Here is a 115,343-nt window from a genome sequence, read left to right as displayed (position 1 = left end):
CCCGCGCAGCGGGGATTCCGACTTATGGTGTCGATGCCATGTTTGATGATCTTGATGATGGTCGAGCCCATGGGAGAGATGAGCGCATTAATATCAAGGTATACGCGCAAGAGCTAGAATTCATGTATCGCTTAATGAAAGCGATCGATCAGGTTTCTATCAAATAATGTTGTTCTTCGAATTCATCGATGTAAAAAAGCCCCGGAAGTAATTAGATTTCGGGGCTTTTTTCTACTGAAATGTTAGAAGTATGGTGCTTGAATTCCCTCTTGAGCAAAGACTGTTTGTACGGATTTCTTTGCAAACATTCGACGCATAAATTCGCCAAGGTGAGGGTAGTCGCGTGCTGGTTTGCTCATCCCGCGCGACCAACGTCCCAACATAAACAAGAAGAAATCAGCAGCGGATACTTTATCGCCCAGCAGATAAGGTTTGCCTGAACTCGCGAAGTGTTGATCGATATATTCAAACATCGGAATCACGCGCTGCTCAGCGCTTTGTTTGACTTGTTCGGCGAGCTTGGGGTCGGCTAGTAATCGATCCGGATAAAAGTAAGTGACGAGTTCGGCTTGCAAAGTATTGGAAAGATAGAGCAACCATTTATACAACTGCGCTCTGCTCGCAGAAGTAATGGCAGGGTGAAAAAAATCTGGTGTTTTACGCGTATTTTTGTCGCATATGTGGAGGCAGATGGCTGCGCTTTCAGTCATCGAATTTTCACCATCGACAAATAAAGGAATTTTGCCAAGTGGATTGAGCTTAAGATAAGGCGTTTGTTGATGTTCCTGCTTGCTCGTGTCAACGAGCACAAGCTCATAGGTGAGTGCCAATTCTTCGAGGATGAAATGCGGCGCGAGACTTGCGGTGCCAGGTGAATAATAAAGCTGAGTCATTGCGTGCTTCCCCAAGTTAAGTATGAGAACGAATGTAATCGAAACCGAGATTACGTGTAAAGGTTTATGACTCAACTCGGGTGTACAAGTTCAGTTTTTGTGGATTCACCGTTCGTCGGAATGCTAAGGAACTTTTGTGCATAGAAATAGTCATATACTTTATGATGCTAATTTGCTCTTGCACGGTATATTTTGTACCAATTTGATCTGATATTTCCATGTCCGTACTTCCATTTCGTTATTTGACGCCGTCTATAATCACGCCCCTGATTTCTGCCATGTTTACTGCAGTGGCATATGCGGGCGATTTCATTCCCGAGCAAGCGGGTGATTTGCAGGATGCGAAACTAGTCAAAGATAACAAAGTACAAAAAGATGCAAAAACACCAGTTTCTCCAACACTAGAAAAATCACAAAAAGTAGAAGTGAAGGGAAATCGAGAATACGATGCGCGTCGGTTTGATACGGCTAGTAAGATCGTTGTTACCCAAGAAGAAATTGCGCGATATGGTGATACAGAGATCACTGATGTCTTGAAGCGCTTGCCAAGTGTGAGTGTGGTAAATGGTGCGGTACGGATGCGTGGTTTGGGTTCAGGCTATACGCAAATTCTATTAAATGGCGAACCGAGTCCACCCGGCTTTTCGATAGAGAGTTTGTCACCTGACCTGATTGAGCGCATCGAAATCGTTCGTTCTGCCAGTGCGGAATTTAGTACGCAGGCAGTGGCGGGTACGATTAATGTGATTTTGAAGAAAACCGTGCAACTGGCCCAACATCTACTCAAACTAGGTTATTACCAGCGCGGTCAAGCCCCATCTGGCTTGTACACGAGTTTGCAATTCTCAGATAAGGTCGATCAGCTTGCTTACAGTGTACCTTTGAATGTGTACATGGGCCATAACCAGAACTCAGAGAACACGAGTCAAACACGTAATCTGGATGCGCAAGGGGCGATGATACAACTGCGTCGTACCGCATCACACGATGACAGTCGTAGCCGCTCGGTTTCGAGTGCCCCGCGCTTGATCTGGACTTTCGACAATGAAGATGTATTGAGCTTGAACTCATTTATCAGTGTGAATAGCAACACCAATCTTTCGAGAACCAATACGATGAGCGAGATTGGGACAGTCTATCCGTTTATCTACGAAGACTATAACACCCAAAACAATAGTCAAAATCTGAGTAATAACGTGAATTGGGTTCGCAAACTCGGCGATAGCGCCAAGCTTGAGTTGCGCTTAGGTACACATTATTGGCATTCAAAATCTTGGGGTAATACATTTGGCCGTGAACTGAATGAGAATCCCTTGTTCGCGCGTCATGTTGACACTGAAAATTACAATCGTGGTTGGAGTACTAGTGGTAAGTATTCCGCACCGTTTATTGAAGATCATGTTTTGTCCATGGGGTGGGAAGCCGCTTCACGTTGGCAGAGCAGTGATAACCTAACGCGCGGTACGACCGCAATCAATACGGTTGTCATACCAATAGATCAGCGAGAAGATGTGGAATTCAAAGTGCAGCGCTCTGCATTGTATGCGCAAGATGAATGGACGCTCGACAAACAGTTGTCGTTTTATGTTGGTGCGCGTTGGGAGGGGATTACACTTAACGGTCGCGGCACTGATCTGCCCTCTGTGCGTAATAAGTCTTCAGTCTTGAGCCCGATTTTTCAAACGCTATACAAAATTCCAGATCGCCCTAATCAGCAAATTCGTTTCGCATTTTCTCGTACCTATAAGGCGGTGAATTCCTGGGACTTGGTGCACCGTCATTACTATTCAACGAATAATAGTCCTACTGCGCCCGACAGTTTGCCAAATCCTAATTTGAAACCTGAATTGGCAACCGGTTTTGATTTGGGCTACGAGCATTTTGTCGATGGCGGGGGCGTGTTTAGTGTCAATTTCTTCCTGCGTAAGATCAATGGCATTACTCGTAATATTTTGTCGTATCAAGATAATTTATGGGTATTGATGCCGACAAACGCAGGTCATGCCACCACGCGTGGCGTTGAGCTTGAGGCAAAGTTCCCGATGCGCATGTGGATGGAGGATGCGCCAGCGCTCGATTTTCGTGCAAATGCCGGCATTAATCGTTCCAGTATCGATACCGTACCAGGGCCAAATAATCGCTTAGATTCGCAAGTGCCTTTGCGAATTAATCTAGGGCTTGATTACAAACATCAAGAGTTGCCACTCACGCTCGGCGGAGGGTTTGCGTTTCAGAATGCAGGAACAGTCCGAAGTTCAGAGAGTCAATGGAATTACACGACGGTGAGTCGCAGCCTCGAATCCTACGCATTGTGGAAATTTGATGCCCTTTCTAACGTCCGCTTGAGTGCGAGCAACTTGATCCGCCAAACTCCTAGTTCTCGTAGCACGTATTTGAATTCGCAAGGCGCGAGTATTCGTGATTCGCGTAATCCTCCGAAATTAAACATTCGTCTTAACTACGAACATCGGTTCTGAGCACTTGTTCATTGCCTGGTGTGGATGATTCCTCAGCTTGTGCTAGAGCGATAACATGACGTCGTAAGACCGAAAACTGAGGATAATTCACAACAGTTTTCGACTAATTTCCCGATTTCGCGCCTCATTCACAAAAAAAATAAGTCGCTCCGCTTGCTTGCTCATTTGCTCAATCTAGCCCCAATAGGTCAGTTTATAAGACCTTGATGCGAATCTATCGATACAGAGTATCGTGACACTATCCTTGGGTGCTGCCGAATTTCACCCTGCACCTTACTTTTAAAAAGTTTCCATATTGCACTTATATTTCTTAACGGTAATATAGAGTTCCATCGCCCATGTCCTCAAACGTAAAAGCGAACGCCAATAAAGGGCATGGCAGGCATTTTTCAAGTAACCGCTACATGGCAAATAGGAACGGATATGAAATCATTGAAGGCTAGGCTAGTAATCGTGATCGGTGTGCTCATCACGATTTGCACAATCATGTTGACCATTAGTAGTTATGTGCGTCTGAAGTCCCAAATCGAAACTGACTTGAACAAAGAAATGCGAGGAGTGGCCTCGGGTTATAACGCGCTTCTTGGGAATTGGATTCAGACGAATATGTCGATGATGACGAGTATGGCGACTAGCCTAGGTGGTGGTGCCGATTTGTTGACTTCATTAAATATGGTGCAAAAAGCTGGCAATTTTTTGAGCGTATATCAGGGTAAGCCTGACAAAACTTTTGTGAACGTACCTGACGATCCTCCTCCAGCCGGCTACGATCCAACAGGTCGTCCTTGGTATAAAGAAGCTTTGGAAGCGAAAAAGACGATAGTCACAGCACCTTATATGGGAGTAGCACCACCTGGCTTAATGATCTCTTTCGCGGCCCCTGTCAATGGTGGTGCAGATGGTGTAGTGGGATCGGACGTATTCCTCACTAAGATCGTCGAGCAAATCATGACGATTAAGTTGGCGGGAGGCGGTTATGCGTTTCTGTTGGATAAAAGTGGTCAAATTCTGGCGCATCCTGATCAAACCAAGGTCATGAAATTTTCAAAAGAATTGACCGCTGATCTGGCAGTTGAGAAGTTGCCAGCTTTGGCGAAGGTAGTTGACCCGGTTATTGTTGAAATTGATGGCAAGTCGCATTTTTTGCTACTACAGAGAATATCTGGATCTGAAATTTATATGGGTTTAGTGATCGATAAAGGGAAAGCCTTGGAGGCACTCGATCACCTTGTGATGACATCAGCAGTGGTACTACTGATCGTCTTGGCGGTCTTGTTGCCACTGACGACTTTGCTAGTCGGACGCCTTTTGAATGGCTTACAGCATGTACGAGATGCGATGACAGAAATTGCTGATGGTGGCGGTGGTGATTTAAGTCGCCGAATCCACGTAAGTGGTGATGACGAAGTCGCCCAAACGGCGCAGGCTTTTAATCATTTCATTGATCAGATTCAATCAATGGTGGTTGACGTGCGTAAGGCCACGGAATCTATCGAAGTGGGGGCTTCTGAAATTGCGAATGGCAACATGGACCTCTCATCACGCACAGAGCAGCAAGCATCAACACTCGAGGAAACCTCTGCAAGTATGGAAGAGTTGACCAGCGCCGTTGCTCACAATGCCGAGAATGCGAAGGAAGCCAATCAAATGGCATTGAATGCCTCCGACCTTGCATCTGAGGGCGGCAAAGTGGTGGATCAGGTGGTTGTCACCATGCAGGGTATAACCGATAGCTCTAAGAAAATCGTCGATATTATCAGCGTGATTGAGGGCATTGCATTTCAAACGAATATTCTGGCTCTCAATGCAGCGGTCGAAGCCGCGCGCGCCGGCGAGCAAGGGCGCGGTTTCGCGGTGGTGGCCAGCGAAGTGCGAGTGCTTGCGCAACGCAGCGCATCTGCAGCACAAGAGATCAAAGCATTGATTAATGATTCTGTTGGCAAAGTAAATGAAGGTTCAGCTCTGGTTGATCGAGCAGGCGCTTCTATGAGTAATATTGTAGATGCGATTCGTCAGGTGGCGTCAGTCATCAGCGAAATTACAGTAGCATCTGCAGAACAAAGTGACGGTATTCAACAAGTGAATCATGCGCTTGAACATATGGACGAAGCGACCCAGCAGAATGCAGCCTTGGTGGAAGAAGCAGCCGCGGCAGCAGGGGCACTGGAAGAACAGGTGAGTTTGTTGAAGAATGCGATGTCAGCATTTTCAGTGAATCACGATTCAGCCTCGGCAAAACCTGTGAGGAAGGCAAACCAAATGAAGCGCCTCAGTATGGATTATTAATTGATACTTGCTTACTTAAAAGGCTCGCTACGGCGGGCTTTTTTTTAGCTGCAGGTGATGAGAAGCGGCTGATCAACAACGCCTAAAGCAACTGGCTTCTCGTGGCGTATGGTGTGTTAACGTACATTCAAAGTGAATTTGTCGTCTGATAATCAAAATTCAACTCGACCAACTCATTTTGACTAAGGCACCAAATGAAAAAATATCTTCCAGTGATGAAGCCGATGATGGTACGGGCATTGAGGGTGACACAAAAGTACTTCTTCTGGTTGGGCGTTTTGCTGATGTTTTCCCCATTGTCCCTCTTGTATGCGGAGAGCATTTCGCGACAGACTCGAGTACAGCAACTCAGCTCTCCCGTAGGACAATCTGAGACGGTAATTCTTGTGCAAGATAAATTCGATCTGAGACAATATCTTGTTCAGAATAGCCATTATCAAGAGAGCGAGATTGAAATAGAGATTGGACTACATTTGATTAGCCTAAACGTAGTGAACTCACGCTCGAATGCTTTCACTAGAAAGCAACGTGAACAGGACGCTACCTTGCTCGCATCGACCTTAGAAAAGGCGATTAAAGCAGACCATCAGTTCGCGGATATCAATGCGATCCATATCAATTATGTCAGGCGAAATAAGCAAAGTTTGAAGTTGATTCAAGGTTTTGATTTCTTCCAAACCAAGGCTGGAGCTTTTATTTTGAATAAAAGTTAGTTGAAGGACTCACATCCTCACTGTCAGTTTTCTTTTTCTTCTGAGAGATGCACGTGCTGTAGTTTCCAATGTCCTTGGCGTTTAGTCCAAATCATGCTTAGTGCGAGACGACTAGTGACTGTTGCCCCGGTGGTGTCTGTAATTGTACCAACGCGATAGCCAGTGGCAACCGCATTTTCCGTTGAAATCATTTGGATTTGAAGTTCTGCTACGCGCAGATTTATTTGTGTGCCAGACTCGAAGATGCTTTTGAATTTGTCCAAGTTGAGGCGGCGCATTCCAGGCCAATCTGGATTGAACTCAGTAAAACCTTGGGGCATCAGATATTGTGAAAATGCGGTCGCATCTCTTTCGTTTAAGGCGAGATACAGGTCATTGACGGCATTGCTTACTTCTACCGCTTCTGGGTTTGTTGGCGCACCTATAGCAGTCAAAGTGATCGACCATATGACTACGGTGCTGAAGATGAAACGTGAGACGGTATAGCAAATCAATGATAGAAAACCATTGAGCAAGTTTATCGACATCTTGGAGGCCCTCGACTTAGTTCTATACCGAAGTGTAGTGCTGCTGCGAGCTTCAGGCGAGGTGATTCGTCCTCAAGAAAAAGGCATCCAAACCAAATTGGATGCCGTTTTCTCTTTATGGGCTAGTCCATCAGGCTTCAAGCTGATACCGGCCACAATTGCCAAAACGCGATAGCACTGACTACCCCATAAATTAAAGCATCGAGTAAATTTTTGAATGTCGCGCTCCATGGTCTTCCCATCCAAATCGACTCTTGCACACTACCAGCACCATACACGATCATGGAAAATAGTCCGACAAAATGGCCCGCATAGTGTGGGTTCGCGTGTATGCCCATGGTTTGCAGTGCTAATAGGCCACCGAGTGCCGCAATACCGATATTTAATATGAACCATTGCACCAAATACTTACCCATCTCAGGCAAACCTGGTTTGCGCAAAGTGATTATAGCGACAGGACCTTCTTTCATTTTTTGCTGCATCTCTGGGCTTTGCATGTCTTTCATATCAACGCAATGTGGGGTGCTATACAGGCCAGGAGCCAATTGTGCTGCATTCAGAACCGCACGCACGGCGTCATCGTTTGGCAGAGGCTTATACTCAGAGTTGTGCCATTTAAATACCATGTGAATCAGGCTGGAGGCGATAAATATGCCGACCGCAGTCACGATGATGGGTAGCCAGAGTTGTAGCAAGTTCATGATTTCTCCTTTTGGGTAGTTGTCGTTCTTCTTTGTTAAAGAGTTTTTTGTAGAGTCGCCAATATACGCTGGCTAGTTTGACGATGCGAGTGAAATACTGCTCCTCGTTCCTCTTCTGCAACGCCTCGTCTCCAGTTTCTTGTTTATCGAGAAACCTACGGCACTAAGTTCATGAGAGTTCGATACAATCGATCCATTAAGAACAGGCGAACGTAGTTCAATGATGACGACGCTAAAATTGCTGAATTTAATCAAGTCCCTTCAACTTCGACAAAAACTTGGGCGCAGTATGTTGTGTATTTTCTTGTACGGTTTGAGTACAGCCGCGCTTGCAGATACAGTGAGTCTAATCAATGGCGATCGCTTGAGCGGACGCATCCTCAAACTTGGCGATGCCAAGTTAATCATCGAAACAGACTATGCGGGCGAGCTAAGTATTGCCTTGGATAAAGTCAGCAGCGTGACGACAGATGCAGCGATCGATTTGCGTTTGAAATCGGGAGAGACATTACGCGCGGCGTTGCTAAGCGATACAAATGGCAAGGTCCTGGTAGATGGAAAGCGTTTGGCTTTGAGCGAATTAAACTACATCGTAGCGAAACCAGAGGAGAAAGTCTCCGCAGAAAAAGAAGCGTTTCATGGACGAGCTGAAGCAAGTATTGAAAGCCTGCAAAACAAAACGCAAACACGCTATGCCGAAGTCGATCTGAACTTAACTTGGCAGCGAAATAAATGGCGCCACACGGTCGATGTTAAAAAACGTAATGACAGCGAAGATGGCGAGAAAACAGAAGACAGCCAAAAACTCGAATACTCAGTTGACTATTTCCTGACGCCAGAATGGTTCACACGTGGTAATAATTTCTATCAGCGCGACCGCGTGACCGCAGATAGTGACCTGCACTATAACGGTCTAGGCTTAGGTAAGAAACTGTGGAAAGACGAGAACGGCAGCTGGGAAGTCATCGCTACCTACAACAAATTGGTGATTGGTAGTCGTCCTACACAGGTAGGACTCAACACATGGCTGATATCGACAGAATATAAACACAAATTTGAAAATGAAAAATGGGACGTCTATGCCAAAGCTGATGCCCTTTTTCCGCAACATATACCGGTTAAACTCATCCTGCAATCTGAGGCTGGACTGCGTTATCAACTGAATGCGCAAATTTACCTTACCGCTAAACTGATGGTCGATGTGATTGGGTTCTCAGGAGGAAATCTGAAGAACCATAGTTACAAGTTGGGGATAGGGACGAAGTGGTGAGGTTGTTAAGGGTAAATTAGCTATTTAGCTGGTCATCTGAACCTAAAAGAGGTAATAGGGAAAAATCCATAATTATTTGACGAGTATGAGATCTGCTGCTAATGACGTCGATAAAGAATTTACGCTGCACTTAACTTACAGCACCATCACCAGTCATCCGTTCGCTCCACTGCGCGACCTTAATACCTCCACCTGATTCGTTACAACCTCCCTTTCCCCAAAGGCCCTGCTAGTTTTACGACCCGGCATGGTACTACTACCAACAAGTAAACGGTTGATCAAATTATGCGTGGGTGATGCGAGTGAGCGTAAGTCACGGCAGGGAGATAGTAAGTAGATTTAGTTTGTTCCGCCGTCCAACGATTGCTCCATAAACAACAGAGTTTTTTGTATGCTAATTAAGCGTAAAGAAATAATTGTTCATCAAAGTGGAGTTTGAAGCTAATCAATACGCCTAGGAATATTGGAGCCTTACCCAGTTGCATTTTTTCGGGTGACTACTTAACCATCTTGCCCAAGTCATAGTTTGGCAGATCGAACTATTTCTTTGTTCATAAAGCGAGACTGGGCATCCTGTGCGCGTTTAACATGTAAGGCAAAATCGGAAGGGTCGCTTGAGATACACCTGCCCATTAATTCGGCGATTTCGAGTATTTCGACCTCATAGACGGTCTTTTGTTTTTCAAAAGCTGTGATGACTTGAATTAATTCATTGGATGTCACGACATTACTTGGCCCAGACATGATTTTTGTATCGTCTCCCACAAAAACGACAATCGGAGTGATTGTTACTGGAAGTTTAAGCTGACTCTCAAGCGCTCGTTTTGAGTTCAGGACTTGTCTAAGAGCATTTCTCATCTTTGTTTCACCATTTGGTGTCCAGATTGACCATTCATTGGAATTTTGGTCGACATAAATTTCGCCAGATTTTCTTTTTGTTTCAATGAGAAAAATGTTTTTTTGCGTAATTAATAGGTGGTCTGTTTCTACGGAGAATTCTGATTCCTCCCCGCGATTAAATACAAATAAGCAATTTTTTAATAATTTTGACCGACCGAATGTATTTTGATTGATTGAGATAATTCGATCCACTAAATCTTCCGCTTGTTTCCCAGAATTACGCTTTTGCACTTCAGCATCGTCTGCATATTCTCCCAACCAAAGCAAGATTGCAATAATCTGCCCGCTTATCAAAGCGCCAATTACACAGGGCAATATTAGAATTGGTTTTTGTTGGAAATTAAGCACCGCTTCAACTAATACATATATGAGAACAATACTTAAAAAATTTATAAACAGTGATAGATTCTTGGAAAGAAAGGCGCTCGAGTGCACATGCCAAGAGAGACCAAATAAATCTAGATTCTTTGTAAGCATCGCCTTCACCGGAAAAAACATTAATTGCGCAACAGATCGGGCAAAAAAAACGCTAAATTTAAATGACAGTTTAATCGTGTTAATAAAAATATATGCCAAAGCATCGATCAAGAGATTCATATAAAGACTTCCATACGATATACAGTTCGGTACAACGCCATTAGTTATTTGTTGGTTGACAGATAGTTTCTGTTGTTCGAAAGGTTATTTTCGGCGCGAATTAGAAGAAAAAGTTCGGATCCTAATGCGCCTCTTCCCAATTCAATCCCAATCCCACTTCTGCTAATAGCGGCACTTTCAGCTCAGCCACACCAGCCATCAATTCCGGTAATTTACGCTTCACCAATTCCAATTCATCGGCCACTACTTCCAACACCAATTCATCATGCACTTGCATGATCATTTTGGATTTGAGCTGATCGGTTTCTAACCAATTTTGCACAGCGATCATGGCCAGCTTAATCAGGTCCGCTGCGGTACCTTGCATTGGTGCGTTAATCGCTGCACGTTCTGCGCCTTGGCGGCGTGGGCCGTTGGGGCTGTTGATTTCTGGTAGCCAGAGACGACGGCCGAACACCGTCTCGACATAGCCATGTGCTTTGGCTTGCAAGCGGGTATCGGCCATGTATTGAGAGACACCTGGATAGCGCTGGAAGTATTTGTCGATATAGCTTTGTGCTGCGCTACGTTCGATGCCGAGATTGCCCGCTAAGCCGAAAGCGCTCATGCCATAGATCAGGCCAAAGTTAATCACTTTAGCGTAACGGCGTTGTTCGCTACTGACCTCTGCTAATTCCACCCCAAAAATTTCAGAGGCGGTCGCACGGTGTACGTCTTCGCCATCGGCAAAGGCTTTGAGCAAACTGGTGTCGCCTGAGATATGCGCCATGATGCGCAATTCAATTTGCGAATAGTCGGCAGAAACAATGTGATTACCTGGTGCGGCGACGAAAGCTTCGCGAATTCGACGACCCTCAGCGGTGCGCACAGGAATGTTTTGTAAGTTTGGATCATTCGATGCCAATCGACCAGTTACGGCAACTGCTTGTGCGTAGTTGGTATGTACGCGACCAGTGTCGCTATTGACCATCTTCGGTAGTTTGTCGGTGTAGGTCGATTTCAGTTTGGCGAGACCACGATATTCCAGTAGTACTTTCGGCAGTGGAAAATCTTCTGCCAATTTCTGCAATACTTCTTCGTCTGTCGATGGCGCCCCCGATGGCGTTTTCTTGACGACGGGAAGACCTAACTTACCAAAAAAGATTTCACCTAGTTGTTTCGGTGAATTCAAATTAAATGGTTGTTCGGCCAGTTCATAGGCTTTTTGCTCAAGTTCTAAGAGGCGATTACCGATTTCGTTCGATTGCGTGGCGAGTAAGTCACGGTTAATCAAAACGCCATTGCGTTCAATTTTTTGTAAGACCACCGAAGTCGGTAATTCGATCTTGTCATAGATGTAGCGCAGCTTGGCATGGGGTTCGACTTGCGGCCACATCGCTTGATGTAGTTGCAAAGTGATGTCGGCATCTTCGGCTGCATAAGCGGTAGCGCGTTCGATATCGACTTGATCGAACCCAATTTGAGAGGCGCCTTTGCCGCACACTTCTTCAAAGCTAATGGTTTTGCGTTCCAAATGTCGCATCGCAAGGCTGTCCATATCGTGCGACTTGTGTGATTCGAAGACGTATGACTGCAAGAGTGTGTCGTGCAAAATCCCGCGTAGTCGGACGCCGTGGTTGGCAAAAATATGTGTATCGTATTTGAGATTTTGGCCGACCTTGGCTTTGCTTTCATCTTCTAACCACGCTTTCATTTTACTGAGAACGAAGTCGCGACTTAATTGCTCTGGAGCGCCAGGGTAATTATGTGCCAGCGGAATATAGGCGGCGATGCCCGCTTCGCAGCAAAGTGAGATGCCGACCATTTGCGCCGTCATCGGTTCTAAAGAGGTGGTTTCAGTGTCGACGGAAGTGAGTGCTGCTTGATTAATTTTTGCCAACCAAGCATCAAGCTGAGCTTCGGTCAAAATGGTTTCGTATTCAGTGACTGCTGGTGGTGCAGGGATCGCTGCCGGTGCGTTGGTTGCAATTGTCGCGCTATTGTCGTCGCCAAATAAACCACCTTGAGCTGGTGATGTTTTAGCAGCGCTTGAGCCTGGTGTTGATCCGGAAACAGGATCAACTCCAAATTCACGTAACAAACTTTTGAAGCCTTGATGCTGCAGGAACGCGATCATTTCTTCGCGGTTTTCTTCTTTTGCCTTGAGCGATTCATCAATTGAAATATGATGGCCAGCTAAGTCACAGTCGGTTTTCACCGTAATTAAAACGCGACCTTGTGGTAGCCAATCTAAGGCAGCGCGTAGGTTGTCACCCACCACGCCTTTGATCTTATCAGCATTGGCGATCACACCTTCTAAACTGTCATACTCGGTCAACCATTTCACAGCTGTTTTCGGGCCGCACTTGGTCACGCCAGGTACGTTATCAACTGTATCGCCGATCAAGGTGAGATAGTCGATGATACGATTTGGTGGCACGCCGAATTTTGCTAGGACACCGGCTTCATCGAGCTTTTCATTGCTCATGGTGTTAATCAAGGTGACATTGGCATTCACTAATTGCGCCAGATCTTTATCACCTGTAGAAACAATCGTGTTCATACCGCGAGCAGTCGCTTCGACGGCCAAGGTACCGATCACATCGTCCGCTTCTACGCCTTCGACCATCAAAATCGGCCAGCCCATGGCGGCCACTGCTTGATGGATAGGTTCGATCTGCAAACGTAAATCATCTGGCATTGGTGCGCGCTGTGCTTTATATTCTGGGTAAAGGTCGTCACGAAAGGTCTTGCCCTTGGCATCAAACACGCAAGCCATGTAAGCTGCAGGGTAATCTTGACGCAGGCGGCGCATCATATTGACCATGCCGTGAATCGCACCAGTCGGTTCACCGCGCATATTGCGCAAATCGGGTAGGGCATGGAAAGCGCGGTATAAATAGCTAGAGCCGTCGACTAATAACAGAGTGTTTTGCATAAGGAATGTGGGAATGAATGACAGCGGTAAACGAATATTAAAATTGCGCCAGATCGCCGATAAAGATAAGGCAACAGCCTTAAAAGCGCGCGAATCATGGCATATGTTCACGATTATGGCAGAGTTTATCGAATCTACCGAACGTCTATCTGCCTTGGGACCAGCTGTTACCATTTTCGGTTCCGCACGCATTAAGCCAGATAACCCCTACTATCAGGCCTGTATTGATGTCGCTAAACGCTTATCGGATGAGGGTTTTGCAGTAATTTCAGGTGGCGGTCCAGGCATCATGGAAGCTGCCAACAAAGGGGCTTTTGACGGAACATCGGCCTCAGTTGGGCTCAATATCGAACTCCCTCACGAACAGAAAACGAATCCTTGGCAAAACATTTCTCTTAACTTCCGCCATTTCTTTGCGCGCAAAGTCTCATTCGTCAAATATGCCGACGCTTATGTGATCTTTCCGGGCGGCTTCGGCACCATGGACGAATTAATGGAAGTGCTAACCTTAATGCAAACAGGCAAAACTAAGCGCATTCCTGTGATTTTGGTCGGCACCAGTTTTTGGCAAGGCTTTCTTGACTGGATCAAGAGTCAAATGGCAAATTCTGGCTTAATCGAAGCTAGTGACTTAAATTTGGTGCAATTGATTGATGAGCCGGCCAATGTTGTCGATGCCATCTTCGCTTATTACGAAGCCCATGACATTGAACCTTCTGACGAAGAACGGCAGCGCATGTTGTATTTGTAAGGCCAAGACGGCGTATTTCTTGCGGTATTCGAGATCGCGCCCCAACTATTTTAGAGAATCAGGGCACGAGGTGCCTGCTTTGTTACAATGTGCATCGATAGCATTTTTACGCGTTCAGTTGTTAAGATGAGAATTGGACGTGCCTGACCATTATTTTTGAGTGAGCCATATGAAAACTTCGACCACATTAATTTCCCGACGCTTAGGCGCTTGTATCGCCGGCCTCGTTTTAGCAGCACCTTTGTTGGTATCGGCACAATCTAAGAAAGATGTACCGCCACCACCGCCACCGCAATTAGAAAAGTTGGAAGACTTGGGTGAGTCTGAACTCAAGCTCAATAAACCAGAGACGAAAAACGTCAAAACCGTTGAACGTAAAGAAGGTGGCAAGGTAACGGAAGTGCAGGTGCGAAGTGGCCCAAGCACTTACACAGTGAAGGAAAACAAAGCACCAAAAGGCACCCAAGCAGGTGAAGCAAATCGTGCTGCGCAGTGGACGGTGATGGAATTTGGCGGCAAAAAAGAGTCGAAGGAGGTAGAATCCAAGCCTGCGCAACCAAAAGGGCCATACAGCACTTCAAAAACAGGGACTACCAAGCCTGTCGCTGAAGCCGCCGCTTCTTCCGCTTCGGCCGCAAATGCAAGTCCCGCATCGGCGCTGGTTAAAAAATAAACTCCTTTTTGATGATTTGACATGGCTGTATTCACCTCGGTAAGTTTGCAAGACCTCACACAATGGATGCCACAATTCCCTCTCGGTAAAGCAACGGCGATTCGTGGCATTGCCTCGGGAATTGAAAATAGTAATTTCTTTATCGATACCGAAAAAGGTGAATACGTTCTCACCATTTTTGAAAATCTAAATTTCGAACAGCTCCCGTTTTATCTCAAACTCATGCGTCATTTGGCGGATCGAGGTGTTTTAGTGCCCGCACCGATCGCGAATCAAAATGGTGAGTTATGCGTCGCGTTGCAGGGAAAGCCAGCAGCAATTGTCAGTAAGTTGTCTGGCACGTCGCAGTTAGCACCGCAAGCGGTGCATTGTGCCGAAGTCGGTGCAATGTTGGCGCGCATGCATTTGGCCGCCCAAGACTTCAGTATTCGACAACCCAATTTACGAGGCCTGACTTGGTGGCAGGAAACGGCACCGAAAGTTCTGGAATTTTTATCTGATGATAATCGCCGTTTGATGCACGAAGAAGTGGCGTTTCAAACAGCGTTTGCGGCAACAGATACCTATCAAGCTTTGCAGAATGGCCCCGTGCATGCAGACTTGTTCCGCAATAATGTGATGTTTGACGGTGAGAAGTTGACCGGCTTTTTTGATTTCTATTTCGCCGGCTGTGACACTTGGTTGTTCGATGTTGCTGTTACGATCAATGACTGGTGTATCGACTTAGAAACCGGCGTACTTGATATGCCAAGAGTCGACGCTATGTTGGCGGCCTATCACGAAGTTCGTCCTTTTACCCAGGCTGAGCAAATTGCGTGGCAACCTATGCTGCGCGCGGCCGCATTCCGTTTCTGGTTGTCGCGCGTGTTTGATTTTTATAAGCCACGCGATGCGGAAATGTTGACGCCGCATGATCCTACCCACTTCGAGCGCATTTTGCGTTTGCGTATTGCTAGTGCTCCAACCTTGTTTTCTTCGAACTAGCCTATGATCACTCCACCTGCACGTTCTGGCTGGTTATGGATTCAACATGGATTCCGCGCCTTCACTTCGCGCCCATTTGAATTGTTGTTTTTATTCTTTGGTCTGATATTTTGTAATTTGGCCATGAGCTTAATTCCTATACTGGGTGCTGTGTTGCCGTTTATTGTTGGGCCAGTGCTAGGCATGGGGTTGATGCTAGCATGTCGTGATATTGATCAAGGCAAGCCTTTTAGTTCCAGCGCTTTGTTCTCAAGCTTTCGCACTCCTGCATTGAGACCCTTACTAATCATGGGTGCGTTGTACACGTTATGCATTGTAGGTGCACTTGCTAGTTCAATTCCTGTCGATGATGGCGCACTGTGGAAGTACATTACTGAGCCAGTAAAAGTTGATCCAAAAGAATTGGTCAAGACAAATATCGGCATGGGTATGTTGACATTTTTCTCGGTGTTCACGCCAGCAGCAATGACCTTTTGGTATGGCGCTCCACTCATTGCTTGGCATGGAATGAGCGTCAGTAAAGCCTTGTTCTATAGTTTTTTCGCAGTGTGGCGAGCACGTACAGCATTCTTGACTTACTTATTGGCGTGGTGCGGCATCATTACATTTTTGGCCTTGCTTACCAGCTTGGCAGGTGGGGTAGGCGGAATATTGTTATTGCCTTTGATGCTGAGTATGTCCTTAGTAATGTACTGCAGTTTTTACTTCAGTTACAAAGAACTATTCGGACGTGATTTGACAGCTTGATCTGACGACCCGGTGATGTGTATTGAAGAGCTTGAAGTCTAAGAACGTTTTTGTATAGTAAATGGAGCGACTTCAAAATAAAAACTCGTGCGCCATCTTTTGGCCACGAGTTTTTATTTTGCTATAAAGATTTATTCGCTGGTATCGGCTTGACGTTCGTGCTCTGAGGCGATCGTCAAATCTTCGACGATTTCGAAGCTGGTTGTCATTTCTGCAGTCTTGCCCAGCATGATTGAAGCGGAGCAATACTTCTCATGAGACAGCGCAATCGCGCGCTCAACCAAGTTGGCTTTGAGGTGGCGACCAGTCACAATGAAATGGAAATTGATTTTTGTGAAGACTTTTGGTTCACTGGTCGCGCGTTCTGCGCTGAGTTTGACTTCACATCCACGAACGTCTTGTTTGCCTTTGCGCAAAATAAGCACCACGTCATAGGCTGAGCAGCCACCAGTGCCTAATAAGACCATTTCCATTGGGCGTGGTGCCAAGTTGCGACCGCCACCTTCTGGCGCGCCGTCCATCAAGACTGCATGCCCCGAACCTGTCTCGGCCAAAAAGCTCATGCCGGAAACGCCGGTCCAACGTACTGTTGCTTCCATTTTTGCCCCTGCAAGATAAAAAATTCTATTTTACCTGTTTGCGTGCACCCTGGTTTTCCGGCCAGTGGGATTCTAGTGATGAGAGAAAAGGTAAAAGATTCGGGAAGTGTAGGACAAACACCCTTAAAAGAAATTTAATATTTTTAGCTTGAGACCGTTTAGCACGATCTTTCCATCTGGAAAATGGTGTTATTTTACGTGTAAAAAAACTGTTAAGTGTATGTTTCGGGGCGTTTTTCGGTACTCTTGGGTGCGAAAAGCGATACTTTCCAAATAGCATTAAGTTTCTCTGGATTAATCCTAGTGTTTGTCCTACTATGAGTTGTGAACTTTGTTTTTGCCGGTAATACCTGTTTCAATCTTCACGCAATCTCCTCCGTCACTCCAAGTGACTTCTCCCCGAAGCCGGACTTCGGGTTTTTTTTGCCTGTTTGTTTTGTCGTGGCGACATTTTCAGCAAGAAAACAAGGGTTGGCTGCCTGTTTTTTAAACAGAGCTTGCACTAAGTCTTTGAAAATACTATAATTTCCGACTCTCTACTCACCCACGAGAGAATTTAACAAGGGAGCGTCTGTTAGTTTCATAGACAGAACCACCGCAAACAGGGTGTTTTTTATTTCTTTTTATTAGGATTCAACATGAAAACCTTTTCCGCTAAGGGCCATGAGGTTCAGCGCGACTGGTTCGTGATTGACGCGACAGACAAAGTTCTCGGACGTGTTGCCAGCGAAGTGGCACTCCGTTTACGCGGCAAGCATAAACCAGAATTTACACCACACGTAGACACAGGCGATTTTATCGTTGTTGTGAACGCATCTAAATTGCGCGTGACTGGTACTAAAGCTCTGAACAAAGTTTACTACCGTCATTCTGGATACCCAGGTGGTATCTATGAAACGAACTTCCAAAAGATGCAAGCTCGCTTCCCAGGCCGCGCATTAGAGAAGGCTGTTAAAGGCATGTTGCCAAAAGGCCCACTCGGTTACGCAATGATCAAGAAGTTGAAAGTGTACGCAGATGCAACGCATCCGCACGCTGCTCAGCAACCACAAGTACTCGACATCTAAGGAATAGCCATGATCGGTAATTACAACTACGGAACTGGCCGTCGCAAGAGCGCAGTTGCTCGCGTATTCCTGAAAACAGGTAGCGGCAAGATTGTCGTTAACGGCAAACCAGCTAACGAATATTTCTCTCGCGAAACTGGCTTGATGGTTATCCGTCAACCACTCGAGTTGACTAACCACCTCGAAACATTCGATATCATGGTGAACGTACACGGTGGCGGTGAATCCGGCCAATACGGTGCAGTTCGTCACGGTATCACACGTGCTTTGATCGACTATGACGCAAGTTTGAAATCTGCATTGTCTAATGCTGGCTTCGTAACACGTGATGCTCGTGAAGTTGAACGTAAAAAAGTTGGTTTGCGCAAAGCACGTCGCGCAAAGCAATTCTCCAAGCGTTAATCTACTGCATTTTTTCGAAAATCAGTATTCCGCTGGAAAGAAAAAAGCTGCCATTTTTGGCAGCTTTTTTTTCGCCTATTTGCTTGATTTGAGGAATTATTCGCCTTTTAGCTTGATATTTTTGCGCAGTAATTTTTAATCAACTGCTAGAATAGGCGCACAATTTGTAGCGCTATTTTTGCTTTGTTTTTGCTTTGTTTAGGATACGTAACATGATCAAAATTGGTATTGTCGGTGGCACAGGTTATACAGGTGTGGAGTTGTTACGTATCTTGGCAACCCATCCGCATGCCGAGCTAACGGCTATTACCTCTCGCAAGGAAGATGGCGTGCCAGTCGCACAGATGTATCCGTCCTTGCGCGGCCGCGTTAATCTTGCGTTTTCCTCACCTGATAAAGCGAATTTGAATGAATGCGATGTCGTGTTTTTCGCGACACCACACGGTGTGGCCATGGCTCAGGCACCAGAACTATTGGCGAACGGCGTGAAAGTGATCGATCTTGCTGCGGACTTTCGCCTGCAAGATGTGGCGCAGTTTGAGAAATGGTATGGCATGTCACACACCTGTACAGAACATTTGCCAGAAGCCGTATATGGATTGCCAGAACTGAATCGCGAACAAATCAAGTCAGCGCGCCTTATTGGTAACCCTGGATGCTATCCAACTACTATGCAACTTGGTTTTGCGCCTTTGCTGAAAGCAGGTGTAATCGATGCGAGTAATTTGATTGCAGACTGTAAATCGGGTGTATCTGGTGCGGGACGCAAAGCTGAAATTGGTATTTTGTTTTCAGAGACGAGTGACAGCTTCAAAGCCTACGGTGTTTCTGGTCATCGCCACACACCCGAAACGATAGAACAGTTGCAAAGACTCACCAGTGACAAAGTTGGTCTTTTGTTCACTCCGCATTTAGTGCCTATGATTCGTGGCATGCACTCTACTTTGTACGCGCAGTTGAAAGATAGTGCACTAAGCATGAGTAATGAAGCGTTACAGGCTTTGTTTGAAAATGCATATAAAGATGAAGCCTTTGTGGATGTGATGCCATTCGGTTCTCATCCAGAAACACGGTCAACACGTGCTTCAAATATACTTCGCTTGGCTTTGCACCGCCCAGGCAACGGAAAGACAGTGGTGATTTTGGTGGTGCAGGATAATTTGGTGAAGGGTGCTTCAGGGCAGGCTGTTCAATGTATGAACTTGATGTTCGGGCTCGATGAAACAACTGGCTTGAATCACGTGCCTATCAATCCATAATGATTAAAAAATTCTGGAAGCGACGCCTTGTGGCGTCCAAAATGACGATCAATCAGCACGTACCGTGGCCGATTAAGTTTGCCTTTATTGCTGCGGTGATTGGCGTGGGTGGGGCGATCGCAATGTGGACCTATGAGATGGGGCGGAATTTTGCTTTCGGCCCGAAATTTTCTCCCGAGCAAATCAGCCAGCTTCAAGAAAAAATTACGGATCTCACCGCGGAGCGGGAAAAGCTATTGGCGGCGGCTGCGACGATTGAGAGCCAGCAAAACATTGAGAAATCGGTCCAGAAGCAGCTTACCGATCAGATCAATACGTTGACTGCCGAGAACAACAAAATTAAAGATGACTTGGCATTCTTTGAAAGCTTGATGCCATCTGCGAGCCGTCCGCAGGGTATTACTTTGCAAAATACCAAGATTGAAGCTGCAGGTCCATCGCAGTTGAGATATCGCGCTTTAGTCATGCAAGGTGGGAAAGCAATTCGTGAATTTTCTGGTGAAATGCATATCAGCCTGACATTAGTTCAAGGTGGTAAACCTGTTATGATGGAATTCCCCGATCCGAAAGCGGGTGATGCAGCAAAGTTGAAACTCTCTTTTAAGCACTATCAAAGAGTCGAAGGGGTAATCGCTTTGCCTGAAGGGGCAGTCGTCAAATCAGTACAAATGACAGTTCTGGAGAAGGGTGAGTTAAGGGCAAAACAAGCAGTCAGCTTATAAAAGTTGAGTCTTGAGTTTAGTCCTTTGTCTCAAATACCCTCGTTAAACACTGTCAATATTCTAAAAAAGATAGAGGAGTTTGCATGTTTAAGTCAAAGAACAAAAGTACCATCGACAGTTTGATTGGTGCGTCTACAAATATCGAAGGCGATATTCACTTCAAAGGCGGTTTGCGCATTGATGGTCACGTTACCGGCAATGTGATTGCTGAAGCGGGTACACCGAGTATTTTGGTGATTTCCGAACAAGCCGTCATTGATGGAGAAGTACGCGCTGGCCACGTCGTGGTGAACGGTGTGATCAATGGCCCGGTAATTTCGACAGAGTTGATTGAATTGCAAAGTAAAGCCCGTATTTCTGGCGACGTGCACTATAAAGCCTTGGAAATGATGAATGGTGCTTTAGTTTCCGGCAAGTTGGCACATGATCAAGTTGCCGAGCCTGTCTTGAAATTAGCCGCTTCCAACTAGTTCATCGAATACCGTCTATAATACGAGTCTGAACTGAACTATTGCAGGAGTACATCATGAACGCTGTTACCGACATGCCATCCCCAATTATCTTCACAGATAGCGCTGCTTCTAAAGTTGCGCAACTGATCGAAGAAGAAGGCAACCCAGATTTGAAACTCCGCGTGTTTGTGCAAGGCGGTGGTTGCTCTGGTTTTCAATATGGTTTTACCTTCGATGAGATTACGAACGAAGACGACACCATTATGGACAAAAATGGCGTGCAGTTATTGATCGATGCGATGAGTTATCAATATTTGGTCGGTGCTGAAATCGACTATAAAGATGATCTTGAAGGCGCACAGTTTGTGATCAAGAATCCAAACGCTCAATCGACATGCGGATGTGGATCATCTTTCTCGGTATAAGTGCCAAACTTTTGAGCTAATCGAGATACAACAAAAAAAGACGCTGCGGCGTCTTTTTTTTATTCAGAAATTATTTGTGTCGCACAAGTACCTTGGCAACAGTTACACTCATTAGCAACGATAATGCGGCCCACAGAACTTCAGGCAGCGACCGGTCAAAGAATGAACTTCTGAATTAGCAAAAGAGATTTGCAGATGGATAGTGGCAGCAAACAAGTTGACCCAACAGAAGTGGTGAAAGCCTTAAGACGCATCTTGCCGCGTCATTGCATATTGTCTGATGCTGAAGATACGCGTCCTTATGAATGCGATTCGCTAACGACCTATCGTCAGCTACCGATGATTGTGACGTTGCCTGAAAACGAAGAACAAATTATTGGGATCTTACAAGTTTGTCGCCAGTTTCAATTGCCTATCGTACCGCGTGGCGCAGGGACTGGCCTATCGGGCGGCGCCATGCCTATTGCCAATGGGCTGGTTCTCTCCACAGCTAAACTCAATCGCTTGATCCGACTTGACCCAAGCGCGAGGGTTGCAGTGGTGCAGCCGGGTGTACGTAACCTCGCTATTTCTGATGCCGCTGCACATGCAGGCCTTTACTACGCACCCGACCCTTCATCTCAACTTGCCTGCACAATTGGCGGGAATGTGGCTGAGAATGCGGGCGGTGTGCATTGTTTGAAATATGGGCTGACAGTTCACAATGTCTTACGCGTGCGTGTCATCACTATTGATGGCGATATCTTGGAGTTGGGCGGCGAATCGTTAGACGCGCCCGGCTTAGATTTGTTATCACTGTTTATTGGTTCTGAAGGAATGCTCGGCATTGTTACTGAAATCACAGTCAAACTGATTCCAAAAGCACCAACTGCGCAGGTCATCCTAGCTTCGTTTGATGATATTCAAAAAGCTGGCAATGCGGTCGCTGCTGTCATTGCACAAGGCATTATTCCTGCCGCATTGGAGATGATGGATCAGACTTCAGTGCGGATGGTCGAGCCGTTTGTGAAGGCAGGTTATGACTTGAACGCTAAGGCTATTTTATTGTGCGAAGCAGACGGTACTATAGAAGAGGTCGGCGAAGAAATAGCGCGTATGAGTCAGGTGTTGAATGATGCTGGTGCTAGCGCATTACGGGTGTCGTTTAGTGAGCAGGAACGTTTAAAATTTTGGTCTGGTCGTAAGAATGCATTTCCAGCCGCTGGTCGAATCTCTCCAGATTACTACAGTGTCGATGGCACGATTCCCCGTCAACATTTGGCGCAAGTCTTACTTGCCATTGGACAGATGGAAAAAAAATATGGTTTGGTATGTGCCAATGTGTTTCATGCGGGTGACGGCAATTTACACCCTCTGATTTTGTTTGATGCCAATCAAGAAGGTTCCTTCGAAAAGGCAGAAGCTTTTGGGGCCGATATTCTTGAATTATGCGTTGAGCTTGGTGGCAGCATTACAGGTGAGCATGGCGTTGGTGTGGAAAAACTCAATTCGATGTGTGTGCAATTTAATGCTGCTGAGCTGAACACTTTCTTTGCGCTGAAAGCGGCATTTGATCCTAAGTCTTTATTGAACCCAGGGAAGGGAATACCTAGTTTGCAGCGCTGTGCAGAATACGGGCGTATGCGGGTCTCACAAGGCCAGCTCAAGTTCCCTCACCTTGAACGTTTTTAAGGAATTAGGGGTCATGGCCAAGACTAAGCGTAAGAAATCGGAACCTAGCAAATCACAGTCGAATGTATCGTCAGTGAAGTCAGCCGCACCGATGAAGAAAGACGCATTGGACGAGGTAGTAGAACAGTATCAAGCGCAAATTCAACACGCGATAGATAATAAGAGCAAGCTACGCATTGTCGGTGGCGATACAAAATCATGGTACGGCAACGTGCATCGCGAGCCAGAAGCTGAAACCCTTCACACGACGCTTTATCGCGGTGTGATTGAATATGAGCCTTCCGAGCTTTTCATTCGTGTCCGTGGAGGTACTCCTCTAAGTGAGGTGCAGCAATTGTTGGCACAACACGGGCAGATGTTTGCTTTTGAACCGCCTAGCTTCGGAGAGTCTGCCACGATTGGTGGGATGGTTGCCTCTGGCTTATCAGGCCCTCGACGTGCCTATGCTGCAGCGGTAAAAGATCACGTATTGGGCGTAACGATGCTGAATGGCCGTGCAGAGATGTTGCGCTTTGGGTCTAAGGTCATTAAAAACGTCGCTGGCTATGATGCCTCGCGTTTGATGGTCGGAGCACTTGGCAGTTTGGGTTTACTGTTGGATGTGACACTCAAGGTAGTGCCTAAGCCGCAGGCGGAGTCGAATTTGGTGTTTGCAATGTCGGAAGTGGATGCTTTGCAGAAGTTAAATCAGTGGGCTGGACAGCCGTTGCCGGTCTCCGCTAGTTGCTATCACGCCGGGCGTTTGACTGTGCGTTTGTCAGGTGCGGCTGCGGCGGTGCAAGCTGCAGAGCAGCGTTTGGGTGGTCAAATCATACGTGACGACATTGATTTTTGGATTAGTGTCCGCGAACAGCGACATCATTTTTTTATACCAGATCCTGATCTATGTTTATGGCGCCTTTCTTTACCGTCGAGTGCTCCAGCGCTGAGTTTGCGCGGCAAGAGTATGATCGAGTGGGGTGGGGCTCAACGGTGGTTGTGGACCCACGAAGATGTTAGCAAAGTGAGAGATATGGCTCGGCATTTGGGTGGTCATGCCACCATGTTTCGATATGCTCTTTCAGACACGGAAGTGTTTACGCCGCTACCTCAAGCAATCGCCAAAATTGAAGAGGGTATACGCCTAGCGTTCGACCCTCATGCGGTGTTTCAACTGAAGCGCACCGCAGGTTCTCAATTGGGATAAGTTGGATTATGCAAACACAGATTCTCCCTGCATTGAAAGAAACCATCGCTGGTGCTGAGGCTGATACGATCTTGCGTCAGTGCGTACATTGCGGCATGTGTAATGCGACTTGCCCGACTTATCAATTACTTGGAGACGAGCTTGATGGTCCGCGAGGACGTATCTATTTGATCAAGCAAGTCTTAGAAGGCAAAACGGCGACAAACAAAACTCAATCGCATCTTGATCGATGTTTGAGTTGTCGCAGCTGCGAAACGACTTGTCCTTCGGGTGTTCAATACCATCGTCTCTTAGAAATTGGACGTGATATGGTGGAGCAACAAGTTGGTCGTAGTATTGTCAGCACGGTGAAGCGGTCGATATTGAAACAAGGACTAAGTAACCCGCGTTTGTTCCAATTGGCACTGAACGTCGGCAGGCAAACAAAATCGATCCTACCTAAGAGTTTGGCGCAGAAAATTCCAGATCGTCCATCAGCAGAATTGTTGACATCGCCTTCTGCAACTCATAATAAGAAAGTGTTGATGCTAGCCGGTTGTGTACAACCCGCGCTGGCGCCTGAAATTAATGCCGCTGCGATTCGCGTGCTAGATGCTTGTGGTGTACAAACCGTGGTGGTCGAGCAAGCGGGTTGTTGCGGAGCCATTGCACTTCATCTGAGCGATGCTGAACGCGCTTGCGAACAAGCGCGACGTAATATCGATGCTTGGTGGCCTTTAATTGCGCAAGGTGTTGAAGCGATATTGGTGACAGCATCGGGATGTGGTTTGATGGTGCAAGAATATGACCAACTCTTACGTGAAGATGCCAACTATGCCGATAAAGCAAAACTAGTGTCGCAAAAAGCCTTGGATTTGTCGCAGTATTTGTCGGGATTCCGTGGGCGCTTAATCGAGCTGTACGGTGGGAAAATCGAAGAGAAAATTACCTGGCACGCGCCATGCACCTTGCAGCATGGCATGAAAGCTGGAGATGTGGTCGTAGGCTTGTTGCGCGACCTTGGTACGGAAGTCAAAACTTGTGGACAAGCGCATCTTTGTTGCGGATCGGCTGGTACTTACTCGATAACGCAGGCTCCTATCTCATTGCAGTTACGCGACCAGAAATTACGTGATCTTGAACAGTGCGGTGGAGACAGAATTGTGTCGGCCAATATAGCGTGCCAATTACATTTGCAAAGCGGCACATTAACACCAGTACAGCATTGGATTATGTTGATTGATGAAGTGTTACAAGCATCGTCTATTTCGACCGAATCAACCAGGGTAATTACGCCAGAACCAGGCACATAAAAAAATCGCCAAGCTCAAAAGAGGGTGGCGATTCAAAGTGTTGATAAACGCGGTCGTGTTAGCCGCGTTCATCACACCCCAAAACTCAAATTGAGTGAGCTTGGCGACGGGAGGAGGTCTATCGCTAAGCCCAAGGGGACTTGCTTAGAAGCGGTAACCGAAGCCAACACCTACTAACAATGGATCTACTTTCACTGCGCTGACTTTAGCGCCGCTGATTTTCACATCGCTACGGATTTGCACTTTCTTCACGTCGATGTTGAAAGACCAGTTTTTGTCGATTTTGAAATCAACACCAGCTTGCAAAGACAAACCGAAGCTATTGTTTTCCAAACTACCTTTGCCGCCTAACAAATTCACAGAAGAGATGTTAGTGTAGTTCACGCCAGCACCGAGGTAAGGGTTCACGTCACCAGTTGGTGCGAAGTGGTATTGCAAAGACAAAGTAGGTGGCAAGTGCTTGAATGTACCGATATCAGCACCATCCAAATATACTGTGTGCTTTTGTGGGTATGTCAAAATCAATTCTGCTGCGATGTTTGGTGTAACGAAGTAAGAAACGTCGAATTCAGGAATTGTTTTTTTGCTGACTGTGATGCGGTCTGCTGCGCCAACGCCGCCCACTGGATCAGAGCCATTGGCTGGGCTGATATTGACTGCGCGACCGCGCAACAACCATGTACCTTCTTGTGCCATCGCTTGTGTGCTGATTGTGCCGATTGCTGCCAAAGAGAGAGCGATTACGATCTTTTTCATTTTGTATTTCCTTTGTGTTGAACGACTTAATGTTTAAAACGGGTAATCAATGTTGATGGATGCAGTGTAGTTGCGCACTGCACCATTCGTTTTGAGCTAGATCAAGTGTGGATGGCACTGGTATCTCAAATCCAAGCTTGGGTTTGCGTTATCTCAAAGGAAATCGAAGGCAAATAAAAAAGCCGCGAAATATCGCGGCTTTTTTTATTTGGTGCGAAGGAGTTGTCGCGTGTTGTGCTTTGTTGGCGATCGACGCTTACAGCTTCTTTACCACCACACAACCAATGGAGTAACCAGCACCAAAGGAGCAAATTACACCGATGGCGTCCTTACTTAAGTCGTCTTGGTGTTTATGAAAAGCGATAATTGAACCTGCTGAGGACGTATTAGCGTAGGTATCGAGAATGGTTGGAGACTCTTCTGTTGTGGCGTCGCGACCTAAAATCAAGCGTGCGATCAGTAAATTCATATTTAAGTTAGCTTGATGCAGCCAGAAACGTTGAATCGTATCGATGCCAAGGCCTGCGGCTTGTACGGTGTTAGTGATAGTTTCAGCCGCCATTGGACAAACTTCTTTAAATACTTTGCGACCTTGTTGGCGGAATAGTTTGTCCGGTGCACCAATACCGCTTTCATCAGCACGATTCAAGAAACCGAAGTTGTTGCGAATATTGTTCGAAAACTGGGTCTTCAATTTCATGCCGAGAATGGCGAATTGATGTTTTGATGTGGCGAGATCAGCGCGCTCTAAAATGATCGCAGTGCAGGCATCACCGAAAATAAAGTGACTATCCCGATCACGCCAATTGAGATGGCCACTGGTGATTTCAGGGTTGACTACTAAAACGGCGCGCGCTTGACCACTTTGAATTGCGCTCATCGCCGCTTGGATACCGAAGGTGGCAGAGGAACAGGCCACATTCATATCGTAGCCATATCCATCTATACCTAATGCATTTTGAATCTCAACGGCCATTGCCGGATAGCCGCGTTGCATATTTGAAGCGGCACAAATAACCGCATCGATATCCGCTGCCGTTTTACCCGCACGCTCTAAAGCTTGCTTGGAAGCGGCAACAGCCATTTCGCACATGATGGATTGTTCGTCGTCACTGCGTTCTGGAATACGCGGCACCATACGATTCACATCGAGTACGCCATCTTTATTCATGACATAGCGAGATTTGATGCCGGATGCTTTTTCGACAAAGGCGACGCTCGATGGCTCTAAAGCCGTGATTTCGCCGTTGGCAATGGCTTCTGCGTTGGCGCTATTGAACTGTTCAACATAAGCATTGAAGCTTGCAATCAGTTCTTCATTTGAAATGGATTGTTCCGGCGTGTACAAACCTGTGCCGCTGATGACAACTTGATTCATCTGGGATTCCTCGGTGGAGAGATAATTGATCAGGAAAGCTTATCACTGCTGACGGAATCTGCGTTCAAATTCCATCGCGTAAATCGATCGCTTTCTGTATGTGACTTCTTTTGGCCACACTTAGCACCACAATTCTACACAATTGCTACTTCCGGCAAGCGATTCTAGGCGAAGTTAGAGGGTTTTTTCAAACCGCCAAATAGCGCCCAGGTCGATGATTGAGCATAATCGCCAAGTTCAAGACGATGGCACCGAGCACCGAGGCTATCATGGCGATGGGGCTGACGATGAAGTAAGACGCCAAGACAATCCCGATATCCATACCCATTTGCAGTTTGCCTGCGCGTATGCCGTGTTTGTCTTGCAGGTATAGAGTCAAAATGTTGATGCCGCCTAGGCTTGCTTGATGGCGAAATAAGACGATAAAGCCCACCCCCATCAGGGAGCCACCAATGATGGCAACGTAAAAGGGAGTAATGTCGCTAAGGTGGATCATCTGTGGGTGCAAGCTAGAGAAAGCCGATACCAAGGCCACAGAACAGAAGGTCTTTAAGGTGAACTGCCACCCCATGCGCTGCCAAGCAAACCAGTAGAAAGGTAAGTTGATGGCAAAAAATACAATGCCGAAATTAATGCCGCTGATATAGTGGATGAGAAATGCGAGCCCAGCCGTGCCACCCGTGAACAGCCCAGCTTGTTTGAACATTGCAACCCCCAAAGAAACTAAAAGCGTTCCGGTCAAGATTGCCAAAATATCTTCCAGCAGATTATGTGGGACAGCATGGGGAATGGCGGGCATAGCGTTGCTCATGGCAAAAGATAAAGTTGGAACGAAAATCAAGTCCAAATTGTAGACCCAAGTCGAACGAGGATCGAGTGTTGGCCATGCCTAACACGATGAGCTTTGATGCTGCTCAATGAGTGCAGCTGAAGATACGATCGAACAAGAGATCGGTGGGTCTAAAGCAGATGTTTAATTGGTAAAATATCCACTTCAAAATAAGACGCCGATGATTCGAGTATCGAGTCATCGGCGCTGGCGGCGAGTTTACACGCGGAGTTTAGCCTTTTAGGTTTTTGATTTGATCTTCTGCGTCACTTCGCATTTTTTTCGGTAGTTCTGGACGGAAACTGATGGATTTTTCAAAGTTACTAATTGCTTTTGCCTTTTCGCCTATTGCCTGCTGGGCCTTGGCTAAACGATAAAAAGCTGCCCCACTCGGATCGATGTTGATAGACTTTTCAAATTGAGGGATGGATTCCCTCTGTTTCCCTTGCTCCTGCAAGTTCTTCCCTAGGCCAAAACTTCCAATTGATGAATCGGGGAAACGTTGTGCGATTTCTGAGAACACTTTGTCCGCATCAGCATATTTCTTCTCGTTGATGAGCATATGGCCAACGTTAGAGAGCACGCTGCGTTGGATCTTTCCAAGTTCTTCATTGCCATTGGTATTGACCGCCAGAGCGGCGTTCATGGCACGTTGGTAGTTATCATCCGCGGCATCAAAATTGGCTTGCAACAAAGCTCCTGCAGCTGGGCTGACTTTAATGGTATCGACAATAAGATCTTTGGCTTTAGAAGTGCTGCCACCTGCCAGACTTGGCGCTTGCAGATAGAACTGCAATAAGGAGCTACGTGCGCTGAAATTATTCGGGTTGAGTTCGACCGCTTTTTTGAAGGAGTCCTTTATTTTGCCGACATAGCTTAATGCAGACATGACACCACCTTTGATTGCCTTGGTGCCAAGTACGTTGCCGAGAGCCTCGTGGCAGTCAGAACTTTTCGGATTGGTATTGATACATTGCTCGGCAATCTTCACCGCTTCATCGAGTCGGTTGTCTTTCGCTTCGATCAAAATAAGATCTGTTTTCGCGACCAGTGCGTCTGGATTGTTGGGTTCGATCGCTAGCTTTGCTGCGATGGCTTTTTCGGCTTCGGCATACTTTTTAGCCTTGAGAAGTGGTTCATATTCATGGGCTTGAGCGAAAGTAGCGATGAGGGCCGCAGTTAGCCCAGCGACAAGTTGAGTTTTGGTATGCATTGATTTTCCTTGTTGTAAAGTGAGCTTCAAGCGAATGGCAGGCGGTAGTGTCACTTTTACATCAACGCACGTCAACATGATTGCGATGACATGAGTAGAACAAGGGATGAAGTGGGGCTTTATTGGAATCAGTTGAGGATGTGCGGTCCTATTCAAAGAAAAAATTGTTCTAGGGAGCCGCTCGAGCCACTTACTTGTTACGGACTTGTCTTATTTATCGGGTAAAGTAGAGGCTTGTGCGTTTTATTGTGAGTATTTCGTTGGATAATTTACTGCTGATTTTTGCTGCCTTTGCCTTGGTTGCCCTCAATGGTTTTTTTGTGGCATCTGAATTTGGACTAGTCAAACTTCGCCAAACTCGTGTGCGTAGTATCGCCAAGGTAAGTGGCTTACGTGGTCGTTTGCTGGCGGTAGTGCACAAAAATCTCGATGCTTACCTTTCAGCCTGTCAACTTGGCATCACTTTAGCCTCCTTGGGTCTCGGGTGGATCGGTGAGCCAGCATTTGCCCGATTGCTTGAACCTTTGTTGCAAGCGGTCGGTGTTCAGTCTGAAAAATTAATCCACGGCATTTCTTTCTTCTTTGCCTTTTTTGTCATTTCTTTCTTGCATATTGTCGTCGGAGAGTTAGCGCCAAAATCAATGGCGATTCGCATGCCCGAACGTGTGTCTTTGTGGACTGCTCCCGCGCTTTACCTGTTCTATTGGATTATGTTTCCGGCGATCTGGGTCTTAAATGCCAGTGCCAATCAAGTCTTATCGTGGTTAGGCCTAGATGCAAGTCATGGGGGGGATGCACATTATTCTCCAGAAGAATTAAAGATGATTTTGCGTGGCAGTCATTCGAGCAAGAAGTTGACGCCAGATGAGTGGAGCATCATGGCGCAGATGCTCGATTTTGGTGACCTCGAAATTTCTGATCTGATGCGTCCCTTCAGTGAAGTGGTCGCCATGTACAAGGACTCAAGCCTCGAAGAGAATATGGCCACCGCAGCGCGAAATCGTTTTAGTCGCTACCCCTACATTGATAGTGATGGCGAAACGGTATTGGGAACTTTGCATCTCAAAGATTTGTTTCTTGCACAGCAAAGTGGCAAGAATTTGACAGATTTAAGCAAACATTTGCGTCACGTCGAATATGTTCCCCCCAATATGCCGGCGTTAGAACTGTTTCGTCGTTTCCGTAAGGGCGCACCTCACTTTGCGATGGTCGGCTATCGTGATGCTAAACCAGTCGGGTTTCTGACACTAGACAACCTTTTGAGTGCTCTGGTTGGTCAGATTCGCGATGAATTCCGACAAAATGATAATGATTGGACACTGCTTGATGATGGTACCTTGATCGGCAAAGGTAGTTTGCCCTTGTTCACTCTCGGTATTGCACTCGGAATTGACCTCGACAGTGAAGAAGTCGAATCTATCGGTGGTTTGATCATGCATGCATTGGGCGATCTCCCTGAAGAAGGACAAAAAATCTCCTTCCCCCAATTTGATGCGGTGGTTAAAAAAATGAATGGTCCCCGCATTCTATTGGTTCGAATTCATCCAAAGACTGAATTGGATGAAGACGACGGTTGACCCATATAATTTAAGTTTGGCTAATGGCAAAAAAAGAGCTGTTCGCTTTGAGAAACAGACAAAGCTCGTTTTTAATTGAGTCGATCTTGTTCTAATACCGCTAAGTGTTGTAATTTTCGGGCTAATTCCTAGACACAAACCTTATTTTCGATCAATCTGGCATTTTCCGTTCGTGCTATACATTAAATATAACTCGGACCAATCGCTTAGCCTAAGCCATTGATTTTATCCCTTTGGGAACCCTGTCATGATTTCGACGTATCAGCTTCTCCGTTTTACACGAAGTTTCTGGTTAGCTCTCGGTATGCTGGCGCTTTTTTTTGTGGCGTTTGCATTCTATGTTCACGCCGAGAAAGAAATCGACCGCGTCAACGATATCCGTTTGAAATCGCACTCTTTGGCTGCAGAGCTGAGACAGTCATCAGACGACTTAACCCGGATGGCCCGTAATTATGTCATTACGGGGGATAGCAATTACAAAGATCACTACAAAGAAATTCTCGCTATTCGTGATGGATTGATCGCGCGACCGGTTGATTATCACGAAATTTACTGGGATCTGGTATTGAGTGATAATAAGCGTCCTCGCCCGTCAAGTGGCGAAAAGATCGCTTTTCTCGACTTAATGCGACGGATCGGTATCAGTACAGACGAGTTCGCTAAATTAGCCGAAGCAAAAATGAACTCGGACGCCTTGGCCTTAATCGAGAAGGCCGCTTTTGATGTTTACGAATCTAAAGTCGATACACCCGAGATTCGAAAACAAAAAGCAATTAATTTGTTGACTGATGACGCCTATCGCGCAGCCAAAGCAAAGATCATGTTGCCAATTGCTGATTTTCATCGAATGATGGAAGTTCGGACTGACAAAGCAGTGAATCACGCGATTGATTTTGCCGTGCGACTGAGGCTGCTATTTATTTTGGTCGGCGCCGTACTGATCTTTGTTCTTTGGAAATCATATCAAAGTTTGCAGTTCACTTTGGGAGGTACTGTTTCTGAATTGCGCAAGCAATTGGACAAACTTGGGCGAGCTGAGTTCTCGGAGTCGATTGCGGTTCCTCAGGGCTTAGAAAAGAGTGTTTTAGGATTGCTGAGTGTCGCACAAGTTGAGTTGGCAAGAGGTGATGCGCATCGGCGAAGCGTGGAGATTCGAAATCAACGCTTGACTCAGTTTTACAATGTTCTAAGCCAGTGTAATCAAGCGATTGTTCGTAGCCATTCTGAGCCTGAACTATTTCAACAGATCTGTCGCGACACTGTGCAGTATGCTGGTATTCAAATGACTTGGATCGGCATAGTCGACACTGAAAAAAATGTGATTAGTGTCGCCGCTGCAGATGGTTTGGGAAGTGATTTCCTATTTGATCAACTTATCTCGACCGAAGAGGGTAGTGCTTTCGCTTCAGATACTCCGGTACTCGCTGCAAAAGATGGTCGTGCGCATTGGTGTCAGGATTATCTTTCGGCGGCCACGCCTGAACTTTGGCGCGAGCATGCAGAAAAATTATCCTGGCGTGCTGCGGCATCGATACCCTTGTTTAAGAATGGTTCTGTATATGGTGTAATTTGCCTGTACTCAGCTGGATTAAATGCATTTGATGAAGAGATTCGTACGCTTTTAGTTGAATTGGCGATGGATTTAAGTTTTGCCCTCAATCGATTCGAACTCGAAGCAGGACGTCAACGTTCACGCAAGATGGAAGTATTGCGCAGTTTTATGTTGGAACGTATCAATAGCTCGGTATCTCTGGAACTGTTTTTTCATGACGTTGTTAAACATCTAGAGAACGTCATTCCGGGTAGTAAGTGTTCAATTTTGCTGTTAGAGAACGATGGCGTCCATATTAAAGCGGGAGCGACACCTAGCTTATCAGTAACCTACAGTAATGCGATTAATGGTCTATCAATCGGCCCTGGCGTCGGCTCATGCGGTCACGCAATGCATTCGGGCGTGCGGGTTATCGTTGAAGATATTGCTACCCACCCGTACTGGGAGCTTTATAAAGATCTGGCGCTTGATGCTGGGCTGGCATCTTGTTGGTCTGAACCAATACGCTCGTCCAATAACCGAATTCTCGGTGCGTTCGCTATCTACCATTCAGTGCCCACGAAGCCCGACAATGGACATTTAATGCTGTTGGAAATGGCCGCGCACTTTTTGGCAATTGCGATAGAAAAAAATAGAACCGAAAGCAGTTTGCGTAAATTGTCGCAAGCGGTCGAACAAAGTCCGAACGTCATTATCATCACAGATACGGATGCCAAAATTGAATACGTCAATGCTGCTTTTGTGCAGAAGACCGGGCGAACTTTGGAGCAAGTCGTTGGTCAGCGGCCTAGTATTTTACAATCTGGTAAAACCCCCTTGTTTAGCTATGAGGACATGTGGGATAGCCTGCGACGCGGGGAGAACTGGCAAGGTGAGCTAGTGAATCGTTATGTCGACGGCAAAGAGTATCTGGAATTAGCGCATATTTCTCCTGTACGTGATGTCGACGGCAAGATTACACATTTCCTCTCTGTGCAAGAGGACATCACAGACAAAAAACGTACTGAAGAGCGAATTCAATATCTCGCTCATTATGATGTACTTACTGGACTGCCAAATCGTGTTCTCTTAGAGGAACGTGCTCGCTTTGCGGTGGCAAATGCCAAGCGCACCAATTCGCATTTGAGTCTGATCTTCTTTGACCTCGATCACTTTAAAAATATTAATGACTCACTGGGCCATAGCACTGGCGATGCATTGCTCATGGAATTGGCGCAAAGGCTCAAAGAGACTTTGCGCGAGGGCGATACCATATCGCGTTTAGGAGGCGATGAGTTTATTTTGCTGCTAACCGGTACGGATGAACATGGTGCAGAACGCGTGGCCGAAAAATTGTTGCAAACCGTGGGTCAGTCCTACCAAATCGGTCAATACGATTTGAATATCTCTGCCTCAATTGGTATAGCTGTCTATCCGGAAGATGGTGAAGATCTCGAAACCTTGCTGCGCAATGCTGATACAGCGATGTATCGCGCAAAACAAGATGGACGCAATATCTTTCGCTTCTTTACGCAAGAAATGCAAGCGCGTTCTGGTCGCCATTTGGAGCTCGTCAACGCCTTACGCTACGCATTGGAACGCAATCAATTCCAAGTGGTGTATCAACCACAGATCTCTTTGGATACTGGCATCGTGATTGGCACTGAAGCATTACTGCGGTGGTCGCATCCCGATCTTGGTAATGTGTCGCCAGCGGAGTTCATTCCTGTTGCTGAAGAGACTGGCATGATCATCAGTATTGGTGAATGGGTGTTGCGTACGGCGATTGAACAAACCAAACATTGGCATGATATGGGCTGGAGAAATCTCGGTATTGCCGTTAACTTGTCTGCGATTCAGTTCCGCCATTCCGACTTGCCAGTGACAGTGACCCAGATTTTGAAACAAGCGAATATGGAGCCTGAGTTTTTAGAGTTGGAATTGACAGAGGGCGTAGCTATGATCGATCCACCTGGTGCGATTGCCATCATGAATGACTTGCATCAACGCGGTGTGCGTATGTCGATTGATGATTTTGGGACAGGTTATTCTTCCTTGAGCTATTTGAAAAAATTCAAAGTGTATAAGCTCAAGATTGACCAATCATTTGTACGCGATATTAGTAGTGATCCTGAAGACAAAGCGATTGTTAGTGCGGTGATCAGTATGGCTCAGAGTCTGGGTTTGCAGACGATTGCTGAAGGCGTTGAAACTGAAGAGCAGCTGAACTTCTTGCGGGAACAGAAATGTGATGAAGTTCAGGGTTACTATTTTGCCCGTCCACTCAATACCGCGCAGTTTGAGGCTTTTATGCGCGATCGTGAGTAGACGCGAAAGGCGATTTTAGTCGCCTAAGCAAATACCAATATCGCGAGCGGTTTGTACTGTATCTCCATCGAGATCGACACCTTTCATGCGTCCGGCCACCTCTTCAAGCTTGACGTAGTTCACATTCGGAAATGCCAGTGCCACCATAATGCCAGAGTGACCTTCATCTAAGGCGCGCACTGCTGCCGCGCCGAATCGCATGGCAGCTAATCGATCAAACGAAGTAGGGCTGCCGCCGCGCAATAAATGCCCGAGTACCACGGCTCGTGCTTCTTTTCCTGTAATGTCTTGTAATTGGTGAGCTAGTTGCTCACCGATGCCGCCGAGACGTTCGACATTGCCCAGTTCCGCTTGTTGTTCAAGATAACGTTGCCCACCTTTGGGCAATGCACCTTCTGCGGCAACGATAATGCTGTAGTGACGTCCAGCTTTTTCTCGCGCACGAATTTTCGCTGCGATTTTTTCCAAATCGTAGGGTATTTCGGGAATCAAAATCGCATGCGCTGTGCTGGCCATTCCCGCATGTAGGGCGATCCATCCCGCATAACGACCCATTACTTCCACTACCATCACCCGTTGGTGACTTTCTGCAGTGCTATGTAAGCGATCAATGCAATCGGTCGCGAACGCAACTGCCGTATCGAAGCCGAAAGTCGTGTAGGTTTTATCTAGATCGTTGTCGATCGTCTTAGGTACACCAATCACGCGCAAGCCTTGGCTTAAACCCTTTTGGTGCAAAACATTCGCAATCGTTAAGGTACCATCGCCGCCGACACAAATCAGCGCGTCAATCTCCATCTGACGTAAATGGCGGATGATGTCATCGCTACGATCAACTTCGCTTTGACTGCCGTCCGCATGCGTAACAACGAAACGCAGTGGATTGCCATGGTTGGTGGTGCCGAGTATGGTGCCACCGAGATGACTGATGCCACGCACCATATCTTTGGTAATTGGGAACACGCCATCGACGGGATACCGATCCGGTAACAAGATGCCATTGAAGCCTTCACGGATGCCGAAAACTTCCCAGCCACGACGTTGTGCCGCCAAAGTGACGGCCCGGATCACTGCATTGAGACCAGGCGCATCGCCGCCGCCAGTTGAAATGGCAATTCGTTTAATCGCTGTTTGCATAGAGATTTTGGTCGTTTGACTACGTGAAATTGAGAAGATGAATCTAGATACCGTTTAACGGGATCTTCAAATAGCTAATGCCATTGTCTTCGGCTGGAGGTGGATTGCCCGCTCGGATATTGACTTGTACCGATGGCAGTATCAGCATAGGCATGTCCAAAGTCGCATCGCGTTTTTTACGCATGCCGACAAAGTCTTCTTCGCTGATACCATCGCGAACATGAATATTGGACTGTTTTTGTTCAGCGACTGTCGTAAAGAATTTCACCTCACGCCCATTCGGTGGGTAGTCATGACACAAATATAAACGAGTATGGTCTGGGAATGCTAAGAGTTTTTTAATGGACTGAAAAAGCATATGCGCATCGCCACCAGGGAAGTCACAACGAGCAGTCCCTACGTCAGGCATAAACATGGTGTCACCAACGAAAATTGCATCACCAATTTGGTAGGCCATATCAGCAGGGGTATGACCAGGCACGTATAAGGCTTTCGCCTTCAATTCACCGATGGCGAATTCTTCATCCTCATGGAATAGGTAGTCAAATTGCGCGCCATTGACGGCGAATTCGGGCTCGAGATTAAAGAGTTTTTTGAAGACTTTTTGTACTTGGTCGATATGCGCCCCGATCGCAATTTTGCCACCCACTTTTTCACGTAAATAATGGGCACCAGAAATATGGTCAGCATGTGCGTGTGTCTCTATGATCCACTGCAACGTTAGATTCTTCTCCTGCAGTGCAGCGAGTAAGACATCGGCTGATTTCGTTTTGGTTCGTCCGGATTTGGGGTCGTAATCAAGCACTGGATCGATGATCGCCGCATGGCCACCTTCGTGGTCGTAAACAAGATGACTGGCTGTGCAGGTGACAGGGTCAAAAAAACTTTGAATAGGTGGGAACATAAAGCGCGTTTGATCAATAAGATAAGATTGACTTGCATAATAGCAAACCATAAAATGAACGCAAGAAGTATTCCTTATTCGTCTTGCGAAATCTCACATCTCTTTTGATTTTCGTGAGCCTGCGCAACAAATCTTCATCCTAGTTCTGTTGTCTTCTTTTTCTGGATATTCATCCATGGTTTTATTTCGTATGAAGTGGTGTGCATGATGGGTGCTTTGATTGCCACCTTGATAGGAATCGCCGTTGGTTTGATCATGGGCTTGACGGGGGCCGGTGGCGGTATGTTGGCGGTTCCTGCTTTGGTGTACACGCAAGGCTGGACGATGCAGCAGGCGATGCCTGTTGCGCTGTTGGCTGTTAGCCTAGGCGCTTTGATCGGTGCGATCGATGGCTTACGTCGGCGTCAAGTGCGCTATAAAGCCGCAACTTTGATGGCATTGGTAGGTGCGCCTATGACTTCACTGGGCGTATGGGTCGCGAAAGATATGTCGCAAACGACCTTGATGGCGGCGTTTTCTGTGGTCTTAATGATCGTCGTTTTTCGCTTAACAAGGCAGGCTTTGTTTACTTCAGAGAATTCGATTAACGAATCGGCGATCGCTTTGGTGAATTCGTCGACCGGACGTTTTGATTGGAATCTCAAAACCGCTACAGTAATTAGTGTGATTGGTTCTTGCGCAGGCTTCGCGACGGGGACTTTAGGGGTTGGCGGTGGCTTTATTATCGTGCCTTTATTGAGGCATTTTACAAATCTGAGTATGCAAAGTGCAGCCGCTACCTCATTAATGGTGATTAGCTTAGTGGGTTCTGTGGCGGTGGGGTCGGCCTTGCTACATGGTGCTCAATTGCCCATTTTGTTTTCTGTACTGTTTGCATCGACTTCTGTCGCCGGCGTGTTGTTGGGACGGCGCATCGCCAATTTCTTACCATCTAAGACGGTACAGTTGATCTTTGCCACTATGCTGTTCTGCGTGGCCCTCAGCTTCATTTGGAAGATTGTTCGTTGATGCAACTACAAGACCTACTCACAAAACAGCGGAATTCCTTAGCGCTCTTAATCGGTAATGGAATTAATCGCTATCATGCCTCGGGTGAGCAAAACTCATGGGATGCATTATTAACCCAATTGGCAAAGCACCACCTGAAGAATTTTCCAGGCAAGTTGCCACCCGGGATTTCATTGACCGAGTTCTATGACATCCTCGATCTGCGTTTGAACGCCCGCCGCAATAAGAAGAAAATTGTGTCGTCTGATAGAAATCTGCAGCAACAATTTTGTGATTTGATGGCTGCTTGGCAGCCCTTGGACCAGCATCGTTACATCATGCAGTGGGCGATGCAAAACAAGGCGCCTGTTTTAACGACAAATTTTGAGCACAGCCTGAGCAACGCAGTGCAAACCAAGTTTTTCATTAGTACCAGTGGCGCTAAGGATGAAAGTAGATTCACCGATTTCTATCCTTGGGAAGCTTATTTCTCCGATCAGATTTTGGAGCATCCAACTTCGGGCTTTGGCATCTGGCATATTAATGGCATGCAGAAATACCATCGCAGTATTCGTCTCGGTTTAACGCATTACATGGGTTCCGTTGAACGGGCTCGAATGCGTCTGCATAAGGGCGCTAAGCGCTTGTCGGCAGGTGGGGAATGGCAGCATTGGGAGGGGGCGCACACTTGGTTGCAGATTTTATTTCATCAGCCCTTGCTTATCTTTGGTTTGGGCTTGGCAGAAAATGAAGTTTTCTTACGTTGGCTGTTGATTGAACGCGCTAAGTATTACACTGATTTCCCCAAACGTTTCCAGCCCGCATGGTATGTTCACACTCCAAACGAACAAGATCATGGAAAACTGTATTTTTTGCAGGCGGTCGGGGTCCAAGCCTTTGAAGTCGCTGGATATGACGAATTATATGGCGCAGAGGTTTGGCGCTTTTAATGCCGTAGATGCTTGATGAATTTTTCTCAGCGTTTCTTCTTTGGCGCGAGAGATCCCAAAAGGCTGGCTTGCGCTTCTAATCGTTTCGCTACATTGCCACAGACTAAATCACATAGAGCATAAATCGACTCATCCGCGATTCGGTAGTATACCGCCGTGCCACGACCTTCTCTCACGACCATTCCATGTTTAGCGAGCGTCGACAAATGACGTGATACATTCGCTTGCGAACATTCACAGGCTTCAGCCAATTCGCCTACATTGCGTTCACCTTCTCGCAAGTAGTTCAAGATGCGCAAACGACTCGGCTCAGATAAAGCAGAGAAATACTGCGCGACATGATCTAGCGCAAGTTCAGAGAGACCTTCCATTGATGTACACGTCCTGTTTGCTGAAAGCATTATTGTACCCTGTGCTTAAGGATTGGGGCTTATTACAAAACATGCCTTGCCGTTGCTGCGTTTGTCTCATGGTACACCCGCACTGATATCGACATCGCATCTACTTATTGTGACTTTGCAAAGGCCCAGAAAAGGGAAATAGTTCAATTTAAGCAATTGCGCAAATTTTTTAATTCGTATTTGCGTATTTGCGCAAATAAGTATATGATGTGTTTCATCGAAAAGCAATGAATCAAATTCGTTCGGTGATATGAGTCAATAAATGAATTTGAATATTTGCATCAGTCAGTCATTCGTCAGTTTTCAATGCGTCGTCGATGTGAAAGAGGAAAAACATGTCTAAATCGAATACCCAGTCTCTAATCCTTGCGGCAAGTACATTGATTAGTACAAGCATGCTGAGTCTACCTGCGAACAGTTGGGCTCAAGTGTCGAATCAGACCCTTATTACGACCGCATCAGTACGTTCTGCCAATGATCAAGTTCAATTGCAGGTAGACGGGGTGGTAGAAGCTGTACGTTATACCGACATCTCTGCTCAGGTTTCTGGGGCGATTGTTGAATTACCGGTTCAAGCTGGCGTGGCAATCAAACGTGGTCAGTTATTAGTTCGTATTGATGCGCGTGCAGCTCAACAGGAATTGAATGCGAGCCGAGCGCAGGTCGAGGCCATTAAGGCGAATTTAGTCGTCGCTGAAAAAGATTACGAACGCCAAAAGCTCTTATTTGAAAAAAACTATATTAGCCAAGCCCAGCTCGATCGAGCACTAGCCCAATTCAAATCTGTTGCCGCGCAAGCGAATGCACAGATCGCACAAGCTGCCGCAGTACAAACACAATCAGGCTTTTATACGATTACTGCACCCTACGATGGATTTGTTGCGGCAATGCCCTCAGCGCTAGGTCAAATGGTGATGCCTGGCAGATCTATTATGACAGTCTATGACCCAAGCCAGTTGCGCGTGGTTATTAGTGTGCCGCAGGCGCGCGTCGCTAGTTTAAAAAGCGATCCAGATCTGCGCATCGAATTTCCCAGCCTCCCAAGCAATGAACGCTTTGTAAAACCAGCGGGAATGACGGTCTTGCCCTTATCTGATGCGGCTACTCACACCGTGCAGGTACGTTTTGATTTGCCAAACTTAAGTAACAGTAGCATCAGCAGCAAAAATAGCAAAAGCATCACGCCTGGATTGTTTGCGCGAGTCAAGCTTAGTTTCTCCAATGATGGGGTTAATTCTGATGGTGATAATGCCAGTCGAAGTGCGCCAAACCGTTTGTTTGTTCCAGTAGGTGCTATTTTTCGACGCGCCGAACTGTACGCAGTGTATGTCATGAATGCCCAAGGAAAAACGGTCTTGCGACAAGTGAAGCCTGGGCCCATCAATGGTGTAGAGCAAGAAGTATTGAGCGGCCTTTCTGCAGGTGAAGCGGTTGTGCGAGATCCGCGTTTAGCGGCAACGCTGACGACGGCGAATTCAGCAGCATCGAAATAGGAGCCAGAGATGCGTCAAATTGAAAAGACTTTAGGCGTTTCAGGTCGGATTGCAGCTTTCTTTCAAGCGTCTCAAATTACGCCACTATTGGCTTTGCTTGCCTTTCTTCTGGGTTTGTTTGCAGTGATCGTGACCCCGCGTGAGGAGGAACCACAGATCAATGTCACGATGGCGAATGTGGTAATCCCATTTCCAGGCGCCTCGGTAAAAGATGTTGAACAGATGGTTGCGGTGCCAGCTGAGCAAGTCTTGGGGCAAATTGCGAACGTTGAACATGTGTTCTCAGTGTCTCGCCCAGGCTTAGCGATCATTACTGTGCAATTTGAAGTAGGTGTGCCGCGCACTGAAGCATTGGTGCGCCTGTATAACACGATACACAGCAATCGCGATTGGTTGCCTAGTAACTTGGGTACCCTAGAGCCATTGGTAAAACCAAAAGGCATCGATGACGTACCTATTGTTTCTTTGACGCTGTGGAGTAAACAAGCGGACAAGGGAGCGGCTGACCTTGAGGCAGTTGCACACACAATTGAAGCTGATTTAAAGCGTGTAAAAGGGACGCGTGAAGTGGTGACGATAGGTGGCCCCGGCCGCGCCATTAATATCGAACTCGATCCAAATAAGTTGAAGGCGAATCAATTAACTGTAGGAGATCTTCAAGCAAGTTTACAAGCCGCCAATTTGGGACTACCTAGCGGTGAAATGAACACAGGCAATCAAGCAGTAGCCATTGAAGCAGGGCCCTTTTTGCGTGATGCGCAGAGTGTAGGCGAACTTGTGGTGGCTGTACGCAATAATCGACCCGTTTTTTTACAAGACGTGGCTCGCATTGAAGACGGTGCATTACCCGCGAGCCGATATGTTTGGCACGGCGTGACTGCGAAAGCTAATGAGAAAACTGGCGCGGAATATGCTGCGGTGACCATTGCTATCACTAAGAAGCCTGGTCAAAATGCGGTGCAAGTTGCCGACGCTGTCATCGAACGTGTGAATCTCTTGAAAGGAGCTGCGATCCCTGGTGATGTTGAAGTCAGTGTGAGTCGCAACTACGGACAGACAGCCGACGATAAAGCCAAAAAGCTGATTCAAAAACTGTTGTTCGCCACCTTGTCGGTGGTGGCCTTGGTGTTCTTGGCACTTGGTCGACGTGAAGCCGCCATCGTTGGAACAGCCGTTATTCTGACCTTGACGGTGACTTTGTTTGCCTCATGGGCTTGGGGCTTTACGCTCAATCGTGTTTCTCTGTTTGCTTTGATTTTCTCGATTGGGATTCTGGTTGATGATGCGATTGTCGTGGTCGAAAACATTCATCGACACCAAGCACTCTTCCCTGAAAAACGTTTGCACGAAATTATTCCTGGCGCGGTCGATGAAGTTGGCGGTCCAACGATACTCGCTACGTTGACGGTGATAGCCGCCTTACTGCCTATGGCTTTTGTGAGCGGCTTGATGGGCCCCTACATGAGTCCAATCCCTATTAATGCGAGTATGGGGATGTTGTTATCTCTTGCGATCGCTTTCGTCGTTACACCGTGGCTGGCACGCCTGTGGATGAAAGAAGGCCATCATGCCGAAGGTGGCTTGGTACAGAAAATCACACCCTGGTTCGAGTCTGTGTTTCGTCCGTTCTTGGATGAGAATAAGGGGCAAAAAAATCGCCGTAAATTGGGACTTGGTATCTTTGCCTTGATCGCTTTATCCGTCTTGCTTCCAGTGATAGGCTGGGTGCAATTGAAGATGCTGCCATTTGATAATAAGTCCGAGTTTCAAGTCATTGTAGATATGCCGGCAGGAACACCTGTAGAAAAAACAGCCGCGGTGCTGCGTGAGTTAGGGGCATATCTGCAAACAGTGCCAGAAGTGAGTGATTATCAAGCCTATGCAGGTACTGCAGCACCGATTAATTTTAATGGTTTGGTAAGACAGTATTACCTCAGATCCGGCGGTGAGGTCGGCGATATACAGGTCAATCTGGTCGATAAACATCATCGTTCCGATAAGAGCCATGTGATTGCGACGCGTGTGCGGCCGCAACTGCAAGCGATCGCCAAGAAGATCGACGCAGAAGCGAATGTCAAAGTGGTTGAAGTGCCTCCTGGACCACCGGTGTTATCGCCTATCGTCGCTGAAATCTACGGCCCTGGAGATGTTGAACGTCGTCAAGTGGCCAAACAAGTGCGTGCCGTATTCGAAAAATCTGAGGGCATTGTCGATGTTGACGATAGCAGTATCGTCCATGCACCCCGTAAATTGCTACTTGTTGATCGCAAAAAAGCAGCGCAACTTGGAATAGGGCAAGCGCAAATCGTGATTACTTTACGTACCGGTTTGAGCGGCGATGCAGCAGCATTTTTGCATGACGAAAGTAAGTATCCTGTATCAGCGCATTTGCAACTACCTATCACTGAGCAAGGTAATCTCGATACGCTCTTGTCACTCGGTGTGCGTAATGCACAAGGGGGTTTAGTTCCTATCCGTGAATTGGTGACGGTCACTGATACTTTGCGTGAGCAACCGCTGTTCCATAAAGATGGATTGGCAGTGAATTATGTCGTGGCGGATATGGCCGGAAAACTTGATAGCCCACTCTACGGCATGTTCAAAATGCGTGCCGATATTCATAAAATCGTGACACCTTCCGGAACTGGACTGCAAGAATACTTTATCAGTGCGCCGACTGATCCGTATCGCCAGTTCAGTTTGAAATGGGATGGAGAATGGCAAGTGACCTACGAGACTTTCCGTGATATGGGAGCAGCCTACGCGGTCGGTTTGATCTTGATTTACTTGCTGGTGGTAGCGCAATTTGGTTCCTATTTAACGCCGCTCATCATTATGGCGCCGATTCCTTTGACCATTATCGGTGTTATGCCTGGGCATGCACTTCTTGGTGCTCAGTACACCGCGACTAGCATGATAGGCATGATCGCCCTCGCGGGAATTATTGTGCGCAACTCTATTTTGTTGGTGGATTTTATCCATGTTCAAGTTGCGCAAGGAATCGCCTTTAAAGATGCGGTAGTGCAGTCGGCGATTACCCGAGCACAGCCTATCGCATTGACGGGGCTTGCCGCGATGATGGGCGCGTTCTTTATCTTAGATGATCCTATTTTTAATGGTTTAGCGATCTCTTTAATCTTTGGTATTTTTGTTTCAACCCTACTGACTTTAGTAGTGATTCCTCTGTTGTACTTTGTGGCCTACCACCGCAAATATGCAGTAAGCGCGTAAAGTTTCTATTCAATTTCTTAGGAGAAAAACCATGACTTCATGGCAAATGGTTCGAGTCGTTGCTGGTTCATTTATTTTAATGAGTTTGTTGCTCGGTGTGCCGAATAGTCCATTATTTGTGAACCAATGGTTCCTGGCATTCACCGCTTTTGTTGGCGCCAATATTCTGCAGAGTGGTTTGACGAAATGGTGTTTGATGGAACAGATATTACGTAAATTCGGATTGCGAGCGGGCGAGTAAGCGTCTTTTTTGAAACATGGAAGGAACTTTCTAATCCAGATCAGTTCAAAATCCTCTTTCGGCAATATTCACTATGAGCGTAATCGCTTCGGTGATATTGTGGATATTCTTTGATTGTACCGAGAGGGGTGAATATGTTGTTAAAAAAAGTCGTGCAGGCGGTTAGCCTAGCATTTTGCGTTTCACTGAGTGCAGCGTCTGCAATAGCAGCGACTCCTGCACAAGTATTGCCAGCACACGCTAGGTCTCAGCAAATTTCGACACCCGCGGCTAGTTTAGGCTTTGAATTAGGCGAATGGCATGCGCGACCAGAGCAGTTGGTCGCTTATTACCAATTGTTGGCAACACAGTCAGATCGCGTTCATGTTCGGGTGGTTGGATACACTCACGAAAAACGTCCCATCCTCAATGTCATTATTACCAGCCCCAAAAATCAAGCGCGTTTGAAAGAAATCGAAGCGGCCCGTGCGCGGGGTGACAGTGACACACCGGTGGTTGTCTATCTCGGGTATAGCGTGCATGGAAATGAGCCAAGTGGCGCCAATGCAGCGCCTGCGGTGGCTTGGCATTTGGCGAGCTCAAATGACGCTTCTGTTACTGAAATGTTAGAGCGAACAGTTGTAGTGATTGATCCCATGCTAAATCCGGATGGTTTAGCACGTTTCGCTTCTTGGGCGAATTCTTACCGCGGCGAGACTCTAGTGTCTGACCCTAATACTTTGGAACATAATCAAAGCTGGCCAAGTGGTAGAGGCAACCATTATTGGTTCGACTTGAATCGTGATTGGTTGTGGTTACAACACCCGGAATCACGCGCCCATGTCGCTACCTTCCAGCAATGGCGCCCACATGTGTTCAGCGATTTCCACGAACAAGGCACCGATGCGACTTACTTCTTCCAACCGGGCGTGCCGTCTCGCACCCATCCTCTGACACCGCAAAGCAATCAAGACCTCACAGTCGCGATCGCCAAGTTTCATGCGAAGGCATTGGATGCACGCGGTGAATTCTACTTTAGTCGCGAGGGCTTTGATGACTTTTACTACGGTAAGGGCTCGACCTATCCTGATATTCAGGGCAGTGTAGGAATTTTGTTTGAACAGGCTAGTTCACGCGGCCATATCCAAGATTCCCGTAACGGCTTGCTGCGTTTTGAGCATACTATCGCCAATCAAATTACGACTTCCTTAACGACCTTGCAAGCGGCTGATGCCATGCGCGAGCAATTAATCTCGCATCAAAAGCAGTTTTTCGACGATGCCAAGAAAGCGGCGGCAGTTGATACCAATCGCGCCATGTTATTTGCGGCCGAGGGCAATCCAGCGCGACTGCGCGACTTCGCCTCGTTATTGCAGCAACATGGCATTGCCGTGCACCAGCTGAAAGCAAGTGTGACCGTGAACGGTCAGCGTTACGATGCCAATAATGCGATTGCAGTGCCTTTGCAACATCGTCAAGCGCGTTTGCTGGAGGCGATCACTGAACTACGTACTCAATTCAAAGATAATACTTTCTATGATGTTTCTGCGTTCAGCGTGACTAAGGCTTATGATCTGGCCAGTGCTAAAACGGCAGTCGATGTGGTTGGCGATACCTATAGCGCGAAGTCAAATGCAAGTTTAAAAGCAGAGTCAAATATTGCCTATGCATTTTCTTGGACGAGTGATGATGCTGCGCCTTTATTGTCGGCTTTAAGCCAGACAGGTTTGCGTTTGCGTACGATCACGAAACCAATGCGCATACAAACAACGGATGGCAATAAGGACCTTGGCATTGGTAGCATCATCATTCCCGTGGCGATGCAATCGGTCGCCTCTAACCGCGTCGCGGAAATCGTGCGTCAGACGAGCGCCAAATTTAGTGTAGAGGTGATGGCCTTGACCTCAGGCGCAGGTTTGGGTGGTATCGATCTTGGCAGTGCGAGTTTGAAAAATGTCGAACGTCCACGCGTCGCCCTGTTGGCTGGGAACGGTTTAGATTCTACATCCGTTGGCGAATTGTGGCATTGGTTGGATACGCACTTACACCTGCCGACGACACAGTTAAGTCTAGATCGCTTGTCTTCGATGTCACTCGATAAATACACCCATATCGTAATGGCTGATGGTAACTACCGTTTGAGCGATGAAGCGAACAAAAACTTGGAGCGTTTTATCAAGCAAGGTGGCGTTGTCATTGGTGTCGAAGGTGCAATGAAATGGGCGAGCTCACAATCCTATTTGCATACCAAATTGGTAAAAGCAGACGGTAGTAAGAAAGCCGATGCTGAGGATAAGTCTGCGGATGCAAAAACGAGCGAGAAAAAAGCAAAAGAAGGTCGTCTTCCTTATAAAGACCAAGATACTAACGCAGCCAAAGAACTGGTCGCCGGTGTGATTTTCGAAGCGGATATCGATCGTAGCCATCCTTTGGCCGCGGGTATGCCTCGTGATACGGTACCCGTGTTCCGTGCCCAAGCGGATGTATATCGCTTAGAAGGTGATCGTTATGGAACAGTTGCCGCCTACACAAGCTCTCCCGTTGTAAGTGGTTACGTGTCTGAAGAAAACGCAAAACGGATCGCAGGATCAGCTGCGTTGACGGCAGAGCGCGTTGGCAGTGGTAGCGTGATCATGGCAAGCGCTGCTTTGGGTTTTCGTAGTGGATGGATAGGCAGTCGTCGTCTGTTAGAAAATGCTTTGTTCTTTGGTAAAGCGTTTGAAAAAGCGAGAACCGATGGCAATGAGGCTGAAGAAAACTAAGAGCAGTGATGTTTGAATGAAATGCAAGAAAGTCGGCGCTGGTTCGCACAATTGAGGTGAGCCAGCGCCGCTTTTTATTGTAGAACGATATAGATAGACGGTAAGATGGGATTTATTTTCGCAATGAGTTAGTTATATGTCTCAAGAAAAATTTAAACCTATCGCAATCGCTGCGCCATCGGCGAATCCTTTGCTGTTTACAGTGAGATGCATGGTTGATCTGCAGTTGGCGACTTTGGCTAAACCTTTGCGCGAGGCATTGTCTCAGCTAGACGGGAAGGTTATCGATATCGGCGCTGGTGAGTCACCCTGGCGAGAATGGCTGGGGCCGAAAGCCCAGTATTTTGGTTTAGACGTCCAAAGTGCCTCAGAGTATGGCATGTCTAAACAGGCTGATGTGACTTATTACGATGGTAACGTCATGCCGTTTGAGGACGCGAGTTTCGATGCAGCTTTTTGTATGGAAGTCTTGGAACATGTACCACGTCCAGAGTTTTTTGTATCGGAAATTGCTCGGATTTTGAGGAGGGATGGGACTTTGGTTCTGAGTGTACCGTGGTCTGCCCGTCGACATCACATTCCATACGATTTCCATCGCTTCACTCGTGAGCGATTAGCGCAATTATTTGCCGAGCATGGATTTGAGCAAATTGAGATCCGTGAACGCGGAAATGATATCACTACCATCGCCAGCAAATTTATCGTATTGGCCATGCGATTGCTTAAGCCGAAACAAGCCTATGCCTATTTGTGGACACTGCCGCTACTATTGCTGGTTGGCCCTGTGAGTGTCGCGATGCTTGTGGCTGCGCATCTATCCTTACGTTTTTCTTGGGGAGCCGAGGAAGATCCGCTTGGTTACTTCATGATTGCCAAGCGAAGCGCAAGCTAATTGATCCTGGTTTTTGATTGCTCACAGATGTAGCCTAGTGTCCAACTGTTTTCGATCGGTTTAATTTGCCGACGATGCCCGTCGGGAAAAAATAAACCGACAAGACAAATAAGATGCCCAACCAAAATAACCAACGGTCTGGGTGCAGCGCCTGCGCTAACCATGGTAGATCGATCAAACTTTCATTCGCTTGCGTCATCAAGGTTTTGAGATAGTTTTGTAAGACCAAGAATAGCGCCGCACCAATGATGGAGCCATAAAGGCTACCCATGCCACCGATCACGACGATTAAGAGAATATCGGTCATTACTTCAAAACTCAGCATGGTTTTAGGGCCGACGTATTTGAGCCAGAGCGCCATCATGGCGCCCGCTAGGGTTGCTAAAACAGCGGCGATACAATTGGCAGCTATTTTATACAGAACGGTACGGTAACCAATGGCTTCAGCGCGAAACTCATTCTCACGAATCGCTTGTAAGACGCGGCCGAATGGAGAATTGACGATGCGTAGCATCAACAAAAAGAGCACCACTGCACTGAAGAAAAGCAGGTAGTAGCAAATCACTTTGCCATCGATTTGCCGCCCGAAAATCGGGCTTGAAAATAATTCGTAAGCCGGTGAAATTAACTCGGGAACGGAGAAGGTCTTGCCGTCTTCACCACCGGTGATATCCGATAATTGCGAAGCCAGTACCGCAAAAGAACTCGCGACCGCCAGCGTAATCATGGAGTAAAAAATGGCGCGAACGCGCAGGGCAAAGAGACCGATGATCAAGGCCAGCGTCAGTGATAATAGTACTGCAAGCAAAATGCCAGTGGCAGCACCCGCCCAGTTAGGATTGTCGCTCGATAAGCCTAAGCTGAGGCCATAGGCGCCGATACCGAAAAACATCGTATGGGCAAATGAAACGATGCCGGTGTAACCGAGTAAAAGATCATACGACCCCACCAAGACGATATAGACGCAAATCGTGGCCGCCGTATTCAGAGGTCGTGCACCGCTGGTGATGAACGGTGCAAGGGCGAGACCAAGTACAACTGCTAGCAAGAGTAAATTGAGCAGACGGCTGTGCGGTAGGCTATTCGATAAACTGCGACGACATAAGGTAGACAACATGAGTAATCCTAATGGCTTAATTTTTTCCAGGGGTATAGAGGCCTGAAGGGCGCCATACCAAGATCATGATCATGAGCAGAATGTGCGACACCAGCGCTAATTTTGGCATTAAGAAGCCAGCATAGTTAGCGACTAAAGCGAGTAATAACGAGGAAATAAAACAACCGCCGACTGATCCCATGCCGCCGATGATGACGACAATAAAGACCGTTACCATCAATTCACCGCTCATCGCTGTTGATACAGTCTCTTTATATAAGCCCCACATCACGCCGCCCAGTCCCGCCAGAGCAGAACCTGCTGCAAATACCGCAATGAATAAGCGGCGAATACGATAGCCCAAAGACTCGACCATTTCTGGATTCTCAACGCCAGCCCGTATCAGCAAACCAAGCTTGGTGCGATTCAAGACATACAACATACTGAGTAAAACGACGGTGCCGATCACTACCGCAAAGAGACGATATTTTTCGATCAGTGTTTCGCCCAGTACGATTGAACCGCGCAATACCTGTGGTAAAGGGAAGGGAATTTGCTCCGCACCCCAAATCATGGTGATTAATTGCTCGGCAACGATCATGCCGCCCATGGTGATCAAGATTTGTTTCAAATGCTGACCATACACAGGGCGAATAATCACTCGTTCAAAAATAATTCCGAGGATTCCCGTGACCAGCATCGCGCCTAAAATAGCAATCGCCAATACAGCGATGTTCAACCCAATGGACTCGCTTTCCGACCAACTAAGTAAAGGCGCGACCATCATGCTAGCGATAAAGGCGCCGCTGGCGATGAATGCACCGTGGGCAAAATTCATGACATCCATTAGGCCGAAAATCAGTGTTAAACCGCTGGCGATGATGAAAATCACCATACCCATGGCGAGCCCTGCTAGTGTCAAGGTCATCCAGGTCGAGCCGCTGCCAACCAATGGGAGTGCGGCCAAGGCGATGGCTGGAATTAAGAGTAGAGGTTTGATGTCCGGTTTGGCTAATGCGAGGCTAGGCGCTGTATTAGCTTCCGCTGTCACGCTTGTATTCATTGACAGTGTTTCCTTATGCGAAAGTTGGCGCGAAAATAGTGAACGTGTTGAGCATATGTAAGGCGATCATTGGTGGCTATCCATCGAGAGACCGAGCAATCGCGTCTGCAAGTCTTGGTCTTTAGCAAGCGCTTGCATTTGCCCATGATGCACTATACGACCATCATCCATAACAGCAACTTGGTCACCCAGTTCACGCACGAAATTGAAGTTTTGTTCTACTAAGATAATGCTTGTTTGGCTGGCTTTCAGCTCACGAAAGGCGTCCATCAAATTGTGCACGATGGCCGGGGATAGGCCCTTGCTGGGCTCGTCGACAAGCAGTAGTTCACGCGGTTCAATAATCGCGCGTGCAATTGCCACCATCTGTTTTTGACCACCAGAGAGATTGCCAGCAGGGTAGTTCCAGAATTTCTTAAGCGCAGGGAAAAAACCAAAGATCCATTCGAGTCGTGATGTATCGATAGCGCCGTTGATGGCGGCGAGGCTCAAGTTCTCTTTAACGCTCAAGGCCGAAAAGATACCCATGTTTTCGGTTACATAGGCAATTCCTCGGCGTGCAATATCTGGCGTCGCCAATGTATGGATATCTTGTTGCTTGAATTGAATTCGTCCCTGACTCGCTTTCCATAGGCCCATGATTGTGCGCAGACAAGTCGATTTGCCGGCGCCATTGCGTCCTAAGAGAACAAACAATTCACCACGTGGAATTTGCAGGTCGACGCCCTGTAAAATATGGTATTCGCCAATATGCGTATGCACGCCACTAAGCTGCAAAATGAAATCGTGAGGCGTGTTAGGCATGATCATGTTCTCGCGTAGTAATTACATTAGGCCTCTTGCCGAGATAGGCTTGTTGTACCGCATCGGAAGCCATGACCGCGCTGGGATCGCCGTCGGCGACCAGACAACCATCTTGCAACACAATGATGCGATCGGCGAGTGAACGCACGACATCCATTTTGTGTTCAACTAGGAGCACTGTCTTTTGCTGGTCTTGTTTGATTGCTTGAATCAGATTGATAATAACAGGCACTTCATCAACGCTCATGCCCGCGGTGGGCTCATCAAACATCAAAATATCTGGCTCCAGCGCCAACATTAAGGCAACTTCGAGCTTGCGTTTATCGCCGTGAGACAAGATGGCTGTTTGCTCGTGTCGACGATGGTAAAGAGAAACCTGCTGTAAACAAGCTTCAGCTCTTTCAATCAGTTCGGCATGATCGGACCAAATTGAAAATAAGCGAAAGCCTTTGTTTGCTCTACTCTGGGCGGCGAGGCGCACATTTTCCAATACACTTAAGTGCGGGAATAAGTTAGTCAATTGAAAGCCACGGCCGATGCCCATTTGCGTACGCGCTGCTGCGCCTAATTGCGTAATATCGTGTTCACCCAAACGAATTTGACCAGTGCTTGCCATAAGTTGACCTGATAGCAGGTTGAAGTAAGTGGTCTTTCCCGCGCCGTTCGGGCCAACGATCACGGTCAATTCTCCGGCATGAAAATCTGCACTGACTTGATTGACCGCGATGTGTCCACCGAAACGGATGCTGAGATCACGCGAAGATAGCGTAACTTGTTTCGGTTTGTTTTCTACTACGGTTACTGCCTGTGCTGTTGCAAATTGTGGTGCAATCATAATTACTTCAATGTCGTGATTCGAGATGCAGAAAGTGATGCTTAGCGTTTATTTTTGACTGGGACTGGGATATCTGTGACCGGAATTTCACGAACCAGTTCCAGCAGATCCCATTCATTTTTTTGCTCTTTCTTGATCTTGAAGTGGTACATCACTTGCAGTGCCTGATGATCTTCTTTGCGGAAGTTCATCTTTCCTTTTGGAGTGTCAAATTCCATGCCTTCCATGGCGGTGATCAATTTTTCCGTGTCGCTTGATTTCGCTTTGCTTAGCGCTGTGTACACCGCACTCGCAGCAGAGAAGCCTCCCGCCGTGAACATATCCGGTGGTGCTTTGTAGCGTTTGTTATGTTCTGCAACGAGCCAATCATTCATTTTGTTTTTGGGGAAATCGTAGTAATAAAATATCGTACCTTGGGTGCCAGCATAAGCTTTCCATGTTTTCATGATGGGCAAGATGTTGCCACCGGGAGCAAGGGCAATGCCAAATCGCTCGGGTTTCATTTCTGCCAATTTGCTCATAGGATTCGGACCCGCCCAGACGATTTGTAAAACCCGTGGCTCAGGTTTGTTCTTTAGTGCTTCGAAGATTCGTTGTGCCGCTGCGGTGAAGTCGGTGGTATTAGGAGCAGCGTACTCTTCATGGGCGACATTCGCTTTGCTGCCGACCATGGTCAAAGACTCCTTCGCCGCTTTTACGGCATCACGACCAAAGGCATTATCCTGGGTCAGGAAAGCAATGCTGCCGCCACCTTTGATAGTACTAGCGGCGGCTAAACCATCTTGCATAGAATTGCGACTAGTGCGGAAAATGTAGCGATTCCATTTGTCACCAGTAATCGCATCCGCAACAGCGGGTTCGACCAACAATATTTTTTTATATTCCGCAGCGACCGGCAGCATCGCTAGTGCGGCGCCTGATGAAGTCGTTCCTACCGCGAGATCCACTTTATCATCACCGTAGGCCTCTGCCAAAAGAGTACGAGCGATATCGGGTTTACTTTGATCGTCCTTAATAATGACTTTGAGCTTGCGGCCATTGATTTCCATCTTGCCACCAGTCAGGTACTCCAAACCCATCATAAAACCAGTTTCGGTTTCTTTGGCGTACGATTCTAGGACACCTGTTTTTCCGGTAATGAGGGCGATTTTAAGATCTTGCGCCTGGGCGATGGTAGTCGCGCTAAAGGCGAGTAAGAACGGTAATGCCATTAATGTCAGGCGAGGGCGGCAACTTGGACCGGATGAGAAAGCTAGTTTCATGGTGTCTCCTGCTATTTGGGGATTTAGCGGTTATTAAGATGAATTTAATTATTTTGTTTTTTTTCGGTAGAGCCTAATCGCAATCGTGCAAAAAGGCGCGTAAGGCGTCTTGCGCCGCACTCTCGGTCAACATTGGTGCATGACCGATGTGAGCAACCTCAGCATAACGCAATTTCGGTGCGACGGTTCGCATATAAGCTGCTTGGCTCGGTTCAATCAAATCAGAAATGCTACCGCGAATCAGAAGAGTAGGACGATTTTTAGCGAGCCTCTTGAACGCCAGTTTGGCCCAGAAAGATTCAGCCTTTAGTTTGCCGTTCTGCAGTGGTAAAGCGATATTGGGGTCATAACGCGGCACATATTCGCCTGTTTGATTTTGGGTAAACGCACGTTTCGCCCATTTCAACCATTCAGCGTCGTCATTATTGGGGAATGCGTGTTGATTAATACCTTTCACATATTCTGCCGCTTCAGCAAGGGTACTCAATGTTCGGTTTTTCCCAGCGTAGCCGGCAATTCGCTTTAAGCCAGTCTCGGAGAGGATAGGGCCGACATCGTTAAGTACTGCGGCGACAATCAGCTTCAGGTTTTGCAGCGCGACCGTCATAGTCGTAATGCCACCCATGGAAGTCCCAATAAAGACCGCACGTGCAATTCCTAGTTGATGCATTAAGCATGCCACGTCCTTTGCATATACCGCTGGATTGTAATTATCAGTATTGCTGTCATGGGCCGAATTGCCGCGTCCACGCACGTCCACAGCGATTACACGGCGACCTTGTTCCGTTAGCCAAGGTGCTAGCTCTTCGAAGTCAGAAGAGTTACGTGTGAGTCCATGGATGCAAATAATTGGGCACTTGGCTTTGCTTCCTATGGCGGCGTAATCCCTTGCGTACAGTGCGAGGCCATCGTCGCTATGGAAGTAAATTTCATTAAAAGTGGCCACGGCAAATATCCTGTTTGAAAAGAGATTCGGGGTGGGGAAAAGTCGTAAACATGAGAGCACAGAGGACTACCGGCCAGATCTCCCCAGAAACTGGCCGGCCCCTCACCGGAGTGCTTCCCTAAAGTATCGTCGAGAGCTTAGAAACGATATTCCAAGGTTGCGGTTACAGTACGTGGATTGCCGTAGAACGCAGTCACACTACCCTCACCCAAAGTTGGGAAGAAGTAGCCTGCGACTTTGTAGCGCGCATCGTTGAGATTCTTGCCATGCAAACCGACGCGTAAGTTGTTGTCGCTGCTAGTCCAAACGACGCTGGCATCCCACAAGCGATAAGCTGCTTGATCCAAAATTGGGTTTGGTGTTTCGAATTGATAAGTTTTACCGCGATGCGTGAGACTCGCGATTAAGCTCAATTTGCCATTACGACCCATCACAGGTAACTCGAAATCATAAGTTCCGCGAATATTGCCGGAGTTGCGTGGTGTATTTTGGAATACGCGTTGCGCACTTACGTCAGCACCAGTGGCACCAATAAATTGTGTGTATTTGGCGTCAATGTAGCTATACATGCCGGAAAGACGGAAGTTGTCACTGAGTTTAGCAACTGCTTCGAGTTCCAAACCATCGATTTTGGCCTTACCTGCATTGGTTACTACACCAGCGAAGCTATCATCTTTACCGTCACCATTGGTATCGATGGCGATCGATCCAGGAATTTGTACGTCGCGATAGTCGCTATGGAAAAGAGCAGCGTTGGTAAAAATGCGGCCATGATCAAATTCTGATTTCAAACCTAATTCCAATGTTTTGATCGACTCTGGCTCGAAACCTTTCTTGGCTTTGTCGAGTGATAACTTGGTACCGACAATATTTAAACGTGGATCGAAACCACCACCTTTGAAGCCTTCGGACCATGATGCATAGAGGCTCTGCTCAGGTGTGGCTTTCCAGCTCAAGGAGACACGTGGCGTAAATTTTTTGTCGGTGCGGTCAAGATCATTTTTGCTCAAATTAGTGTCGGTGCGGAATAAGACGGCACTAGGATTTCCCAGTGCCGGAGAGCCCGCTGTTCCTAAGTAGATCTGACGCAAAATTGCAGCTTGGCGTTGGTCAACTGTATAACGACCACCAGCAGAGAGACTTACTGTATCGCTTAGATCCATACTTGCATCTGCAAAGGCTGCCCAAGCTTTAGTGTCAACATCACCTTGGGTAAAGGTTGATGTACCCAGCAAGCGCACGTCAAATTTATTGTAAGCATTAGCATCGATATAGTAAACGCCGGCCAAGCCTTGTACTGCTTTGGTGTTGAAAGCTAACTGGAATTCTTGGCTAGTTTGACGATTTTTGTAGATCGCTGGCACGTCAAAATCAACTTTATTCAATGAATCGAAATCGATAGGCGCATACGACGTATCGTGACGTGACGCAGTAATCGATTTGAATGTGAGTTCATTGTTCAAGCGCCACTCGAGTAAAGCCGATGCGCCGCTTTGCGTCACTTGTTGTGGATGTCCGAGTACTGAATTGAGATTGGCGCGTGAGTCATAGACATTATCAAGGATAGGCGCATTGCTGATCTTGCCGACTGTTAAGCGATGACCATGCTTGGCATTGGAATCATCTTGCGTTGTATCAGCAGCAATACGAATAAACAAATCACTATTTGGAGTAAATTCAGCGCTCAGGCGCGCTGCTGTGATGTCTTTGTTGTAGTTGTCTTGGCCAGTGGCTAAATCTTTGCCGAAACCGTTGCGTGTGAATTTCGCTAAAGCTGCGCCGACGCGTACAGTGTCAGAAACTGGAATGCCTGCAGTGATCATGCCATCAGCTTGTCCATAAGTGCCTAGGCTTGTTTTAAGGCGAACGTCCGTATTAGGACCAAGCTTGCGCGTAATGTATTTGACCGCGCCGCCAATCGTATTGCGGCCATATAGAGTACCTTGTGGGCCACGCAAAACTTCGACGCGTTCGACATCATAGATATCGGCAACTGCACCTTGTGGGCGAGCCAAGTAAATATCATCAAGATAGATGCCAACACCGGATTCAAAACCGGCAACTGGATCTTGTTGACCTACACCACGCATGAACGCTGTCAACGTGCTGTTGGTGCCGCGAGAGGCAGAGAGTGTTGTACTTGGCAAAAGTTGGGAGATGCTTGTGATATCAGGGATACCGTTTTTGGATAACTGATCTGAACCGATTTCCGTCACGGAGACAGGCACATCTTTCAGTGTTTCTTCGCGGCGGCGGGCGGTCACGGTGACGACTTTGGGTTCTGTATTGTCTGCACTCGCTTTAGCTTGATCTGAACTTTGCGCATAAGCGAATTGCACGTTCAAGCCGGAAGCGGCGACAAGGGCGATGGCGGTGCGACGGAAAAGCAAGTTGATGTTCTTTTGTGAACGCATGGTGGTCTCCATTTTATTGTTTGAAAAACGTATGCGCTCAAAGTCGCATATGGGTTCGCAGTGTGGACGCATTCAAATTGTTATGAAAGATGAGAACTTGCCCAATCTCTGTGCATTAATGCACATCTAATATTAAGTGTATGAATTAAAAAGAAATTTGTAATTTTATGAGCTGTTGTTTTCCGGCTTTTTGTTGCGTTTTTGGTGTGTTGGCGTGGTAAATTGAGTACATTCTCGAACTGATTGAGTTTTGATGCACAAGGTGAACACATGACGACCCTGCCTGAATGGACCGATTTACGCTTTTTCCTCGAGTTGGCCCGCTCTGGAACGCTATCTGGTACCTCCCGACGATTATCTGTGGAGCATACGACGGTGGCGCGTCGTATTGACCGTTTGGAACAACAACTTGGGACGACCTTGTTTGACCGTAGTCGCGAGGGCTATCAACTGACAGAAATGGGGTTAAGCCTACTGCCACATGCGGAAGCGATGGAGAGCGCAGCCTTAGCGGCGACAGAGCAATTGGCTGGTATCCAAGTGTCGGCGCGCGGTTTGGTGCGACTTGGTGCCCCAGAGATTTTTGGTACACAAGTGGTAGCGCCAATGTTGGTCGCGCTGTTGAGAGAGCACCCTGATCTTAATATTGATCTCTTGTTATTGCCGCGCTTCGCCAATTTGGCGAATCGTGAAGCTGATATTGGGGTCATGCTCGATCCACCTAGCACTGGACGTTATATGGTGGCCAAATTGGCGACCTTTCGTTTATACCTTTACGGTTCGAAGGAATACTTGGCCCGTCATCCGCCAATTCGTGAGCACGCTGATATTGCTCATCATGAGTTTGTCGACTACGTGCAAGACCGTTTGGCAAGTAGTGAATTGAATTTCTTTGAAGAGCTTGGATTTACACCGCGTCGCCGTTTATGTTGTACTGGCATGATGGCGCAATGTGAAGCCGCTGCAATGGGCTTAGGCCTAGTCTTAGCTCCACCTTATGCAGTACGCAATCATCATAATTTGGTGCCGGTGCTGGAAGATCGCTTCCACGCTGAGCGTTCATTCTGGCTCGTCGCGCCAGTAGATCTTTATCGTTTACAGCGTGTACGTGTAGTATGGAATTTGTTGCGAGAATATTCTGAACGAAACTCGCCTTTGTTCAAAAATGACGATAAATTAATTGAATTTTCTCGAACTAAGACCAGTTTTGAGTAAGACTGTTTTTGCTTACTACCTGACTGCTGAGACGTCAAAGTGAGGGTTTTCGATAATACTAAAGCGGTTACCAAAAGGATCGCGTACAGAAGCGACTTTGATGCCGCCGCCGACTTCGGTCACCGCTTCGACTTCATGTGCGCCGAGGCTGAGAAGTTGTTGCATCGCTTGTTCTGCATTCGCTACACCCCATAGCGCCTGGCATCCATCGACGCTAGAAGTGCCATCAGGAATTAAACCAAGCTCAAAACCACCAACGGTGAAGCCAACATAGAATGGCTCATCAAAATAAGGGGCAACTCCCAGTACAGAGCTATACCAAGTTTTGGCGGCGGTCAGATCACTGACGGGATAGATACTAGTGCGAAGGCCAAGAATCATGATTGCTTTCGTTCGGCGTAAATTGGTACAAATAGAAAAATTTACTCTTTGACGTCAAAGCCGACTGCTTTGAGCATGTCGACCACTTTGATGCGTGTAATTGGCTTTTCAAAGGTGGCGCGCACCTTGATCCCTTGAATGCGAGCCAGTTTCTCTGCCAGATTGAGCACTGGACCGCTGTAATTCGACAAGTTCCAATGTTGGTCTTTGGGGGGGGTAAGGTTGTGGCCCGACATGATCAAGACTTCAGCTTGGCAAGCTTCGCGGGATAAATGGCTGAGTAATTCCATACCCCCAAGTTGTGGCATGCACAAATCACAGATAATGAGATTGGGTTTTGGACTAGCTTGCTTAAAAAGCTTAAGTCCTTCAATACCATTGCGGGCAAGGACTACCGTAGTAGCGCCAAGATCGAGCAAAGTATCCTTCATCAGATCGAGTAAAAACTCGTCATCGTCCACTAACAGAATATGTAATGGATTTGGGCTTGCTGCTGTTGCTTGAGTTTGCGGCATAATCATCGCTTCGGAGTGAAACGTCGCGTCATTAGGTGCAAGAGAGTATAGCGAAAAAATTATGACATCTGTGTTGCAAAGATGAAATAAACGCGAATATTCGCAGCCAGACCACAGTTCGCCTCACGGTTAACTTCGCACTTCATGCAAAATATGAAGCAAGATTGCTAAGTTGCGCAAATATAACGGATAAATCATTCATGCAAAATCAAACTGAACGCTTTGCTGCGGCAAAATATATTAAGGAAATTGGGCGCGGCAAGGAAGGTGCGCGCAGCATGTCTGAAGAGCAGGCGCAGGAACTATATGGTGCGATGTTAGATGGCCGCGTATCTGATTTGGAAATGGGCGGCATTTTATTGGCGATGCGCATCAAAGGCGAAACTATAGATGAAATCCATGGTTTTCTGGCTGCAGCAGAAAAACGTATGCAATTGCTGCATGCGCCAATCGACAGTGAATTTGCGCCAGTGATTATTCCAAGCTATAACGGGGCGCGTAAAAGGCCAAATCTAACGCCATTACTCGCGATGTTGTTGGCACGCAAAGGTGTGCCAGTGCTACTGCATGGCGTTAAGGCGGACCTTGGGCGTGTCGCTTCTGCAGACATTTGGCGTGCGATGGGCACTGAGTTTGCCAACAATGCAGAAGAGGCAAATCAGCAGTTAGAAAAGAACCGATTATCATTCATTACAATTGAAGTGTTGGCGCCAGCGATGCATCGATTACTTGAAATGCGGCGAGTGCTGGGTTTGCGCAATTCCACTCACACCTTAGTCAAAGTGCTGCAACCCTTTATTCAGCCAGCGCTGCGTTTGACTTCTTATACGCACCCAGAGTATCAAGTGATGTTAGATGGTTACTTCACTCAAAAATTGAGTTCACAGCGCGGTGCCGCATTCTTAATGCGCGGTACAGAAGGGGAAACCGTGGCTAGTACCGGGCGAGCACAACAAATTACGGCATATTTTCAAGGTGCGGTATCAGTTTTGCAGGAGCCCGAGTCGCAATTGACGGCTGAACACGAAGACCTGCCGCAGACCATCTCTGCAGAAGATACAGCTCGTTGGATGAAACAAGTTCTAGATGGTGAGCGTGTGGTACCGTCGAATATTGCAAACCAGATTGAGCACATCTTGAAAACGGCGAAAGCCATCAAGCAGCAGGTAAATTGAATTACAATGCGCAGCTTATTTTCTAGGCGGGACTACGATGGCACACGATAAACAAGCGACCCAGTATGACGTGGTGGTGATCGGAGCGGGGGCTGCAGGCATGATGTGCGCTTCAGTGGCGGGCCAGCGCGGAAGGCGCGTGTTGGTGATTGATCATGCCACTAAGCTTGCGGAAAAAATCCGTATCTCAGGCGGCGGGCGCTGCAATTTCACTAACTTACATGCAGGACCAAACAATTTTTTGTCTGAGAACCCGCATTTCTGTAAGAGTGCTCTGTCGCGTTATACCCCCCAAGATTTTTTAAATCTCATTAAACGGTACAAGATTGCTTTTCACGAGAAACACAAAGGGCAGTTGTTTTGTGATGAAAGTGCTGAAGATATCATCCGCATGCTCAAGGCGGAGTGTGACTTAGGAAAAGTCCAGTGGCGCATGCCTTGTGGCGTGTCAGACATCTCCCAAGGAGAGCAGGGATTTTTACTGCAAACGGACCAAGGACCGGTGTCTGCTAAGAGTGTAGTGATTGCTACTGGTGGTTTATCGATCCCGAAGATTGGCGCGACAGATTTTTCTTATCGCATTGCAAAACAATTTAATTTGAAGATTGTTGACCCGCGTCCCGCACTTGTACCACTGACCTTTGAAGCGAGCAGTTGGGAGCCTTTCGTGCCACTTTCGGGCATTTCGCTCGAGGTCGATATCGAGACTGGTGGCAAGAAAGATAAGGCTATCTTTCGCGAAGACCTGTTATTTACGCACCGCGGTTTATCTGGTCCCGCGGTTTTGCAAATTTCAAGTTTTTGGCATAGCGGTCAAGCTATTCGCGTCAATCTCTTACCAGAAGTCGATTTGGCGCAAGAATTGGTTGATGCGAAGACCAGTACAAAGAAGAATCTCGCAAATTTCCTCGCTAGCTACCTGCCTGCGCGTTTAGTCGACGGTTTATTGCAGGCGCATGGTTTTGATGGCAATTTGAAAATCGCCGATATGCAAGATAAGCGCCTTCGCTTATTAGGTGAACGTATGAATCGTTGGGAGCTTATTCCCAATGGTTCGGAAGGTTACCGTAAGGCAGAGGTCACCCGCGGCGGTGTCGATACGCGTGAACTGTCCCAGCAGACTATGGAAGTCAAGCAGGTTCCTGGATTGTATTTTGTCGGTGAGGCGGTCGATGTCACAGGGTGGTTGGGTGGCTTCAACTTCCAATGGGCGTGGGCCTCTGGTGTGGCTGCAGGGCAGGTGGTTTAATTATTAGCGGAGTCCCTGTGTACCTTATAAAAATGATAGTGATTTTTTAACATCAGCTGTCTTTTTTGCGTAAGATTTCATCAGTTAACTTCCAAAATCAAAAAAATCCTGTTATTATCTCGGTCTTCCTATAAATTTTTACTTGGTTCCGAACTTAAATGACCACAATTCGCCTTAAAGAAAACGAGCCGTTCGAAGTCGCCATGCGTCGCTTCAAGCGCACCATCGAAAAGACCGGTCTGTTGACCGAATTGCGCGCTCGCGAGTTTTATGAAAAACCAACTGCAGAACGCAAACGTCGTTTAGCAGCTGCTGTTAAACGTCACTACAAACGTATTCGTAGTCAGCAATTGCCTAAGAAGATGTATTAATTCTGTTTGGCATTAAGTGAGCAATTGCTTGATGTCGACAGCGTTAAACTGTTCAAGGTTTGCATGCCCGCTCCGGTGTTCCGCAGCGGGCTTTGTTATTTTCGATGTTGTCCTTTAATTTTTCTATTTTGGGGATTGCACCGTCCAATCTTGCCACAACATAAGTACTGCGCGGTTTTCCTCTATCGTGAGAGCTGTACGTAGATGTAAGCCTTGTTGTGCAAAACCCACTTTAATTCAGGAGTAAAAATGAGCTTAAAAGACCAAATTACCGAAGACATGAAATCGGCGATGCGTGCAAAAGACACGGCCAAGCTCAGTGCCATTCGTCTCATTACAGCGGCAATGAAGCAAAAAGAAGTTGATGAGCGTGTGGAATTGAATGATGCAATGGTGTTGGCAATCATTGAAAAAATGATTAAACAGCGTAAAGATTCCATTACTCAGTTTGAGGCGGGTGGTCGTCAAGATTTGGCTGATATCGAAAAAGCTGAGTTGGTCATTCTTTCGGCTTACATGCCTGCTGGCTTGACTGATGCTGAAATCCAAGCGGCAGTAAATGAAGCGGTGGCGGAAACTGGCGCTGCCGGTCCGCAAGATATGGGTAAGTTGATGGGTGTATTGAAACCAAAATTGGCAGGTCGTGCTGACATGACAGTGGTTTCTGCGATGGTGAAAGCAGCCCTCGCAAAGTAATCTTACTTGCTAGAACGCGCAGCAATGGTGTGCGGCCCCTCGAGCGGGGAGCCGCTTGATTCTATTTGTTTAGGCTTACGCTGTGATACCTCAAAGTTTTATTCAAGATTTACTGGCCCGTGTTGATATCGTTGATGTCGTGGGTAAGTACGTTCAGTTGAAAAAGGGCGGCGCAAACTATATGGGTTTGTGTCCCTTTCATAATGAAAAGTCTCCAAGTTTTACGGTGAGTCCGACCAAGCAGTTTTACCACTGCTTTGGTTGTGGAGCGCATGGTACTTCCATTGGTTTTCTAATGGAATATTCGGGGATGAGCTTTGTTGATGCGGTCAAGGATTTGGCGCTCAATAATGGCATGATCGTTCCCGATGATGACAAAATGCTGCCCGCACAACGCGCAGAGCATACAGCGAAGACGCTTGCCCTTAGTGATGTGATGACCAAAGCCTGCGATTATTATCGGCAACAATTGCGTTCTGCTGATCGTGCGATTCAATATCTTAAAGGCCGTGGCGTTACCGGCGAGATCGCGGCTCGCTTTGGTCTTGGTTATTCACCGGACGCTTGGGATAGTTTGCGCTCGGTCTTTTCTGATTATCAGGCCCCAGCCTTGGCGGAGTCTGGCATGGTCATCGATAAAAGCGATGACGAGGGTGCCCATAGAAAACGCTATGATCGTTTTCGCGATCGCATCATGTTCCCAATTCGCAATACCAAAGGGCAGGTGATTGGCTTTGGTGGGCGCATCCTAGATCAAGGAGAACCCAAATATCTGAACTCTCCTGAAACACCTTTGTATCAAAAAGGCCTGGAGCTCTATGGCTTGTTCGAGGCGCGCCAAGCGATTCGCGATGCCGGATATGTTTTGGTGACCGAAGGGTACATGGACGTAGTGGCCTTAGCGCAACTTGGGTTTCCGCAAGCCGTCGCGACCTTGGGAACGGCGTGTACGCCAACCCATGTGCAAAAACTCTTGCGTCAAACTGACCATGTGATTTTCAGTTTTGACGGTGATAGTGCTGGTCGACGAGCTGCCCGCCGAGCGTTGGATGCCTGTTTGTCACATGTGAACGATAACAAAATCATCAAGTTCTTGTTTTTGCCTGTTGAGCATGATCCCGATAGCTTCGTGCGAGCCTACGGTGCGGATGCCTTTGAGCAAGAAGTTCAAAATGCGATGCCTTTGTCGCAATTCTTTATCAAGGAAGTCGCTGGAGAGAATGATTTGTCGACGGCTGAGGGACGAGCAAAAACGCAATTTGATGCTAAGCCTTTATTGCAGCAGATGGCACCATCGGGGTTGCGCCTGCAATTGGTACGTAGTTTGGCGAATATTACGCAGTCGACGCCAGCAGAAATTGAGTCGCTTTTTGAGTTGGCTCAGCCAGTGGCACGAGTCAAAATTGCGCCGCCGAGAAGTAAAAGGAGTGCACCCGTTGGATTGGAGCGACAAGTTTTACGAATTTTAGTCGCACATCCCTCTCTAGCTGTCATGATAAGTGAAAGTGTACTTGACGATGCGGCAAGACTTTCTCCTGACGGTGCTGATATGCTCAAACAGTTGGTTGCTACCGCGCAACCATTGGGTGAGCACGCCAATTTTGCAGCATTGGCGGAAAGTTTGCGGGCCACAGGTTCGGATTTTGATCCGCTAATTGCCGAAATAGCTGAGCAGGTCGAGTCAGGAGTTGAGATCGTTTCGCTGGAGTTGGCGGGCGCTTTGCGACAAATGCGTACACAAGTGTTAAAAATGGAAATGGAAAAATTAGTTGCGGGTGGTCTGCGTGAACCGCAAGATGTTGCTCGTTATCGTGAAATTATGCAGTTGCAGGAAGCAATTCGACGCGAGGCTTTGGCTGAGGCATCAGCGAGAATGTCCGATAGTTAGTTGCTTGAAATAAAGTAAATAGAGAAGTAAATGAAGAGGTAAAAATTTCTGCTTAGAAATTAATCAGTAAAAGTGCTTGGAAATGGTGCAAAAAGAAGCATTTTAAAATGAAAAATTGCTTACATGAAAGACCATGGAAGTGCTCTTTTCATTGAGTAAAAGAGTGGCAGGTGCTATAATTAAAGGCTTTCGATTCAAGGTCTTAGGTTGTTTTCATTCTTCGTTGGGTCGATCATGACAATAACGAGAATGTGTTGTTTAGGTGAGCATTTTGCTCCTCCGAGTAACCCAAAACACCGACTCAGAATTTTGGTGCGTTTGATCCACTAAAAAATGCGCTGCCCCGCAGGCAATTACTGTTGGCAGTGCTTTATTTTTTAGTGATTCTACATCGAATTTTTGTTTCGGCTGGTTTGATTCAATGGCTAGTGCAATGAAGAAACCCGCGAAAAAACCAACATCCGTAGTGACGAAAAGTTCGACTAAAACGGCCGCCGCAAAAAAAGCCGCACCTGCCGCAAAAGCTGTCAGTAAGACGGCAAGTAAATCTGCAGCTAAGCCTGTGACTAAAACGCCGGCAAAGGCGATGAAAGTTGTCAGTAAAGTGGCTGCAAAGCCCGCAGTCAAAGCAAAGCCAGCAGCAAAAGTAGGTACCAAGCTGGCCGCAAAGCCAGCGAAAGTGGTTGCCAAGTCGGTCGCGAAAACTTCAAGTAAGCCAGTATCTAAGCCCGCGGTCAAAGCAGCAGTGAAGCCTGTTGCGAAAGCAAAAGCGGCACCAGCAAAAAAAGCAGTTGTCACAAAAGTTCCTGCAAAAACGGCTGCGAAGAGCGCTGCAAAAACGGTATCGAAGGCTAAGCCAGTGAGTGCAGCGAAGCCCAGTGCAAAAGCTAAAGTAGTTGCAAGTAAAGTGTCCGAGAAAAAAGTCCTTGCCAAAGACGTTAAACCGCCTAAAGTGGAACAGAAGTCTGTAAAATTGGCTCAGAGCAAGATTTTAAGTAAAGATGTAAAATCGTCGGTGAGTAAAAAGGAAGTTGAAGTGTCGAAAACTCGTGCTACAAAAAGTGAACCTAAAGCAGAACCGAAGCTGATTAAAGAAACTAAAGAAGCAGCAAAAGTCTCAGCGAAACAGATTAAAGAAGTCGAAGCAGCATCGGCAGTAACCGCAACGAAGAAAGCCTCCGTGACTACAAAAGCATCGAAAGCAAAATCAGCAGTAGAAGCCGTACCTGAAACGACGAAGATCACTGAAACTGTAGCTGAAACTGCCGAGGCTAAGTCAGCAAAGAAAGCCACTCGTGCATCAGCTAAAACTGAAAAGGCACCTGAAGTGCAAGAGATCAAAACGGGATCCGCGCCAACAGTGAGTCAAACAACCGACGCTACCTTATTGGCGAGCATCGATACCTCCGGTTATGTCCTGCCTGGCGTGAAAGTGCCTGGCCGTCGTGGACGTAAGCCAAAAGAATACCAGCCAGAGAATGAAGAAATGGCAGCCTTGAACGCCGTTGAACGTGCAGAAATGAAAGCGCTCGACAAGGCCAAGGCTAAAGATCGCAAAGCGAAAGAAAAAGCTTTGCTGAAAGATGCATTCTCTGCAGACCCAGAAGCAACTGCTGAAGAACTCGAACGTCGTCGTCAGCGTTTGAAAACCCTGATTAAGATGGGTAAAGATCGCGGCTATCTGACTTTTGCCGAGATTAACGATCATTTACCAGAAAACGTTGTTGACCCAGAAGCGATTGAAGGCATTATCAGTACCTTCAATGACATGGGTGTGGCTGTGTACGAACAAGCCCCAGACGCAGAAGCATTGCTTTTGTCAGACAATGTAGTGACTGTAGCCAGCGATGATGACGAAGTAGAAGCGGCCGCTGAAGCAGCTTTGTCTACCGTGGATTCCGACTTCGGTCGTACTACCGACCCAGTGCGTATGTACATGCGTGAAATGGGTACGGTAGAGTTGTTGACTCGCGAAGGTGAGATTGTCATTGCGAAGAAGATCGAAGAAGGTCTGAAAGACATGATTCAGGCGATCTCTGCATGCCCAACGACGATCGCCGAAATTCTCGCGCAAGCCGACCGTATCGCTAGCGACGAAATTAAGGTTGACGACATTGTTGATGGTTTGGTCGATCCAAACGCAGAAACTGAAGAAGAGAAAGCTCCCGTTGTCGCTGCTGATGCTGAAGAAGATGAAGAAGATGAAGATGAGGACGAAGAGGAAGAAGAAGAGGACGACGCTGGTGCAGTAGCAGCGGGCATCTCAGCTGAACAACTCGAACAACTCAAACGCGATTCGCTCGCTAAGTTCGCCGTTATCTCTGAAAACTTCGACAAGATGCGTAAGTCTTTTGAAAAAGAGGGTTACAACTCTAAGGCTTACATCAAAGCACAAGAAGCCATCTCTAACGAGTTATTGGGCATTCGTTTCACTGCTAAAGTAGTTGAAAAATTGTGCGACACTTTGCGTGGTCAAGTTGATGAAGTGCGCCATGTAGAGAAGCAAATCCTCGATGTTGTCGTGAATCGTTGTGGTATGCCACGTTCCCATTTCATCAAGGTGTTCCCAGGTAATGAAACCAACTTGAACTGGATCGAAGGCGAAGTTAACGCAGGTCATTCTTACAGTGCAGTGTTGGGTCGCAATGTGCCGACAGTGCAGCAGTTGCAGCAAAAATTGATCGACTTGCAAGCGCGTGTGGTGTTGCCATTGCCAGATTTGCGCGGCATCAATAAGAAGATGTCGGCAGGCGAAATGAAAGCGCGTAAAGCAAAACGTGAAATGACCGAAGCGAACTTGCGTTTGGTGATTTCTATCGCGAAGAAATACACGAACCGTGGTCTGCAATTCTTGGACTTGATCCAAGAGGGCAATATCGGTTTGATGAAAGCGGTTGATAAGTTTGAATATCGTCGTGGCTATAAGTTTTCAACTTATGCGACATGGTGGATTCGTCAAGCGATTACGCGTTCGATTGCCGATCAAGCACGAACGATTCGTATTCCTGTGCATATGATCGAAACCATCAATAAGATGAATCGTATCTCTCGTCAAATTTTGCAAGAAACTGGTGCTGAGCCAGATCCAGCGACTTTGGCGATCAAGATGGAAATGCCTGAAGATAAAATTCGCAAGATTATGAAGATTGCGAAAGAACCAATCTCGATGGAAACACCTATCGGTGATGATGACGATTCTCACTTGGGCGACTTCATTGAAGACAATCACACCTTGGCACCAGCAGATGCGGCTTTGCATGCATCGATGCGTAATGTGGTGAAAGATGTGTTGGATTCATTGACGCCACGTGAAGCGAAAGTATTGCGTATGCGCTTTGGTGTGGAAATGTCGACCGACCATACTTTGGAAGAAGTGGGTAAGCAGTTCGATGTAACGCGTGAGCGCATTCGTCAAATAGAGGCAAAAGCGCTGCGTAAGCTGCGTCATCCTTCACGTTCTGATAAGTTGAAGAGCTTCCTCGAAGGAAATTAATCTCGAAAGCGATCACATAAAAACCGCGCAGCGTAAAACCTGCGCGGTTTTTGTTTGTAGAAGTCTTTTAGCTGAAATGATTCAGTGATGAGAAATCATGTGCAATCCCAATGAATTCCAGCATTTCGCCGTTTGTGACCTTGTGTGGATTGTGTCGGATGTAATACAATGAGCCCTCTTTTGCAGGCCGCAATTTGCGGCCTGCAAATAGGGCCTCTAGCTCATGCTGGTTAGAGCAGCGGACTCATAATCCGTTGGTACCCGGTTCGACTCCGGGGAGGCCCACCACATTCTCTTGATTGATTTGGCGTTTTGCCATCAATATCGCCTAAATTTTAAGCATTTTTCCATGCAAACTGGCCTCTGTCCCGAGATATCAGGGTGCATAGTGCTATAATGCGCCACTATTGAAATTCACCCACGCCTGTACTTTTGCTAACGCCACACCGGTGGTTTCCCATCGAATCTGTGCGATGCTCAGTAGGCTTTAAGATCAACATGACAGATACCCCCATTCAGACAACGCCAGAGCAAGAAAACAATCCAGCCTTCGAGGCGGTCGCTGATACGCTACGTTTTGACTCCTTTGGCTTGGCACCCGAAATTCTGCGTGCTTTGAATGATCAGGGTTATGTGCACCCAACACCGATTCAGGCGCAAGCGATTCCTGTGGTACTGCAAGGCCGCGATGTGATGGGTGCGGCTCAGACCGGCACTGGTAAAACGGCGGGTTTTTCTTTACCTATCATTCAGCTGTTGATGGCACATGCCAATAGCAGCGCCTCTCCTGCACGTCATCCAGTGCGCGCTTTGATTTTGACGCCGACGCGTGAGTTGGCCGATCAAGTTGCCGACAACGTGAAAGCCTATTCACGTCACACAAATTTGCGCGCGACCGTGGTTTTTGGTGGTGTTGATATGGCACCGCAAACAGCGACCTTGCGTGGCGGTGTAGAGATCGTGATTGCAACGCCGGGTCGTTTATTGGACCACGTTGCACAGAAGTCGATCAATCTCTCTCAAACACAGATTTTGATTATGGACGAGGCCGATCGCATGCTCGATATGGGCTTCTTGCCGGATCTCCAACGCATCATTAATTTGTTGCCGAAGAAGCGTCAGAACTTAATGTTTTCTGCGACCTTCTCACCAGAGATTAAAAAACTCGCGGCGAGCTTCTTGTCGAACCCCGTCACGATAGAGGTAGCGCGTAGCAATGCGACTTCTGAAAACGTTACGCAGGTTTTGTATAAAGTTGAAGAAGACGAAAAGCGTGACGCGGTCTCTTTCATCATTCGCGAACGCGGTTTGAAGCAAGTGATTGTGTTCTCGAATACGAAGATGGGTGCGTCGCGTTTGGCTGTTCACTTAGTTAAACAGGGCGTGAAGGCGTCTGCAATTCATGGTGATAAATCGCAGCAAGAACGGATGGCGGCACTCGAAGCATTCAAGCGTGGTGAAGTAGAGATTCTGGTAGCAACCGATGTCGCTGCGCGTGGTCTCGATATTTCTGAAATGCCTTGTGTGATTAACTTTGACCTACCATACAATGCCGAAGATTATGTACACCGTATCGGTCGTACGGGTCGTGCGGGTGCTAAGGGTGATGCGATTTCTTTGCATACAGATAAAGATGAACGCCTGCTGGTCGATATCGAAAAACTGATCAAGCAAAAAATTGTACGTTTGCATTTGGCAGGATTTGTGGCGACCTCGGTTCATGCCGAACGTAAACCGGCTTTTGCGCCGCGTGGTGCAGAACGCGAACAACGTAGCGCGGACAAGCCAAGTCGTGGCTACCAAGCACCACGTGAAAAAGTCGATCCTTGGTTCTTGAAACCTTATGAACCGAGTGCAAGCGCAGCGTCAACAAAACCAGTCGTTGCAGCGAAAACCGAAACGGCAAAACCACAAAAACGTGCTGCTTTACTCGGTGGCGCCATTAAGAATTCGTAGAATATTTAATTCAGATACAGCTTGAAAAACTTAAACGCAGATTCACTGAAATGAGTCTGCGTTTTTTATTCGCGCCTATTTTGTGAGATAGGTTCGAGCCCAAGTAATAGTTGCTTCTTGCCAGAATTGGTCCAGATTCTTGATGGACGACGGCAACTGCAGACCCAAAAATGTCGCTGCAGGAATCAGTGCCTCATTGAGTAAGTCATTGTCACCGCGATCAAATGCTAAAGCCCCAGTCTGTTTGGAGAGTTTTTCACCAACTTCATTGACGACGACTGGGACATGCAAATAGCGAGGTGTTGGTAACTTAAGTAAGCTTTGCAAATAGAGTTGACGTGCGGTTGAATCGAGTAAATCCTCACCACGAACGATGTCGGTGATTTCTTGAGCGCCGTCATCGACTACTACTGCAAGTTGGTAGGCCCAAAACCCATCGGCGCGTTTCAAAACGAAGTCACCGACTTCCGAACTTAAATTTTGTTGTTGAGGTCCGAGCAAACGGTCAATAAATGGCACGACGGCTGTCTCACCATCGGGTACCCTTAGTCGAAAAGAACGTGCCAGCTTACCGTCGCCGATGCCATGGCGACAATTGCCCGGATAAATTTGACTATCTTCCAGGCCCGCACGTACACGCGAATCGGCGATTTCTTTGCGCGAGCAAGCACAGGGGAACACGTGCGGATCGAGTTTCTCAAGTGCTGATTCATACAAATGCGTCCGCTTACTCTGCCACACAACTTCTTCGTCTGAATGCATGCCGCAACGTGTCAGCGATGCCAGTATTGCTTGGTCTGCACCAAGGACATTGCGATCAAAATCAAGGTCTTCCATACGCACGATCCAAATACCTTGATGCGCGCGTGCATCAAGATAACTTGCCATAGCAGCCACAAGTGATCCCATGTGCAGAGGCCCAGTAGGTGAAGGAGCGAAACGGCCGCGATACGGTTGCATAGAAAAGTATGTTGAAAAAACGGTTTCTAAAGAGAAGAGTAAAATAGCTTTATTGTGAGCAAAACATAGGACAAAAATGATGTTGTCTTAGTTGTTTGCGAGCAGGCTTTAGTCTATCAAATTTAAAGGGGCAGCGACATGATCGTGATGCGCAAATCAGAAGAACGCGGGCAAGCTAACCATGGTTGGTTGCAATCGCGCTTTAGCTTTTCTTTCGCCGAGTATTATGATCCGAGGCATATGGGCTTTGGACCTCTGCGTGTAATCAACGATGATTGGATTGCAGCGGGAATGGGCTTCGGCACACATCCGCATAAGGATATGGAGATCATCACTTATGTTTTGGAAGGTGAGATTGCGCATAAAGACAGTATGGGTAACGGCAGCACCATACGCCCAGGTGATGTGCAAAGGATGACGGCAGGAACTGGTGTGCGCCATTCTGAGTTTAATCCTTCACCCGTCAATAAAACGCATCTTTTGCAGATTTGGATCATGCCTGATCGTTTGAATTTAGAGCCAGGCTATGAAGAAAAACGATTTAGTTCCGAAGACAAACGTGGTCGCTTGCGTGTGGTGGCGGCTCCTGATGCACGTGAAGGTGCGGTGAAAATACATCAAGATGCAACGCTCTCAGTTGGTTTGTTTGATGGAGCAGAGAGTGCAGAGCATCCGCTAACGCCGAATCGATTATGCTATGTGCATCTAGCACGTGGTGAGCTTGAGGTGAATGGACATTCGCTAAAAGCAGGTGATGCTCTATTGATGCAAGCTGAGGCGAGCTTACATTTGCATTCAGGTAAACAAGCCGAAGTATTGGTGTTCGACCTGCCGCGCTAAGGATAGAACTAAGTGCCGAATTAGCACTTAATATGTAGAGCCAAGCAAGCTCCTTAGTTGGAAACTTGCTTGGCTTTTCCTTTTTATAAGTAGATGATGAAAGTTAAATTGGATCAAGGATAGGTTAATACGAGATGTTGTAAGTTCTTGTCTCGTGTTTGTAGAAAACGATCGATTGAATCTACGGTGACAGTATCAATATGGCCTGCCATGCGTCGATCAAACGGTTGATCATCAAAGGCGATATTCGCGCGGAACATGCGGCCACCTAAACGTGTCAACATTGGAATTTCCAAAGTACTGGCGCGATAGTTCGCATACTTCAACCAGGTTTGTGCTTGTTCGCGATTGCTAACTTGGACATCGTTCGCCAACGCTGCGGCCATGGTTTCCAATGCCCATTGATTGGAGTTTTGGTATTTGGTCGAAAAGGGATGCGCTAGCATATTGTAGTGAGGGTCCTGCAGCGCTTTCGGTGTTGACGAGTTGATTGTGCTGAGAATGCGTTGTTGAATCTCGATATTCGGAATCATCAACATGGCTTCATAACGATAAGGATCGTCCATAAAGAAATTGGCTAGTCCTTCGTTATATAAATCTGAGCGTGCGGTGCCACATTGATTGAGTTCATGCATCACCATCCAACGACCATCATCGAGCTTTCTGACGATGCCCAAATGAGAGTATTTGAGGCGATATTTCGATAGATCTTGACCGATACGCGCAATGATTGCGAGCTGCGCACCAGACTGGTCCAGGCTGACTTTAACCTTTTGCGCCAGCTCAAAACCTTGCATGAGTCGATTCGGATCAGCAGGTTTTTCATCGCAACTACGACCTGCGTGAACGGGAGCGCTCATGAAAACAAGAGTGCACAAACTGCCCGCAATGACAGCGGCGCGCATTATTGCACCTTCTCATGATGGATTAAGGCTTTGCCCAATTCATTGGGGATGAAAGCAATGACTTTGCCTGCGGAGATCAGTACATGTCCGGTGGCGACAGCAGATGCTTGAACAATCGCGCCACTTGCAAGACCGAGACCTTGGATCGCTTGACCAGACAATTGCACGGTGACACTCACGCCATCTGAAACGCCTTTGAGCACGACGACAGAGCCTTGTGCCAGCACTTCAATACTAGTAACCACCAACATCCCTGATGCACCGATGGTATTGAGTGAGCCTTCAACCACTGTGCTTGCCGCTTGTGATAAAGCATTCGAAGCGCGCGACAAAGCGCAAGAAGGGCAGTCGGGATCTGGTAAGGGTGCTGGCGCTACGGTAGTTGTTGATGGGCCATCGTCGACGGCGGAAGAAGCAAATGCGGAGAGTGGTGTGGCAAGGGAGAGACTGAGTAAAAGCAATGCGAATTGGGGACTTCGACCACGCTGTAACATATTCACCTCACGGCTTGTTATGGAGAGCGCATTATTGTTTTGAAGCGAGGTGCCATGCAATCAAAAAACCTGAAGTTGCATCTGGTGTTTTGAAAAGTCGCGTAAGGTGCAACTTTTCTGAAAGGGAAGTGGAAGCGATACGATGGGATAAAAGCTCAAATTCACTCCCGCACATGGCGGGAGTGAAACAATTGTATTTAGGCAGATACTTCGCTTGATTTCTGTCCTGGCGCGTCATCACGTTGCTCTTTTTTGCAATGTGGGCAGGATTTACCTGGGATGTACCAAGGAGATAATTGTTCACGCGGTGTAACAACAGCGCGGCAAGCGAAGCATTGTTTAGTATCGGTGGCTTCGAGCTTAGGGTTCAACGCGGTACGATAGTCGAACACAAAGCAGTCGCCATGATAGTGATCCCCACCAACTTCTTCGAAGTATTTCAGAATGCCACCTTCGAGCTGGTACACACTTTCAAAACCGACGTTTTGCATATGGATAGCCGCCTTCTCGCAACGAATGCCACCTGTACAGAAAGTGACTACAGTCTTGTCATTGAGATTGTCACGATTTGCTTCAATCACTGCTGGAAATTCGGTGAACTTCGTGATGCGATAGTCTATGGTGTTATCGAAACTACCGACATCGACTTCGAAGTCATTGCGAGTATCAACCATAACGACGGGTTTGCCATTGTCATCATGACCTTGATCTAACCAACGCTTTAGCGTCTTTGGCTCTACTGAGGGAGCGCGGCCATCTTCTGGCTTGATCAATGGCATACGCATGGTAATAATTTCTGGCTTTAACTTTACCAGCAATTTAGTGAAAGGCTGGTGATCAGAAAAGCTCTCTTTGGCAACGATGTCGGCGAATCGTGGATCGCTATGCAGCCAATCCATATAGGCATCAATCTCGTGGCGCAAACCAGCGAGGAACATATTGATACCTTCTGGTGTCAAAAGCACGGTTCCTTTGAGATTGAGCTCTTGGCACTTGGCGATGAATTCGGGGCGCTTCTCAGCCGTATCGTTGAAAGTGATGAATTTGTAGGCTGAAATATTAACGTAAGGGTTGTTCGCGGAAGTCATGTTTCTTGAGGGAGTAGGTTAAGTCTTTGATTTGTCAGCATTATAGGCTGAAAATCGACTTTTCGTTCGCTTCCGCGACGAACTGAAGGTGTGGAATTGGCTTAAATCTTTCACTTTCTTCACCACTTGATTCAAGTAATGTGGACTGCGCCTCCTAGTTGGTGATGACAATTACTTGAATCTGCAAAAACGCATCTAATCATGTTAATGGAAGTTAGCTACGTGTAAAAAAACTATTTTTACGTGTGATAATGTGGAAATTTAGTCATGCCGTAAAAAAACGGTGGTAAAGTTTAAAGTTGTCTGAGAATAACAAAATAAGCGTTCACACCTGAGTATGAGCATCGTTGATACCAATAACAAGAATGATACCGTCGAGCTCGCAGTTGACGCCCCTACCTTGCCGCCTTCTCTGCTTCACTACGAAATTCGGGGGCAGATCGATACCTCTCTAAGCTCTAGTGCTTTCAACTTGTACCAAGCTTGGGACAGCGTATTGCGCCGTCAGGTGCTCATCAAAGTTATGGCAGGCTTGGGGGCTAATCTTGAGGCAATGCTAAACGAAGCGCGTTTGGTCGCTTCTTTGAAGCATTCTAGTTTTTTTAAAATCCATGCCTTGGAGCAAGATGGCGACAGTCTGTTTATTGTCATGGAAGCGGTTCAAGGAACTCCGCTGCGTGAATGGATTAAGAACCATCGTGGCAATGAGAAGCACATCATTGAGTATGTTTATCATCTCGCCGCCGCGCTCCATGAAGCACAAGCAGTCGGCTTAGTTCATGGTGATTTGCAGTCAGCAAATTTGTTGATTGATCAGTCAGGCAAGATCCGAATCTTACATTTCGCACTGCGCCAAGATCGAAATGTTGGTGAGCTTCAGCAGTTAAGACAATTTCAGCAAGTCGATGCTTACCAAGGCATCGCTTATCTGGCTCCCGAACGCTTTAGTGACGTCGAGCCAAGCCCCAGTAGCGAGGTCTTCGCGCTCGGTGTTATTACTTACGAAATGCTAAGCGGTGAGCTGCCGTTTGCCAATTTGAATGGTTTGGCATTGGTCGCAGCGCAAGTTCAAACGCAATCTGAACAGTGGACGTGGAGCAGCTCAATTTCATTGAAAGCCAAAGAGCTAATATTGGGTATGACTAAACGCGATTCAGTAAAGCGTATGAGTTACCTCGAGGTGATGCAAGCCTGCCAGGAGATGCGGCCAGACGACCCGATTTCGGTGAGCGCGGTTTCTTTGCAGCTCAATGCATTGCAGGCGCAACTCGATGGCATGGCACGTCAACGTCGGAAAAAAATAGCTCTCATCTTGGCCTTAGTAGTCGCCATCTCCGGTATCGGAATTTGGCAGGCAAAACCATATTGGCCTCAAATCGCAAAAGCCTTGAAGCCCTATTCTGAAAGCCGTGAGATGGAGCAAGGTATCGCTGCCCTTTCCAGTTATGCGCAAGTGCCCATTCAAGATCAACTTGATAAAGCGAATGAGCATTTCGAACGCATCTTGCAGAGATCTCCGAACAACGCCAAGGCCGTCGCGTATATGAGCTTGGTGTATATGAGTAAATATAACAACGAAAAACGAGATGAGACATGGATGCAGAAAGCGAAAGCTAGTGCGCAACAGGCCATGAGCCTCGATCCAAATTTAGCAATTAGTCAGATTGCAAATGCAAAAGTTTTGCAGTGGCATCATCGAATGCAGGAGGCATTAAATGCTACGGACACCGCATTGAGGCTAGAACCAGACAATTTGATTTGCTGGATAAACAAAGCGCGTATTCTGCTGGAGATGGGGAAAGTTAATGACCTCCGCAAGTTTGCCGAGGACGGGACTAAAAAATTTCAAGATGACCGCGTTTTACCAGAATTGAATGGCGTTGCACTTGGAACATTGGGAGATCAAAAAGGGGCTGAAGAAGCGTATCGCTTGAGTATTAGTCGCCAGCCTGATTCGGTGAATGCATATTCCTTGCTGGCAGATGTCCTAGATGAGCAAGGTCGTGTTAACGAGGCAATGCAGTTTTTGCAGCAAGGACTGCAAATTCGACCTAATGCACAACTATACGGGGCTTTTGGAAGAATAATGTTCCGTAAGAGAGCTTATGTTGAAGCGGCAGATGCATTTGGTAAAGCTGTTTCACCGCAAAAGGGTGTTTTCGGAAGTTACTTTCGTTGGTATCAATATGGTGAAGCGTTAATGTGGGTTCCGGGGAGGGAAAGGGACGGTATCGAAGCTTTTCGGAACGCCAAAACACTCCTAGAAATACGCCTGACAAGGTCTCCTGATGACGCTTTTATTATGTCACACATGGCCTTTATTCAAGCACGTTTAGGTGAATTTAGCTCTGCTAAACAAACCATACATCGGGCGATTGAAATAAATACTGAGACTGCAAATTCATATTTGTTTGGCGCTGCCGTTTATGAACTTGCGGGTGATCGTGAAACTGCACTCAAGATGATCGCGCTCGCACGAAACTTGCAATTTCCTACCGCAGAATTTGCAAGTAATCCGATTTTCGATGGGCTCAGAAAAGATCATCGATATCATCCATAGCGAGATTCGCGCTTATTTACCTTTGAGAAGGTCCGGAACTTTTTCGAATTTAAGGCGACAAAAAATGTTGAACCAGAGCCAAATAAATAAAAATTTTAATGCTATTCGATTCATCTCTTACTGCTTATTTACGGGACCTGAGTTATCTAGTGAAGTTCCGGGTGGCGAAAGTTACTTAGGCAACGAGGACCAAGAAACTGATATTCTGGCCCGCATCGACATTTTAAAAAATGCGGTAGATACCGCACGCGCGCAACTGCCGGCAAACGATGTTGATAGTGGTGTTATCAACGTTTTCTTATCGCCAGAGTTTTACTTTCATGGTACTCGAGGAGCATACCTTTACTCTTCTATTGAGGAAGATCCATTGCCTTACCTTTTGCAGCAAGTGCGGGAGAGTTTTAGTGCCCCTGCTTATGCAAATTGGGTGTTTGTTTTTGGTACAGCCGTTACCGCACACGTTGCAAATGTTGATCGTCTATTTTCATCCGAGAGCGTGCGCGCACGCAATGCGATTGTCAAAACTTTGCTCGAACAAAAAGAACAAACATATGGTCCTACAGAGCAATTGGTGAGCACTACTTTGTCCAACTTTCTGACTGATTGTCATGCAAGTCCTGATGTGACGGTACGTGATCGTGCTGTTATTTTTAGTCAAATTACACTTGATACGCCGACCCATACATTGGCGACCAATGTAATGACCACGGAAAAGTATTTTCTATCTGGTGAAGATTTTATCCTCTGTGAGCCAAGTGGCCGTGCCGATGTGATCACAGAGCAAATGGTTAGTTATGCGCATATTGATTTGTCCAATGGTGATTCGAAACGAACCGCTTTTGATAACTATGCGATATTTCGTCAGAATGGAGTTAATTCCTCAACTGGCTTTGTTGATTATGGTATCGAAATTTGTCTTGATCACGACGATGCGCGACTACGCTCCAATCTCCGTGAGGACGGCATTGGTAGTGTCCATGTGCAACTTGTGCCGTCATATGGCTCGGCAATTATCCAGTCAAACGTTGTAGCTAGTGCGAACGGTTTCGTGTTCAATTGCGATGGCCAAATGGTTCTTGATTCGACCTCGGGTGTGCAGCAATATGGCGATCCTAGATCTGAATTTCTGTACATTAATTATGGCACCGATAAATATGGTTCGCATAGTCAGTTGGCTCGCGTCAATACGCCAGCGGTCGGAGATAATCCAAAATTAAAATCCGCCTCATTCTCTAACTTGCCTACCAATGATGTAGCAATTTTCTCTGTTCCCAAACCAATCCTGAAAGCGGGGACATTTGAAGATTATTTTGTTGGCGGGACAGGCGCGATTCATGTTTATGGTCTGAGGGATGCATACTCGCTTGTTAGTTGCGTTGAAAAATAAGAAGTAATGGCATGATTTGTGCTACTGTTATTTTTACTCTTTATGAAATTGATATTTCTAGAAGGTAAATCAAGAAAATTATTTGATGTTGATGAACTTACTATGGAGATTTTCTAATGGCACCGTTTGATAACCAAAGTCTGATAAACGATAAATATGAAGTTGTAAAAGATAGTTCGGATTTTTCAGTGAATACGCCAGCAACTCAAAAAACATGCACACAAACTTGTGGATGTACGAGCGACATCGGCGCTGATTTTTATGTACCTCCGCAACAACAGCTATCATCAGGTGACTTAGACGTACCAGCTACACAGAAAACATGCACGCAGACATGTGGTTGTAGCGGCGATGGACTCGAGCAAATCGACTATATTGCCCCGGCTTTGAAATAGTGGCCGATTTACTTTTTTTTAGAATGGCCGCGAGTGCGTGCAGAGTTGACTCACTCAGCGGTCCCTTGTCAGTGTGACAGAATTCCATGCTAGCCGCTGATGTATGCCCTAAGCATACATCGGTTTAGCGACACCTCTAGCTATTTATGTTTCTGACGTCGACTAACCTCGCACATTTCTTGATTTCCCGGAAGCTTGTAACACCTTCGACGATTGTCGATGGAGATTTTAGTGTGACCGAGCTGGGAAGACGAAACCGAAATTTTTGCGTCAAACTTGATTCAAATAGAGCCCTGTTTGTTAAACAAACCAAGGCTAGTGATCCTGATAGTTTGGCTAATTTCAAACGAGAGATGGACTATTACACGTTGGCGCAAGTTCAGTCATCCTGGAATCAATACCTACCTCGCGTGCTTGATATTGACCGAGAGCGTCATAGTATCGTTCTAGAGTTCATTAATCATAGCGAGAGTTTGACGCAATATCATTGGCGGATTCGTCGTTTTTCAACTCTGATTGCAAGTATGGTTGGAGGTGCTTTGGCGGATTTTCATCGTTCAGTTACCTTAGCGAATGTGCCCCATGAGCTGCTGCAGTCATGCCAGCGTAATCCCGTTTGGATTCTAAACTTTGATCGTGTTTCAGACTCCGCGAGCGATGGTGTTAAGCAAATGCTGGCGACGATGCAGCAATTCGGTGCAATTCGAGATGGAATGCAGGCACTCAAACGAGATTGGAGATTTGATTGTCTCATGCACGGAGACATGAAATGGGATAATTGCCTGATCTATCCTGATGAAAAGCAGATGGCTCAACTCAAATTGATTGATTGGGAACTGATTGATATTGGAGATGCTCGTTGGGATGTCGCGGGCCTAATGCATTCTTTTCTGGTGTTTTGGATTGAAACTGATCTGCGAGAAATTGGACAAGCACCTGCTAGGGACATTGTGGAGCTCATTGCTCGTGAGAATGATCTGCAGGCAGCACTGCGCCAGAGCTTACAAACTTTTTGGCGATCCTATCAAAATGGTTTGGGGAGGACAGAGTATGACTTGCATGAACTTGAATCAGTTCTACGTTTTGTCGCGGCGCGTCTGATTTTAACTTGCTATGAGGGCGTATTCACTGCTAGGGACATGTCAAACAGTATGTCGATGGTGTTACAACTCGCTCAACTGATGTTCGAGGATCCTTTGATGTTGGTGAAACATTGGTTCGCAATCGCAACCGAATCAAGAGTTGAGGAACTTGAGGCATGAGCGTGCCGCATTGTCACTCCGATCTTCTCGATATTTGTCAACGGGTAAAGATTGAAGCTGATCGCATTTCTTTCGCTAGTGAGGAGTTCTTGTTGAAAGGTGCGTTAGATGCACTTTCACACGCACAGTTGCTTGATACACTTACCGGACGTCTATATAAAAATTTTTATATTCGTCCTGAGTCAGGACGTGATAATCAACTATGTTCCTCCGAAAAACCAATCCGAACTCCGATCTCGATTCAAACTGATATTGCGGAATTGGTCGCGCACCTAAAAATCGCTAATGGCACACACCCATCTTGGGACCCAGGTTGGGAGATCTACCATTTTGGAAATGATGGCAGAGCATACGTTAAAAGGGCGGATCAAAGTCGAATTGCGTGGGCCGGCACTTATATGCTCGACAACTGGATGGGAGCAGGTGCAAAAGTCGGAGATATCGTTAAGCTCAAAGTGTTCCCTTACACAGAAGCACCATTAGATTCCTTTTTCCATACTTTTGGTGCGACTTTGTCGGATCAGTTCGATGAGTATAAGTTGTTGAGGTTTTATTTCAATATTGAGTCGAGCATGGTCGTTGCGCTGCTACGGTTTTTGAGTCAACAACTCAACCACTATTACATACCGTATCACTTTAAAGCACTTGCCGATCCCGCAACTTATGGACGAGCTGATGCAGCGGTTTTATATGTGGCAAGTTGCCACTATCAAATAGTTGCCTATCTGTTGACCCGCCTACCTGATTTATTGGGAGATGGTTTACGTTCAGGAGTGCCAATGTTTACAAGAGAATTTGCTCGTGGCATAGGTGCTGCCCAAGACCCAGGCAAAGGGGCCAGTTTCGGTATGCATCGTTGCGGTTTGGTGGCTCTTGCTTTGTTGAAGGCCAATGCAAATGGAATCTATAATTGCGACGGGAAAATGGCGTTAATTGAACAATGCTTTAGTGACGTCGGTATAGATTTGAATACTCCTTATTTGAATTCAGGCGAATTTGATCTATTTGCACAACCACTTTTTGTCGGAGGAGTGGAGTGATTGACGCTGCTAAAGAACGGTACTTGGAGGTGGCGGATCGGATCGGCAGAAGCTTGTGTCGCGACGCTTTGTGGGACAGTAGACGTTGTACTTGGCTGGGCTGGACGCATGAGGCGCAGGTTAATGGCAGCACGCAAATGTTCCGCGCACTCGGTGCGGATTTATACGGCGGGACATCGGGAATCGTTCTGTTTTTGACCGAACTCTATCAGCTCACCCAAGATCCACTTCAATTGCGCTGTATCGATGGCGCGCTGAATCAAGCCTTGTCTTTGCACGAAAAGAACCAGGCAAATCCAAACGCGAGTTTCTTTTCGGGTACTACAGGGCTAGCCTTTGTGTTGGCTAAGGCTGCCCGAATAACAGGGCGACATGACCTATACGCTCGCAGCAAACAGCTCTTGCTTCCCTTGAGAAATCAAGTGTTGGCCCCGATTGCACTTGACGTGGTCACTGGTAGTGCTGGTGCGATACCGGCATTGCTCCATTTGTCCGCAGTATTAAATGCTCCCGAAGTCATCGATATAGCGGAAATGCACGGCCAACATTTATTGGTAAATGCGGTCTATAAGGGCGACGAGGTTTCGTGGCAGACTTCTAGCAATCCAAGGGAACCGCACTTAAATGGCTATTCGCATGGTAGTGCGGGGATCGCAACGGCACTGCTGGAGTTGTACGCACGGACAAAAAATGAGGACTATTTAAAGATTGCACTTGGTGCTTTGCGCTTTGAACGTCGACAAAGGAATTCTGAGATTGGAAATTGGCCGGATCATCGCATTCCGCCTTCTGGTGTAAAGAGTGCTCGTCCAAACTATAGTTTGGCGTGGTGCCATGGTGCGCCGGGAATCGGATTAGCGCGATTGCGTCAAGCGCAGATCTTGCCCGAGAATGTGGAGATTCAAGAAGACTTGGAAATGGCCTTAGCTACCACTTCTTCTGCGCTGGCCAGACCATGGAAAAACGGGCGTGCTAATTTTTCACTCTGCCATGGTGAAGCGGGGAATGCAGAGCTCTTAATTCAAGCAGCACATCAACTTCAACGCCCGGACCTGAGACAGCTCGCAGAACAAGTCGGTGAAAATGGCATTCGACACATCCTACAAGAGGGGCGTCCTTGGCCGTGCGGGAACAGCGGTGCTGGTGAAACCCCTAGTCTAATGCTCGGTACAGCTGGTATCGGTCATTTTTATTTGCGCCTCGTTGACCCGTTTAAAGTGCCAACGATTTTGCTGACCAATCCTGGCTGAGAGTTAAAACCGCCTTAAACCTAGCCTAGACCTTAGCTTACCTCGCGATATGAGGAAACTTGCCATTGTTTAGTGTAATTGACGTTAGAATGAGGGACATCTCATTATGCCCACTCAGGGTATTACTCCGGGGCCTCCACATCAATCAGCATGGTTCACTCTCACGATAATTCAGGGCAAGCGACAGAGATCTTGCAATATAGACTTGGGCAACGCATTCGGCTTGATCTGGATGGAGAGTTGTTTGAGGCTTTTGACACTAGTCTATCGCGCCCGGTATGGATACGTAAATTTCCCCTTCAGCGTATTTTCGCGGAAGGACAAACTTACAGTGATGCAGTCAGCACTGTCGATCAGCGCGAGGCAGCGATTGAGACCCTACGTCAACGGATCAGAAAAGTCGCAGGATTACAGCATCCCGCCTTTGCCCGCATTCACAATGTTGAAGAGGTCGACGAGAACATCTTTGTTGTCATGGAGGCGGTGACTGGACTGCCATTGACTCAGTTAGAAGCAGTGACTGCCAATGAGGCCTTGTTGGCCAAGTATCTGTTTGAAGTGGCAAGCGCATTTCAAGAAGCGCATGCACTAGGATTAGTTCATGGAGATTTGAAGGCGGAAAATTTGGTGCTTGATGCATCGGGTCATATTCGAATCTTAAATTTTTCACTTGCGCCCGGCACCGCATCGAACATCTTTGGATCGGAAACACAGATAGATCCTTTCGGTAGTTTGATCTACACCGCTCCTGAACGTTTCTCTCAAGCTGTACCGCTCGCCGCGAGTGATCTATATGCACTTGGTGTGATTTGGTATCGCTACTTTTCTCAGTGCTTGCCTTTTGCGGGCCTGCACGGTTTAGCCTTGGTGGCAGCGAAACTGCAGTCTAGTTCGGCGCAATGGGAATGGCCAGAAAGTATGTCCATGCCTATGCGTGAGATTTTATTGAAGTTGACGGCAGCGGATCCATCAGCGAGGCCGTCGGCAACGGAGTTGCGTGAACGATGTGTAGCGCTAATCCCAAGGGATATGGTTTCGCAGAGCCTCAACAGTGAAGACTTGCGTCAGTTACGTGAAGAAATCGAACATCGATTTGATTTGAAAAAGAAACGATATCGGTATGGCGTGCCTCGAACTTGGAAGCAGTATGTGATCGCATTGGGACTTGTCGCAATCTTGTCAGTGCTTGCATGGAAGGCGGTGCAAAATGGGCCACAACTTTGGCGTGCCTTGAAACCTTATTCGAGTTCCAATGAAATAGCCGAAGGGCTCAATGATTTGACTGAGTATCAAATTCGTCCACGTCCCGCTAAATTGGCTAGTGCTATCCAACATTTTCAACAGGTCATTGAACGTGAGCCGCGAAATGCTGAGGCGATCGCCTATCTCGCTATCAGTAATTTGTCGAACTATTACGCAAGTACGCGTGATGAGGTTTGGTTTCAAAAAGCGACGGCAGGTGCACAGCAAGCGATGTCCTTGGCGCCAGAGGCTGCGGCTAGTTTGTTGGCTCAAGCCCGTATCCAGCAAGGATATCATCAACTCGATTTGGCACTTCAAAGTGTGGAGCAGGCTTTGCAAAAAGAGCCTGACAACTTGCTGCTCTGGCACTGCAAGATGAGTGTTTTGCTCGAGGCAAGAAAGAACGAAGAAGCAATCAAGTTTGGCGCTCTCGGTGCCAGTAAGTTTCCTAATGATCGATTTTTATTAGATCTGATGGGCGGAATTTTTCTAAACCGAAGCGACTATCCATCCGCTATAGTGGTGTTGGAGCAAAGCATTCGTCGGCAACCTGAATCTCTCTTGGCCTATTCTCTATTGGCTCAAGCCATGTATTCGCATGGAAAGCGTGAAGAGGCATTAGCTATCATTCAAAAAGGCTTAGTCATTGGCTCGAATGTGAACCTTTTTACCACCTTGGGCAATATTCGTTTTGAGGAACACGATTTTGTTGCCGCTGCTTCAGCTTATGAAAATGCAGTGTCGGTCAACAAAGGTGTCAATGGTAGTTATTTGCGATGGTTTCAATATGCGGAGGCCTTAGTTCAGATCCCCGACCGTCGAGCTGATGCGATGCAAGCGCATCAAAAAGCACAGAGCTTGCTTGAGCTTCGGTTGAAGCGCTCGCCGAGCGACCCAATACTCACTAGTATCCAAGCCGTGATATACGCGCGTTTGGGTAATTCGGAAGCATCTCATCAGTTTATACAGAAGACATACAGCATTGCTGAGATTCCCGCCGAATCTCATTTTTGGTTAGCGCTCAGTTATCAGATCCTCGGGGAACAGCAGCAAGCAAACACAGCACTCGCAGAAAGTCGGCGGCAGGGCTATGAGCCCGGCATGATCGCGAATTACCCTGATTTCAAAATGCGATGAAGGTGCTCTCAACATAGTGCTTTGTTGGTTGAGACATACGTTGATTACCCTCTAACGGGATACGAACTCCAATTTGCAGAGTTCGTCTATTTTCGACAAACAATCCGAGTTAAAATGTGGCCTGCTTAGCAAATTGGATTTTTGTAGAAGTTCTCCTATGTCAGTAACCCAAGTCACTGCCCAACAACCTGAATTTTTACTTCACTATCAGCTAGGTCAAAGCCTAGGTGAGGGCGGTTTTGGACAAGTGTTTCAAGCGTGGGATACGAAATTACATCGCCAAGTTGCCATTAAATATTTAAAGAATGTCAGTGCTGGCGTCGATCTTTTGCGTGAAGCCCGCCTTGCAGCATCTTTACAGCATCCTGCCTTTGTGAAGGTTCATGCCCTCGAGCAAACCTCAGATAGCCAAGCGATCGTGATGGAAATGGTGCCGGGTCGGACCCTACGTCAATTGCTTGAGACGCAGCCACCGAGTATCCATCAAGTTCTCGATATTGTTCGTCAAGTCGCGCAGGCAATGCAGGAGGCACACGCCGCGGGCCTTATTCATGGCGACCTCAAACCCTCGAATTTAATGCAAGAGCCAGGTGGCGCGGTCCGCATCTTGGATTTTGGTCTGGCGAGTCAAGCCGATCGCGATGCGACAACATCGGTAGTGCAAGCAGACCCTCAAGGCACCATAGCCTATATGGCACCTGAAATTTTGACCGGCGCTAGTATGCGTGCGTGTTCAGATATCTATGCACTGGGCGTCATCTTGTACGAGCTTCTGACTGGAAGTCGACCATTCGCCAATCTCTCAGGTTTGGCTTTGGCCGCTGCAGTCATTCAATCGAATTCTGATCAATGGCCTTGGCCTGACCATTTGCCGTTGGCATTGCGTCAGTTGGTTCGTGCCATGACCGCGCGTCAACTTGAAAATCGAATCGCATCAATGCAGGAAGTGGTTTTGCAGATCAATCAGTTGATTGCGCTTGACCCTCCATCGATGGGCTCGGCTTCCTTCAAGATGAGCGGCATTAACCTTGCTGCATTGCCACCGCAAGATGAAGCTCCCATTGTTAATTGGCGACGCTTGTTTAAGTCTTCGCGTCCAATCTTGCTGGTCTTTATTGTGCTGATACTGGCATTTGTTGGATGGCAGACACAACCATATTGGTCGCGGGTCGAAACGCAGTTAAAGAATTATTCTGAAGCCCGAGAAATGAAAGCAGGCTTAGCAGCGCTTGAACAGGCAGATCGGGCGGAAATGTTAGACCAAGCGGAAGTACATTTCACCCGTATCTTGGAGCAGACGCCTGAGCACACTGCTGCTCGCGCCAGTTTGGCACTCGTCGATAGCTATCGATATGTGCTGGATGCGCAGAATACAGCGGCTCTTGAGCGCGCTGAGGCCAATGCAAAAAAAGCTTTGGAGCAGAATGATTTTTTAGCGCTGACACATATTGCCTATAGCCGTGTGTTGAGTTTGAGGGGGCAACATGAGGCTGCGCAGCAGGAGATTGATCGCGCATTTGCTCTTGACCCTAAAAATCCACAAGTGTGGCTCAACAAAATATTAGGACAACTGCGAGCAGAGAAAGTGAAGGAGGCGATGGAATCGGCTCAGCAAGCGGCCCAATTATTTTCACAAAATGCTGGCTTTTCTCATCAGCTCGCCGAGATCTATGTCTCCCAACAAAATTACAGTATGGCGGTCGAGCTTTATCAACAAAGCATTGAGCGTAGCTCGGCTAACGCTGCAACTTATATTGGTTTAGCACGAGCGCAGGTGAAGCTGAACCAGATCGAAGAGGCAATTCAAACTTTGCAGCAAGGTCTAAAACTGCGTGAAACTGGCGAACTGTATGCGGAGCTTGGTGATACTTTGTTCTTACGTGGTGATTATGTCGGTGCGGCTACCGCCTATGAGAGAGCGGTCAATAAAGTTACGGGTAATCCTGAAGATTTTCGAACTTGGGCTAAATATGCAGACACTTTGCAATGGATTCCGGGGCGGATGGATAGCGCGAAAAATGCCTACGCGACTGCACGTGATTTGATTAAGCCTAAATTGGACAAATCGCCCAAAGACGCAGACTTACTTTCTCGCACAGCGCTGTATAACGCAAAGAATGGTGATATCTCGGCCGCACATGAGGCGATTGCTGCTTTAGATGGATTAATCGAGCAAAATCCGTTGGCGCAATTTAGAGTGGGGGTGAGCTACGAAGTTTTGGGGAAACGCGAAGCTGCAGTTGCTGCGGTGCTCAAAGCAAGGTCTCTGGGTTATCCAACAAAACTAATTGATGCTGACCCCGACTTGGTATCCTTGCGTCGAGACCCTCTGTATTTGCGCAAGCCAAGTAAGCTCTAATTCCTTCAGTAAATTATGACAAGAGACCTTTCACCATGTCATGGAAACGTTCTTTAGTCACAGGCTTTTCGAGGCTACCCACTAATTGCAGAAATTTAAGCTGTGCTACCAACTCGGCACTGTGAATTACTTCGATCGATTGTGCCGACATGATGATAACGGGGATCTTGGACTGCCGATAGGCGAGCTGCCAGAGAAAGTCGAAGCCATCCATGGTCGGCATCATCAGGTCTGAAATAATCAGATCTAGACCTTCATTGGTTTGTTCAAGAACCGCAACGGCTTGGGTGCCGTTATCTGCGGTAGTGACTTGAGTAATATTGAGAGACTTGAGTAGAGCGCTGACATAAGCCAGCTGTAAAGGATCATCGTCCACGACCAGCACTCGCATCTCCCCGGGCGTCTTCTGTGGAAACGATGAGTTTGACATCGGACTCTCCGAACGGTGATCTGGAAGTAATGTGACTTAAGTTTGCTTGCGGCGATGAATTTACTTAAGCTTGCTCTTCGCTCCTACGCGAATTTCGATACGGTTTTCGTAGGAACTTGCTACATGGTATTACTATTTCACGTTGTTTGAGTCTGAAAGAGCGAGTTTCTATCGCAAAAACCACAGTCTCTTTCAGATCTTCCCAACTCAGCATGCCCGAATAGAGGTCGGTTTACTCAAGAAATCCAGCCTAAACCTTTTAAGTGGCGGCGCAAGGCTTCACTCGGTGTCTTTAGAAGTGATGCACATTTTTCAACTTCTCCGCCGGCCGTGTCAAATTGTCCGCGCAATTCATCCGTTGGGATTTGCTCCACACGTCGAATTTGAGCGTTGGCCTCGATAAGTTTATACATAGAAGGGCGGGATATGCCCAAATCTTCCGCGGCATATTGGATCGTCCAAGCGTGTTTCTCCATCGCGTTGACTACATCATCTTCGCTCAAGTCGCGCAACTTCTTGCGCTCTACCGGCACTTCTTCGGGGTCTGGGGCAACTTTGCCCAACTTACCCATGACATTATCTTGCATGCCATATGCATGTATTTTTCGGAGTTGAGCGGCGTTGTCGACCGATTGCAATTTTGGAGCTTCAATCATACTCGCGAGCACCGGAGTTTCACCCATTTGTATCGATAATATGGCTCGCTTGAAGACGTTGCCTAATTGGCGAATATTGCCTGGCCAGTCGTAATTGAGTGCATTGTCAATGAAACTAGCGGGAATCTGCCCAGGATCAATCGAACCGACTTCAAGTGTTTGAAACAAGTTGATCATCAATAAACCGATGTCCTCACGGCGTGCACGTAAAGGTGGAATCCGAATGATGAAGCTTTCTAAGCGACGAACTAAAGCGTGGTTAAAAGACGAATGATAGAGATCTTGATCGGTTGCGGTGATCAGACGTGCAGTCGATTTATTATCGCGTGTTGCCCCAAGTGGACGATACTCACCTGTTTCGAGAACTCTCAATAGCATTGGTTGGATGCTAACAGGAGTGTTGCCGATTTCGTCGAGAAAGAGAGTGGATCCCTCAGCTTCGCTGAAGAAACCATTACGCGCGTTTTGTGCGCCTGTGTAGGCGCCTTTACTTGCACCAAATAAATCTGCCGCTGCAAGTGACTCGTTGAGTGCAGCCATATTCACTGACACCATGCGATGTGCAGATCGCTTACTTAGTTGATGAATGCCGCGCGCAGCCACTTCTTTTCCGGTACCCGTTTCGCCGAGAAGTAATACCGTGGCATCACTGCTCGCTGCGAGACGAATTAGATCGCGGGCTGCGATAGCAGCGCTGCCGACGCCAATAAAACCTTCGACCGGGTTTTCTTTGGGAAGGCAGCGCATCCAATGAATACATAAGTAAACCGCACGGCCTAAAGCCAAAATCGCTCCAGCCTCAATTTGTTCCGCGCTGAGACATACTGGATCAATAATCATTTGGCCGTTGAGCTCGACCACCATTCTGCTCTTTGGTGGGCATATCGTGACGCCATCACTAGTGTCTCGCACTACGCGGATGGGTTCCCGAGAAACGCCACCATGCCCGATTGGCAAAGTGTCTCCATGGCTCTTGCGAAACATCGGAATGAAGCGACTTACTTCAATCACCCCTTCTTCAGTGGTTCCGATGAATTGCTCACCGATGCGCGATACATCTGGATGCCAAGCGATCGTGATCGCTAACAAAGGCCTACTTTCTTTGGCAACCACATTCAGTGGCGAGGTGATGGTGTAATCAATATTGTTCATCGTTACTTCAATTGGTCAAATTGTGGGTGTCAATTGACGTGTAAAAAATCATTTTATTTACACGTCAAAATTTTAAGTCGTAAATTGATTACACGTAAAGGCTTGAAAATTTACATGACAAGCGACTTTTTTACGTGATCACCGCCACTTACTGCAATTTCCATACCTTCTTTTTATCCGACTCAAAATTACTTAGTTTTGTAGGTAAAACTTCAGGGCTATGTCAGAAAAGCTCTAGTACATTCCCGTAATAAAAGAAGTTCGTTGCTTAAATTATCACTTTATTTATGGATTCATGATAACTCTCGGTTTTTAAAGCTTTTTTTCGTACAAAACCTTGTTCTTAGTTTAAGCAGTTTACACCAAAAATCTGCGCCTTTTGAGGTAAATGCGATCTGGCACGTGAATTGCTATTAGTGGTGTAGAGCCGCTTTTGTGTGGCAAAAATATCGAACAAATCTAAGCGTATTGAGTGTTCATGAGAGTCTGGGTTGGGTGTTTTCCAGAATCTGAGTGGAAACCATAATTGAGGTCAAAATGAATAGCCAAAGTGATCTAGTCATCAAAGAAGTTGACGTCCTGATTTTAGGTGGTGGGATTTCAGGTTGTACCGCGGGTATTGCCTTGCTGAAGCGCGAAGATGTGCGCGTTTCTATTGTCGAACGTGGTGATTACTCTGAACATAAGTACGGCGAGTCACTTTCCTCTAGTGTCCGTTCGACACTGGAATACCTTGGTGTTTGGGATGAATTTTGCGCGACGCAAAGCCAAGAGCCATTTTTTAGCCAGGTAAGTTGGGGTAGTTCCGAATCTCGCCGCCTTGGGCACATGTTCGCTGAGAGCGGAACAGGTTGGGCACTGAATCGTCTTCGTTTTGAAAAGATGTTGGCTGATACGTTCACCTCCCGTGGCGGCGAACTACTGATTCGTAATCAGGTGGTGACATGTGAGGCTAGACCACAAGGTGGTTGGCGTGTCTTGGTCAAGGACGAGCAAGGAGCGACCTACGTTACTCATTGTAAATTTATTATTGATGCTTCTGGTCGTCGTGGAGTCATGCGAACTAATTTGAATTTGGCGCTAACGGTTCACGATCGTTTGGTTGGTGTTGGATGCATTGGTCGATTGCCTGAAGGTGGCAGTTTGACTGTAGAAAATCACGTGGAAGCAGCAGAATATGGATGGTGGCATGTTACGCCAATGGTGGATGGTCGTGTTTCAGTGGTCTTGATGAGCGATCCTGATATTTTGAACAAGCTTCATGGTAGCCAGCCGGCAGTGTGGCGCGCGTTATTTTCTAAAACCCAAATTGGTAGTACCTTGCAAAGCTTGGAGTTTGATGATGTACCTCGAGCGTTTCCTTGCTATTCCTCTTATTTGAGAAATGCAGGAGGCAGGGACTGGGTTGCGGTTGGTGATGCAGTGGCCTCATATGATCCGATCTCTTCCTCTGGTATTCCACGCGCATTGGCAACTGGCGTTCATGGTGCCTTCATCGCGGTGGATCATCTCTTTTCAGAGGGCAGTCTTTTAGATACCTACGCGCAAGCGATTGAACAAGACTTCCGTCAATACTTACAAACGCAATGGCAATACTATCAACGTGAAACTCGTTGGCCGGAATCGGTATTTTGGGCCCGACGTCGCGCAGTTATTGCCCTATCAAAAGACTCGATGATTCAAGACGTGCATTTCTATGAAAGTAAAATCACCGTTCAACCTTTGCACTTGAAATCGAATGAAATGCACGACCTATGGTCATTGTGCCAAAGGGGGAAAGTTCTGCGCCAAGTGATGATGGAATTTTCTGAGAAGCACGCTCATATTCCAGAGCAAAAGATTTTGCTGGGCTTTCAGGAGTTAATAGAGCGAAATTACCTTGAGATCGCAGTAGAAGAGGAAGAGGATTGTGTTTTCTTTAACACTGAGCGTCTTTACTTCGACTGAACGAAGCGAAGGAGTCTTTATCGTTTTCCTCGCGCTTAGGCCTTGGTGTCAGCAGCAGTAAATTCTTGTTCGAGAGTGTAAGTATTGCACTCCAGATCACAGGCAACACGGTAAAATAGCGGGATGAATACAGAACTCGCTATTGCCCCACAAATCGCCACGGCGCCAAGCGCCAACTCTCACTTGGACTACCCACAGTTCGTGCATTTACGCATGCATTCGGAGTATTCCATTGTTGATGGGTTAGTACGAATTGATGACGTAATCAAAGCTGCGTTAAAAGATAAACAGCCAGCGCTAGCACTGACTGATCTTGGTAACCTGTTTGGCTTAGTGAAGTTCTATAAGACTGCGCGTGGCAAAGCAATCAAACCTATCGCTGGATGTGATGTTTGGATTACCAATGATGCTGATCGCGATAAGCCTTCACGTTTGTTGTTGTTAGTGAAGTCTCGCCATGGCTACCTACGTTTATGTGAATTATTGGCACGTGCATGGTTGGAGAATCAACATCGTGGTCGTGCTGAAATTCGATTCGAATGGCTGCAAGAGCTCTTTGAAAACGATCCTGAACAAGGCTTAATTGCTTTATCCGGTGCACATTTTGGCGACATTGGCATCGCTATTGATAACGGTAATCTCGAGCTTGCTGAACGCTGCGCCCAACGCTGGGCCAGTATCTTTCCCGACCATTTTTATATTGAAATCCAACGCGCTGGACAGCCTAATATGGACAACCATGTGAGGCATGCTGTCACTTTGGCCCATCGTTTGGGTTTGCCTGTGGTGGCGACACATCCTATCCAGTTTCTAAGTAAAGACGATTTCACGGCACATGAGGCCCGTACCTGTATCGCCGAAGGCGAAATGCTGGCAAATGGGCGTCGTGTGCGTAAATTCAATGACCAACAATGTTTCAAGTCGCGCGAAGAAATGGTCGAGCTATTCAAGGATTTACCAGGCGCCTTGACCAACTCTGTCGAGATCGCGAAACGTTGCAACTTGAAATTGGAGCTCGGCAAACCGAAACTCCCTGACTTTCCGACGCCAGATGGCATGAGTTTGAATGACTTCTTAGTGTACGAAGCGAAGAAGGGTTTGGAATACCGATTAGCGAATTTGTTTCCAGATCCGGAAAAATTGGCGAAGAATCGTGAACGTTACGAAGCTCGTTTGAAATTCGAAACCGATACCATTATCAAGATGGGTTTCCCTGGTTACTTTTTGATCGTTGCCGACTTTATTCAATGGGCAAAAAATAATGGTGTGCCTGTTGGTCCGGGTCGTGGTTCCGGTGCGGGTTCTTTGGTCGCCTATTCATTGCTGATTACCGACCTTGATCCACTTCAGTACAACTTGCTGTTCGAACGTTTCTTGAATCCAGAACGCGTCTCCATGCCCGACTTTGATATTGACTTCTGTCAGGAAGGTCGTGACCGCGTGATCCAGTACGTGAAAGATCGCTACGGTAAAGATGCGGTGTCGCAGATTGCCACCTTCGGTACCATGGCGGCAAAAGGAGCGATTCGTGACGTTGGACGGGTGCTCGATTTCGGCTATATGTTTTGCGATGGTGTGTCTAAACTCATTCCGTTTAAGCCGGGCAAACAAGTGACCATTGCTGAAGCGATTGTCGAAGAGCCTTTGCTGGCGGAGCGTCAGGAGAACGAAGAAGAGGTTAAGACCTTGCTCGATTTGGCGCAGCAGGTCGAAGGTATCACCCGAAATATCGGTATGCACGCCGGTGGTGTGTTGATTGCCCCAGGCAAGCTCACAGACTTTTGTCCGCTATACACTCAAGGTGGTGATTCCGGCGTGGTCTCGCAGTACGACAAAGACGACGTTGAAGCAGTCGGTTTGGTGAAGTTCGACTTTTTGGGTTTAACTACCTTAACGATTTTGGATCGTGCGGTACGTTACATCAAAATGCTCGATCCTGCGATGAAAGACTTCGATTTGTCTAAGTTACCTTTGGACGATCGCGCATCTTACGAGTTATTGACGAAGGCAAAAACAGTCGCAGTCTTCCAGCTGGAAAGTCGTGGTATGCAGGGCATGTTGAAAGATGCGCGTCCCGATCGTTTCGAAGACATTATTGCGCTGGTTGCGCTGTATCGCCCAGGCCCTATGGATTTGATTCCAGACTTCTGTAAGCGTAAGCACGGCGAAAAATTTGATTACCCTGACCCACGTACCGAAGGCATTTTGTCTGAGACCTACGGCATTATGGTGTATCAGGAACAGGTTATGCAGATGGCGCAGGTGGTTGGTGGCTACTCACTCGGTGGTGCTGACTTATTGCGCCGTGCGATGGGTAAGAAAAAAGCAGAAGAGATGGCGGAGCACCGTCAAATCTTCCGTGACGGTGCCGCAAAAGATGGTCTATCTCAAGAAAAAGCCGACGAAATTTTCGATTTGATGGAAAAGTTTGCTGGCTATGGCTTTAATAAATCGCATGCCGCTGCTTATGCTTTGCTGTCATATCACACCGCATATTTGAAAGCCCACCATCCCGCCGCGTTTATGGCCGCCAATATGTCATTGGCCATGGATGATACGGATAAAGTCAAAATCCTCGTTGAAGATGCGATCGATATTTGTAAGCTCAAAATGCTACCACCTGATATCAATCAATCTGACTATCGTTTTGTTCCGGTTGGGGAGAGCGGCAAAAAAGCGACGCAAATTCGTTATGGTATGGGTGCTGTCAAAGGCTCGGGCCAAAACGCGATTGAAAGTATCGTCAATGCACGCCGCGAAGGTGGACCTTTCACAGATTTGTTTGATTTCTGTAAGCGTGTGGATAAACGCCAAGTCAATCGTCGCACGATTGAATCCTTGATTCGTGCTGGAGCGATGGATTGCCTAGGACAAGATCGAGCAGTTTTGCTGGCAAGTGTCGATTTTGCGATGGAAGTAGCTGAACAAGCGGAAGCCTCGGCAAATCAAGTCAGTTTGTTTGGCGACGATGACGATATGATCCCGCCACCTGAATACGTGAAGGCAGAGCATTGGTCTGATCGTCAGCGTTTGCTCGAAGAAAAGCAGGCACTCGGTTTCTATCTATCCGGTCATTTGTTTGACGCCTATGCACCAGAGGTGCGCCAGTTCATTAAAACCACTTTGGCGAAGTTGGAGCCTTCACGTGACCTACGATTGATTGGCGGCGTGATTTCTGGCCTGCGTTCACAAATGACGCAACGCGGTCGTCTGTTAATCGTTACGCTCGATGATGGCACTGCAGTGGTTGAGGTAACTGTCTACGGCGAGCTCGCCGAAGAATTTAAGTCTGTGTTTAAAGAAGATGAATTCCTGGCAGTTCTCGGGAAAGTTTCGGAAGACCGCTTTAATGGTGGTTTACGTATCACGGCTGAAAAAGTAATGGATATTGGTCGGGCGCGCGTACAGTTCTCTCAAGGTTTGCGAGTGAAGCTCGATGCTAATGCAGATACCAAGAAGCTGGCTGAAATTTTGCGTGAACATTTGAATCAAGAAGGTTGTCCCGTGTTGATCAATTATGGAAATGCGGTCGCCACTGCAGAACTGTATTTGTCAGATGCTTGGCGCGTGAACCCCGATGATCAGTTACGCAAAAAATTAGGTGATTGGTTGCAGCCTGCAAATGTCAAAATCGAATACGCTTGATTGGCGTTACCGTAAAACCCGGGGCCGACACATTGATGCAAACTGAATTCAAGAGAAAATTACCTCAAGAAGTGCTGGCGTTACTGCCACTGACGCTGTTTTTTCCGGTCGGCTTAATGTATTTGGGTTTGCTTTGTTTCTCAATCGCTTTTGTGGTCTCTGAGGAGTTTAAACACAAGTGGGAAAATATACGGCAGCATGCCATGTTTTTCCCAGCGTTGGGATTGAGCTTAGTTTGTGTTTTTTCTACTCTACTTAATCCACCGGCCGACAAAGAATACTGGGTGCAATTTTTGCATTACCAAACCTATTGGTTTTTGTTGCCAATGATTGCGATTGATGCAGGTGCATGGCAGACCAGAGCCGTTCGTAATTTTTTTATTGGCGCGCTTATCGCCGCAACTTTGTTCTTCCTCGCGAATTATGGCCTACTCCCAGAAAATACGCTGTTTCGGAGTTATGTCATTTACCAAGGGAATAAGTCGATTCTGTTGGGGCTGCTATTAGCATTGGCTGCAGCATGGATGTTGCATGAATTGGTGATACATCGCAACCATAAGATGGCGCGAGTGCTTGCGTTTCTATATGTACTTGCGGCTCTTATCTTGTGTAGTAAGTCGCGTACCGCATCACTTCTGTTCTTCCTATTGTTGATGGTTTTTTTGTGTCGTAATTTTCGTTTTAAATTTTGGCAGATAGGTGCCGTTATGGCCTTGTTTGCGTGTGGTTGTGCATCTTTGTATGTTGCTGCAAATGCGCCTGCACCTGTCACTTGTTTGGCGAAAGAAATGCACGATCGCTATCAGATGAATGGCCTGGAAATCTTCAAGAATCGTAGTATTTGTACGATCCAACAAGTTCGCGATTTCGGACAGCAAGGCAGTGTGAGTGAAGATGGGATGCGTTTGGAAATCTACAAGAATACCTGGCATTTGATCGAGCAGCGCCCTTGGACTGGACATGGTGTCGGGCAGTGGATGCCGCTCTACAAAGAAGAGGCACGTGGCAAGATGAGTGAGAATATGACCACTCCACATAACGAGTATCTATTATATTGGTGCGAACTTGGTATCTTAGGGGTTTTGGCTTTGATCCTCATTTGGGGTAGGCAGCTTTTTGAGGCATTTCAAATGGCGAAGAAAAAATCGCCTTACGCTATGCCGCTTTGTATGCTCACCGTCAGCATGATGTTTGCAGGAGCTTTTAATGCAATCTTGCGCGACGCTTTATTTGGTTTGGCGATGATGATTATGCTAGCGATACCGCTAGCAAACAATCGCGAGAGTCGAGCTTAAAGGAATAGAATTTTTATGGCAAAGATTAATAGCTCCATCATCAAGAGATTATGGACCTCAGTGTCAAAGTACGGCATGTACTTGTTTTGGACGATTATCACGATGTCAGGCACAGCGCTGACAGAACTTGCTTTGCCGTGGGGCTTGGGTAAGTTGCTGGACCATGGCTTTCAAGGTCAACGCATGCACTTTCCTTTGTGGTATGTGCCAGCGGGCTTGATAGGTATTTTTGTTGTTCGTGGATTTTGTACCTTCACGACAAGCTACTTGATGAGCCGCATCACTGTGAATTTGTTGAACGAGCTACGTGCCAAGATTTTTTCGAAATTATTGCATGTACCGGTCGGCTTTTATCATGCAGAAAGCAGCGGTCGTATCATCAACACCATCATGTTTGAGGCGCAGCAAATCGTTGAAATGATCAAGGTGTCGATTACGACGCTGTTTCGTGATTCACTTACCGTAATTGCTTTGATGGGGTATCTAGTATGGTTAAACTGGAAGTTGACCTTGGTCACGATCATTTTAATTCCAGGAATGACGCTGTTAGTGCGAGGAGTTAGTAAACGCTTGCGAAAATTGAATCAACAATCACTCGAAGTGAATGGTGAGTTGACGCAAGTGATCGAAGAATCGACTCGTGCGCATCAGGTGATACGTATCTTCGGCGGCCAAGATTACGAACAGAAACGATTTGAAGAAAAGAATCGTAAGCTCGGAAGCTACACGATGAAGAGTACGGTGGCCGTTTCCTTTACAACTCCATTGACACAAATCCTTGCGTCAATTGCAGTTGCTGTCGTGATCATGTTGGCGCTAGCACAAGCCCGTAAAGATGCGACGACCGTGGGTGACTTTGTTACGTTCATCACCGCGATGATGATGCTGTTAACACCGCTAAAACGCTTGGCAGATTTGAACGGGCCAATCCAGCGCGGGATGGCCGCGGCGGAATCCGTGTTTGGTATGGTCGATACTGAAGCAGAGCTAGAGACAGGTCGAACGATAGAAGGACGTGCGCGAGGGCAGCTGAGTTTTCGTACAATCGAGTTTGCCTACCCGGGGCAAGAACAAACTGCTCTCAGTAATATTAATCTGGACATCGCTGCTGGTGAAACTATCGCATTGGTCGGCATGTCAGGTGGTGGGAAAACCTCACTGGTGAATTTGGTACCACGTTTTTATGAACCGAATCATGGTGAGATCTTATTAGACGGCATGCCGTTGTCTGAGCTTTCTCTTAAGAGTCTGCGACAACAAATTGCCATGGTCAGCCAGAACGTAGTTTTGTTTGATGACACTATCTCCGCCAATATTGCCTATGGCGACGCGGCACCAGATCAACAACGTATTGATTATGCAATTGACTCCGCCTATTTACGTGACTTGATCAATGAAATGCCTGATGGCTTGAATACGACAATTGGTGATAATGGCATGCGTCTCTCAGGTGGACAGCGCCAACGTTTGGCAATTGCACGTGCGATCTACAAAAATGCATCGATCTTGATTCTTGACGAAGCGACCTCGGCGCTTGACAGTGAATCAGAACGTGCGGTGCAGGCGGCACTTGATGAGTTGATGCAAGGGCGAACGACTTTAGTGATTGCCCACCGCCTATCAACGATTGAACGCGCAAGTCGAATTGTGGTGTTAGTCGATGGTAAGGTCGTTGAGGTCGGCACTCATGCTGAATTGTTAGCGCGAGATTCTGCCTATGCCAATTTACATCGTTTGCAGTTTTCAGTGTAGTTCTGCCTTTAAAGTTTTTTTAGCTGCAATCCCTTGATAGAGGTGATCGCAGGGAATACAGCATTTGTGAAATAAATGTCCATGGTGTTAGTTGTGTTGGGCCGCATAAATTTGCTGACATCAATACTGTAGCTTGCTTTTCCTTCTTGATATATGCATTGATTGCCGTTAAAGCAGAGGATTACATTGGCGGAGTTTGTGAGGGCGAGGTTGAGTAAATACTGCTTCGCCGAAGGCAGATTATTTTCGCTATAGCGTAGAAATTCAAATTGATCCCCATTGCTGTAGGTGAGATTGATTGGCGTACTAGTGTTTGTGCTCAGTAGACTAGTGACGTCCGTACCTAATCCTGTCAAATTCCAAGGGCGTGAAAAGGCGTCATTTTCATATTGACGAATCGCTTCTCTGACGACCGAAGCCGCTGGCTTTTCTGTGCCGTCAAGCCGGATTAAACCAAAATATCGATCTTCATCCGTGGCTGGCTTCACTGGATTGTCCAGTATGCTCCAGAGGTTAAATGATTTAAGTTGATTATGAAAGATGCCGTCCTTTTTGTTCGCGTCGGCAAGTTGTGCGAACAGAAGTCGATAGTATTCGGCCTGATCCGCTTCTGTCCCTGTCGTCTTCCAATCTCGATCTGCTCGCGTGATACTTGGTATGACTTGTGTCACCGAATTGAAGCCATTTTCAGTGACAATGACATCTTTTCCCGCAGAAAAATTGTCAATCCAAAATTTGATGATGTCGAATGTGCGTTTAGGATCTGTGTTCGGAAGTGAGGGATCGCTGTGGTAGGTATCTAAGGCTAAAGAGTCTGAAGCAGCAACTACGCGAACGAGCCAATTGTTGTACTCTTTTCCTTTGCTAATTGGGCTGCTAGGATCAAGTGGGTTGCTATTGACGATGGGTTGTAGTTTGAGACGGTCAGACATCCCGATCTCTGCTGCCGCTTTGCGTGCGACGGCTGCTGCTTCCACATACCAATCAGCCCACTCATTGGCGCGAGCCTCACTACCTGCCGCCGATAATCGATAATTGCTCATGATTTCGTAGTCAATAGTTAGCGTTAGACTGCCGACTAGTTTCAGCATGTGTTGCACGTATGCTGCTAGGAAATTTTTGGCAGCTTGACGCGTTTCAGGATCCGTTATTCGCCCATTATAAAATGTTGGTATGGCCTGTTTACCAGGGGTAATTTCGGCAGAGAAGGCTATGTTGATAGCGCCGTAAATGCTCTCGCCATACTGATGCACTCGTCGATAATTGTCCGCACTGTTACTGGCATCGAAACCGGTGAAGTCATAAATTCCTTTGCTAGTTTCAATTGATGCCCAACTATCAAATCCTACTCGGCTCGTAGGCCTCTTTCCCATACTCGCTAAAGTTACGTCTTGTCTTGAAAATGTTTCCCAAAAACCGAAACGTATGCCAGTCGGATTTGGTATAGCATTTAACTTGAGAATGCTTACCTTATTCGTCGCTGACGAGAAAAGATTGAAGCCGCTGTCATTGACGCCAATAAGGGTCATAGCAGCGGCAGTATCTGATGGCGTCACGGCTGCAGCGATTGCCATCCCTTTTGTAATAGAGAGCTCTGGACTAAGATAGTTTAAGCCTTGCTGAAGGCAGAAATAATTGGCGACAGTAATTTTGTTATTGAGGAGTTGTGGCACCCAGCCATAGGTCGGATCGCCTTCGAACGTATGTGCAGACGTCAGCATACTGATCACTAACCCACCGCGACTTATTTTTCCTTGGTCTAGTTGCGTTGCCCAATAATTGACTTCAGTGTCAGTCGGCGCCGTTGGTCCTGTGCGGGCTAGTACGTTCTGATAGATAATGCGAACAAAGTCGCTGTTATTCATGTTGGCGTTATAGCCTGTTTGTGCACTATAAAGGATGGCTGCATTGTAGAAGTTATTCGCGATAGCTTCTGGCGTTTGGCCTTTTTTTAGCTCTTCTATCCAATATGCGAGTCCATCAGCATCAGGAATGCGATTGAAAAATGCAATATAGAGCTCGATAATTTGATTCTGGCTATTCATGTTCACTAGTTGTGAGACATCGGCCGCCAAAAAGTTTAACTTGAAATCGCTAAATTGAACCGCTGCCGTCGATGCTGGTAGTGTTGTAGAAGAAGCAGTTGTTCTATCTGTAATCGAAATGCTGCTGGCATTGCGTGAAATGGTATAACTGTCGCGCGTTTTGTTAAACGTAGGTACGCCGATTATGGGCGTCGGTGCCATTGGTGAACTGAAGGTTTGCCGATCTTCTTCTATAGATCCGCCACAGGCTGTTAAGGTAAGGCATAAGACGATGGATGTAGTGACACTATCGAAATTGCAAGTGCGCAATAAAAAGGATTTTGTCATAAGCATGTTGGGTGTGAGAAGAATGTTGGGGACTGCAGTTGTTTTGGTAATTCAGTTTAATGCCACTTATCTCAACAGGTCGTTACAAATTGTAATGTGGTGCGAAGTTAAAAGCCTTATAGTGTGGCATTTTTAAATTACAATTCGTTTCAATATTGGCGTTTCCTGATCGTATCTTGAAGGAGTTTGTATGTCGGTAGTATTTGTGAAAAAATTTTTAGGCTTGGCTTGCGTAACTTCAGTGTTGATGTCCTCCGCATTCGCATTTGAGTTCGAACAAGACGCCGCATTGTTTAGTGTCGAGAAGATTGACCAAGCGATGAAGCGCTTTGTCAAAGCGCCGCACCCAATGGCGAGCTTTGAGCAAAAAAAATATACGCAAGAACTGCGGGCAAATCTGAGTCGAGAAGGCTGGGATGTTCAAGTACAGAAGTTTAAGACCAAGATTCCTAACACAGCGTCAGAAAAATTAGGTGGCAAAGATAAGAAGGCCACCCCAGTTAAGGAGGTCGAAGGCGAAAACCTTATTGCCTTGTCGAAGGGGAGTGATCGCTGTCTTGTTTTGATTGGCGGACACTATGACACCAAGCCGTACGCCAATATGAAGTTTGTGGGGGCGAACGATGGCGGTTCTTCAACTGCGGCGATGTTAGAGTTGGCCCGCGTTGTATCGGTATTACGAAAAGCAGAAGCGAGTAATCGTACAGTAAGTAATGACGCGGGGCGGTTTCTAGATTGTACTGTTGGCCTCGCTTTCTTCGATGGCGAAGAGGCTACTTTAGCGGATTGGAACGACGGTGAACGACTGCTAGGTGTACAAGATAATATTCATGGATCGCGAGCTTTTGCTGCGAATCTTGAAAAGCAATTTGATGGTATCGCCTATAAAGGTCTTCCAATAAAGGCCTTATTGATCATCGACATGATTGGTCACAAGGAACAAAATTTGTTCATCACTCGAGGCTCTAATTCTCAGTTAGCACAAAAGCTGTTGGCTCAAAGGAGTACTACCAAAATTACATCCGTTAATCTTTTGATTGAAGATGACCATCTACCGTTTGCCCAGCTCGGAGTGCCATTCGTTCATATTATCGATTGGACCAATCTCGCAGAATGGCACACGGCTAACGACACACTGGATATTATTAGTAACAAGAACATTGCCGATTTTGGTGATTTATTGGTTCGTTTCTTAAAGCAACGTCGTTAAAGCAATGGCGCATACTCCTGCCTATACTGGTCCTACAAAAAAGGCGTAAGGCAAAAAAAATCGTCATCGCGACGGAAGGTCGGGATGACGAAAAAGGGAGGTTGAAACAATGTGTACTTCAGCTTGAGACTTTCACGTACAATTGAATCAAGTGTAGTGTGATCGTCTGTTAGAGTTGAAGCAATGTATTTGGGACAAACGGCAGGAAATTTGGGTTGAATTGCACTTTCCACGTGACGATAAGATTTGATGTTGCGATTGTGTATTAACTTTTTATTCACGTTAAAGATGTAGAGTTGATTTTAATTGCTCTACAAATCCAGCATGCATCTATAACTAGGATCGGTGCAAATGCAACTTGATAGTGAGTACCGATCATTCGATTGTATTTTTCAACGAACATTTACGTCATGATTTTCAGAGCAAGCTTCTTGTTTATCCTCTTGTTTCTCAGCTTAATAGTGCCTGAGCGGTTCGCTGTTGCTGCTGATCGTTACAAGATCGATCCAGAACACACCTATTCAACATTCGAATACAACCATTGGGGGCTTTCACTCCAACGCGGCCGCTTTGATCGTAATTCGGGCTCAATCGAGATTGATTTTGACAATCGTAGTGGAAGTATATTGATTGAAATTGATGCGGCATCAATTAGCACCGGTAGTTCAGTATTTGACAGTGCGCTTCGATCCTCTCGTTTTTTCGACACTGGGACATACCCAAAGATTGTTTTTAAGTCGACCAACATTGTTTTTGGTGAAGATAAAAAACCAATCGCGCTCGAGGGCGAGTTAACGATCAAGAATATCAGTCGCAATATTCGCGTCGAGCTTTCACAGTTTAATTGTCGGTTTATGCCACTGTATTTTAAGAACGCGTGTGGTGCGAACGGCAGCGCGAAAATCTTGCGTAGCGACTTTGATCTAGGACGCTTCACACCATTTGTGAGCGATGAAGTGAGCTTATCTTTCAGCGTTGAAGCAATCAAAGAATAAGCCCAAGCAGAAGACCATGTAATAACTTGTTGTGGTTGAGCCAGCTTACGCTCCTACCCACGGCAGGTTAGCACTGCACCAACCACCAATTGTTTTTCGGTGGGCATGGTGATCTTTATCACCCTCAAAGCCCTGCAGAATATCGAAACAAGATGTGTAACCATGTTCAGTGGCGAGTTTTGCCGCATGACGAGATCGCACTCCAGATCGACATAAAAATACGACAACGGTATTCTTGTTTGGAACCGCTTCCTGCAGTTGTACCAGGAAGTCTGGATTCGGAGAGCCGCCAGGGTATAGACTCCATTGCACCGCCCGATGTTGGCTTTCGTCGATGATGACTCGCCCCACCCAATCACGTTCTGCATTTGTACGAACGTCGACTAAGACTGCCTCTGTATCTTCCTGTAATAGCGCATAAGCTGCCTCTGGTAACATGGCGCCAGCGTAAGGAAGGCCTTGTTGTTGCCCAAGGCTGCGGGCTTGCTCGAGAATCATTTTACTCATATCGTTTCCTTTATACGGTTTCCTTTAACACCGATCCACGTTTCAGAATTGCCTGACCACCGCCAAAGCTAGTCTGTACAGGTGGAGTTCCTCCGAGGTGGATTTTGATCGCACAGTATTTGAATTCTGGAATTTTTCCGAAGGGATCAAGCGCCGCATTGGTCAAACGGTTGATCGCCGCCTCATAATAGCAGAAGGGAACAAAGACAGCGCCTCGAGGAGAGCTATTGTCGACACGGGCATACAAAGAAACCTGACCCCGACGTGATTCTAAAGTGATTAAATCTCCTGGCTTACCACCGAGCTTCGCCAGATCATCCGCATGTATCGAAGCGATTGGGTCTGGCTCAATGGCATCGAGTACACTAGCTCGGCGCGTCATGCTGCCAGTATGCCAATGTTCCAATTGCCGCCCGGTGATTAAGACCATAGGATATTCAGAATCGGGCTTTTCCGCTGCATGGATTAAGTCTGCGGCCACGAATTTTGCGCGACCATCTGCCGTCGGGAAGTTCTCGGTGAAAACGACCGCTTGCCCCATATCTTCCTCGTGTAAACATGGGTAGGTAACTGCGCCTTCATTTTCCAAACGTTTCCAACTTATGCCGGCGATGCTTGGCATTGTATGGCGCATTTCTTCAAATACCTCAGAGACGTGCTGATAGTTCCAATCCAAGCCAAGGCCATGCCCCATCTGTTGGATGATCCACAGATCTTGCTTCGCATCACCTGGTGGATCAATCGCTTGTCGACCTAATTGAACCGTGCGATCGGTATTGGTAAAACTACCTGTTTTCTCTGGAAATGCGGACGCCGGTAGGATCACATCCGCGTAGTAGGCTGTCTCGGTAAAAAAGATATCTTGCACGACCAAGTGTTCAAGCTTGGATAGCGAGTCCCGTGCATGGTTGACATCAGGGTCGGACATCGCTGGATTTTCACCCATGATATACATACCGCGGATATCACCATGTTGGATCGCATGCATGACTTCGACGACAGTTAATCCCGGCTTCGTGTCGAGAGTGCCGGGCGCGAGTTTCCATGCCAGCTCAAATTTTGCAGTGACACCAGGTGTTACCACGCGTTGGTAGTCAGGGAACATCATCGGAATTAAACCAGCGTCTGACGCGCCTTGTACATTGTTCTGACCACGTAAAGGATGCAATCCAGCACCAGGCTTGCCAATTTGACCGGTCATTAACGCTAAAGCGATGAGGCAGCGTACATTATCAGTGCCATGGATGTGTTGTGAAACGCCCATCCCCCATAAAATCATTGAACCTTTCGATGTGGCATAGAGGCGCGCGACTTCACGCAAAGTTTCTGCTGGAATGCCGCAAATCGGTGCCATCGCCTCAGGCGTGTACGTTTTAACGTTCTCTTTGATTGCCTCGAAGCCAGTTGTACGCGCCTTTATGAACTCGTGGTCAAGTAGGTCTTCCTCAATAATTACATGCATCATGGCATTGAGCATGGCGACGTCAGTATCAGGATGAAATTGCAAGAAACGATGTGCCATCCTCGCCATGTCTGAACGGCGTGGATCGCAGACAATTAGCTTTGCTCCATTCTTGACAGCATTTTTGATCCACGTTGCGCCAACAGGATGATTGACCGTAGGATTTGCGCCAATGACGATGATAACCTCGGCTTTATCCACGTCCATCACCGGGTTGGATACTGCACCGGAACCAATCCCCTCTAACAAAGCGGCGACCGATGAGGCATGGCATAAACGGGTGCAGTGGTCGACGTTGTTAGTGCCGAATCCGATGCGAACTAATTTTTGGAAGAGGTAGGCTTCCTCGTTGCTTCCTTTGGCTGAACCAAAACCAGCTAGGCTAGCTTTGCCATGAGTGTCGCGTAGGGATTTTAATTTACCTGCAGCAAGCGCAAGTGCTTCATCCCAAGTCGCTTCACGGAAAATGTCCATGATGCGTTCGGGATCCATTTGCATGTCTGAACGTTTGGGCGCATCTGCACGACGAATCAATGGTGTGCGTAAGCGTTGAGGATGCTGAGCATAGTCAAAACCATAGCGCCCTTTAACACATAGACGCTGGTGATTCGCTGGCCCATCCCGTCCTTCAACACTAATAATCGTATTGTCCTTGACTTGGTAACTCAACTGGCAGCCTACACCGCAATAAGGACATACGGAATCGACCGTCTTTTCTGGAATTTGCTGTGCTACAGGGTTCGCAGGTAACAGGGCGCCGGTCGGGCAGGCCTGCACACATTCGCCGCAGGCCACGCAAGTCGAGTCCCCCATGTCGCTCTTCATATCAAACACAATTTGCGCATGTGAACCACGGAACGCTAAGCCGATCACATCATTGACTTGTGTTTCTCGGCAAGCGCGTACGCACCGTGTACATAAGATGCACGCATCGAGATTCACTTGAATCGCAGGGTGAGATTGATCTTTGTTGATCGTCGAGCGAGCAGGAAAGCGTGATGTGGTGACTCCCATCTTTCTCGACCACGTTGTGAGTTCATTCTTTTCTTCGCGCACTTCGTTACGAGCATCGGTTTGTAATAACTCAAGTACCAGCTTTTGTGCTCGTTCAGCGCGAGGGCTGGCGCTCTCAATTACCATGTTCTCAGAAACCGTGCGACAGCAAGAGGGGGCGAGTGTACGTTCACCTTGAATTTCGACGACACAAGCGCGGCAATTTCCCGCGGTAGCCAAGCCATCCTTAAAGCAGAGATGAGGAATCTCGACGCCAACGCGTTTAGCGAGTGTCAGAATACTTTCGCCAGGTGCGCATTCTCGGCGCTGACCATTCAGTTGAACGGTGACCGTTTTATTTGTCGTAATCATGCTATCGACTCCTTGTTTGCTAGCTCGTGCGGGAAATATTTGATCACACAATCGATTGGATTCGGCGCAGCTTGGCCAAGTCCGCAGATGGAGGCGTCACGCATGACTGCAGATAAATCGCTTAACAGTTCGAGATTCCATTGTTCATGCTCAATAAGTTCAACCGCCTTTTCAGTGCCGGCTCGGCATGGCGCGCACTGACCGCAGGATTCGTGCTTAAAGAAGTTCATCGTATTGCGTGCGGCCATCACCGCACTATCGTGCTGGGATAAGATCACGACGGCGGCTGAGCCAATAAAACATCCGTAGGCTTGGAGTGTGTCAAAATCGAGCGGGACGTGCCCTAAGCTGGCCGGTAAAATGCCGCCCGAGGCACCGCCCGGCAAGTAGGCGTAAAGTTCATGCCCATCTTGCATGCCACCAGCAAATTCATCAATCAGTTCACGTACTGAAATGCCGGCAGGCGCAAGATGAACTCCAGGTTTATTGACGCGGCCGGACACCGAAAATGAACGTAAGCCTTGACGACCATTGCGCCCATGTTGTTTGAACCACTCGGCACCATTTTGAATTAAGCTCGGCACCCAATACAAAGTTTCGAAATTATGTTCCAAGGTAGGACGACCAAATAAACCAACCTGCGCGACGTAGGGCGGTCGAAGCCGGGGAAGCCCACGTTTGCCTTCGATCGATTCAATCATTGCCGATTCTTCACCACATATATAAGCACCGGCACCACGCCTGAGTTGAATACTCGGTATTTCTGGAACTGGCGGAGATATACGAAGCTTCTCTAACTCGATCTCCAGCAGTTGGCGACACGCGTGATATTCGTCTCGAAGGTAAATGTAAATCTCTGAAATGCCAACCACCCAGGCAGCGATCAGCATCCCTTCCAGAAAACGATGAGGATCTCGCTCGAGATAAGTGCGGTCCTTGAAGGTTCCAGGCTCACCTTCGTCAATATTCACCGCCATCAGACGCGGTCCAGGTTCAGCTGATACTAGCCGCCATTTTCTGCCGGCTGGGAAACCGGCCCCACCGAGGCCGCGCAATCCCGAGTCTTCCATTAATTTGAGTAGACTCTCCTTGTTGGTTTTTCCGGCATAGCAGTCCTTGAGTATTTGGTAGCCGTTATTCGTTTGGTAGTGATCAAAATCGATGTAAGGCTCTTCTCTGGGCTTGTGCAGCCCTTGGCCGACTTTGGCAGTAACGGATTCAAAGCTTGCTCTGGGAATTTCATGTTGCCCAAAGCAGGCCGCCGGTGCTTCTTCGCAGCGTCCTATGCAAGGAACTCTCTCGACTTGCACTTCGTTGTTTTGATATTGCAGACCGAGTTTTGAAATCAAATCTTGGGCGCCGTTCATTTGACATGAGAGGCCATCGCACAGGCGTAACTTAAGTACTTTCGCTTGTGAGTCTTCTTCGAAGCGAATATCGAAGTGATGGTAGAAACTGGCGACTTCAAAAATCTCTGTCTGGGCTAGTCGCATTTCTTGGGCGAGGGCGACCAAGTGCTGCACTGGAAGATGTCCAAAATGGTCATTAATCTTGTGCAGATGTTCAATCAAGAGATCTTTCTGACGCGAAGCATCCCCTAATAACTGTCGCACTTCGTCGAGCGCCTGAGGATCGGTCTGCCGCCCTTTACTATGTTGGCGTTTACGTTGACGTGTCTCGTTAATGGGAATAATGGGGATCATATTGTTCTCGTCTCGGTTTTATCGTTTGTCTAGTAGATAATATCAGTAAGATATTCACTTGATCCAATCATCGCTCTCATGATTGAAAATTACTCCCTGATGCATCTATTGAGATATCAGCATACTCGCCTTTTGGGCTCTTGATGCTCCTCAACTTTCGGTTCAGATCCTAAACCGCCGCTTGAAGTTCGCACTTGTTTAGGGTGAATTTTTGCACTAGCATGGTGCAATCGATTTGTTTTGCACTAAAAAAGAGCTTTAGGTGTTTGTAATTTTTATAAAAATAAATCGGTCGATTGAGAAATCCACGCAAAAACAAATACTTAGGTGCTGGTAATCGAATCGGATTTTGCACTCAAACATGGCACAGTTTCTGCTAATACGAACGGGAAAGAAAATTTTCTGAAAAATGCATTGAAATAGTGCGTAGCCGTGCTAATGTGTTTTCTTGCATTCGGGAAATGATTATTCAGCAGTCTTCAGGCAGGTTTTAACTAATTTTTTGATTGATTTGAGGAGCTTCAAATGGCAATGACACCAGCAGACGTCCTAAAAATGGCTAAAGACAACGAAGTAAAATTCGTTGATTTCCGTTTTGCTGATACCCGTGGTAAAGAGCAACACGTGACCGTACCTGTTTCTCAATTTAACATGGACAAATTTGAATCTGGTCACGCGTTTGACGGTTCTTCGATCGCAGGTTGGAAAGGTATTGAAGCATCAGACATGTTGTTGATGCCAGATCCAAACACAGCAAATATCGACCCATTCATGGAAGAAACAACATTGTTTATGCAATGTGACGTGATCGAACCAGCGGATGGTAAAGGTTACGATCGTGATCCACGTTCTATCGCCAAACGTGCAGAAGCTTATTTGAAATCTTCTGGTATTGGTGATACAGCTTACTTCGGTCCAGAGCCAGAATTCTTCATTTTTGATAGCGTTCGCTGGAAAATCGACATGTCTGGTTGCTTCGTTAAGATCGATTCTGATGAAGCGTCTTGGACAACAGGTGAGAAATTGGAAGGCGGTAATTCTGGTCACCGTCCAACAGTGAAGGGTGGTTACTTCCCAGTTCCTCCAGTCGACAGCTTCCAAGATATGCGCTCTGAAATGTGCTTGATCTTGGAATCTTTGGGTATTCCAGTTGAAGTGCATCACCACGAAGTTGCTGGTGCAGGTCAAAATGAAATCGGTACAAAGTTCTCTACTTTGGTCGAGCGTGCTGACTGGACTCAAAACTTGAAATACGTCGTATGGAATGTGGCGCACACCTACGGCAAAACAGCGACTTTCATGCCAAAACCTATCGTTGGCGATAACGGCTCCGGTATGCACGTTCACCAATCTATCTGGAAAGATGGCAAAAACTTGTTCGCTGGCGACGGCTACGCAGGTTTGTCTGAATTCGCTTTGTATTACATCGGCGGTATCATCAAGCACGCACGTGCATTGAATGCGATTACTAACCCAGGTACAAACTCATACAAGCGCTTGGTTCCAGGTTACGAAGCACCCGTGAAATTGGCATACTCTGCTAAAAACCGTTCTGCTTCTATCCGTATTCCATACGTAGCAAATCCAAAAGCACGTCGCGTTGAAGCACGTTTCCCAGATCCATTGGCGAACCCATACTTGTGCTTCGCTGCATTGATGATGGCAGGTTTGGACGGCGTACAAAACAAGATTCACCCAGGTGAAGCTGCTTCTAAAGATTTGTACCACTTGCCGCCAGAAGAAGATGCATTGATTCCAACAGTTTGCCATTCTTTGGAACAAGCCTTGGAAGCCTTGGATAAAGATCGCGAATTCTTGACACGCGGTGGTGTGTTCAGTGACAGCATGATCGATGCGTACATTGAATTGAAGATGCAAGACGTTCAGCGTATGCGTATGACTACGCATCCAGCTGAGTTTGACATGTACTACTCTCTGTAATGCTTTTAAAAAGCGGGGTTCGCCCCGCTTTTTTCTTGCAGCGGAATTTGGAAGAATTGTGCAAAATGGCGGCATGACTTACACTTAGCCTGTTATTCATTATTAATTGCCAACCATGAAGCACTACCTGACTGTATTTGGATTGTTTGCTGTTGTTGCCGTGCCTGCATTTGCTCAGGGGGACGTTTATCTTTGCATCGATGCAAATGGCAAGAAAGAATATAAAAATACGGGGAGCGTGAAGGGCTGTAAGTTGGTCGAATTGCCGCACATGAATGTGGTCCCTGCTCCGGCTGCAGTAAAAAAAGCGGCAGCGCCTAAAGTATCGTCGGCGAGTACACCATCTAGTTTCCCAAAAGTGGATGATGCGACACAACGATCACGCGATTCAGATCGTAAGCAGATTTTGATCGATGAATTAAAGACGGAAGAACAAAAACTCGCGGCTCTAAAAAAAGAATATAACGGTGGCGATGTTGAGCGTAGGGCGGATGAAAGACAACCTGCGCAGTATGTAGAACGTGTCAATAATCTGAAAAATGATGTTGCGCGCTCTGAAAAAAATATAGAAGCTTTAAAGCGCGAAATCAGTAACCTAAAGTAGAACGCTGATCAGCATTCTGTAGAAAGGTCGCCGGCGCGACCTTTTTTTATGCGTGCTCAGTTGTTAATTCTGTTATTGATCTGTTTAATTTTTGATTGTTCCTATTGATGAATCAATTTTCTGGTCTAGATTTGTTGGCTTCATCGGTGATCGTACTTGATCGCGATGGAAGAGTCGTTTATGCCAATCCAGCGGCAGAGAATTTGCTGGAGCGCCCGAGCAAATTATTGTTGAATGCATCGCTTCGAGATCTTTTTCTTAATAGTGAAGAATTGTTTGATGGCTTTATGCAGGCGATAGGCCATCAGTTCGCCGAAAAACGCCAGGATTTGATACTCGAGCGAAGCGGCCGTGACGCTTTACATGTGCATAGCATCGTGACTTCACTCGACCTTGTTGATACGCCAGTTTTAATCGAGTTGCGTGAGAACGTTCAGCAATTGAAGCTCGATCGCGAAGAGCGTATGCAAGATCAAAACAAGGAAAACAAAGAGCTGATCCGGAACCTCGCCCATGAAATTAAGAATCCTCTTGGAGGTATACGTGGAGCAGCGCAGTTGCTAGAGCTTGAACTGCCTGAACAAGATATCTCTGAGAGAAGGGCAAAAGAGCTGCGTGAATATACTCAAGTAATTATCAAAGAGGCAGATCGTTTGCAGGTCTTAGTCGACCGACTTTTAGCGCCTAATCGCTTGCCACAAGTGATTGCCGACGTAAACATTCATGAAGTGTGTGAGCGCGTGCGTAGTTTGATCGTCGCTGAATTTCCTAAGGGTTTAAATATAAAACGTGATTACGATTTATCGATTCCAGAATTCAGAGGGGATCAGCAGCAGTTGATTCAAGTTGTGCTAAATATTGCACATAACGCCGCTCAAGCGTTGGTGATGCGTATGGCAGAAGGCGATGCCGAGATTATTTTCAAGACGCGAGTTGTGCGTCAAGTGACATTGGCCAAGGTTCGTTACAGGCTGGCATTAGATTTGCATATCATTGATAACGGACCTGGTATTCCTGCTGAAATTCGCGATCGAATTTTTTACCCTCTGGTATCGGGGCGCGATGGTGGAAGTGGACTGGGTTTGACGTTAGCACAAGCATTCATTACACAACATGCAGGGGTAATCGACTGCGAGAGCCGGCCAGGATGTACCGACTTTCGCATTTTGATTCCACTGCCTTAAATTGGGCGTGCGCTTGTTGGTGATGAACGAGATGGCTTCGATTGATTTGATTGTACGGAACACAAAGAACAATGAAAAAAACAATCTGGATTGTGGATGATGATGATTCAATTCGCTGGGTGCTGGAGAAAGCTCTCGCGCGCGAAGGTTTGGTCACACGTAGTTTTAGACAGCCAGACGAGGTGATGCAGGCGTTGGATGAGGATGGAGAGTTGCCTCAGGTCTTGGTTTCCGATATTCGTATGAATGGTGCTTCCGGCTTGGACTTGCTGCAGACGGTGAAGCTACGCTTGCCAAGTCTCCCAGTGATCATCATGACGGCGTTCTCTGATCTTGACTCAGCGGTTGCTGCGTTCAAAGGTGGTGCGTTTGAGTACTTGGCTAAGCCTTTTGACTTGTCGAAAGCGGTTGAGCTCATTCGCCGTGCGCTAGAGGAGAGTGAACGCGAAACTACCGTTGAGCAAATTCAAGATGTCGAGACCGAGATTCTTGGCCATGCTGCAGCAATGCAAGAGGTGTTTAGAGCAATCGGTCGCCTCTCACAATCGAGTGTAACGGTATTGATTACCGGTGAATCTGGTAGTGGTAAAGAATTGGTCGCTCGCGCACTTCATAAGCATAGCCCAAGGGTGAATCAGCCTTTCATTGCCTTAAATACGGCAGCGATTCCTAAAGACCTGCTGGAGTCTGAATTGTTTGGTCACGAGAGGGGTGCCTTTACTGGCGCACAATCTTCGCGTCGTGGTCGATTTGAGCAAGCGGAAGGCGGCACTTTATTTTTAGATGAAATCGGTGATATGCCCTTCGATTTACAGACCCGCTTGCTGCGCGTTTTGTCGGATGGTCATTTTTATCGAGTGGGTGGTCATCAGCCACTCAAGGCAAATGTGCGACTGATTGCGGCAACCCATCAAAATCTTGAAGAGCGGGTGAAAGAAGGCGTATTCCGCGAAGATTTGTTTCACCGCTTGAATGTGATTCGCCTTCGCGTGCCGAGCTTGCGCGAGCGCCGTGAGGATATTCCAGTCTTGGCGAAGCACTTTTTATTGCAGAGCGCGAAGCAGTTAGGGGTTGATGCAAAGCGATTGTCCGATCAAGCTTTGAATTTTATTTCTGGACTTGATTTTCCCGGGAACGTTCGTCAACTCGAAAACCTCTGTAATTGGATCACCGTGATGGCGCCTGGGCAGGTGGTTGAAGTGGTTGATTTGCCGTCAGAACTCATGCCGAATTCTTACAGTGGCATGTCGCACACCCAAGGTGCAGCGCACAATGATGGCACACTTCGTGCGCCGATTGAGGGCATCAGCTGGAATGAATTATTGGAACTGAAAGCGAGTGAAATGCTGCAGGACGACATCCCCGAGATTATGAATGTGATGAGCCGTGACTTCGAATCAGTATTGATTCGTGCTGCACTGAAGCATACTCATGGACGCAAGAATGACGCCGCCATTCGTTTGGGAATAGGGCGTAATACAATTAGCCGCAAGATCCAAGAGTTAGGCATTGAAGGTGCAAAAGATGAGTAATTCGGAGAGAGAAAGCGTCAGATTTAAACTAATTTTAAACACTGTCGTTTTTTGGTTGTCGTAGTGCAAATGAAAATATTCCCCTAAAGCATCGAACGTAGTATGATTTCCTCACGAACATGATTTTGAGTCAGTTCGCTTCATTATCGTTCGATGCAAAAGAGTACCTAATTCTTTGTATGACCTTCGTGGTCATATTTGATGCTGTAATAAAAGGGGGATTTTTTCATGAATTTCGATACACTATTCCAGCAGCAAAACGCATTACCAACCATTCCAAAAGTGGTTCAAGAGGTAATCGATAGTTTTAACAACGATAATGTTTCCATCGATGATATTGCACGAAAGCTTGCGGCTGATCAGGTCCTAAGTGCGAAGTTGCTGCGCTTAGCGAATTCCTCTTATTATCATTCGTCTCGCAGTATCGGCACCGTGGATGATGCCGTTCTGATGTTAGGCTTTATGACGGTACGCACTCTGGTTATTAGTAGCGGTTTGACCGGTGGTTTTAAAGCGATGCCTGGCGTTGATCTGAAGCAGTTCTGGCGCCATAGTATGCATACAGCTGTCATCGCTAAATGGATTGCGAAAAAGATTGGTGGTAATTCTGATTTCGCGTTCACAGTTGGATTGATGCACGCGATTGGACAACTTGTAATGCATGCAGCGATGCCTGAACAAACACTGCAAATTGATAAGATCGCGGGAGCCTTGGATTCTCGTCGCCTCAGTGTCGAGCAAACGTCATTTGGCTATAATTTTTCCGACGTCGGTGCTGAGTTGGCGCGTCGTTGGCGTTTCCCAGATAACTTCAGCACTGTAATTAAGGGATACCCAGAGCCACTAGAGAAAGAGCATTTTGATGTAATGTCTGGCGTCGTTCACTTGGCTGTATGGCGCTCTCGTGCCGAGGAAAACAAATATTCAAAAGAAGAGCTGGAAGCGACTATTCCGTCTGATGTGGTAGCGAAAATTGGCTTAACGAATCAAGCGATTTTGGATGAGATGCCACCAATAGCCGAACTCTCAGCGGGTTTGGAAGATTTGGTAAACTAAGCGTAGCAATGTCATTAAAAAAGGGCTGAATTATTCAGCCCTTTTTTGCTTTATCGGTTTTACCTTAGGAGTATTTGCGTTGCAAACTCAGCGCAAGTGCTTCAGCAACTTTAATGCCGTCGATCGCAGCGGATAAAATGCCTCCTGCATATCCCGCACCTTCGCCAGCGGGAAATAGGCCGCGCGTATTTAGACTTTGCATGTCATCATCTTTACGTTTGATCCGAATTGGTGATGAAGTGCGTGTTTCCACGCCAGTCAGAATCGCGTCTTTTAGCGAGAATCCTTTTATTTGCTTATCAAACTCAGGAATAGCCTCTTGAATTGCTTCGATTGCAAATGCGGGTAAGGCATCTGCCAAATTACAGAGGGTAATTCCGGGTTTGTAAGATGGAACGACTTCACCTAATTCGCTGGAGGGACGGTTGGCTAAGAAGTCGCCGATCAATTGTCCTGGGGCGTTGTATGTGCTGCCCCCTAGTTCAAATGCTTTGCTCTCGAGTTTGCGTTGGAAATCAATTCCTGCTAATGGGTGGCCTGGATAGTCAACCTCGGGAGAGATGCCGACCACAATTGCACTGTTAGCGTTGCGCTCATTTCGTGAATATTGACTCATTCCGTTCGTCACCACACGCCCTAGTTCTGAAGTGGCAGCGACGACTGTGCCGCCGGGACACATGCAGAAGCTATATACAGATCGATCATTCTTGGCATGGTGGACTAGTTTATAGTCGGCAGCGCCGAGAATCTTATTGCCGGCGTTCGGGCCGAAGCGCGCTTTATCAATGATCGATTGCGGATGTTCAATGCGAAAACCCACTGAGAAAGGTTTCGCTTCGACATAAATGCCTTTGTCGTAGACGAGTTGGAATGTATCGCGCGCGCTGTGCCCAACCGCAAGCACCACATGATCTGCGGCGATGCGTTCTTGGTCATTGATAGTTAAACCGCGAACTTCACCATCTTCGATATCAAAGTCCGTAACCTTTTGCTGGAAACGAATCTCACCGCCGAGCTCAATGATATTGGCACGCATCTCTTCAATCATCTTTACTAAACGGAAGGTACCGATATGGGGTTTGCTGACATACATGATCTCTTCAGGGGCGCCTGCTTTGACGAACTCTGTCAAGACTTTGCGGCCATAGTGTTTAGGATCTTTAACTTGGCTGTACAATTTACCGTCGGAGAACGTCCCAGCACCACCTTCACCAAATTGAACGTTAGATTCTGGCTGTAGCTCACGCTTACGCCATAGACCCCAAGTATCTTTGGTGCGCTCACGAACCGCTTTACCTCGTTCTAATACGATGGGCTTGAAACCCATTTGAGCCAAAATCAAAGCTGCAAACAAGCCGCAAGGTCCAAAGCCGATGACCACTGGGCGAGGATAATTTCCGTCCTTCGCATGGGTGACGAACTTATAACTAGTGTCTGGGGTTTTGCCGATTTTTGCTTGGCCTTGAATATTTTTGATCTTATGCAATAAGGCTTCGTCATCTTTAACTTCTACATCGATGGTATAAATAAGCACAATCGCTGACTTTTTGCGTGCGTCGTAGCTGCGCTTAAATATAGTGAAGTTGATTAATTCAGCTTCGCTGATTTTCAGGCGTTTCAAAACCGCCTCTTTGAGATCGGCTTCGGCGTGGTCGAGAGGAAGTTGAAGATCAGTTATGCGTAACATAGATAGATAAGCTTGCGATTAAATACAAAGGCGTATTTTAACAGAGGCATTCTGCTTGGCATGAAATGAGTACTTGCGCGACATCGGTAAACTTTGCTATAGTTCGCCTCCCGCAGAAATGCGGTGCAAGAAAAAGAGTGGCAAGCCAGTCAATATCCTGATGAGTTTCGATTGATGTAAATGAAATAAATCGAAGCGGAGTTTAGAAAGTTTAAACGGAGGGGGTTGACGAGAAGTTAGAAAGGCTGCATAATCTCGTTTCTCTGCTGCTGACGAACAAAACGATTCGCAGTGCAACTAGTAAAAAGCGAAAGCGGTGCTAGTGAAGCAGAAAAGAATTTAAGATCTTTAACAATTAACAGTCAATAAATGTGGGCACTTGATAATGAAGGCGACTAGCTACTTCGGTAGTTAGGAAACTTAAAAAATATCAAATGTTCACAAGAAGTAAAGATAAGACGCGATAGTGA

88 protein-coding genes and 1 tRNA gene (1 of these 89 running past the window's edge) are annotated in these 115,343 nt (G+C 47.0%); 56 read left to right on the top strand and 33 right to left on the bottom strand.

Annotation, left to right across the window (positions count from 1 at the left end; all coding sequences use genetic code 11):
* A protein-coding gene (locus tag H8K36_RS08065) for a M20/M25/M40 family metallo-hydrolase (RefSeq protein ID WP_186916170.1) crosses the window boundary here: on the top strand, positions 1 to 167 show its 3' portion. 1,288 nt of this gene lie to the left of the window's left edge; only the last 167 of its 1,455 coding nucleotides appear in the window; its start codon lies beyond the left edge, outside the window; its stop codon occupies positions 165 to 167.
* A 75-nt stretch (positions 168 to 242) separates the two neighbouring features.
* Here the strand turns inward: H8K36_RS08065 and H8K36_RS08060 are convergent, their stop codons facing one another.
* The gene (locus H8K36_RS08060; RefSeq protein ID WP_186916172.1) at positions 243 to 893 is read right to left on the bottom strand and encodes a glutathione S-transferase family protein; all 651 of its coding nucleotides are present in this window, start codon (positions 891 to 893) and stop codon (positions 243 to 245) included.
* Positions 894 to 1,111: 218 nt separating this feature from the next.
* Here H8K36_RS08060 and H8K36_RS08055 point away from each other — a divergent pair, with 218 nt between their 5' ends.
* The 3 genes from H8K36_RS08055 (at position 1,112) to H8K36_RS08045 (ending at position 6,369) form a co-directional block, all read left to right on the top strand.
* Positions 1,112 to 3,370 carry a TonB-dependent receptor plug domain-containing protein gene (locus tag H8K36_RS08055; RefSeq protein ID WP_186916174.1) on the top strand — a complete coding sequence of 753 codons (2,259 nt, stop codon included), beginning with the start codon at positions 1,112 to 1,114 and terminating at the stop codon, positions 3,368 to 3,370.
* 423 nt (positions 3,371 to 3,793) lie between these two features.
* Positions 3,794 to 5,656 carry a methyl-accepting chemotaxis protein gene (locus tag H8K36_RS19600; protein WP_186916175.1) on the top strand — a complete coding sequence of 621 codons (1,863 nt, stop codon included), beginning with the start codon at positions 3,794 to 3,796 and terminating at the stop codon, positions 5,654 to 5,656.
* Positions 5,657 to 5,850: 194 nt separating this feature from the next.
* Positions 5,851 to 6,369 carry a hypothetical protein gene (locus H8K36_RS08045; protein WP_186916177.1) on the top strand — a complete coding sequence of 173 codons (519 nt, stop codon included), beginning with the start codon at positions 5,851 to 5,853 and terminating at the stop codon, positions 6,367 to 6,369.
* Between the two features lie 23 nt (positions 6,370 to 6,392).
* Here the strand turns inward: H8K36_RS08045 and H8K36_RS08040 are convergent, their stop codons facing one another.
* Complete coding sequence (locus tag H8K36_RS08040) at positions 6,393 to 6,896, bottom strand: nuclear transport factor 2 family protein (protein ID WP_186916179.1); 504 nt, start codon at positions 6,894 to 6,896, stop codon at positions 6,393 to 6,395.
* A 137-nt stretch (positions 6,897 to 7,033) separates the two neighbouring features.
* Positions 7,034 to 7,597: a hypothetical protein gene (locus tag H8K36_RS08035; protein WP_186916180.1), complete on the bottom strand. Its 564-nt coding sequence runs from the start codon at positions 7,595 to 7,597 to the stop codon at positions 7,034 to 7,036.
* Between the two features lie 220 nt (positions 7,598 to 7,817).
* Between H8K36_RS08035 and H8K36_RS08030 the strand changes: the two genes are divergently transcribed.
* Entirely contained in the window at positions 7,818 to 8,867 is a 1,050-nt protein-coding gene (locus H8K36_RS08030; RefSeq protein WP_186916182.1) for a DUF481 domain-containing protein, read from the top strand.
* A gap of 519 nt (positions 8,868 to 9,386) precedes the next feature.
* On the opposite strand, the gene H8K36_RS08025 is transcribed toward H8K36_RS08030, so the two are convergent.
* Positions 9,387 to 10,364: a nuclease-related domain-containing protein gene (locus H8K36_RS08025; protein WP_186916184.1), complete on the bottom strand. Its 978-nt coding sequence runs from the start codon at positions 10,362 to 10,364 to the stop codon at positions 9,387 to 9,389.
* 121 nt (positions 10,365 to 10,485) lie between these two features.
* A complete protein-coding gene (gene polA / locus H8K36_RS08020) occupies positions 10,486 to 13,281 on the bottom strand; it encodes a DNA polymerase I (RefSeq protein ID WP_186916186.1) in 2,796 nt (931 codons plus the stop codon).
* 13 nt (positions 13,282 to 13,294) lie between these two features.
* Between polA and H8K36_RS08015 the strand changes: the two genes are divergently transcribed.
* From H8K36_RS08015 to H8K36_RS08000, 4 genes are all read left to right on the top strand, one after another.
* Positions 13,295 to 14,032 (top strand): LOG family protein, encoded by a 738-nt coding sequence (locus H8K36_RS08015; protein WP_186916189.1) that lies wholly within the window; start codon positions 13,295 to 13,297, stop codon positions 14,030 to 14,032.
* Positions 14,033 to 14,201: 169 nt separating this feature from the next.
* The gene (locus tag H8K36_RS08010) at positions 14,202 to 14,705 is read left to right on the top strand and encodes a hypothetical protein (protein WP_186916190.1); all 504 of its coding nucleotides are present in this window, start codon (positions 14,202 to 14,204) and stop codon (positions 14,703 to 14,705) included.
* 21 nt (positions 14,706 to 14,726) lie between these two features.
* Positions 14,727 to 15,689 (top strand): homoserine kinase, encoded by a 963-nt coding sequence (locus H8K36_RS08005; protein WP_186916191.1) that lies wholly within the window; start codon positions 14,727 to 14,729, stop codon positions 15,687 to 15,689.
* 3 nt (positions 15,690 to 15,692) lie between these two features.
* Positions 15,693 to 16,436, top strand: coding sequence for a BPSS1780 family membrane protein (locus H8K36_RS08000; RefSeq protein ID WP_186916193.1), 744 nt, complete (start codon positions 15,693 to 15,695; stop codon positions 16,434 to 16,436).
* Between the two features lie 131 nt (positions 16,437 to 16,567).
* Here H8K36_RS08000 and H8K36_RS07995 read toward each other — a convergent pair whose 3' ends face one another.
* Positions 16,568 to 17,035: an OsmC family protein gene (locus H8K36_RS07995; protein ID WP_186916195.1), complete on the bottom strand. Its 468-nt coding sequence runs from the start codon at positions 17,033 to 17,035 to the stop codon at positions 16,568 to 16,570.
* A 638-nt stretch (positions 17,036 to 17,673) separates the two neighbouring features.
* On the opposite strand from H8K36_RS07995, the gene rplM reads away from it, so the two are divergent.
* The 9 genes from rplM to glcF all read left to right on the top strand — a co-directional run bounded on the left by rplM (position 17,674) and on the right by glcF (position 25,511).
* On the top strand, positions 17,674 to 18,102 hold the full coding sequence (gene rplM / locus H8K36_RS07990) for a 50S ribosomal protein L13 (protein ID WP_186916212.1): 429 nt from the start codon (positions 17,674 to 17,676) through the stop codon (positions 18,100 to 18,102).
* Between the two features lie 9 nt (positions 18,103 to 18,111).
* The gene (rpsI, locus tag H8K36_RS07985) at positions 18,112 to 18,504 is read left to right on the top strand and encodes a 30S ribosomal protein S9 (protein WP_186916214.1); all 393 of its coding nucleotides are present in this window, start codon (positions 18,112 to 18,114) and stop codon (positions 18,502 to 18,504) included.
* Between the two features lie 212 nt (positions 18,505 to 18,716).
* A complete protein-coding gene (gene argC / locus H8K36_RS07980; protein WP_186916215.1) occupies positions 18,717 to 19,763 on the top strand; it encodes an N-acetyl-gamma-glutamyl-phosphate reductase in 1,047 nt (348 codons plus the stop codon).
* 41 nt (positions 19,764 to 19,804) lie between these two features.
* A complete protein-coding gene (locus H8K36_RS07975) occupies positions 19,805 to 20,485 on the top strand; it encodes a DUF6776 family protein (RefSeq protein ID WP_230404403.1) in 681 nt (226 codons plus the stop codon).
* A gap of 83 nt (positions 20,486 to 20,568) precedes the next feature.
* Positions 20,569 to 20,955 (top strand): bactofilin family protein, encoded by a 387-nt coding sequence (locus tag H8K36_RS07970; protein WP_186916219.1) that lies wholly within the window; start codon positions 20,569 to 20,571, stop codon positions 20,953 to 20,955.
* 56 nt (positions 20,956 to 21,011) lie between these two features.
* Positions 21,012 to 21,362, top strand: coding sequence for an iron-sulfur cluster insertion protein ErpA (gene erpA, locus H8K36_RS07965; protein WP_186916221.1), 351 nt, complete (start codon positions 21,012 to 21,014; stop codon positions 21,360 to 21,362).
* A 195-nt stretch (positions 21,363 to 21,557) separates the two neighbouring features.
* Complete coding sequence (locus H8K36_RS07960; RefSeq protein ID WP_186916222.1) at positions 21,558 to 23,033, top strand: FAD-linked oxidase C-terminal domain-containing protein; 1,476 nt, start codon at positions 21,558 to 21,560, stop codon at positions 23,031 to 23,033.
* Positions 23,034 to 23,046: 13 nt separating this feature from the next.
* On the top strand, positions 23,047 to 24,219 hold the full coding sequence (gene glcE / locus H8K36_RS07955; RefSeq protein ID WP_230404402.1) for a glycolate oxidase subunit GlcE: 1,173 nt from the start codon (positions 23,047 to 23,049) through the stop codon (positions 24,217 to 24,219).
* A gap of 8 nt (positions 24,220 to 24,227) precedes the next feature.
* Complete coding sequence (glcF, locus tag H8K36_RS07950; RefSeq protein WP_186916223.1) at positions 24,228 to 25,511, top strand: glycolate oxidase subunit GlcF; 1,284 nt, start codon at positions 24,228 to 24,230, stop codon at positions 25,509 to 25,511.
* Positions 25,512 to 25,655: 144 nt separating this feature from the next.
* On the opposite strand, the gene H8K36_RS07945 is transcribed toward glcF, so the two are convergent.
* The 4 genes from H8K36_RS07945 to H8K36_RS07930 form a co-directional block, all read right to left on the bottom strand.
* The gene (locus tag H8K36_RS07945; protein ID WP_186916224.1) at positions 25,656 to 26,267 is read right to left on the bottom strand and encodes an OmpW/AlkL family protein; all 612 of its coding nucleotides are present in this window, start codon (positions 26,265 to 26,267) and stop codon (positions 25,656 to 25,658) included.
* 256 nt (positions 26,268 to 26,523) lie between these two features.
* Complete coding sequence (locus tag H8K36_RS07940; protein ID WP_186916225.1) at positions 26,524 to 27,645, bottom strand: beta-ketoacyl-ACP synthase III; 1,122 nt, start codon at positions 27,643 to 27,645, stop codon at positions 26,524 to 26,526.
* 187 nt (positions 27,646 to 27,832) lie between these two features.
* Positions 27,833 to 28,444 (bottom strand): YitT family protein, encoded by a 612-nt coding sequence (locus H8K36_RS07935; protein ID WP_186916226.1) that lies wholly within the window; start codon positions 28,442 to 28,444, stop codon positions 27,833 to 27,835.
* 262 nt (positions 28,445 to 28,706) lie between these two features.
* Entirely contained in the window at positions 28,707 to 29,687 is a 981-nt protein-coding gene (locus H8K36_RS07930) for a tetratricopeptide repeat protein (RefSeq protein WP_186916227.1), read from the bottom strand.
* 260 nt (positions 29,688 to 29,947) lie between these two features.
* Between H8K36_RS07930 and H8K36_RS07925 the strand changes: the two genes are divergently transcribed.
* Positions 29,948 to 31,264: a hemolysin family protein gene (locus tag H8K36_RS07925; RefSeq protein ID WP_186916323.1), complete on the top strand. Its 1,317-nt coding sequence runs from the start codon at positions 29,948 to 29,950 to the stop codon at positions 31,262 to 31,264.
* 247 nt (positions 31,265 to 31,511) lie between these two features.
* The gene (locus H8K36_RS07920; protein ID WP_186916228.1) at positions 31,512 to 35,123 is read left to right on the top strand and encodes a bifunctional diguanylate cyclase/phosphodiesterase; all 3,612 of its coding nucleotides are present in this window, start codon (positions 31,512 to 31,514) and stop codon (positions 35,121 to 35,123) included.
* 15 nt (positions 35,124 to 35,138) lie between these two features.
* Here the strand turns inward: H8K36_RS07920 and H8K36_RS07915 are convergent, their stop codons facing one another.
* Together H8K36_RS07915 and H8K36_RS07910 are read right to left on the bottom strand one after the other, a co-directional pair.
* A complete protein-coding gene (locus H8K36_RS07915) occupies positions 35,139 to 36,260 on the bottom strand; it encodes a 6-phosphofructokinase (protein WP_186916230.1) in 1,122 nt (373 codons plus the stop codon).
* A 43-nt stretch (positions 36,261 to 36,303) separates the two neighbouring features.
* On the bottom strand, positions 36,304 to 37,164 hold the full coding sequence (locus tag H8K36_RS07910) for an MBL fold metallo-hydrolase (RefSeq protein WP_186916232.1): 861 nt from the start codon (positions 37,162 to 37,164) through the stop codon (positions 36,304 to 36,306).
* A 204-nt stretch (positions 37,165 to 37,368) separates the two neighbouring features.
* On the opposite strand from H8K36_RS07910, the gene H8K36_RS07905 reads away from it, so the two are divergent.
* Together H8K36_RS07905 and H8K36_RS07900 are read left to right on the top strand one after the other, a co-directional pair.
* Positions 37,369 to 38,172, top strand: coding sequence for a sulfite exporter TauE/SafE family protein (locus H8K36_RS07905; RefSeq protein ID WP_186916234.1), 804 nt, complete (start codon positions 37,369 to 37,371; stop codon positions 38,170 to 38,172).
* Positions 38,172 to 39,101, top strand: coding sequence for a hypothetical protein (locus tag H8K36_RS07900; protein ID WP_186916236.1), 930 nt, complete (start codon positions 38,172 to 38,174; stop codon positions 39,099 to 39,101). Before H8K36_RS07905 ends, H8K36_RS07900 begins: the two co-directional genes overlap by 1 nt.
* 26 nt (positions 39,102 to 39,127) lie before the next feature.
* Here H8K36_RS07900 and H8K36_RS07895 read toward each other — a convergent pair whose 3' ends face one another.
* A complete protein-coding gene (locus H8K36_RS07895) occupies positions 39,128 to 39,472 on the bottom strand; it encodes an ArsR/SmtB family transcription factor (protein WP_186916237.1) in 345 nt (114 codons plus the stop codon).
* Between the two features lie 365 nt (positions 39,473 to 39,837).
* Between H8K36_RS07895 and H8K36_RS07890 the strand changes: the two genes are divergently transcribed.
* The 5 genes from H8K36_RS07890 (at position 39,838) to H8K36_RS07870 (ending at position 48,100) form a co-directional block, all read left to right on the top strand.
* The gene (locus tag H8K36_RS07890) at positions 39,838 to 40,995 is read left to right on the top strand and encodes an efflux RND transporter periplasmic adaptor subunit (RefSeq protein ID WP_186916238.1); all 1,158 of its coding nucleotides are present in this window, start codon (positions 39,838 to 39,840) and stop codon (positions 40,993 to 40,995) included.
* A 9-nt stretch (positions 40,996 to 41,004) separates the two neighbouring features.
* On the top strand, positions 41,005 to 44,226 hold the full coding sequence (locus H8K36_RS07885; RefSeq protein ID WP_186916239.1) for an efflux RND transporter permease subunit: 3,222 nt from the start codon (positions 41,005 to 41,007) through the stop codon (positions 44,224 to 44,226).
* Between the two features lie 31 nt (positions 44,227 to 44,257).
* Positions 44,258 to 44,467, top strand: coding sequence for a YgaP family membrane protein (locus H8K36_RS07880; protein WP_186916240.1), 210 nt, complete (start codon positions 44,258 to 44,260; stop codon positions 44,465 to 44,467).
* A 134-nt stretch (positions 44,468 to 44,601) separates the two neighbouring features.
* Positions 44,602 to 47,208, top strand: a complete 2,607-nt coding sequence (locus H8K36_RS07875) for a M14 family zinc carboxypeptidase (RefSeq protein WP_186916241.1) — start codon at positions 44,602 to 44,604, stop codon at positions 47,206 to 47,208.
* A gap of 136 nt (positions 47,209 to 47,344) precedes the next feature.
* Complete coding sequence (locus H8K36_RS07870) at positions 47,345 to 48,100, top strand: class I SAM-dependent methyltransferase (protein ID WP_186916242.1); 756 nt, start codon at positions 47,345 to 47,347, stop codon at positions 48,098 to 48,100.
* 34 nt (positions 48,101 to 48,134) lie between these two features.
* Here the strand turns inward: H8K36_RS07870 and H8K36_RS07865 are convergent, their stop codons facing one another.
* The 7 genes from H8K36_RS07865 to H8K36_RS07835 form a co-directional block, all read right to left on the bottom strand.
* A complete protein-coding gene (locus H8K36_RS07865; RefSeq protein ID WP_186916243.1) occupies positions 48,135 to 49,217 on the bottom strand; it encodes a branched-chain amino acid ABC transporter permease in 1,083 nt (360 codons plus the stop codon).
* A gap of 16 nt (positions 49,218 to 49,233) precedes the next feature.
* Complete coding sequence (locus H8K36_RS07860) at positions 49,234 to 50,259, bottom strand: branched-chain amino acid ABC transporter permease (protein ID WP_186916244.1); 1,026 nt, start codon at positions 50,257 to 50,259, stop codon at positions 49,234 to 49,236.
* 66 nt (positions 50,260 to 50,325) lie between these two features.
* Complete coding sequence (locus H8K36_RS07855; protein ID WP_370587140.1) at positions 50,326 to 51,063, bottom strand: ABC transporter ATP-binding protein; 738 nt, start codon at positions 51,061 to 51,063, stop codon at positions 50,326 to 50,328.
* Positions 51,056 to 51,898: an ABC transporter ATP-binding protein gene (locus H8K36_RS07850; protein ID WP_186916246.1), complete on the bottom strand. Its 843-nt coding sequence runs from the start codon at positions 51,896 to 51,898 to the stop codon at positions 51,056 to 51,058. The genes H8K36_RS07855 and H8K36_RS07850 overlap by 8 nt, the downstream gene beginning before the upstream one ends.
* Positions 51,899 to 51,939: 41 nt before the next feature.
* Entirely contained in the window at positions 51,940 to 53,160 is a 1,221-nt protein-coding gene (locus H8K36_RS07845) for a substrate-binding domain-containing protein (protein ID WP_370587141.1), read from the bottom strand.
* A 73-nt stretch (positions 53,161 to 53,233) separates the two neighbouring features.
* On the bottom strand, positions 53,234 to 54,106 hold the full coding sequence (locus H8K36_RS07840) for an alpha/beta fold hydrolase (protein WP_186916247.1): 873 nt from the start codon (positions 54,104 to 54,106) through the stop codon (positions 53,234 to 53,236).
* A 137-nt stretch (positions 54,107 to 54,243) separates the two neighbouring features.
* The gene (locus tag H8K36_RS07835) at positions 54,244 to 56,520 is read right to left on the bottom strand and encodes a TonB-dependent receptor (protein WP_186916248.1); all 2,277 of its coding nucleotides are present in this window, start codon (positions 56,518 to 56,520) and stop codon (positions 54,244 to 54,246) included.
* A gap of 270 nt (positions 56,521 to 56,790) precedes the next feature.
* On the opposite strand from H8K36_RS07835, the gene H8K36_RS07830 reads away from it, so the two are divergent.
* On the top strand, positions 56,791 to 57,735 hold the full coding sequence (locus H8K36_RS07830) for a LysR family transcriptional regulator (protein ID WP_186916249.1): 945 nt from the start codon (positions 56,791 to 56,793) through the stop codon (positions 57,733 to 57,735).
* Between the two features lie 15 nt (positions 57,736 to 57,750).
* Here H8K36_RS07830 and H8K36_RS07825 read toward each other — a convergent pair whose 3' ends face one another.
* Together H8K36_RS07825 and H8K36_RS07820 are read right to left on the bottom strand one after the other, a co-directional pair.
* Positions 57,751 to 58,116, bottom strand: coding sequence for a VOC family protein (locus tag H8K36_RS07825; RefSeq protein ID WP_186916250.1), 366 nt, complete (start codon positions 58,114 to 58,116; stop codon positions 57,751 to 57,753).
* Positions 58,117 to 58,157: 41 nt separating this feature from the next.
* Positions 58,158 to 58,631: a response regulator gene (locus H8K36_RS07820; RefSeq protein WP_186916251.1), complete on the bottom strand. Its 474-nt coding sequence runs from the start codon at positions 58,629 to 58,631 to the stop codon at positions 58,158 to 58,160.
* A 200-nt stretch (positions 58,632 to 58,831) separates the two neighbouring features.
* On the opposite strand from H8K36_RS07820, the gene ybiB reads away from it, so the two are divergent.
* From ybiB to H8K36_RS07780, 8 genes are all read left to right on the top strand, one after another.
* Complete coding sequence (gene ybiB, locus H8K36_RS07815; RefSeq protein WP_186916252.1) at positions 58,832 to 59,806, top strand: DNA-binding protein YbiB; 975 nt, start codon at positions 58,832 to 58,834, stop codon at positions 59,804 to 59,806.
* Between the two features lie 37 nt (positions 59,807 to 59,843).
* The gene (locus H8K36_RS07810; protein WP_186916253.1) at positions 59,844 to 61,055 is read left to right on the top strand and encodes a BaiN/RdsA family NAD(P)/FAD-dependent oxidoreductase; all 1,212 of its coding nucleotides are present in this window, start codon (positions 59,844 to 59,846) and stop codon (positions 61,053 to 61,055) included.
* Between the two features lie 158 nt (positions 61,056 to 61,213).
* A complete protein-coding gene (rpsU, locus tag H8K36_RS07805) occupies positions 61,214 to 61,426 on the top strand; it encodes a 30S ribosomal protein S21 (RefSeq protein WP_186891961.1) in 213 nt (70 codons plus the stop codon).
* 249 nt (positions 61,427 to 61,675) lie between these two features.
* Positions 61,676 to 62,122: a GatB/YqeY domain-containing protein gene (locus tag H8K36_RS07800; RefSeq protein WP_186916254.1), complete on the top strand. Its 447-nt coding sequence runs from the start codon at positions 61,676 to 61,678 to the stop codon at positions 62,120 to 62,122.
* Positions 62,123 to 62,204: 82 nt separating this feature from the next.
* Positions 62,205 to 64,010: a DNA primase gene (gene dnaG / locus H8K36_RS07795; RefSeq protein ID WP_186916255.1), complete on the top strand. Its 1,806-nt coding sequence runs from the start codon at positions 62,205 to 62,207 to the stop codon at positions 64,008 to 64,010.
* Positions 64,011 to 65,337: 1,327 nt separating this feature from the next.
* Complete coding sequence (gene rpoD / locus H8K36_RS07790; protein ID WP_370587142.1) at positions 65,338 to 67,503, top strand: RNA polymerase sigma factor RpoD; 2,166 nt, start codon at positions 65,338 to 65,340, stop codon at positions 67,501 to 67,503.
* Between the two features lie 210 nt (positions 67,504 to 67,713).
* Positions 67,714 to 67,791 (top strand) — tRNA-Ile (locus H8K36_RS07785).
* A gap of 210 nt (positions 67,792 to 68,001) precedes the next feature.
* Positions 68,002 to 69,459, top strand: coding sequence for a DEAD/DEAH box helicase (locus tag H8K36_RS07780; protein WP_186916256.1), 1,458 nt, complete (start codon positions 68,002 to 68,004; stop codon positions 69,457 to 69,459).
* A gap of 75 nt (positions 69,460 to 69,534) precedes the next feature.
* Here H8K36_RS07780 and gluQRS read toward each other — a convergent pair whose 3' ends face one another.
* Positions 69,535 to 70,419, bottom strand: coding sequence for a tRNA glutamyl-Q(34) synthetase GluQRS (gene gluQRS, locus H8K36_RS07775; protein ID WP_186916257.1), 885 nt, complete (start codon positions 70,417 to 70,419; stop codon positions 69,535 to 69,537).
* Positions 70,420 to 70,557: 138 nt separating this feature from the next.
* Here gluQRS and H8K36_RS07770 point away from each other — a divergent pair, with 138 nt between their 5' ends.
* Positions 70,558 to 71,259 (top strand): pirin family protein, encoded by a 702-nt coding sequence (locus tag H8K36_RS07770; RefSeq protein WP_186916258.1) that lies wholly within the window; start codon positions 70,558 to 70,560, stop codon positions 71,257 to 71,259.
* 113 nt (positions 71,260 to 71,372) lie between these two features.
* Here H8K36_RS07770 and H8K36_RS07765 read toward each other — a convergent pair whose 3' ends face one another.
* From H8K36_RS07765 to H8K36_RS07755, 3 genes are all read right to left on the bottom strand, one after another.
* The gene (locus H8K36_RS07765) at positions 71,373 to 72,164 is read right to left on the bottom strand and encodes a DUF2145 domain-containing protein (protein WP_186916259.1); all 792 of its coding nucleotides are present in this window, start codon (positions 72,162 to 72,164) and stop codon (positions 71,373 to 71,375) included.
* A complete protein-coding gene (locus tag H8K36_RS07760; RefSeq protein WP_186916260.1) occupies positions 72,164 to 72,658 on the bottom strand; it encodes a hypothetical protein in 495 nt (164 codons plus the stop codon). The genes H8K36_RS07765 and H8K36_RS07760 overlap by 1 nt, the downstream gene beginning before the upstream one ends.
* 197 nt (positions 72,659 to 72,855) lie before the next feature.
* Entirely contained in the window at positions 72,856 to 73,746 is an 891-nt protein-coding gene (locus H8K36_RS07755; RefSeq protein WP_186916261.1) for a sulfurtransferase, read from the bottom strand.
* Between the two features lie 337 nt (positions 73,747 to 74,083).
* Between H8K36_RS07755 and H8K36_RS07750 the strand changes: the two genes are divergently transcribed.
* From H8K36_RS07750 to H8K36_RS07715, 8 genes are all read left to right on the top strand, one after another.
* Positions 74,084 to 76,306 (top strand): serine/threonine-protein kinase, encoded by a 2,223-nt coding sequence (locus H8K36_RS07750; protein WP_186916262.1) that lies wholly within the window; start codon positions 74,084 to 74,086, stop codon positions 76,304 to 76,306.
* Between the two features lie 64 nt (positions 76,307 to 76,370).
* Entirely contained in the window at positions 76,371 to 77,693 is a 1,323-nt protein-coding gene (locus H8K36_RS07745; RefSeq protein ID WP_186916263.1) for a hypothetical protein, read from the top strand.
* 116 nt (positions 77,694 to 77,809) lie between these two features.
* Complete coding sequence (locus H8K36_RS07740; protein WP_186916264.1) at positions 77,810 to 78,088, top strand: hypothetical protein; 279 nt, start codon at positions 77,810 to 77,812, stop codon at positions 78,086 to 78,088.
* A 146-nt stretch (positions 78,089 to 78,234) separates the two neighbouring features.
* Entirely contained in the window at positions 78,235 to 79,350 is a 1,116-nt protein-coding gene (locus tag H8K36_RS07735; protein WP_230404394.1) for a phosphotransferase, read from the top strand.
* Entirely contained in the window at positions 79,347 to 80,390 is a 1,044-nt protein-coding gene (locus tag H8K36_RS07730) for a T3SS effector HopA1 family protein (protein WP_186916266.1), read from the top strand. Before H8K36_RS07735 ends, H8K36_RS07730 begins: the two co-directional genes overlap by 4 nt.
* Positions 80,387 to 81,640: a lanthionine synthetase LanC family protein gene (locus H8K36_RS07725; protein ID WP_186916267.1), complete on the top strand. Its 1,254-nt coding sequence runs from the start codon at positions 80,387 to 80,389 to the stop codon at positions 81,638 to 81,640. The genes H8K36_RS07730 and H8K36_RS07725 overlap by 4 nt, the downstream gene beginning before the upstream one ends.
* A 150-nt stretch (positions 81,641 to 81,790) precedes the next feature.
* Entirely contained in the window at positions 81,791 to 84,019 is a 2,229-nt protein-coding gene (locus H8K36_RS07720) for a protein kinase domain-containing protein (RefSeq protein ID WP_186916268.1), read from the top strand.
* Positions 84,020 to 84,176: 157 nt separating this feature from the next.
* A complete protein-coding gene (locus H8K36_RS07715; protein WP_186916269.1) occupies positions 84,177 to 86,378 on the top strand; it encodes a serine/threonine-protein kinase in 2,202 nt (733 codons plus the stop codon).
* A 13-nt stretch (positions 86,379 to 86,391) separates the two neighbouring features.
* Here H8K36_RS07715 and H8K36_RS07710 read toward each other — a convergent pair whose 3' ends face one another.
* Positions 86,392 to 86,808: a response regulator gene (locus tag H8K36_RS07710; protein WP_186916270.1), complete on the bottom strand. Its 417-nt coding sequence runs from the start codon at positions 86,806 to 86,808 to the stop codon at positions 86,392 to 86,394.
* A gap of 236 nt (positions 86,809 to 87,044) precedes the next feature.
* On the bottom strand, positions 87,045 to 88,616 hold the full coding sequence (locus H8K36_RS07705) for a sigma 54-interacting transcriptional regulator (protein WP_186916271.1): 1,572 nt from the start codon (positions 88,614 to 88,616) through the stop codon (positions 87,045 to 87,047).
* A gap of 537 nt (positions 88,617 to 89,153) precedes the next feature.
* Here H8K36_RS07705 and H8K36_RS07700 point away from each other — a divergent pair.
* The 4 genes from H8K36_RS07700 (at position 89,154) to msbA (ending at position 97,255) form a co-directional block, all read left to right on the top strand.
* Positions 89,154 to 90,563 (top strand): NAD(P)/FAD-dependent oxidoreductase, encoded by a 1,410-nt coding sequence (locus tag H8K36_RS07700; protein ID WP_186916272.1) that lies wholly within the window; start codon positions 89,154 to 89,156, stop codon positions 90,561 to 90,563.
* A 213-nt stretch (positions 90,564 to 90,776) separates the two neighbouring features.
* Positions 90,777 to 94,208, top strand: a complete 3,432-nt coding sequence (dnaE, locus tag H8K36_RS07695; protein WP_230404486.1) for a DNA polymerase III subunit alpha — start codon at positions 90,777 to 90,779, stop codon at positions 94,206 to 94,208.
* 35 nt (positions 94,209 to 94,243) lie between these two features.
* Entirely contained in the window at positions 94,244 to 95,503 is a 1,260-nt protein-coding gene (locus H8K36_RS07690) for an O-antigen ligase family protein (RefSeq protein ID WP_186916274.1), read from the top strand.
* A gap of 15 nt (positions 95,504 to 95,518) precedes the next feature.
* Positions 95,519 to 97,255: a lipid A export permease/ATP-binding protein MsbA gene (gene msbA, locus H8K36_RS07685; protein ID WP_186916275.1), complete on the top strand. Its 1,737-nt coding sequence runs from the start codon at positions 95,519 to 95,521 to the stop codon at positions 97,253 to 97,255.
* An 8-nt stretch (positions 97,256 to 97,263) separates the two neighbouring features.
* On the opposite strand, the gene H8K36_RS07680 is transcribed toward msbA, so the two are convergent.
* A complete protein-coding gene (locus tag H8K36_RS07680; protein ID WP_186916276.1) occupies positions 97,264 to 99,627 on the bottom strand; it encodes a DUF4214 domain-containing protein in 2,364 nt (787 codons plus the stop codon).
* Between the two features lie 190 nt (positions 99,628 to 99,817).
* On the opposite strand from H8K36_RS07680, the gene H8K36_RS07675 reads away from it, so the two are divergent.
* Together H8K36_RS07675 and H8K36_RS07670 are read left to right on the top strand one after the other, a co-directional pair.
* On the top strand, positions 99,818 to 100,837 hold the full coding sequence (locus H8K36_RS07675; protein ID WP_186916277.1) for a M28 family metallopeptidase: 1,020 nt from the start codon (positions 99,818 to 99,820) through the stop codon (positions 100,835 to 100,837).
* 410 nt (positions 100,838 to 101,247) lie between these two features.
* Positions 101,248 to 101,832 (top strand): YceI family protein, encoded by a 585-nt coding sequence (locus H8K36_RS07670; protein ID WP_186916278.1) that lies wholly within the window; start codon positions 101,248 to 101,250, stop codon positions 101,830 to 101,832.
* 45 nt (positions 101,833 to 101,877) lie between these two features.
* On the opposite strand, the gene H8K36_RS07665 is transcribed toward H8K36_RS07670, so the two are convergent.
* From H8K36_RS07665 to H8K36_RS07655, 3 genes are read right to left on the bottom strand one after another with little or no spacing between them, the layout of a single operon-like run.
* Entirely contained in the window at positions 101,878 to 102,339 is a 462-nt protein-coding gene (locus H8K36_RS07665; RefSeq protein WP_186916279.1) for a rhodanese-like domain-containing protein, read from the bottom strand.
* A gap of 10 nt (positions 102,340 to 102,349) precedes the next feature.
* Positions 102,350 to 105,166, bottom strand: a complete 2,817-nt coding sequence (gene fdhF / locus H8K36_RS07660; protein ID WP_186916280.1) for a formate dehydrogenase subunit alpha — start codon at positions 105,164 to 105,166, stop codon at positions 102,350 to 102,352.
* Positions 105,163 to 106,869 carry an NADH-ubiquinone oxidoreductase-F iron-sulfur binding region domain-containing protein gene (locus tag H8K36_RS07655; RefSeq protein ID WP_186916281.1) on the bottom strand — a complete coding sequence of 569 codons (1,707 nt, stop codon included), beginning with the start codon at positions 106,867 to 106,869 and terminating at the stop codon, positions 105,163 to 105,165. The genes fdhF and H8K36_RS07655 overlap by 4 nt, the downstream gene beginning before the upstream one ends.
* A gap of 525 nt (positions 106,870 to 107,394) precedes the next feature.
* Between H8K36_RS07655 and glnA the strand changes: the two genes are divergently transcribed.
* The 5 genes from glnA to H8K36_RS07630 all read left to right on the top strand — a co-directional run bounded on the left by glnA (position 107,395) and on the right by H8K36_RS07630 (position 113,186).
* Complete coding sequence (gene glnA, locus H8K36_RS07650) at positions 107,395 to 108,810, top strand: type I glutamate--ammonia ligase (protein ID WP_186916282.1); 1,416 nt, start codon at positions 107,395 to 107,397, stop codon at positions 108,808 to 108,810.
* A gap of 115 nt (positions 108,811 to 108,925) precedes the next feature.
* Positions 108,926 to 109,414 carry a DUF4124 domain-containing protein gene (locus H8K36_RS07645; protein ID WP_186916283.1) on the top strand — a complete coding sequence of 163 codons (489 nt, stop codon included), beginning with the start codon at positions 108,926 to 108,928 and terminating at the stop codon, positions 109,412 to 109,414.
* 107 nt (positions 109,415 to 109,521) lie between these two features.
* Positions 109,522 to 110,598, top strand: a complete 1,077-nt coding sequence (gene glnL, locus H8K36_RS07640) for a nitrogen regulation protein NR(II) (protein WP_186916284.1) — start codon at positions 109,522 to 109,524, stop codon at positions 110,596 to 110,598.
* A gap of 71 nt (positions 110,599 to 110,669) precedes the next feature.
* Complete coding sequence (gene ntrC, locus H8K36_RS07635) at positions 110,670 to 112,130, top strand: nitrogen regulation protein NR(I) (protein ID WP_186916285.1); 1,461 nt, start codon at positions 110,670 to 110,672, stop codon at positions 112,128 to 112,130.
* 228 nt (positions 112,131 to 112,358) lie between these two features.
* Entirely contained in the window at positions 112,359 to 113,186 is an 828-nt protein-coding gene (locus tag H8K36_RS07630; protein ID WP_186916286.1) for an HDOD domain-containing protein, read from the top strand.
* A 64-nt stretch (positions 113,187 to 113,250) separates the two neighbouring features.
* On the opposite strand, the gene H8K36_RS07625 is transcribed toward H8K36_RS07630, so the two are convergent.
* Positions 113,251 to 114,873, bottom strand: a complete 1,623-nt coding sequence (locus H8K36_RS07625) for an NAD(P)/FAD-dependent oxidoreductase (protein WP_186916287.1) — start codon at positions 114,871 to 114,873, stop codon at positions 113,251 to 113,253.
* Positions 114,874 to 115,343: the final 470 nt, after the last annotated feature.

It is taken from the genome of Affinundibacterium nitidum, assembly GCF_014284155.1.
Classification (GTDB): domain Bacteria; phylum Pseudomonadota; class Gammaproteobacteria; order Burkholderiales; family Burkholderiaceae_D; genus Undibacterium; species Undibacterium nitidum.
The sequence above is the reverse complement of the archived record's forward strand: the minus strand, read 5'-3'. Positions and strand labels throughout refer to the sequence as shown.

Coding starts and splice junctions, on each gene's coding strand:
- argC (WP_186916215.1), top strand. CDS start 18,717: ATGATCAAAATTGGTATTGTCGGTGGCACAGGTTATACAGGTGTGGAG.
- polA (WP_186916186.1), bottom strand. CDS start 13,281: ATGCAAAACACTCTGTTATTAGTCGACGGCTCTAGCTATTTATACCGC.
- rplM (WP_186916212.1), top strand. CDS start 17,674: ATGAAAACCTTTTCCGCTAAGGGCCATGAGGTTCAGCGCGACTGGTTC.
- H8K36_RS07895 (WP_186916237.1), bottom strand. CDS start 39,472: ATGGAAGGTCTCTCTGAACTTGCGCTAGATCATGTCGCGCAGTATTTC.
- H8K36_RS07830 (WP_186916249.1), top strand. CDS start 56,791: ATGACGACCCTGCCTGAATGGACCGATTTACGCTTTTTCCTCGAGTTG.
- H8K36_RS08035 (WP_186916180.1), bottom strand. CDS start 7,597: ATGAACTTGCTACAACTCTGGCTACCCATCATCGTGACTGCGGTCGGC.
- H8K36_RS07820 (WP_186916251.1), bottom strand. CDS start 58,631: ATGCCGCAAACTCAAGCAACAGCAGCAAGCCCAAATCCATTACATATT.
- H8K36_RS07855 (WP_370587140.1), bottom strand. CDS start 51,063: ATGCCTAACACGCCTCACGATTTCATTTTGCAGCTTAGTGGCGTGCAT.
- H8K36_RS07935 (WP_186916226.1), bottom strand. CDS start 28,444: ATGCCCGCCATTCCCCATGCTGTCCCACATAATCTGCTGGAAGATATT.
- H8K36_RS07670 (WP_186916278.1), top strand. CDS start 101,248: ATGATTTTCAGAGCAAGCTTCTTGTTTATCCTCTTGTTTCTCAGCTTA.
- H8K36_RS07700 (WP_186916272.1), top strand. CDS start 89,154: ATGAATAGCCAAAGTGATCTAGTCATCAAAGAAGTTGACGTCCTGATT.
- H8K36_RS08040 (WP_186916179.1), bottom strand. CDS start 6,896: ATGTCGATAAACTTGCTCAATGGTTTTCTATCATTGATTTGCTATACC.
- H8K36_RS07885 (WP_186916239.1), top strand. CDS start 41,005: ATGCGTCAAATTGAAAAGACTTTAGGCGTTTCAGGTCGGATTGCAGCT.
- H8K36_RS07800 (WP_186916254.1), top strand. CDS start 61,676: ATGAGCTTAAAAGACCAAATTACCGAAGACATGAAATCGGCGATGCGT.
- H8K36_RS07645 (WP_186916283.1), top strand. CDS start 108,926: ATGAAGCACTACCTGACTGTATTTGGATTGTTTGCTGTTGTTGCCGTG.
- H8K36_RS07770 (WP_186916258.1), top strand. CDS start 70,558: ATGATCGTGATGCGCAAATCAGAAGAACGCGGGCAAGCTAACCATGGT.
- H8K36_RS07865 (WP_186916243.1), bottom strand. CDS start 49,217: ATGTTGTCTACCTTATGTCGTCGCAGTTTATCGAATAGCCTACCGCAC.
- H8K36_RS07730 (WP_186916266.1), top strand. CDS start 79,347: ATGAGCGTGCCGCATTGTCACTCCGATCTTCTCGATATTTGTCAACGG.
- H8K36_RS07915 (WP_186916230.1), bottom strand. CDS start 36,260: ATGCAAACAGCGATTAAACGAATTGCCATTTCAACTGGCGGCGGCGAT.
- H8K36_RS07845 (WP_370587141.1), bottom strand. CDS start 53,160: ATGAAACTAGCTTTCTCATCCGGTCCAAGTTGCCGCCCTCGCCTGACA.
- erpA (WP_186916221.1), top strand. CDS start 21,012: ATGAACGCTGTTACCGACATGCCATCCCCAATTATCTTCACAGATAGC.
- H8K36_RS07930 (WP_186916227.1), bottom strand. CDS start 29,687: ATGCATACCAAAACTCAACTTGTCGCTGGGCTAACTGCGGCCCTCATC.
- H8K36_RS07710 (WP_186916270.1), bottom strand. CDS start 86,808: ATGTCAAACTCATCGTTTCCACAGAAGACGCCCGGGGAGATGCGAGTG.
- glnA (WP_186916282.1), top strand. CDS start 107,395: ATGGCAATGACACCAGCAGACGTCCTAAAAATGGCTAAAGACAACGAA.
- H8K36_RS07715 (WP_186916269.1), top strand. CDS start 84,177: ATGTCAGTAACCCAAGTCACTGCCCAACAACCTGAATTTTTACTTCAC.
- H8K36_RS07875 (WP_186916241.1), top strand. CDS start 44,602: ATGTTGTTAAAAAAAGTCGTGCAGGCGGTTAGCCTAGCATTTTGCGTT.
- H8K36_RS07870 (WP_186916242.1), top strand. CDS start 47,345: ATGTCTCAAGAAAAATTTAAACCTATCGCAATCGCTGCGCCATCGGCG.
- H8K36_RS07810 (WP_186916253.1), top strand. CDS start 59,844: ATGGCACACGATAAACAAGCGACCCAGTATGACGTGGTGGTGATCGGA.
- H8K36_RS07880 (WP_186916240.1), top strand. CDS start 44,258: ATGACTTCATGGCAAATGGTTCGAGTCGTTGCTGGTTCATTTATTTTA.
- H8K36_RS07970 (WP_186916219.1), top strand. CDS start 20,569: ATGTTTAAGTCAAAGAACAAAAGTACCATCGACAGTTTGATTGGTGCG.
- H8K36_RS07760 (WP_186916260.1), bottom strand. CDS start 72,658: ATGTTACAGCGTGGTCGAAGTCCCCAATTCGCATTGCTTTTACTCAGT.
- ntrC (WP_186916285.1), top strand. CDS start 110,670: ATGAAAAAAACAATCTGGATTGTGGATGATGATGATTCAATTCGCTGG.
- H8K36_RS07780 (WP_186916256.1), top strand. CDS start 68,002: ATGACAGATACCCCCATTCAGACAACGCCAGAGCAAGAAAACAATCCA.
- H8K36_RS07900 (WP_186916236.1), top strand. CDS start 38,172: ATGCAACTACAAGACCTACTCACAAAACAGCGGAATTCCTTAGCGCTC.
- H8K36_RS07735 (WP_230404394.1), top strand. CDS start 78,235: ATGTTTCTGACGTCGACTAACCTCGCACATTTCTTGATTTCCCGGAAG.
- rpsU (WP_186891961.1), top strand. CDS start 61,214: ATGACCACAATTCGCCTTAAAGAAAACGAGCCGTTCGAAGTCGCCATG.
- H8K36_RS07910 (WP_186916232.1), bottom strand. CDS start 37,164: ATGTTCCCACCTATTCAAAGTTTTTTTGACCCTGTCACCTGCACAGCC.
- H8K36_RS08005 (WP_186916191.1), top strand. CDS start 14,727: ATGGCTGTATTCACCTCGGTAAGTTTGCAAGACCTCACACAATGGATG.
- H8K36_RS08010 (WP_186916190.1), top strand. CDS start 14,202: ATGAAAACTTCGACCACATTAATTTCCCGACGCTTAGGCGCTTGTATC.
- H8K36_RS08060 (WP_186916172.1), bottom strand. CDS start 893: ATGACTCAGCTTTATTATTCACCTGGCACCGCAAGTCTCGCGCCGCAT.
- H8K36_RS07675 (WP_186916277.1), top strand. CDS start 99,818: ATGTCGGTAGTATTTGTGAAAAAATTTTTAGGCTTGGCTTGCGTAACT.
- H8K36_RS08055 (WP_186916174.1), top strand. CDS start 1,112: ATGTCCGTACTTCCATTTCGTTATTTGACGCCGTCTATAATCACGCCC.
- ybiB (WP_186916252.1), top strand. CDS start 58,832: ATGCAAAATCAAACTGAACGCTTTGCTGCGGCAAAATATATTAAGGAA.
- H8K36_RS07720 (WP_186916268.1), top strand. CDS start 81,791: ATGGTTCACTCTCACGATAATTCAGGGCAAGCGACAGAGATCTTGCAA.
- H8K36_RS07960 (WP_186916222.1), top strand. CDS start 21,558: ATGGATAGTGGCAGCAAACAAGTTGACCCAACAGAAGTGGTGAAAGCC.
- H8K36_RS07940 (WP_186916225.1), bottom strand. CDS start 27,645: ATGAATCAAGTTGTCATCAGCGGCACAGGTTTGTACACGCCGGAACAA.
- H8K36_RS08030 (WP_186916182.1), top strand. CDS start 7,818: ATGATGACGACGCTAAAATTGCTGAATTTAATCAAGTCCCTTCAACTT.
- H8K36_RS08045 (WP_186916177.1), top strand. CDS start 5,851: ATGAAAAAATATCTTCCAGTGATGAAGCCGATGATGGTACGGGCATTG.
- H8K36_RS07630 (WP_186916286.1), top strand. CDS start 112,359: ATGAATTTCGATACACTATTCCAGCAGCAAAACGCATTACCAACCATT.
- H8K36_RS07705 (WP_186916271.1), bottom strand. CDS start 88,616: ATGAACAATATTGATTACACCATCACCTCGCCACTGAATGTGGTTGCC.
- msbA (WP_186916275.1), top strand. CDS start 95,519: ATGGCAAAGATTAATAGCTCCATCATCAAGAGATTATGGACCTCAGTG.
- H8K36_RS07995 (WP_186916195.1), bottom strand. CDS start 17,035: ATGGAAGCAACAGTACGTTGGACCGGCGTTTCCGGCATGAGCTTTTTG.
- H8K36_RS07625 (WP_186916287.1), bottom strand. CDS start 114,873: ATGTTACGCATAACTGATCTTCAACTTCCTCTCGACCACGCCGAAGCC.
- gluQRS (WP_186916257.1), bottom strand. CDS start 70,419: ATGCAACCGTATCGCGGCCGTTTCGCTCCTTCACCTACTGGGCCTCTG.
- H8K36_RS07945 (WP_186916224.1), bottom strand. CDS start 26,267: ATGAAAAAGATCGTAATCGCTCTCTCTTTGGCAGCAATCGGCACAATC.
- H8K36_RS07905 (WP_186916234.1), top strand. CDS start 37,369: ATGATGGGTGCTTTGATTGCCACCTTGATAGGAATCGCCGTTGGTTTG.
- H8K36_RS07975 (WP_230404403.1), top strand. CDS start 19,805: ATGACGATCAATCAGCACGTACCGTGGCCGATTAAGTTTGCCTTTATT.
- H8K36_RS08025 (WP_186916184.1), bottom strand. CDS start 10,364: ATGAATCTCTTGATCGATGCTTTGGCATATATTTTTATTAACACGATT.
- H8K36_RS07850 (WP_186916246.1), bottom strand. CDS start 51,898: ATGATTGCACCACAATTTGCAACAGCACAGGCAGTAACCGTAGTAGAA.
- H8K36_RS07920 (WP_186916228.1), top strand. CDS start 31,512: ATGATTTCGACGTATCAGCTTCTCCGTTTTACACGAAGTTTCTGGTTA.
- fdhF (WP_186916280.1), bottom strand. CDS start 105,166: ATGATTACGACAAATAAAACGGTCACCGTTCAACTGAATGGTCAGCGC.
- H8K36_RS07755 (WP_186916261.1), bottom strand. CDS start 73,746: ATGACTTCCGCGAACAACCCTTACGTTAATATTTCAGCCTACAAATTC.
- H8K36_RS08000 (WP_186916193.1), top strand. CDS start 15,693: ATGATCACTCCACCTGCACGTTCTGGCTGGTTATGGATTCAACATGGA.
- rpsI (WP_186916214.1), top strand. CDS start 18,112: ATGATCGGTAATTACAACTACGGAACTGGCCGTCGCAAGAGCGCAGTT.
- glnL (WP_186916284.1), top strand. CDS start 109,522: ATGAATCAATTTTCTGGTCTAGATTTGTTGGCTTCATCGGTGATCGTA.
- H8K36_RS07860 (WP_186916244.1), bottom strand. CDS start 50,259: ATGAATACAAGCGTGACAGCGGAAGCTAATACAGCGCCTAGCCTCGCA.
- H8K36_RS08015 (WP_186916189.1), top strand. CDS start 13,295: ATGAATGACAGCGGTAAACGAATATTAAAATTGCGCCAGATCGCCGAT.
- H8K36_RS07665 (WP_186916279.1), bottom strand. CDS start 102,339: ATGAGTAAAATGATTCTCGAGCAAGCCCGCAGCCTTGGGCAACAACAA.
- H8K36_RS07740 (WP_186916264.1), top strand. CDS start 77,810: ATGGCACCGTTTGATAACCAAAGTCTGATAAACGATAAATATGAAGTT.
- H8K36_RS19600 (WP_186916175.1), top strand. CDS start 3,794: ATGAAATCATTGAAGGCTAGGCTAGTAATCGTGATCGGTGTGCTCATC.
- H8K36_RS07765 (WP_186916259.1), bottom strand. CDS start 72,164: ATGCGCGCCGCTGTCATTGCGGGCAGTTTGTGCACTCTTGTTTTCATG.
- H8K36_RS07680 (WP_186916276.1), bottom strand. CDS start 99,627: ATGACAAAATCCTTTTTATTGCGCACTTGCAATTTCGATAGTGTCACT.
- H8K36_RS07750 (WP_186916262.1), top strand. CDS start 74,084: ATGAGCATCGTTGATACCAATAACAAGAATGATACCGTCGAGCTCGCA.
- H8K36_RS07890 (WP_186916238.1), top strand. CDS start 39,838: ATGTCTAAATCGAATACCCAGTCTCTAATCCTTGCGGCAAGTACATTG.
- H8K36_RS07825 (WP_186916250.1), bottom strand. CDS start 58,116: ATGATTCTTGGCCTTCGCACTAGTATCTATCCCGTCAGTGATCTGACC.
- dnaE (WP_230404486.1), top strand. CDS start 90,777: ATGCATTCGGAGTATTCCATTGTTGATGGGTTAGTACGAATTGATGAC.
- H8K36_RS07690 (WP_186916274.1), top strand. CDS start 94,244: ATGCAAACTGAATTCAAGAGAAAATTACCTCAAGAAGTGCTGGCGTTA.
- glcE (WP_230404402.1), top strand. CDS start 23,047: ATGGCCAAGACTAAGCGTAAGAAATCGGAACCTAGCAAATCACAGTCG.
- H8K36_RS07835 (WP_186916248.1), bottom strand. CDS start 56,520: ATGCGTTCACAAAAGAACATCAACTTGCTTTTCCGTCGCACCGCCATC.
- H8K36_RS07655 (WP_186916281.1), bottom strand. CDS start 106,869: ATGATCCCCATTATTCCCATTAACGAGACACGTCAACGTAAACGCCAA.
- H8K36_RS07745 (WP_186916263.1), top strand. CDS start 76,371: ATGTTGAACCAGAGCCAAATAAATAAAAATTTTAATGCTATTCGATTC.
- glcF (WP_186916223.1), top strand. CDS start 24,228: ATGCAAACACAGATTCTCCCTGCATTGAAAGAAACCATCGCTGGTGCT.